The sequence below is a fragment of the Loktanella sp. 3ANDIMAR09 genome (assembly GCF_001420005.1).
Lineage (GTDB): Bacteria > Pseudomonadota > Alphaproteobacteria > Rhodobacterales > Rhodobacteraceae > Loktanella.
Genome location: NZ_LJAK01000005.1, coordinates 56190 through 170975 on the forward strand (window position 1 = coordinate 56190; position 114786 = coordinate 170975).

Genomic DNA, 114786 nt, shown 5'->3' on the forward strand with positions numbered 1-114786 from the left:
GCGACCACGTCTGCCTTGCCGCCGATGCAGGGATTCGCCGATACATCACCTGTGCGCGTCACCCGGTCGAATGCCGAAATGGCGCAGGATTTCCTGGACCTAACCTTTCGGCTGGAAAGCGGCCGGAGCATCAGCACCATGACACGGTTCGAAGGACCGCTGACGGTGCGCGTGCTGGGCAGTGCCGCGCCCTCATTGACTTCGGATCTGGATGCCCTGCTGGCACGCCTGCGCAAGGAGGCGGATCTGGACATCCGGCCCACTCAGTCGCCCGACGCCAGCATCACGATTCAGGCCATCCCGCAACGGACCTTGCAACGCGCCGTGCCAAAGGCTGCCTGTTTCGTCGTGCCGCGCGTGCGCGATTGGGACGAATACATGGCCAGCCGCAGCAGCGAACGTGTGGATTGGTCAACCCTGACGCAGCGCGAACATGCTGCCATCTTTGTGCCTGCCGATGCGGCACCGCAGGAAATCCGCGACTGCCTGCACGAGGAAATGGCGCAGGTTCTGGGGCCGCTGAATGACCTCTACCGCCTGCCCGATTCCGTGTTCAACGATGACAACATCCATGCTGTCCTGACCGGGTTCGATATGTTGATGCTGCGCGTGACCTATGCGCCAGAACTGCGTTCCGGCATGACCCGTGCACAGGTCGCATCCGCACTGCCTGCCATTCTCGCCCGCCTCAATCCGCGTGGCGGGTCGGGTGGCACCGCCAGTTTTCCCGACACGTCCCGCGACTGGATCAGGGCCATGGAAACCGCCCTGACCGAAGGCAGCAGTCCTGCAACCCGCCGCGCCGCTGCCGCCCGTGCGGTGCGCATCGGTCAGACGCTCGGCTGGACCGGCCCGCGCGAAGGGTTCGCCTATTACGCCATGGGCCGGCTGGAGGTCGGCAATGACAGCCGTGCCGCACTCACCGCATTCGAGGCGGCGGACAGGATCTACCGCGCATCGCAGGCCACGCAGATCCATTCCGCCCATATCGCCGTGCAAAAGGCCGCATTCGCCCTGTCTGCCGGTGACGCGATGACGACGATCGAACTGGCCGATCTTGCCATACCGCTGGCCCGAGAACATCAGAACGCGGCTTTGCTCGCGACCCTGATGATGTTCAAGGCCGAGGCGCTGGAACTGCAGGGCGGCAGTGTCGCAGCCGAGGCGCTGCGGCTGGACAGTCTGCCGTGGGCGCGTTACGGATTCGGCTCTGATGACAATGTGCGCGCACGCCTTGCCGAAGTGCGGGGTTTGCGCCCTTTCTAAAGGGGCTGACCCAATGATTATACCTCTCGGCAGCCTGCTGGCCGGTGCGGCCCTGGGCATGTGGCGCGCGCGGGCCAATGGCGGAAACTGGCGTGACATGGCGCAATGGGCCGCGTCCTTTGGAATCCTGTTCGGGATCGTCGGCCTGTTCGTGCTGATCTTTTACAGCCGCGCCGTCGCCTGATGTTTTTGCCGTTCTTTGACGCGCTGCGCACAGAACGGGTCCCGGTGTCCTTGCGCGAATACCTTGCATTTCTCGAAGGGATGAACGCCGGTCTGGCGACCTATGACATCGACGCGTTCTATCATCTGGGCCGCACCATCATGGTCAAGGATGAACGCCACATCGACCGCTATGATCGCGCGTTTTCGCGCGCGTTTTCGGGGCTGGACTCCATCCCCGACAGCGCCGTCATGGAGGCGGTGGACATTCCCGCCGATTGGCTGGCCAAGATGGCCGAAAAGCACCTGACCGACACCGAGAAAGCCGAAATCGAGGCCACTGGCGGGTTCGAGGCGCTGATGGAGCGTCTGAAAAAACGGCTGGAGGAACAAAAGGGCCGCCATCAGGGTGGCAGCAAATGGGTCGGCACGGCGGGCACGTCACCGTTCGGGGCCTATGGCTACAACCCCGAGGGCGTGCGCATCGGTCAGGACACATCGCGCCACCAGCGCGCGGTCAAGGTCTGGGACAAACGCGAATTCCGCAACCTTGACGACAGCGTCGATCTGGGCACCCGCAACATCAAGGTGGCGCTGAAACGCCTGCGCCGCTGGGCGCGTGACGGTGCCGTGGACGAGCTGGACCTGGACGGCACCATCCGCAAGACGGCGCAGAACGGCTATCTGGATGTGCAGACGCGGCCCGAACGCCGCAACGCGGTCAAGGTGCTGCTGTTTCTGGACGTGGGCGGCAGCATGGACCCGCATGTGCAGGTGGTCGAGGAATTGTTCAGCGCCGCCAAGGCCGAGTTCAAGCACCTCGCACATTTCTATTTCCACAATTGTCTCTACGAGGGCGTCTGGCGTGACAACAAACGCCGCTGGAACGACCAGACCGCGACATGGGACGTGCTGCGCAAATACGGGCCCGACTACAAATGCATCTTTGTCGGTGACGCCTCCATGTCGCCCTACGAGGTCGCGATGCCCGGCGGTGCCAACGAACATTGGAACAAGGAGGCCGGGTCGGTCTGGCTGGCGCGGGCCCGCGACCAATGGCCCGCCCATCTGTGGATCAATCCGATGGACCAACGCTATTGGCCGCACACCCAGTCATTGCACATGATCCAGGAAATCTTCGGCGCGGACCGCATGGTGCCGATGACGCTCGAAGGCATCACCCGCGGCATGCGGCTGTTGACCTGATCGTCAACTGCCGCGGATTGCGCAGCCGACCCGCACCCCCCATATTCGGATCATGATCAAGTTTACCCCGATCCTGCTGGCCGTGATCTATGGTCTGGCGATGTATCACTTCAGCGCGTATCGCACGCGCAAGGAGCTGAACAGCCAGTCCACGGAACTGGCCGATGGCACCCTGCGCCGGATGTGCGACCAGATGGCCCGCGCACTCGAGATCGACCGCATTCGGGTCCACATCTACGAAGTCAGCCAGGTCAACGGCCTGGCCGCGCCCGACGGGCGCATTTTCATCACGCGCGGGTTCTATGACCGCTACCGCGCGGGCGAGGTGACGGCTGACGAAATCGCAAGCGTCATCGCCCATGAACTGGGGCACGTGGCCCTGGGCCATTCGCGCCGCCGGATGACGGATTTTTCGGCGCAGAACGCCATGCGGACGGCCATCGCCATGGTGTTGAACAGGTTTCTGCCGGGCATCGGTCCGCTGATTGCAAATGCGCTGATGTCGCTGCTGGCTGCACGTCTGTCACGTGCCGACGAATTCGAGGCCGACGCCTATGCCAGTGCGCTGCTGGTCAAGGCCGGGATCGGGACAGCGCCGCAAAAATCGCTGTTCACAAAACTGGAAGCGCTGACCGGCGGCGCTGGACGCGGTACCCCCGCCTGGATGCTGAGCCATCCCAAGACGCCCGAACGCATTGCCGCGATCGAGCGCAACGAAGCGAAGTGGCGCGTGGAACAGACCTGAGCCCCCGGGGCGCTGCCCCGGACCCCGGGATATTTTTGACCAGAAGAAGTCAGGCCCGCGGAAACACGAAACAGCGGTCGCGCCGCAGCATCAGCCACAGCGGCGTCCCGGGTTTCGGCAGAAAGACGGATGGCACCTTGGCCGTCAGGATCGTGCCGTCATGGTCCATGCGAAATTCGACCAGACTCTCTGATCCCATGAACCGGGCCCGCTGCACGATGCCCCGTGCGGGCGAGCCTTCCATGGGGGTCGGACTGGGGCCGCGGCCTGCGCGGTCAAAGTCGATTTTCAGATGTTGCGGCCGGATGCAGATATCGACCAGCGTGCCGTCGGGCAGACCCGGCGTCAGGAACTGGCCGAATGGCGTATCGGTCAGCGCGCCGCGCACCTTGCCTTGGATCACGTTGATATCGCTGAAGAATGCAGCGGCCGCGAGGTCGACGGGTGTGTTGTAGATGTTGTAGGGCGCACCGCGCTGCACGATCCGGCCGTCGCGCATCAGCGCGATTTCATCGGCCATGCGCATCGCCTCGCCGGGTTCATGGGTGACCAGCAGGACGGCGGTGCCTTCGGCCTTGAGCACGTCGAGCGTCTGGTCGCGGATTTCGTCGCGCAACCGGTCGTCGAGACCCGAGAACGGTTCATCCATCAGCATGATCCGCGGACGCGGCGCGATCGCGCGCGCCAGTGCGACCCGTTGCTGTTCGCCCCCTGAAAGTTCGTGCGGATAGCGATTGCCGTAATCCGGCAGATCGACGCGGGCCAGCATTTCGGCGACGCGTGGTGCCACATCGCGCCCGCGTCCCAGACCAAAGGCCACGTTCTGCGCCACGCTGAGATGCGGGAACAAGGCAAAGTCCTGAAACATCAGGCCGATCGACCGATCTTCTGGCGGGACCGAGGTCGTGGAATCGCAGATCAGGGCACCGTCCACCGCGATCCGGCCTGCATCGGGCCTGTCGACACCGGCGATGATGCGCAGTGTCGTGGATTTGCCGCAACCCGAGGGGCCAAGCAGACAGGTCACCTGCCCCGGCATGACCGAGAGGCTGACGTCATCGACCACACGGCGGCGGTCAAAGGATTTGGCGAGGTTCGTCACCTCGAGGCGCGGCGGCTGCGTCATCGAATACCTTAGCAAAATACTAGGGCTGAGTAGCAAGCCCGCCGCACCCCTGCAAGGTCACAGCGTCGCGTTGATCGCGCCACCGTCCAGCAGAATGTTCTGCCCGACGATGAAACCGGCCTTGTTGGAACACAGGAAAGCGCACATCGCGCCAAATTCTTCGGGCGTGCCGTAACGCCGCGCGGGGATCGTGGCCTCGCGCTTGGCCTTGGCCTCGGCGATGGAGATGCCTTCGGCCTTGGACACGCCGGCATCCAGCATGTCGGCACGGTCGGTGGCGTGAATGCCCGGCAGCAGGTTGTTGATGGTCACGCCGTGGGGGGCCACCTGGCGGGACGTGCCCGCGACATAGCCCGTAAGGCCCGCGCGCGCCGCATTCGACAGACCCAGCTGCGGGATCGGTGCCTTGACCGACCCGGAGGTGATGTTGACGATCCGGCCCCAGCCCCGGTCGATCATGCCGGGCAACAGCGCCTTGATCAGCGCGATGGGGGCCAGCATGTTGGCATCCAGTGCCTTGATGAAATCGTCGCGGTCCCAGTCGGACCACATCCCCGGCGGCGGGCCGCCTGCATTGTTCACCAGAATGTCGACGCCCGTGGCTGCGTCCAGCAAGGCTGCGCGACCGTCGGGGTCGGACACGTCGGCTGCCACGCAGGTCACGGTCACGCCGTAGGTTTCGCGGATCTCTTGTGCGGTTTTTTCAAGATCTTCGGCACCGCGCGCGTTCAGCACCAGATTGACGCCTGCCTCGGCCAGGGCCTGCGCGCAGGCGCGCCCCAAACCACGCGACGACGCGCACACCAACGCGGTTTTTCCCGAAATGCCCAGATCCATTGAAAATCCTCACTTGCCTTTGTTGCGGCAGGCGCATCGCCTGCCCTGATCAGCGCAAGTTAGGACGTTTGGTTCAAAAAGACACGCCCAAGTGTGTGCGGATGGCGTTGCGCCTGACGCCAATCGCGTTAGGTTCGGTGCGTCAACGAGGTTGGTGATGACAGGTCTTCGAAAACAGGTGCAAAGCGTATCGGTCTGGCCGGCGGAGCATTTCCGCGTGACGGACGGCGTGGCTGACGGTGATGCGATCAGTTTCGCCGACGAGTTGGTGCTGGACGACAGCTATGAATTGTCGCCCAAGGCCCATCCGATGTCCCTGGCGCTGGAACTGCCAGAGGCGGGTGAGGCCTTTCGCGTGGCAACCGGGTCTGACGTGGGGCTGATCGGCAGCGACGTCTATCTGGATTGCTGCATCACGCTGATGGGCCAGGACAGCCGCACCTATGAGGCGCTGGTTCTGGTCGAGGTGGTATCGGGCGGCGTCGAGGCGGTGTACCTGCTTCCACTGGCGAACCTTGTTCCCGCCACACCTTACCGGCTGGTAGGTGTCGACCGCCAGATCGCCACCACCCGTTTTGCCGAGGTCGCCAGCGTCTCGTTCACCCGCGGCACCAAGATCACCCTGGCATCCGGTGCACAAAGGCCGATCGAGGATATTCGCGTGGGCGACCGGGTGCTGACCCGCGATGATGGTCCGCAGGCGGTCCGCTGGATCGGCCAGACCACCCTGCGCGCGGTGGGCGAATTCGCGCCCGTCGTGATCAAGGCCGGTGCGTTGCACAACAACGACGACCTCGTGCTCAGCCCCGATCATCGCCTGTTCGTCTATCAAAGACAGGACCGACTGGGGGCGGGTCGATCAGAGGTGCTGGTCAAGGTGCGGCACCTGATCAACGGCGATACCGTCTATCAGCAGGACGGCGGGTTCGTGGATTATTTCCAGCTGTTGTTCGATCAGCACCAGATCATCTATGCCGAAGGGATCGCCGCTGAATCCCTGCTGATCGATCCGCGCACCCGTGCGGCCCTGCCCGACCATCTGGACAGCCCTGCGCGCGCGGGCCACAGCCACAGGCACCACATGGATTACGAGGTCCGCGAGAACCTGCTGGCACAGCCCGATGCGGTCGAAATGCTGCGCAAGGCCTCGATGAGCTGAGCCGCGTTATTCCTGTTCCTTGACCGCGGCGAATGATCCATCGAACACGTCCTGACCGTCCGGGCCATTGACGTCACCAAACAGCAGGCCGCTGACGCCCTCGCGGTCGCGCCCCTTGAATTCGCCCTCGATCTCGGCGTCGATCCGGTAGCTGTCAGCACCCCGTTTCAATGTGCCGTCCACGTCGCCGGTAAAGGTATAGTTCTCATCCGGGTCGGTGTCGCGAAACAGGTCGCCATCCGAAATGGTCAGCGTGCCGGTCAACCGGCCGCCCGCTCCCGTCTGGAATCCGGTCGCACTGCCTGCCACCTCGTCGCGGGCCGCGCCGAAATTCACGTTCATGCGCAGATCGCCCAGGTATTCCACACGCGCACCGCCTGCCCCGGTCGGCAACCCTGCCCGCATGAAACCGGAATAATTGGCGCGCCCCGTGACAGGCAGCGTTCCGGGGTCGGACACATCCTGTTCGGCAAGGCGGCTTTCCAACCGGTCGGCCACGGCAAAGCGGTCAGGTGCGGCGTCGTCATCGCCGCCATCCCCACCGCCACAGGCGACAAGGGTGATGATGGGGATCAGGCTGATGAAACGCGGCATGGGCAGGCCCTGTCAAAGAACCTGCCCAACATCACGCATCATCGTTAACAGGTGGTTAAGCGTTAACGCTCCAGCTGCGCATCAAGGTCGATTGCACCACGGACTCCATCCACGTTGATGTCGCCCTGAATCTTGCCGCCGACGAATTCCACATCGCGGCCCTTGAACCCGCTTTCGCGCAGGCGGGCGTCCACCGCGATACGTTCACCGCTGGCGCTGCGCAGATTGCCATCCACATCACCAAAGATCGCAACCTGCTGGCTGTTCGACGTCCGGTTCAGGATACCGTTGTTGACCGTCAGAACGCCGTCGATCTCGGCCCCGTCACGGGTGACGAAATTGCCCAGCGTGCCACCCACGCGGTTCGCGCCGAAATCGACCCCCAATTGCATCAGGCCCGCCACATCCGTGCTGCGCCCCGGCACGCTGAGCGCACCGCCAACAGCGCCGCTGTAGGTCGCCCGACCGGCGGTCGGCACCAGCGATTTTGGCGTGATGGACGCGGCGGCATAACCGTCATTCACATCCTCGGCGACCTGCGCGATTTCAGCAAAATCCAGACGGTCGTTGACCTGCGGATCCAGGGCGCGGGCCGCAGCGGCACCACCCGTGACAGCCCCGCCACCACCACCGCCCGAACAGGCAGCCAGTGTGGCAAGCGCGATTGCAACAAGAGCAGGACGAGACGATTGGATGTTCATGGCAGTGACCTTTCAGATGGACCATAGCCCTGACGCGGTGTCGGGGCCTTGGGTCACATCTGGATCAGCAGGTCAGGCAAGACAAAAACACCCGCCGGTTATCGCATAACAGCCTAGTCGGTGGCGATGAATGCGCCCTGCACGTTGCGCAGTCCATCGCTGGTCTGACCGGTGCCTTCCAGACGGCCGGACAGGGCCGCACCATCAGACAGAAAATCGCCGTTCAGGTCCAGGGACACGTCACCGTTCAGACCAGAGCCCGAAATGCGACCTGCGGCAGAGCCGGTGACGCTGACCTCGGAGGTCAGATCGGCGGACCGGTTGATCCGCGCGTCGATATCCAGCGCGCCCTTGATCTCTTTTTGTGTCCGCGCATCGACAAAACCATCAAAGGACCCGGTGATCCGGTCCGCACCAAAATCTATGGCCAGATCGACGCGGGACAGGTAATCGGGATTTGCGATCAGCGCCTCTTCGGACAGGGATTGCCCTGCGCCCACGACATAGCCTGCAACACCGTCAAACGTGGCCGTGCCGCTGCCGGGCAAATCACCCGGATCGGTAAACCGGTCGCTGTTCAACTGGTCCTCATAGGCCGCAAAGAGTGTCGCACCCTCGTTGCGCAACAAGGTGTAGGATTTCACCGCGGTCGCGGTCTTGGTCGTGTCGGCGGCCTTGGACGCTGTCGTGCCTGCGGCAGCACCGGCAGCGGCTGCGGCCTCGGTTGTGCCGCCACCACCACCACCACCGCAGGCAGCTACAAGGCAGATCGCAGACAGGGCAACACAACGAAACAGGGTCATTCGGATATCCTCTTGCGACGCGGGTCGCTGGCAACAACAGATTTACCTTGACTAATGCTTGGTGAATGCGGCGGCCTGATTGCACAAACGTGGCGATTTCACGAAGCAGGCCCCCCGGCAGTCATTGCGCCCGCGCGGGCCGCGGGCTAAGGCGTATCCATGTCAAATCGCCCCGACCTTCCCGCTGAAATCGCCCGCCGCCGGACCTTTGCGATCATCTCGCACCCGGACGCCGGCAAGACGACGCTGACCGAAAAATTCCTGCTTTATGGTGGCGCCATCCAGATGGCCGGACAGGTCCGCGCCAAGGGCGAGGCACGCCGCACCCGGTCCGATTTCATGCAGATGGAAAAGGACCGCGGCATTTCCGTCAGCGCATCCGCCATGTCGTTCGATTTCGAACGCTTTCGGTTCAATCTGGTCGACACGCCCGGCCACTCTGACTTTTCCGAGGACACCTATCGCACGCTGACCGCCGTGGACGCGGCCGTCATGGTGATCGACGGGGCCAAGGGCGTGGAATCCCAGACGCAAAAGCTGTTCGAGGTCTGCCGCCTGCGTGATTTGCCGATCCTGACGTTCTGCAACAAGATGGACCGCGAAAGCCGCGATACATTCGAGATCATCGACGAAATTCAGGAAAACCTGGCCATTGACGTGACACCCGCATCATGGCCTATCGGCGTGGGCCGCGAATTCATGGGATGTTACGACATCCTGCGCGACAAGCTGGAAATCATGGACCGGGCCGACCGCAACAAGGTCGCCGCCAGCATCTCGATCAACGGCTTGGACGATCCCAAATGGTCGGAACACGTCCCCGCCCATTTGCTGGAAAAATTCCGCGAAGAGATTGAAATGGCGATGGAGCTGTTGCCGAAACTGGACCCGGCCAGCGTGCTGAACGGATCGATGACGCCGATCTGGTTCGGGTCCGCGATGAACTCTTTCGGGGTCAAGGAACTGATGGACGGCATCGGGACCTACGGGCCGGAACCGCAGATCCAGTCTGCCCAGCCCCGCAATATCGCGCCCGAGGAACCCAAGGTCGCGGGTTTCGTGTTCAAGGTGCAGGCCAACATGGACCCCAAGCATCGCGACCGCGTCGCATTCGTGCGCATGGCCTCGGGGCATTTCACGCGCGGCATGAAACTGACCCATGTGCGCAGCAAGAAACAGATGGCCGTCACCAACCCGGTCATGTTCCTCGCGGCCGACCGCGAGTTGGCCGAAGAGGCTTGGGCCGGTGATATCATCGGCATCCCGAACCACGGACAGTTGCGCATTGGCGATACCCTGACCGAAGGCGAGGCGATCCGCGTCAGCGGCATTCCGTCATTTGCGCCCGAATTGCTGCAAAACTGCCGTGCGGGCGATCCGATGAAGGCCAAGCACCTGGAAAAGGCGCTGATGCAATTCGCCGAGGAAGGGGCCGCCAAGGTATTCAAACCGACCTTTGGTTCGGGTTTCATCGTGGGCGTCGTGGGGGCGCTGCAATTCGAGGTGCTCGCCAGCAGGATCGAACTGGAATACGGCCTGCCCGTCCGGTTCGAGGGGTCGCAATTCACCTCGGCCCGCTGGGTCCACGGGACCAAGGACGCGGTGGACAAATTTGCCGCCGCCAACAAGCAGCACATCGCGCTGGACAACGACGGCGACACTGTGTTCCTGACCCGCCTGCAATGGGACATCGACCGGGTGCAGCGCGACTATCCCGACGTAACCCTGTCCGCGACCAAGGAAATGATGGTCGGCTGATCCTAACGCTCGGTTAATCTTTGCCGCGCAGCATGGGGCCATGCTGCGCGGTTTTCTGTTTCTGCTGGCGCTGTCCGGCTGCACCTATACGCCCCATCTTGGGGCGCGATTTGGCGTGCCTGTCGGAACGCAGGTCATCGCGCAGGAGGGATCGCAATCCGGCATCCAGCGGTTCACCACGCAGGAACGCGAAATCTATCGTGACGCGACCGGGATCATGACCGCACGCCCCGTGATCCTTCAACGCGGCGCGCTGCGGCAGCATGCCGTGCTGACCAATGTGCGCAGGCGCGCGCCCAACGCGCCCCGGCTGGTTCATGTCGCGACGCATGATCGCCTGCTGGACTATCGCAGGCATGATCGCATCTATTCCCACTGCATCGACGGCTGCCAACGCGCTGAAATCGGCGCGATTTATCTGTCAGAGGCTGACTTTCACGCGGCCACGCGCGACGGGCTTTATATTCTGGCGGATGGTGCGCGCCAATCCTACGAGGGCACCGTCCCGGCAGAGGCATTTGCCCGCGTGCGCGCGGCAGCGGATGCGCCGGGTGCGCTTCGGCAGATCCGTGACGTGGTGCTCCCCCTGATCGACACGGAACCCTGACGCCTGCGGCGGGTTGTCGCAACATGACGACACAGGAAAACGCCCCATTACTGGATACGCTTGACGCAGTTCGCGACCAGACAGGCGGGGACAGCATCGCGCTTGGCCATGTGCTCGACCGGGTGCAGGAACGCGGCTACGGACCGCTGATCGCGCTGGTGTCCGCGTTCTGTATCCTGCCGACGGGGGCCATACCGGGCGTGCCCGCCGTCGTGGGCATCATCCTGGTCCTGCAAGGCGTCCAGATGTTGGCCGGCAAGGATCGGCCCTGGTTTCCCGACATGATCGAGCGTTTTCAGCTGGACTGCGCAACGCTGAAGAAATCCGTCGACAGGGCCCGACCCTGGGCAGAACGGCTCGAAGGTATCATAGGCCCGCGCCTCGATCCCCTGACAAACGGACCGATTGCCACCCGTGCGATTGCACTGTGCATCATCCTGTCGGGCTGTCTGATGGTGCCGCTGGGGTTCATACCCTTTGTGCCTGCCTTGCTGGGTCTGGCAACGCTGCTGCTGGGTGTCGGTGTCACGGCTCGGGACGGCGTGCTGGTCGGTTTGGGCTATGCGGCATGTCTGGCCGGGGTATATACCGGGTGGGCATCCCTGCCCGGAGGCTGACGTGCCGCTGCAAAACCGCGTTCTACCGACCCAAGAGATCGTCGCAGACCCCGCGCGAGGAACACTGACCGGAAACCGCGGTATTCTGCATGTCGCCGACGGCGTCATGGGCCGCGCCCGCTGGAAATCCAAGGCATGGATCTGCTGCACGCTTGACTGGCAGGGCCGCAGGCGTCAGCTGATGACCGGTCGCAAATGGACGGAACTGTTTTTTCTGGACGAGGCCACGGCATTGGCTGCGGGCCATCGCCCATGTGCCTATTGCAGGCGGGCCGATTTATAACCGCTATCGCGATGCTTGGACTGCGGCCACGGGCGACAACCTGCGCGCCCCGCAGATGGATAACGCGTTACACACTGCCCGCATTGATCCTGCGACCCGAGGGCAGGCCCGCATGAACGGCGCGCTTGCATCACTGCCGGACGGCACGATGATCGTGACCGGCGGTCAGCCCCACCTGATCTGGCAGGACGCGTTCTGGCCCTATACGCCCGCAGGATATCAGGCGCCGCGCAGCAAAAAGGGGACAGAGGTGATCATCCTGACCCCTGCCCCCCATCTGGAGATTCTGCGCGCCGGATATGCTCCGGCGCTGCATCACACACTTATCACACCAGTTTAGCGTCCAAGGAGATCTCTGCCGTCAGCAGCTTGCTGATCGGGCAACCTGTCTCGGTTGCCTTGGCGATTTCCATGAACTCCGCCTCGGAAATGTCGGGGATCGTCGCAGACACTTCGATGTGGGCCTTGGTCACGGCGAAACCGCCGTCCTTCTGTTCGAGCGAAATCGTCGATTTCGCGTCGATATTGTCAGCAGTGAAACCCTTTTCACCCAAACCCATCGACAGCGCCATCGCGAAACAGGCTGCGTGGGCCGCACCGACCAGCTCTTCGGGGTTGGTGCCCTTGCCGCCCTCAAACCGGGCGGTAAACCCGTAGGGATGGTCGGTCAGCGCCGCGGTTTCCGTCGACACCTTGCCGATGCCGTCCTTGAGTGCGCCCTGCCAATTCGCTGTGCCATACTTCTTGATCATCGTGATCATCCTTTCGTTAGGTTCACCAGATAACGCGCCGCAACCGCATGTGTTCCCCGAAAACCTTGACCCACACCACACAAAGGCGTAACGCGACGCTATCAATATGCCCGACAATCCGGTCGGGCCTTGGCCGCGCAATTCTGCGGCCCAACTAGCCGCCGCAGCGAAAGGCCCTTGATGACCAAATTTTCCGACCTGAACCTCGATGCAAAGGTTCTCAAAGCGATCGCCGACACCGGGTACGAAACGCCCACCCCCATTCAGGCGGGTGCCATCCCTCCGGCGCTTGAGGGTCGCGACGTCCTCGGCATCGCGCAGACGGGCACCGGAAAAACCGCCAGCTTTACCCTGCCGATGATCACGCTGCTGGGCCGTGGCCGCGCCCGTGCGCGGATGCCGCGCAGCCTGGTGCTGGCCCCCACGCGCGAACTTGCAGCACAGGTTGCCGAAAATTTCGATGCCTATGCCAAATACACCAAACTGACCAAGGCGCTGCTGATCGGCGGCACCTCGTTCAAGGATCAGGACAAGCTGATCGACAAGGGTGTGGATGTGCTGATCGCGACCCCCGGTCGTCTGCTGGACCACCTGGAACGCGGCAAGCTGATCCTGACGGACGTCAAGGTCATGGTTGTCGACGAGGCCGACCGCATGCTCGACATGGGGTTCATCCCCGACATCGAGGAAATTTTCAAACGCACGCCGTTTACCCGTCAGACCCTGTTCTTTTCGGCCACGATGGCCCCGGAAATCGAACGGATCACCAATACATTCCTGTCGAACCCCGCCAAGATCGAGGTCGCACGCGCGGCCACCACGAGCGAGAACATCAAACAGGGTGTGGTGATGTTCCAGGGGTCCAACCGGACCAAGGCAGACGCCGAAAAACGCGCACTGCTGCGCAAGTTGATCGAGGCCGAAGGCGATGCCTGTTCCAACGCCATCATCTTTTGCAACCGCAAATCCGATGTCGATATGGTCGCCAAGTCGCTGAAAAAGCACGGGTTTGACGCATCCCCCATTCACGGGGATCTCGACCAGTCGCACCGGACCCGCACGCTCGAAGGGTTCCGCGATGGCGAAATCCGGTTCCTCGTGGCATCCGATGTGGCCGCCCGCGGTCTGGATATTCCCGCGGTGACCCACGTTTTCAACTTCGACGTGCCCAGCCACGCCGAGGACTACGTCCACCGGATCGGCCGCACGGGACGTGCAGGTCGGTCAGGCGTGGCCATCATGATCTGCAACCCGCGCGACACCAAGAACCTCGAGGATGTCGAACGTCTGGTCCAGCAAGAGATCCCGCGCCTCGACAATCCGCTGGGCAGCACGCCGGACGCAACGACGGATGCCGCAACACCAGAGGCACAGGGCGAAGAAAAGCCCCGCCGCAGCCGGTCGCGCAGCCGCAAGCCGAAAACGGATGCACCGACACCCGACAATGTCGCGGCTGATGCACCCGCGGAGGCGACCCCCGAGACGCCGGCAGAGCCCGCTGCCGAAGGCGGCAGATCGCGGTCGCGTCGGGGGGGCCGTGGCCGTGGGCGCAGCGCCGCACCCGCCGAGGAACAGACCGAGGCCGCAGCACCGACAGCACCGGAACCCGAGGCACCCGCCCAGTCAGAGCGGCGCGCAGATCACGATCGCGCCCCGCGTGGTGGAAACGACAACCGCAACCGTGGTGGCCGCCGGAATGACACGCCAGTCGGCATGGGCGACGACATGCCCGAATTCATCGCCAAAAGCTTTGCCGAGCGCGCCAACAGCTAGGCCGCGCCTGATTTCGCCGATGTGATCGCGCCCCCCTCGACGGGTGCGATCACATCGGCCACCTTGCCCGAAAAACAAGGTGTTATCATGTTCAGACCATTCGTTGCGGCCCTGATTCTATGGGGTCAGGCCGCCGCAGCAGACATCTGCCAAAGCACGATCGAGGCAATCACCGTCCAGATCGACACGGAAACGCTGGCCGTGGCCCCGGCACCGACGACGCGGCGCGAACGTCTGCTGAACTTTCCGGCGCGGTCCTTTGATTTCATCACCCGTGATCAACGCGCCTGCACCAGCCAAGAAGTCTTTGCCTTTCTGGCACAGGTCGAAACGGTCGATGACAAATGTCTCAGCTACACCGATGCACAAACGGGGTTTCTGCTGGTGCCCGGCCCGCGCAATTTTCGCGGGCGCTGCAACGCAAGCACGGTCTGCACCAGGGTGAACGGCACCCGCGATGCGGTGGCGACCGCGACTGTCGCCATCACCGATGTCGCATTGGGAACGGGTGATTCAACCCTCAGCAAGGTCACGCATACGACGGGTGCCATGGTGCTGTCCGGGACCGGCGCAACCATCAGCGGCGCATTGGGAAGTGCGATCACCGGTGTGACGGCTGCAGTCGGCGCACCCATTGCACTGACCGCGGCCGCCGTAACAGCCGTGGCCGTAGGTGGTGCCATCTATATTTGCGCGGATTGAATCAAAACAGGCGCAGCCCACATGGGGCCGCGCCTGTCTTGCAGGTCAAGGCTGCATCAGTTCAGACGGCTGATGACCACGATGACTTCGGGTTTTTTGCCGATTTCAGCCTGCGCCGTCTTGCGCGCGATGGTTTTCAGCTCTTTTTCCAGTTTCACATCGTCGGCCAGCGTCTTTTTGTTGGCGCGGTTGATGAACTGGGACAGGTCTTCTTCCATGATTTCGGCGAGGCTGGCATCGGACCGGCCGTCCTCGGCCAGACCCGACAGTTCGACCCAAGGGTCGCCCAGCGATTCGTCGTTTTCGTCCAGGATCAGCGTGACCACGACCAGACCGTTCAGCGCCATGCGGATGCGGTCGCGCACAACGCCGTCCATCGCACCGACATGCGTGGCACCGTCCAGATAGGTGCGACCGGTTTCGATGTATTCCGCAACCTTGGGCTGGTTGCCTGACAGATCGACCATCATGCCGTTCACCGCGACGATCCCGGGCAGGCCGTGCAGGCCCGCGACCTTGACATGTTCACGCAGGTGACGGTGTTCGCCGTGCATCGGGATCAGGAACTGCGGCTTGATCAGCTGGTGCATGGTTTCCAGATCGGGACGGTTCGCGTGACCGGACACGTGGTATTTCCCACCATCGTCGTCCACGATATCCACACCCAGCTCTGACAGCTGGTTCATGATGCGGATGACACCCTTTTCGTTGCCGGGAATCGTCTTGGACGAGAACAGGAATGTATCGCCCTCTTTCAGTGACAGACCCAGATAGCTGCCCTGAGAAAGCTGGGCCGAGGCCGCGCGGCGTTCGCCTTGCGATCCGGTGACCAGCAGCATCAGGTTTTCGCGCGGGATGTTCTGCGCGTCCTCGGCACTGACGGTCGCGGGGAAATCGTGCAGCAGGTCGGTTTCCATCGCGGCCTGCGTCATGCGCTGCATCGACCGGCCCAGCAGACAGACCGTGCGGCCTGCCTCTGTCGCGGCGGTCGCCAGCGTTTTCAGGCGTGCGATATTGGATGCAAAGGTCGTGGCGACGACCATGCCCTTGCAGTCGCGCATCAACTCGGTGATCGCAGGACCGATCGACATTTCAGACCGACCGGGGTTCGGGCTGAAAATGTTGGTGCTGTCGCAGACCAGTGCCTTGACGCCGGGCTTGGCGATTTCTTCCCACAGGGCGGTGTCAAAGGGGTCACCGACCACGGGTGTCATGTCGACTTTGAAATCGCCGGTGTGAACGATGCGACCACCGTCGCTGTCGATCACCAGACCCGCGCTTTCGGGGATCGAATGGCTGATCGGCACATAGCCCACGGTGAACGGCCCGCATTTCGTCACCGCAGGCCAAGCGTCTACGACCTGCACGACATTGTCGGGCAGACCGCGTTCCTGCAACTTGCGGCGTGCAATGTTGGCGGTGAATTTACGCGCATAGATCGGCGCGCCCAGCTCTTCCCAGCACAGGCCGACGGCACCGACATGGTCCTCGTGGGCGTGGGTGATGAAAATACCGTCGATCTGCGCCTTGCGTTCGCGCAACCAGGCAATGTCGGCAAAGATCAGATCGACACCGGGTGTGCCGTCCATGTCGGGAAATGTAACGCCAAGGTCGACGACGATCAGTCGCTCCTTGCCGGGTTTGCCGTATCCGTAGACGTAGCAGTTCATACCGATTTCACCTGCGCCACCCAGGGCGAGGTAAATCAGTCGGTCGTTTGCTTTTGCAGCACTCATGTCGTGTCCTTGTTGTATCGGTGTATCACGGTCAAACCGTGCATCGTCAGGTCATCCTCGACCCGGTCAAATAGGGTGTCGCCTTGGGCGAATAGCGATGCGAGGCCGCCGGTTCCGATCACGGTCATCGGGCGTCCTCGTTCACTCTTAATTCTCTGCGTTATCTCTTTCACCAGCCCAATGTAACCCCAGAACGCGCCGGACTGCATACAGGCCACGGTGTTGGTGCCGATCACGCGGTCGGGTTTGCTGACGTCCACATGGGGGAGTGCGGCAGCCGCCATGTGGAACGCCTCCATCGAGATGTTGACGCCGGGGGCGATGACACCGCCCACATAGGCCCCATCGGTATCGACCACATCGGCTGTCGTGGCGGTGCCGAAATCAATGACGATCAGGTCGCCACCGTGACGGTCGAACGCCCCGACGGTATTGACCAAACGGTCCGGACCAACGGCCGTGCCCTGATCCACGCGCGGTGCGACCGGCAGGCGGCATTCGGGTTTTCCCACCACCAGCGGGCGACAGTTGAAATAGCGATCCGCCAGCACACGCAGGTTGAACACAACCCGCGGCACGGTCGAGCTGACGATGACATCGGTGATCGTCACGTCCAGATTGCGCACCTTCATCAAGGTGGACAGCCAGACGTAATACTGGTCCGCCGTACGCTGCCATTCGGTCGAGGTGCGCCAGGTCGCCAAAAACGCGCTGCCGTCCCAGATGGAAAAGGTCGTATTGGTGTTTCCGCAATCAATCGTCAGCAACATCGGCAGCGTTCCCTAGAAATAGATATCCGCCGCCGGTATTGCCTGCGGCCCGTCGGCGGTAATCAGGACCAGATTGCCATCGGCGTCGATGGTCTCGAACCGGCCTGTCAGTTCTGACCGGGTGCTACGGGCTGTGATGACTTCGCCCAGACGGGCGGCATGGCGCAGCCAATCGGCCCGGATGATGTCGAAACCGCACTCCCACAGCTTTGCCTCTTGGGTGGCAAAATCCGCAGCGAGCCGGGCAAGGAACTGCATCGGATCGGTGGGCGCACCACCCTCGCCCGCAAGCGACACGGGCGCAAAGGCAGCGTCAGTAATGCCGGGCGGGACTTCTGCAAGGTTCACGCCGATCCCGATGGACAGCCAATCCACATAGGCCCCCGATCCTGCGGATTCCAACAGGATCCCCGCGACCTTGCCCTCGTTCAGCAGCACGTCATTGGGCCATTTCAGCGACAGCTTGGTCCTGTCCACGGACATGGCCAGCGCCTCGAACAGGGCATTGGCAGCCATGAACGACCGCAGACCCGCCTGTTGCGGCGTGCAATTGGGTCTGTAGACGAGGGTCGCTGCAAAATTGCCGACCGGCGACTGCCAGCTGCGGCCCCGCCTGCCCCGCGATGCGGTCTGTGTGTCGGCCACGATCCAGGTCGGTGCCGTCAGCGTCGGTGCAATGCGCGCCGCCTCGGCCATGGTGGAATCGACCGTTTGCAGATGACGGCACAAAACCCCCTCTGGCCAGAGGGGGTTCTGGGTCGGATCAGTTGACAAGGGTGCCCGCAGCGGCAGCGGCCCAGGGTTCGATCCCGAACAGGTTCACCACTCCAAAGACCATGATCGCAGCCGATGCGATCAGGAACCCACCCAGCAACGGCTGGGACGGCGCGTCCAGTGCCTCGGTTTCTTCACCAAAATACATGAAATAGACGATCCGCAGGTAGTAGAACGCGCTGATAACCGATGCGATCACGCCCGCGACCGCCAGCCAACCCAGGCCAGCGTCCACAGCCGCACGCAGCACGTAGAACTTGCCAAAGAAGCCGACCAGCGGCGGCACACCCGCAAGGCTGAACATCAGCACCAGCATGGCAAGCGCACGGGTCGGATAGCGGGACGCATACATGCGCAGGCTCTGGATGTCGGTCACCGGACGCCCGTCACGTTCCATCCCGAGGATGAATGCAAAGGTCCCGATATTCATCGTCACATAGATCGCCATGTAGATCAGCATCGCCTGCACACCAAAGGCCGTGCCTGCCGCCAGACCCATCAGCGCAAAGCCCATGTGGCTGATCGACGAATAGGCCATCAGACGCTTGATGTCGCGCTGGCCGATACCGGCGATTGCGCCCAGGAACATCGACACGACCGACAGAAAGGCTACGATCTGCTGCCAGTCACCCGTCACGCCACCAAAGGCGTCGAACATCACGCGGGCGAACAGCGCCATCGCCGCAACCTTGGGTGCGGTTGCGAAAAACGCGGTGATCGGCGTGGGCGACCCCTCGTAGACGTCGGGCGTCCACATGTGGAACGGCGCGGCCGAGACCTTGAACGCGAAACCGGCGATCAGGAACACCAGACCAAACAGCAGACCCAGCGACACGTCATCCTGGACGGCGACGATGATGCCCTCGAACTGGGTGGTGCCCGCGAAACCATAGGTCAGCGAAGCACCATAGAGCAGCAGACCAGAGGACAGCGCGCCCAGCACGAAATATTTCAGGCCCGCCTCGGTGGATTTCACGCTGTCCCGGCGCAGGGACGCCACGACATACAGCGAAAGTGATTGCAGCTCGAGACCCATATAGAGTGTCATCAGGTCGTTGGCGCTGACCATGACCATCATACCCACAACAGCCAGCGACACCAGCACGGGGTATTCGAATTTCAGCAGGTTGCGCTGTTCCATGTAGACCTTGGACATGACCAGAACCGCCGCCGCCGACAGCAGGATCATGACCTTGGCCATACGGGCGAACCCGTCGGCCACGAACATGCCGTTGAACGCCGTCTGTGCCGCGCTGTCATCCATGCCGATCCAGAAGGCCAGCACCACGAACACCGCCGCCGTCATCCAGACCAGCAGGCCCGCCGCCGCGTCCTTGACCGTATAGACCGCCGCCAGCAACGCGCCGATGGCATAAAGCGCCAGCACGATTTCCGGCAGGGCGATGGAAATATCGGAACCCATCTTAGTTCACCTCGCTTGCGGCGACGTCATTGGCGGCGTTGAACGCTGCCGTCGCGGATTCGTATTGATCGACCAGCGCAGTCACGCTTGGCCCGATGATGTCGGTGACCAGAACCGGATACACGCCCAGCAGCAGGGTCATCACGACCAGCGGGGCAAAGATCCAGCGTTCACGCATATTCATGTCGGTGATCGACTTCAGGCTTTCCTTGATCAGGTCACCCATGACGACGCGGCGATACAGCCACAACCCGTAGGAGGCCGACAGGATCACGCCGGACGTGGCGACCAATGCCACCCAGGTATTCACCTGGAACACGCCCATCAGCGTCAGGAATTCCCCGACAAAGCCTGACGTGCCGGGCAGGCCCACGTTTGCCATGGTAAAGAACATGAAAATCAGCGCATAGGCCGGCATCCGGTTCACCAGACCGCCATAGGCGTCGATGTCGCGGGTGTGCATCCGGTCGTAGATCACGCCGACACAGAGAAACAGCGCGCCAGAGATGAAACCGTGGCTGATCATCTGGAAAATCGCCCCGTCGATCCCCTGCTGGTTCACGGCAAAGATCCCCATGGTGACGTAGCCCATGTGTGCGACCGACGAATAGGCGATCAGCTTTTTCATGTCCTGCTGCACAAGTGCCACCAGCGAGGTGTAGACGATCGCGATGGCCGACAACCACAGCACCAGCGGCCCCATGACCTCGGACCCGACGGGGAACATCGGCAGGCTGAACCGCAGGAAACCGTAGCCACCCATTTTCAGCAGGATGGCCGCCAGCACGACCGAACCGGCTGTCGGGGCCTGCACGTGAGCGTCGGGCAACCAGGTGTGCACCGGCCACATCGGCATTTTCACCGCAAAGGATGCAAAGAAGGCCAACCACATCAGTGTCTGCACACCGCCCACGATGTTGATTCCCAGCAGGCTGAAACTGTCTGACGGGAATTCGGTCGTCATCAGCGTCGGGATATCGGTGGTGCCTGCGATGCTGAACATCGACACCATCGCCACCAGCATCAGGACCGACCCGAGGAAGGTGTAGAGAAAGAACTTGAACGAGGCATAGATGCGATCCTTGCCGCCCCAGATGCCGATGATCAGGAACATCGGGATCAGGCCTGCCTCAAAGAAGAGGTAGAACAGGATCAGGTCCAGCGCCATGAACACGCCCAGCATCAGCGTTTCCAGCACGAGGAAGGCGATCATGTATTCCTTGACCCGCGTCTCCACGTTCCAGCAGGCCGCGATCACCAGCGGCATGAGGAACGTGGTCAGCATCACGAACAGCACCGAAATGCCGTCCACGCCCATCTTGTATTGCATCCCCAAAAGCCAGTCGGCCTGTTCGACCATCTGGAACCCGGTATCGTTGGGGTCAAACTCTGCCAGGATGAACAGCGACACAAGGAACGATGCGACGGTCGCGGCCAGGGCCACCCACTTGGCGTTGCGCTGTGCGGCCGCATCGTCGCCCCGCAGGAACAACGCCAGAATGGCAGCACCGATCAGCGGAATGAAGGTTGTGAGCGAAAGTAGGTTGCCCATCAGTTGGCCCCTCCGGTGAACGTGACCCATGTCAGCAGGATCGCGATCCCGACAACCATGGCGAAGGCATAAGTGAACAGATAGCCGGACTGCATCCGGTTCACGGTGCGGGTAAAGAACGGCACGATTCCCATGGCCAGACCGTTGATCCCGCCGTCGATGGTGCCCTGATCACCGCGTTTCCAGAAAAACCCGCCGACCCACAAGGCAGGACGCACAAAGACAAAGTTGTAGAGCTCGTCAAAGTACCATTTGTTCAGCAGGAAATTGTACAGCGGGGCCTGCTGTTCAGCCAGTTTGGCGGGCAGATCGGGCCGCCGGATGTACATCTGATAGGCCAGTCCCAGTCCCAGCAGCATCGCGATGAACGGCGACACCTTCACCCATTTGGACACCAGATGCGCCTCGTGCAGGACGTGGTTGTCCGGTGCCTTGTAGATCGCACCCTTGCCCGGCTCTGCGGGCCAGACGTCCGCGGCATGATCGTCACCGGTGCCCTCGCCCTCGGTTTCGGCAGTCGCGGCATAGGCCGGCGCAATCAGGCTGAAACCAGCGGCGTGGTCTTCCTCGACCGTGACCTCGGATTTGTCCGCCGCGCCAAAGAACACGGCAACATTGGTATCATTCGAAAAGAACGGCTTGTAGAACACCATCCCCGAAAAGATCGCACCGAATGCCAGCACGGCCAGCGGCACCAACATGACGGTCGGGCTTTCGTGTGCATGCTCATGCGTATGCTTGTCGCCGCGCGGTTTGCCGTAGAACGTCAGGAACATCAGACGCCAGCTGTAGAAACTGGTCATGCCCGCAGCGATCAGCAGCATCCAGAAGGCATAGCCACCGGCGGTGCCTGCATAGGCGCTCTCGATGATGGCGTCCTTGGACACGAAACCCGCGAACCCGACGGGGAACCCGACATAGAGCAGCGGAATACCCACACCCGTGATTGCCAGCGTGCCGATCATCATGGCCCAGAACGTCTTGGGCAACTTGTCTTTCAGGCCGCCATAGTTCCGCATGTCCTGTTCGTGGTGCATCCCGTGGATGACAGAACCGGCCCCGAGAAACAGCAGCGCCTTGAAGAAGGCATGCGTCAACAGGTGGAACATCGCGACGGAATAGACGCCCAGACCAGCGGCCACGAACATGTAGCCCAGCTGGCTACAGGTTGAATAGGCGATGACCCGCTTGATATCGTTCTGCACCAGACCGATCGTTGCGGCGAAAAACGCGGTCGTCGCACCCAGGAACACGACGAACCCGGTCGCCACGGGCGCGAATTCCATGATCGGCGACATGCGGCAGATCAGGAACACACCGGCGGTCACCATGGTTGCGGCGTGGATCAGCGCGGAGACCGGTGTCGGCCCTTCCATCGCGTCGGGCAGCCAGGTGTGCAGGAACAACTGCGCCGATTTACCCATCGCGCCGATGAACAGCAGGATCGCAATCACCTCTGCCGCATTCCATTCACGCCACAGGAACTGGATCTGCGTTTCCGCGATCTGCGGTGCCTGCGCAAAGATCACGTCAAAGCTGATCCCGTCGGTCAACAAGAACAGGCCAAAGATTCCCAGCAAGAACGCAAAGTCACCGACCCGGTTGACCACGAAGGCCTTGATGGCTGCGGCATTGGCGCTGGGTTTCTTGAAATAGAAACCGATCAGCAGGTAGGATGCGACGCCCACGCCCTCCCAGCCGAAAAACATCTGCACGATGTTGTCGGCCGTCACCAGCATCAGCATCGCAAAGGTAAAGAACGACAGATAGGCAAAGAAACGGGGGCGATAGCTTTCGTCGTCGCTGAAATTGTCGTCATGCGCCATGTAGCCAAAAGAATACAGGTGCACGAGGCTCGACACGGTCGTGATGACGATCAGCATGATCAGCGTCAGGCGGTCGACGCGGATCGCCCAGTCGGTCGCCAGTGACCCGCTTTCGATCCAGCGCAGCAGGCTGATCGAATTGGTCGTGCCGTCAAATGTGACGAATGCGACCCATGACAGGACAGCGGACAGGACCAACAGCGAGGTCGCCGTCCACTGCGCGCCCTTTTCGCCGATGATCTTCCAGGTGAAACCGCAGATCAGCGCGCCGACCAGCGGCGCAAACAGGATGATCGAAAACATGTGTTCAGCCCTTCATCACGTTGACGTCTTCAACGTCGATGGTCCCGCGGTTGCGGAAGAAGCAGACAAGGATCGCAAGGCCGATCGCGGCCTCGGCGGCGGCGACGGTCAGCACGAACAGGGTGAAAACCTGCCCGACCATGTCGTTGAGGAAACTGGAAAACGCGACAAAGTTGATGTTCACCGCCAGCAGCATCAGTTCGATGCTCATCAGCAGGATGATCACGTTCTTGCGGTTCAGGAACAGGCCAAAGATCCCGATCACGAACAGCGCCGCGGCGACCGTCAAATAATGTTCAAGTCCGATCATATACGTCCCTCCGGGGTGGCGCCCCGCTAAGTCTTTGGGTCGGGGACGGGCCCCGGTGGTCTAGTGGTGGCGCGCCTTACAGGCCCTGCCCCGGTTTCACGTCCTTCAGTTCCATCGCCTTGGCCGGATCGCGGTGCATCTGGGCCACGACGTTCTGACGCTTGATGTCAACGCGGTGGCGCAGTGTCAGCACGATGGCCCCCACCATTGCGACCAGCAGGATCAGGCCCGCTAGCTGGAACAGCAGAATGTAACGGTCATACAGCAGCAGGCCGATCAGGGCCGTGTTTTCACCGATATCGGCGGGGGCCGCCAACCGGGTTTCAACCTCGTTCGAGAATTCCCAAACGCCAAAGGCAACGGCCAGCTGCATCAGGATCACGATGCCGATCAGCAGACCGATCGGCAGGTATTTCGACATCTCGGCCTTGAGTGCGGCGAAATCCACGTCCAGCATCATCACGACGAACAGGAACAGCACCGCGACCGCGCCGACGTAGACGATGATCAGCAGCATCGCGACGAATTCGGCACCCAGTACAACGAACAGACCAGCCGACGACAAAAACGCCAGGATCAGCCACAAGACCGAATGGACCGGGTTGCGTGACAACACGGTCATCAGACCACCCAGCAACGTGGTGATCGCGAACATATAAAACGTAAAGGCCATGACCGTCATGCGTCGTCGTCCTTGCTCAGTTCCTCGGTGGCGAGGGTCATCGCCGTTGTCATTGCCGGCACACCGCCGAACAGTCCCGCCTGCGCAATCGCCTCGGCGATTTCTTGGCGTGTGGCACCGGCCGCGATCAGATGGCGCACCGTGATGCGGATCTGGTCCTCGGCTGCGGCACCGGTGATGGTCAAGCCCGTAAGCGTGAGCAGCAGCCGCGTCTTGGCGTCTAGCCCGTCCGGGTTCAACCCCTTACCAAAGAAAGTCTCCATCATGTCGGCAGACATGGTCGGAAACAGATCCGCAAACCCCTTGGGCACAAACGACGACATGTCAGGGTTGAACTGGCGCGCCCAGTCCTGACCCTGCTGCATCATCTTGGCAAAGGGGTTTTCGTCGCTCATCGGTAGGGCGCATCCATTTCAAGGTTGCGTGCGATTTCGGATTCCCAACGGTCACCGTTCGCCAGCAGTTTTTCCTTGTCGTAGTACAGCTCTTCACGGGTCTCGGTGCTGAATTCGAAATTCGGCCCCTCGACGATGGCGTCCACCGGGCAGGCTTCTTGGCACAGGCCGCAGTAGATGCATTTCGTCATGTCGATGTCATAGCGCGTCGTGCGGCGGCTGCCGTCATCGGTGCGCGGTGCCGCGTCAATCGTGATGGCCTGTGCAGGGCAGACGGCCTCGCACAATTTGCACGCAATGCAGCGTTCTTCGCCGTTGGGATAGCGACGCAGCGCGTGTTCGCCCCGGAAACGCGGTGACAACGGACCCTTTTCATGGGGGTAGTTCACGGTCGCCTTGGGGGCAAAGAAGTACTTCATCCCCAGACCGAACCCCTTCCAGAAGTCCTGCAGCAGAAAATATTTGGCGGCGCGGGTATAGTCCATATCAGCCTCCGATCGTGTAGCGGGCCCACATGCCCCCAAACACTTCAAATTTCGCAAGGAACGCCACGATCACGACCCAGGCCAGCGACATCGGCAGGAACACCTTCCAACCAATCCGCATCAGCTGGTCATAGCGGTAGCGGGGGGTGATGGCCTTCACCATGGCGAACATGAAGAAGCACAGCACCATTTTCAAAACCATCCACAGCACGCCGTCCGGCAGGCCGGGGATCGGTGACAGCCAGCCGCCCAGGAACAGCAGCGACACCAGCGCACACATCAGCACGACGGCCATCAATTCACCGATCATGAACAGCAGGAACGGTGTGGACGAATATTCGACCTGATACCCTGCAACCAGCTCCGATTCCGCCTCTGGCAGATCGAACGGCGGGCGGTTGGTTTCAGCCAGCGCCGAGATAAAGAACAGGAACATCATCGGGAAATGCGCGACCCAGTACCAGCTAAAGATACCCGCCCCGCGCTGCGCCTCGACGATGGCGCCAAAGTTCATCGACCCTGTCGAGATGATGATGCCGATGATGATCAGGCCCAGCGACACCTCGTAGGAAATCATCTGTGCCGCCGACCGCAGCGATCCCAGGAACGGATATTTGGAGTTGGACGCCCAGCCCCCCATGATGACGCCATACACCTCGAGAGAGGAGACCGCGAAGACGAACAGGATCGCCACGTTGATGTCGGACAACACCCAACCATCGTTGAACGGAATGACCGACCAGGCGATGACGGGCATGACGAATGTGATCATCGGCGCGATGAAATAGACAGGCTTGTCCGCGCCAGCGGGCACCACGATTTCCTTGACGATGTATTTCAGGAAATCCGCAAAGGATTGCAGCACACCCCAGGGGCCGACCACGTTGGGACCGCGGCGCATCTGCACGGCGGCCCAGACCTTGCGGTCGGCATACATCAGCATCGCCAATGCCAGCAGCAAGGGAATCAGCACCAGCAAACACTGGCCAAGGATCAACAGGACCTGGCCCGTGTTGGTCGTGGTGAAGAAGTTGATCATATCCGTTTCCTCAAGCGTCAGACGGTCGGAATACCCGATGCGCCGCAATCTGCAACCTTGACCACGGCGTCAATCGACGCGCGGCCGCGCGGCAGGTCCGGCGAGATGGTGTAAACAGCATCTGACCGCCAAGTGCCACCCTCTTTGGACGTATTCACCCGCACCAATCGGGTGAAAGCCTGCCCCCGGATCAGCGCATACTGTGCCGCGGCGCATTCTGCATAATTTTCGACCAGTGCAGGATCGTCGGTGCCGCGCAGCGCGACACGGAAATTCACCAGATCGCCATCCAGCAGATCAGTCTGCACGCCCAGATAGTCCGGGCGCACAGCATTCGGGGCCATTGGCGCGCATGCGGCCAGCCCCAGGATCATCACGGCGGCACGGCGCATCGGTCTTACTCCGCCGCGATCTTGTCCGTAAGACGCATCTTGGCGTTGGCCGACAGTTCCGCCATCAGGCCAGAGGCCCGCGCAATCGGGTTCGTCAGGTAGAAATCCTGCACGGCGTAGGTGAAATCACCCTGTCCCAATGTTCCAGCATCCGGCAGCACCATCGCATTTTCGGCCACTTCGTCGATGCGACCCAGATGCGGATGCGCGTCGACCAGTGCCCGGCGCAGCTGGGCCAGCGAATCGAATGGCAGCGTGGCGTCCAGTTCAGCGGACAATGCCCGCAGGATCGCCCAGTTTTCCTTGGCCTGCCCCGGAGGGAATGCAGCGCGCATCGCCAGCTGCGGGCGGCCTTCGGTGTTCACGAACAAACCGTTTTCTTCGGTATAGGCGGCGGCGGGCAGGATCACGTCGGCGCGATGCGCCCCACGGTCACCATGGCTGCCCTGATAGATGACAAAGGCACCAGCCGGTATTTCGACCTCGTCCGCGCCAAGGTTATAGATGACTTCAGCGCCGTCCAATGCAGCGGACAAACCGCCTTCGGTCACGGCCCCCACATCCATTGCGCCAACGCGACCGGCGGCCGTATGCAGGATCATAACCTTGGAATTGGCGGCCTGCGCCGTTTTCAGCGCCAGCGCCAGAACCGCAGCACCATCGTCACCCGTCAAGGCGCCCTGCCCGATGATCATGACACCGGCCTTGTCGGTCTTGTCGCTGTGATCCATCGCCGCGATCTTTTCCAGCGCGGCACGATCAGTGCCCAGCTCGACGACGTCGTATGTCAGATCAACCGGTGTGCCGATCCGACCAACGGTTGCACCGCGCGACCAGGCGCGGCGAATGCGGCTGTTCAGGCCAGCAGCCTCGGTGCGGGGATTGGTGCCGATCAAGAAGATATTGTCGGCCGTATCAATGTCCGCGATGGTCGCCGTGCCGACATAGGCCCCGCGATTGCCCGCCGGCAGAGCAGCTCCATCAACACGGGATTCGACAGAGCCGCCCAGACCTTCGACCAGCTGCTTGAGCGCGTAGGCACCTTCGACAGAAGCAAGATCACCGATCAGACCGGCGACCTTCTTGCCGCGCATGGCGGCCGCTCCGGCGGCCAGCGCCTCGGGCCACTCGGCTTTGCGCAGCTTGCCGTTCTCGCGGATGTAGGGCGTGTCCAGGCGCTGGCGGCGCAGGCCGTCAAAGACAAAGCGCGTCTTGTCGTTGATCCATTCCTCGTTCACGTCGTCATGGTTGCGCGGCAGGATGCGCATGACTTCACGCCCCTTGGTATCGACGCGGATGCTGGACCCCATCGCATCCATCACGTCGATGGATTCGGTTTTCGTCAGCTCCCACGGACGCGCGGTAAAGCTGTAGGGCTTGCTGACCAGCGCGCCGACCGGGCACAGGTCGATGATGTTGCCCTGCATGTTGGAATTCAGGGTCTCACCCAGATAAGAGGTGATTTCCGCATCCTCGCCGCGGCCCGTCTGGCCCATCTGGTGAATGCCCGCGACCTCGGTCGTGAAGCGCACGCAACGGGTGCAGGAAATGCAGCGCGTCATGTGGGTCTCGACCAGCGGTCCCAGATCCAGATCTTCGGTCGCGCGCTTGGGTTCGCGGAAACGGCTGAAATCGACGCCGTAAGCCATCGCCTGATCCTGCAAATCACACTCGCCGCCCTGATCGCAGATCGGGCAATCCAGCGGGTGGTTGATCAGCAGGAATTCCATGACGCCCTCGCGGGCCTTTTTCACCATGGGGCTGTTGGTTTTTACGACAGGCGGTTCCCCGTCCTTGCCGGGGCGCAGATCGCGCACCTGCATCGCACAGGACGCTGTCGGTTTGGGCGGGCCGCCCACGACCTCGACCAGACACATCCGGCAGTTCCCCGCGATCGACAGACGCTCGTGGTAGCAGAACCGGGGAATTTCGACCCCCGCCAGTTCGCAGGCCTGAATGAGGGTCATGGCACCATCGACTTCGATCTCTTGACCGTCGATGTTGATTTTCTTGAGGTCGGACATGAAAGGCTCCGGACAGCTGGTGCACCAAAGTGCGTTATCCGGGGTTCTAACGCGCCTGACAGGCTGATGCCAGACGCGCGGACGACTTTTTCGCAGGCGATACCGCGACCTAGCGCAGCAGCCTGCCGACCCCGCTGCCCTTGGCAATCTGGTCGCGCCCCACAGTGCAATAACTGTCAGGATCGCCCGTCACGGCCCCCAGCTGCACAAGCTGGCGACGCGCAATCGCTTCCAACCGGTCCTTTTGCGCGTCGTCGTCGATATAGGCGTCCACCTCGTCACTGGAATAGCCCAGATCGCGGGCACGCGATTTGAGGTTCAGCAGCGTGCGGATTCCCTGAAAGGTCCGCGCGTCGATGTCGTCGCACTGGCGGCTGATTTCATAGGCCATGCCCACGACCAGCAGGCCATTGGTGATTTCTGCCTCGTCGGCCAACCCCTGTGCGGTCGCAGGACCGGTCAGGCCGGTCGCGGCAATCGCGGCAATCATCAGGTTGCGCATCTCGATAATCCTTTGTTTTGTTGAACTGGATATCGGTCCGCCGCAGCGGCTATGCAATATCAGGGGCAGCGTCAGGCGATGTCCCGCCCAGATTGGCCCGCGCCCAGCCCCAGCCAAAGGCCGCAGGCGTATCACCGTCCCGTTTGAGGTCCTCGAGCCGCGCAAGCGCCTCTGACAGCGTGGGTTTATGACCGACGGGCACAGGCCACATCACGAAATGTTGGTCGGTCATCCGTTCGAACCATTCCGCGCGCCGCTTCATGAACCGGGCGTGCAAGGTATCAAAGACGTAAGTGCGCAGGCTGGGGAAATCGGCCCAGACCGTCAGGTTCGCCACGAACTGCGGATCGCCGTCGATCTTGGCCTCCGTGTTGCCTGTGCCCGGCTCGCCCGACCCTTCCATCATCCAGACGAAACCGGGCATCCGTTTGCCCAGCCCGTTGATCCGGTCGAGGTTGTCCATGAATTCAGCCACACGCGGATCATCCGTCGGCGCAATCAGGCGACCGATGTTGAGTTCGGCAAGATGCATCATGGCCCCGCCGTGATCCACACATAAGCCAGGACAGCGCATACGGCAGCAAGTGCAACGACCGCCAAAACGACAAATGCAGCAAAGAGCCAGCCCAGCCCCGCACCCAATACAGCCCCTGCAAGGCTATACAAAACACCGGACCCGTTCTGCACGTCCGCAAAAAGGTACCCCATCCCCGCACCCGGGATGACACCGATCGCCGCCGTTATCCGGCGCAGACGTGGCGTGCCCTCAACTGCAAAATTGCTGAAATCAAAAAAATCCATCACAACCCCTTACGGCGACGTAGGGTCAGGTTAGGCGGTCGCGAAACATCGACGCAACATCCACAAACAAAAACACCGCCGCAGCGGTGTTTTCTAGCGTTAGATGTGTGTCTGATGGACCTTATTCCGCCGCGATGGGGCGCTTGTGCTTGATCCGGTCCTCGATCTCGCCGCGGAAGTTGCGGATCAGACCCTGGATCGGCCAGGCCGCTGCGTCACCAAGCGCACAGATCGTGTGACCTTCGACCTGCTTGGTCACGTCCAGCAGCATGTCGATTTCCTCGACCGCCGCCTCGCCTTTGACCAGACGTTCCATGACGCGCATCATCCAGCCCGTGCCTTCGCGGCAGGGCGTGCACTGGCCGCAGCTTTCGTGCTTGTAGAATTTGGACAGTCGCCAGATCGCTTTGATCATGTCGGTACTCTGGTCCATCACGATGACCGCTGCCGTGCCCAGACCGGACCGCTGTTCGCGCAGCCAGTCGAAATCCATGATCGCGCCGTCCATCTGTTCGGCCGTCAGACACGGCACAGAGGATCCACCGGGGATCACCGCCTTGAGGTTTTTCCACCCGCCCCGGATACCGCCGCAGTGCTTGTCGATCAGTTCCTGGAACGGAATCGACATCTCTTCTTCGACGACGCAGGGGTTGTTGACGTGACCGGAAATCGCAAACAGCTTGGTGCCCGCGTTGTTCGGGCGGCCCATGCCTGCGAACCATGCACCGCCACGGCGCAGGATCGTCGGCACCACGGCAATCGATTCGACGTTGTTCACCGTGGTCGGGCAACCATACAGTCCCGCACCCGCCGGGAACGGCGGCTTCATCCGGGGCATGCCCTTTTTGCCTTCGAGCGATTCCAGCAGCGCGGTTTCCTCGCCGCAGATGTAGGCACCCGCCCCGTGGGCCAGATAGATGTCGAAATCCCAGCCGGACCCGCAGGCGTTCGGTCCGACCAGACCCGCGTCATATGCCTCGTCGATGGCGTTTTGAAGCGCCTCTTTTTCACGGATGTATTCGCCGCGGATGTAGATGTAGCAGGCATGCGCCTGCATGGCGAAACTGGCGATCAGGCAGCCTTCGATCAGCGTATGCGGATCGTGACGCATGATTTCACGGTCCTTGCAGGTGCCCGGCTCGGATTCGTCTGCGTTCACGACCAGATAGCTGGGACGCCCGTCCGATTCCTTGGGCATGAAGGACCATTTCAGGCCCGTCGGGAAACCCGCACCGCCACGACCACGCAGGCCGGATGCCTTCATCTCGTCAACGATCCAGTCCTTGCCCTTGGCGATGATGTTCTTGGTGCCATCCCAATGGCCACGCGCCATCGCGCCCTTCAAAGAGCGGTCGTGCATCCCGTAAAGGTTCGTGAAGATGCGGTCCTGATCTTGCAACATGGTGCGGGTCCTCAAGTTCTGGTTGGCGTGTTGCGCCCGTTACCGCGTCTTTTGCCAGATTCTGACGGTGACAACCAGTGACCAAATGAACGCAGCCAGCGAGATGAGGTAGAACAGGATTTCAAATCGCGGTGCCAGCCCCGTCACGGCCACCAACCACGGTGCGAGGATCGCCAGCAAACCCGCGCCAGCGATGACAAGGGCGGCGATCCGCCCCTGTCGCGTTGTATCGTCTGTGTGATTCGACATGATTTAGTAGACGCCGCCCTTGTCGACCTTCTTGGAAAATTCGGTCTCGCCCCCGGCGGCCAGAATTTTTGCCTGAGACACCCAGTTGTCACGGCTCGCACGGCCCTTGAACCCTTCGAGGTTGCTGTCGACCCAAGCCAGTTCCTTGTCCGTCCAGGACGCAACCTGGTCAAAGTGATAGATGCCCATACCGTGCAGCATGGTTTCCATCTTGGGCCCGACGCCCTTGATTTCCTTCAGATTGTCGGGGCCACCTTCACGCGCCTGATCCAGCAGCTTGGGCTTGTCGGCATCAGACGGCGCGGCCTCGACCGACGCGGTGCCGGGCTTGCCGGGCTTTGCCTTGACGGGTGCAGCGGCGGCGGGCTTGGCCTCGACGACCGATGCGCCGGTGTCGCCGGACACTTCGCTTGCAATGCCACCTGCGGCCCCTGCCCCCGCATGCACTGTCCGCGCATTCGGGTCGCCTGCGGCCGATGTGCCGGCCTTCGGGGCCGATGCAGCGGCGCTTTCGTTGGCCGGTGTTGCACTGACGGCCTTGGTCTCTGCAGTTCCGGATGTGCCGGCGGTTTGCGCAGTTGCGGCAGACCCCTGCGATCCGGACGCATCCGTTGCACCAGCCGCGACCGTGGCAGAGGCCGCAGTGGTCGCAGGCGCATGGCCGACGCCATGCGCTGCGGCACCTGCTGCACGCGCTGCCGCATCTGCGCCAATCGGTTCGCCCTTGGCTGTGTAACCCGGCTGCGTGTTGCGACCCGCAGGTTCACGCCAGCCCAACCACAGCACCACGGCCACGATGACAGCCACCAGTCCCGCGATGAACAATGCCGCGATGAATCCGGTGCCAAAAACGGCCAGCGCAACGCCACCTGCGATCAGGCCGAACACCCCGGCCACGACCAGGATGCCCAGCTCCTTTGGTGCAGTTGTTTTCATTTGCAATTCCCCCTGCAAGTCACACGGACCCACAGGGTCCGGTATTTTCAAATGCCGTCAACGCGCAGCGCAAAAGACGGCCCTAGGGCCGTCTTAAAGCAACTTTTACGTGAGACATAGAATTTTTGCGAACCGCAGGGTTTACGCGGCCCCAAGGACCTTGGCTTGACCGACCCAGTCGTCGCGCAGGATGCGGCCCTTGAACTTGAGCCGCGTATCGACCCAAGCCATTTCGGCAGTGGTCCAGGCCGCAATCTGGTCGAAATGGTAAAAACCCAATTCGTGCAGAATGCCTTCGATCTTGGGTCCGACGCCCTTGATCCGTTTCAGATCATCAGGACCGCCATCGCGCGGCGCGTCCAGGGTCACGGGTTTTTCCTCGGCCACGCCTTCCAGCGGGTTATCAGCGGCTGTCGCCGGTTTGGCCGTTGCAGCACCGGGAAGACCCTTTGCATCCGTTGTATCAGCAGAGTTCGCGGCAGCCCCCGTCACAGCGCCAGCACCGGCCTTGCGCGGTCCGGGTGCGGGCGTGTCCGACCCATCCTTGCCAGCCGCACCTTTCAAGGTTGCAGAGGCACCTTTTGAATCGGTGGTCGACGCACGCTTGGACGCAGCCTTGGTATCGGTCTTTGCCTTGGGGGCGACGCTGCCTTCGGCCGGTTTGGCCGCGGTTGCATCCGCTGGCGCCTCGCCCGGAGCCTCGGCTGTGCCGTCAGAGGCAGCACCCACATTGCGCGGCGCTGGCGCATCACCGCTGACGCGGCCACCCTGCTTGCCATCGGGCCCCTCGGGTGACATCAGGTCATCACGTGCGGCGGCCTTGGTGTTCTTGTCTGCGGCCTTGGCGGTGTTCCAGGGTGTCAGCAGCGGCACTTCGGTGCCGTCGATGCGTTTCAGTGTGTCACCAATATCAACGGCCAGTTGGGCGCTCGCGTTGTACTGAGCCTTGCCGCTGTCGTGATCCTTGAGGCTGGTCAGGCCGGACAGCGGTTCGGACGCGAAACGCCCGTTCTGCGGGCCGGGCACCGGCACCTCGCCCGCGGCCATGCGGTCGATCAGGTCAGACAGCTTTTCGGCGGTCAGATCCTCGTAGTAATCCTTGCCGATCTGGGCCATCGGCGCGTTGGCGCAGGACCCCAGGCATTCGACCTCTTCCCACGAAAACTTGCCGTCAGCGGACAGCTGATGCGGCTTGGGGGCGATCTTGTCCTTGCAGACACTGATCAGGTCCTCGGCGTTGCAGATCATGCACGACAGCGTGCCGCAAACCTGAATATGCGCCACAGAACCAACGGGTTGCAGCTGGAACATAAAGTAGAACGTCGCCACCTCGAGGACGCGGATATATTCCATGCCCAGAAATTTGGCCACGTATTCGATGGCCGGGCGTGTCAGCCAGCCTTCTTGTTCCTGCGCGCGCCACAGCAGCGGAATCACCGCGCTCGCCTGCCGCCCTTCGGGGAACTTGGTGATCTGACCTTCGGCCCAAGCCTTGTTGGCATCGGTAAAGGCAAAGGTTTCAGGCTGGTCGTGATACAGGCGTCGCAGCATGGTCAGGGTCTTTCAGGTCTTTTTCAGGCAGATCGTCAGAGGTCGGATCAAATGCAGCGGTCGCTTACCACACGAATGGAACTGTCACCAGAGACCTCGACCCGGCCCTCGCTTTCGAGTTGCGGGATAAGCGATCCCAGCTCTGCCTGGCTGATCGTGGCGTCATTCAGAACGGCACCCGCGTTGGCGGTGGTCAGCTCGCAGCCATTGGCCTCGATCCCCTGCACCAGACGTTCCTTTGCGGTCAGCAACGCGGGCTGCTCGATCGTGGGCGGCGGGGCCACGCGGTCCATCGGATCAGCCGGCATGTTGTTGCCCAAACGCGGGATGCCCGGCGAACAGGCGGCGACGGCGGCCAATGCGCCGACAATGATGATGCGGTTCATCATGATGCACAAAACTCCGGTGCGATGGTCAGGACGCCGGCACCCTGATCATAGGTTGCCTGACCGTTGTTGGTCATCGCGCTCAGCGCATTGCTGACCCGGCGCGAGGTGGTGATGTTGCGTTCGACAAATGCATCGGACCATGTGGCCCGGTCCATGACGCAGCCCGGCGCGCTGAGCGTGCCCAGATCGCGCGCAAGTTCAGGAAATCCGCCACTGCCCACCTGCGAGAACGACACATCGGAATACCGCGTATCGACACCGGCCACGGTCGCACCGCAGGCTGTCATAACCATCAGGGCAGCAAGGCTAACTAATTTGTTCATCTGTCAATCTCCCCGAAAACGACGTCCATCGTGCCGATAATCGCGGCGACGTCGGCCAGTTGGTGCCCCTTGGCGACGTGATCCATCGCTTGCAGGTGCAGGTAACCCGGCGCGCGCAGTTTGGCGCGGTAGGGTTTGTTGGTGCCATCGGCCACCAGATACACGCCGAATTCGCCCTTGGGGGCCTCGACCGCGGCATAGACTTCGCCTGCGGGGACGTGGAACCCTTCGGTATAGAGCTTGAAGTGGTGGATCAGGCTTTCCATGTCGGTTTTCATCTGACTACGTGTTGGCGGGGTCATTTTACCACGTGCCATCACGTCGCCCTTTTCCACGCGCAGCTTTTCGCAGGCCTGACGCATGATGTGGATCGACTGGCGCATCTCTTCCATCCGGCAGAGGTAGCGGTCATAGCAATCGCCATTCTTGCCCACCGGGATCTGGAATTCGAATTCGTCGTAGCATTCATAGGGCTGCGCACGCCGCAAATCCCACGCAAGGCCAGATCCGCGCGCCATCACGCCCGAGAAACCCCATTCCTGAATTTCCTGTTCGGTGACGATGCCAATGTCGGCGTTACGCTGCTTGAAAATCCGGTTTTCCGTCAGCAGCCCGTCGATATCGTCCAGCACGCGCGGGAAATCCTGACACCATGTGTCGATATCCTCGATCAACTGGTCGGGCAGGTCCTGATGCACACCGCCGGGGCGGAAGTAATTGGCGTGCAGACGCGCACCGCAGGCGCGTTCATAGAACACCATCAGTTTTTCGCGTTCCTCGAATCCCCACAGCGGCGGGGTCAGCGCGCCGACGTCCATCGCCTGTGTGGTCACGTTCAGAAGATGCGACAGGATACGGCCGATTTCGGAATACAGCACGCGGATCAACTGCGCCCGGCGCGGCACCTCGGTCTTGGTCAGCCGTTCGATCGCCAGACACCACGCGTGTTCCTGGTTCATCGGACTGACGTAATCCAGCCGGTCGAAATACGGCAGGTTCTGCAGGTAGGTGCGGCTTTCCATCAGCTTTTCGGTGCCACGGTGCAGCAAGCCGATATGCGGGTCGCAGCGTTCGACGATCTCGCCGTCCAGTTCCAGCACCAGACGCAACACGCCGTGGGCCGCAGGGTGCTGCGGACCAAAGTTGATGTTGAAGTTGCGGATCTGCTGTTCACCCGTGCGCGCGTCCGTGGACCCGTCGTCGTAGGTGTTTACACGAATATCACCGTCCATCATTTTGCGGCCTCCTTGGCCTTTTCATCGCCCGGGATGATGTATTCCGCCCCCTCCCAGGGGGACATGAAATCAAACTGGCGGTATTCCTGCACGAGGCTCACGGGTTCGTAGACGACGCGCTTTTGCTTTTCGTCGTAACGTACCTCGGTGTAACCGGTGGTCGGGAAATCCTTGCGCAGCGGATGGCCGCGGAAACCGTAATCGGTCAGCAGGCGCCGCAGATCGGGATGACCCGAAAACAGGATGCCGAACATGTCGAACACTTCGCGTTCGAACCAGTTGGCACTGGGATGCACGGAAATGATCGACGGCACCATGTCCTCTTCGCGGATGTCGACCTTCAGCCGGATCCGCTGGTTCTGATACATCGACAGCAAATGATAGACGACCTCGAACCGCTTGGGCCGCTGGGGATGATCCACGGCCGTGATATCGACAAGTGTCGAAAACTTGCACGCCGGATCGTTTTTCAGAAACTCGACAAAGCCCACGATGTTTGCCACCGCGACCTTGATCGTCAGTTCACCAAAGGCCACGTCCCAGGACAACACGCAATCATTGCGTTTCAGTTCCAGGTGCTGGCCCAGTTCGCTCAGGGCTTGGGTCTGCGCGCTTGCAGGTGTCTGGCTCATGATAGGTTGCACTCCATCGCGGATGTGAGGTTTGTCCAGCCGCCGCCCATGACACGGACGTCGTTGACGTATTGATTGCCCTGCGCGTCCGCCACGTCGATCGTGACAGCGGTCAATGTCCCGCGGTCAGGCGACACCGGCGGCGCGGGGGCGTAGAAACTGAAATCGCGGCTTTCGCCGGGTGCAATCGCATCGGGGATATACGATCCGATGGCGTCGCTCAGGACGGTTTCGCCTGCGACACTGAAACCCCAGCCGATGCGGATGCCGTTGATGGGCCAGTCCAGATCGTTCCTGACAGTGACCGCGATACGATGCGTTCCTGCTTCGGTCTGCACCAGCGCCGCGTTCTGCAACGGCACCTGTGCGGCCAGACAGGCCCGCCGGGCGTCATGCGCGGCACTGGCCTGCACTGCCACCGGCATCAGCGACACGGTGGTCGCGGACAGGATGGCCGCACGCAGCATCAGCGAACGATTGTTCCGGTGCGGCGGATCTTGCGCTGCAATTGCAGGATACCATACAGCAGCGCCTCTGCCGTCGGCGGGCAGCCCGGCACATAGATATCGACCGGCACGATGCGGTCGCATCCGCGCACCACGGAATAGCTGTAGTGATAATAGCCGCCGCCATTCGCACAGGACCCCATCGAGATCACATAGCGGGGTTCGGGCATCTGGTCATAGACCTTGCGCAGCGCGGGGGCCATCTTGTTGGTCAAAGTGCCGGCCACGATCATCAGGTCGGACTGTCTTGGGGATGCGCGCGGCGCTGTACCGAACCGTTCCAGATCGTAGCGCGGCATCGAGGTGTGCATCATCTCGACCGCGCAGCAGGCCAGACCGAATGTCATCCAGTGCAGCGATCCGGTGCGCGCCCAGTTGATCATGTCCGCCGTCGAGGTCACGAGGAACCCCTTGTCGGTCAATTCCTTGTTCAGGGCCTGTGTGCCGACCTCGCGGTCGAAACCCGCATCGTTAACACCTGTCGCGATACCCATGGTCGCTCACTCCTGCCAGTAAGATCGTGCTGGGCACCCTCGCCCGTCATCCTTGGACCTATGACCAGCGCTGTCAGAGGTCAAGGCGACACCCTGTCCTGCACCGGTCACTTGGGCCGGGATCACTCCCAGTCCAGCGCGCCCTTTTTCCATTCGTAGGCGAAACCGGCGGTCAGCACCGCAAGGAACACCATCATCGACCAGAACGCCGTCATCGAGATATCCTGAAACGCCACCGCCCAGGGAAACAGGAACGCCACCTCGAGGTCGAAGATGATGAACAGGATCGACACAAGGTAGAACCGCACGTCGAATTTCATCCGTGCGTCGTCAAAGGCATTGAACCCGCATTCGTAGGCCGACACCTTTTCGGGGTCCGGGTTGCGCACGGCAACAACGGCAGCGGCCAGCATCAGGATCAGACCCAATGCAATGGCAAGACCCAGAAAGATCATGATCGGCAAATATTCGGACAGCAGAAATTCCATTGCGGAACGCCCCTTTGGCTTGCGGGCCACTGGCCCGGTTGGTTGGCAAGGGTTTAGTCGGCTGCCGGGACAGGGTCAACTGCACCCGCCGCGCAAATTCCATGCAGACCGCAACACGGCCTAGTTGTTCGGCAGTGGCCAAGGGGCGTAGAAATCCTGCGGATAAAACAGATCGGCGTCCTTCATCGCCACGGCCCAGGCAGGCCGCTGCGACAATCGGTCGATCCAGCCTGCCACACGGGGAAAAGGATCTAGTCGCACGAATTTCTGCCCCATGCCCACGGCCTGTGCCACACCGATATCGGCGGCGGAAAACGTGCCCAGCATGTAATCATCCTGCGCCAGAACGTCCTCCAGCACGCCGATGGTCTTGGCCAGGCGCTTTGATTCCAGCTGCATGATGATCGGGCTGCGCATGTGATCCTCGCGCAGCATCAGGTGCTGCTGGGTCAGATTTGCGCAGTGCTGGCTGATCGTTTCGGCGTAATGCACCCATTGCAGCCATTGCGCCCGCTGCGCATGCCCCGCGGGGCGGCCAAGGCTGTCGGGCGAAAACCGTTCGCACAATACCTCGGCGATGGCCCCGCTCTCGAACAAGGCAACACCGTCGATTTCCAGCGCAGGCACACGGCCTGCGGGATTCAGCGACAGGTAGCCCGGTTCGCGCAGGCTCTTGTCCAGCGTGTAGTTCACCAGCGCATAGTCCACGCCCAGCTCTTCCAGCAGCCACAGGGACCGGACAGACCGCGTGCCGGGGCTGTGATGCAGACGGATCATGACGGTTCCAGTGTGATCAGAGTGGCCTTGGCCTTGACCTGATCGCCGGGGGCTGCGGTCACGCTGGCCACGACCCCGTCACGCGGCGCGCGCAACACATGTTCCATCTTCATCGCCTCAAGGACGGCCATCCGCGCGCCCTCCTGGACACTGTCACCGACCGCCACGGCGACCGATTGCACCAGACCCGGCATGGGTGCCAATACGGCGTCGCCGCCCGCCCCCGCACCCTGACGCGCCAGCGGATCGGGATGATCAAAGGTCACGGGATCACGACCAAAGACGGTAATCTGCCGTGCGTGAACCGCGACCTGCGGCATGCGCATACCGTCACAGGTCCAACCCTCCGCGACCCGCCGCAGCATCACCGCCTCGCCCGCGACCTCTGCCGCGATCCCGTCGCGCTGAACGGTCAGCGCGACCTGCACATCGGCCTCGGCCAGCCGCAGGGTCACCAGATGGCGCAGGGGCTGCCAAAGCGTGAAACCGCCGTGTGGCACAGCCACATGCAGACCCGCCGCATGAACGGCAGCCAGTGCCGTATAGGCAGCCGTCGGCACAACCGCCGCCGTCAGGTCATCGTGCCGACCAATCAACCCGGTATCGACACGCCCTGCCACGAAATCCTGCTGCGCCGCCAGCCGCTGCAAAAACCCCAGGTTCGTCATGCAACCCGCGACCTGCGTGTCGGCCAGCGCCCGCGACAACCGGCCCAATGCGGTCGCCCGGTCGGGGCCGTGACAGGTCACTTTGGCGATCATCGGATCATACCAGGGCGAAATCTCTGACCCTGCCGCGACCCCGCTGTCGATCCGGGCACCAGCGGGGAACTGCAAATGATCCAGCGTGCCTGTGGCGGGTAGGAAACCCGCAGGCACATCCTCTGCGTACAATCGCGCCTCGAAGGCATGGCCGGTTATGGTCAGATCCTCCTGCGCACAAGGCAGCGGCGCCCCCGCCGCCACGCGCAACTGCCAATCGACCAGATCCACCCCGGTGATCGCCTCTGTCACGGGGTGTTCGACCTGCAACCGCGTGTTCATTTCCATGAACCAGAACCCATCCGGGCGCAGCCCGCCTGCCCCGTCCACGATGAATTCCACCGTGCCGGCACCGGCGTAGCCGATCGCGCGGGCTGCAGCCACCGCCGCATCGCCCATCGCAGCGCGCACCTGGGCGGTCATGTCGGGGGCGGGTGCCTCCTCGATGACCTTCTGGTGGCGGCGTTGCAGCGAACAGTCGCGCTCAAACAGATGCACCGCATCCTTGCCGTCACCAAAGACCTGAACCTCGATATGGCGCGGCTGCTGGATGTATTTCTCGATCAAGACCCGCGCGTTGCCGAATGCCGTGCGCGCCTCGGCCTGCGCGCTGGCCAGCGCCTCGGCGAAATCGCCCGGGCTTTCGACCAGTCGCATCCCCTTGCCGCCGCCGCCTGCGACCGCCTTGATCAGCACCGGATAGCCGATGTCAGCCGCCTGCCCGGCCAGATGATCCGCGTCCTGATTGTCGCCCTGATAGCCCGGCACGACCGGCACACCTGCGTCGGCCATCAGGGTCTTGGCCGCGTCCTTGAGCCCCATCTTGCGGATCGCATCGGCGCTGGGACCGATGAATACCAGCCCCGCATCCACCACCGCATCCACGAAATCGGGGTTTTCCGACAGGAAACCATAGCCCGGATGGATCGCCTGCGCGCCCGTATCCCGTGCCGCCGCGATGATCTGATCACCGCGCAGATAGCTGTCGGCCACGGGTGCAGGCCCCAGCCGCACGGCGCTATCGGCCATGCGCACATGCAGCGCGTCCGCGTCGGCGTCGGAATAGACAGCCACCGTTTCGACACCCAGCGCACGCGCCGTGCGCATGATCCGGCAGGCAATTTCGCCCCGGTTGGCGATCAGGATACGGGTGAACATGGCTTACATCCTGAACACGCCGAAACGTGTCTCCTCTACAGGCGCATTGCAGCTGGCAGCCAGCGAAAGCGCCAGCACGGCGCGGCTGTCGCGCGGGTCGATCACACCGTCGTCCCACAGCCGGGCCGAAGCATACAGAGGGTGCGACTGCCGCGCGAACTGGTCGATCGTCGGCTGTTTGAAGGCGGTCTCTTCTTCTGCGGACCACGCCTCGCCGCGCCGTTCCTTGGCGTCACGTGTCACGGTCGCCAGCACACCCGCCGCCTGTTCGCCGCCCATGACGGCGGTGCGCGATGTGGGCCAGGTCCACATGAAATCAGGCGAATAGGCACGCCCCGCCATGCCATAGTTGCCCGCGCCATAGCTGCCGCCCACCACAAGCGTGATCTTTGGCACGCGGGTTGTGGCGACAGCCGTGACCATCTTGGCACCGTGGCGCGCGATCCCCTCGTTTTCATACTGCTGACCCACCATGAACCCGGTGATGTTTTGCAGGAAAATCAGCGGGATCTTGCGCTGGCTGCACAGTTCGACGAAATGGGCACCCTTTTGCGCGGCCTCGGAAAACAGCACCCCGTTGTTGGCGACAATCCCGCAGGGCCAACCGTCGATATGGGCAAAGCCCGTGACCAGCGTGTCCCCGAACCGCGCCTTGAATTCATCAAAGTCGGACCCGTCCACGATGCGGCGAATGACCTCTCGGATGTCATAAGGCGTGCGCAAATCAGCGGGCACCACGTCGAACAGCGTCGCGGGGTCCTCAATGGGTGGACGGGGTGCGATCCTCTGAACCGTGCCGTGATTACCCAGCGCGCAGGAGGCGACCGCCTGCCGTGCCAATGCCAGCGCATGGGCGTCATCCTCTGCCAGATAATCGGCCACACCGGACAGGCGCGTGTGCACGTCGCCGCCGCCCAGATCCTCGGCGCTGACGACCTCGCCTGTCGCGGCCTTGACCAGTGGCGGACCAGCCAGAAAAATCGTCCCCTGATCGCGCACGATGATCGACACATCGGCCATCGCGGGCACATAGGCCCCACCCGCCGTGCAGGACCCCATCACCACGGCAATCTGCGGTATCCCCGCCGCCGACATATTCGCCTGATTATAGAAAATACGGCCAAAGTGGTCGCGGTCGGGAAACACCTCGTCCTGTTGCGGCAGGTTCGCCCCGCCACTGTCCACGAGGTAGACGCAAGGAAGACGGCAGGCGGCCGCGATTTCCTGCGCGCGCAGATGCTTTTTCACGCTGATCGGGAAATAGGTGCCGCCCTTTACGGTGGCATCGTTGCACACGACCATGACCTGCTGCCCATGCACCCGCCCCACGCCCGCGATCACACCCGCACCGGGGGCAGCATCGTCATACATCCCGTGCGCCGCTGTCGCCCCGATTTCCAGAAACGGTGCACCGGGATCCAGCAGTCCGGCGACCCGGTCGCGCGGCAGCATCTTGCCCCGGCTGACATGGCGTTCGCGCGACCGCGCCCCGCCGCCCGCCACTGCGTGCTGAGCTGCCTGCGCCACCAGCGCCAGCGCCTCTTCGTGTGCCTGTCGTGTCATTGTAGCCCGTCCATGCCATCGCGCAGCACAAAGGTCTGTTCTGCCGTCAAACCCATCAGGCACTGGATCGTGGCCGGTCCACCGCCTGTCCCGCCGCCCCATTTCGCCCGTTCGAAGTCGCACCGCGCATCGCGGTAGCCGATCCAAGCGCGTTGCATATCGCGCAGCGCATCGGATTGGACGGGCAGATTCATCCCCTCGGATGCGGCGAATGCATCGCTTTCGGTGTAGATTACCATCAATGCGGCATAGGCCTCGTTCAGGGCGTCATCCCAGAATTGCCGTTCCCGGTCCAAGCAGCCGCCCATGCCCACGGTCGTATCACCGCCGGGCGTGTCGACCATGCAGGCACCGGCAGAGGCACCGACACACCCCAGACGGTCCAGCCCGGTGACGGTGGCCAGACAGGACTGCGTCGCCTGATCGGAATAGACCAGATCCTGCGCGGATGCAGCCGTGGCCCCCGACAGCGCCACAGCGCAGATGGAGAAAAATCTCATGCGTCGGGTCCTTTGGCATCGCGGATCAGTCCGCCACGGGGTCCTGCGGGATAGACAAAACTGTCGCCCCCCGAATGCGTGCAGATCACGGTCAGGCGCACTTCGCCCACACCCGGCGTCGCCAGACAATCGGTCATGGCCGCCCCCGCCGGAGCCTCTGACACATAGCGGGCCGCATAGCGTGTGATGATATCCGTCTCGGTCACCGGCTGGCCCAGCTGGAATCCAACGTATCCCATCGCAAGCGTCAGGGCCGCCACGGGCAGGAACAGCAACCTGTTCACCCCATCGCCTTCATCAATTCGCGCCCGACCAGCATCCGGCGAATCTCGGACGTGCCGGCGCCGATCTCCATCAGCTTGGCATCGCGGAACAGGCGGGCCACAGGGGCATCGGCCATAAAGCCGGCCCCTCCCATCGCCTGCACGGCCTGATGCGCCTGCACCATCGCCTGTTCAGAGGCATAAAGACAGCAGGCCGCCGCGTCCTGCCGCGTGACGGTGCCACGGTCACAGGCGCGCGCGACCTCATAGACATAGGCGCGGGCCGAATTCATCGCCGTGTACATATCCGCGATCTTGCCCTGCATCAGCTGGAACGACCCGATGGGCTGTCCGAACTGCTTGCGCTGCGCGAGATAGGGCATGATTTCATCCAGACAGGCGGCCATGATGCCCAGCCCGATCCCCGCCAGCACAACGCGCTCGTAATCCAGCCCCGACATCAACACGGCCACGCCGCGCCCTTCTTCGCCGACCACGTTGTCGAACGGCACCTGCACATCATCGAACACCAGCTCGGCCGTGTTCGATCCGCGCATCCCCAGCTTGTCGAAATGCGCGCTGGTGCTGAAACCGGTCATGTCCTTTTCAATGAGGAACGCCGTGATGCCCTTGGACCCTGCGTCCTTGTCGGTCTTGGCATAAACCAGCAGCGTATCGGCGTCAGGGCCGTTGGTGATCCAGTATTTCGTGCCGTTCAGACGGTAATGATCGTTCCGCTTTTCCGCGCTCAGCGTCATCGACACCACGTCAGACCCCGACCCCGCCTCGCTCATCGCCAATGCGCCGACGTGTTCGCCGCTCACCAGCTTGGGCAGGTATTTCGCCCGCTGCGCGTCGGTCCCGTTCAGCTTGATCTGGTTCACGCACAGGTTGGAATGCGCACCATAGGACAGGCTGACCGAGGCACTGGCCCGCGCGATTTCCTCGATCGCGACCGTATGCGCGAGGTAAGACATGCCCGCCCCGCCGTATTCCTCTGATACCGTGACACCCAACAGGCCCAGATCACCCATTTCGCGCCACAGCGCGGATGGAAAGGCGTTGTCACGGTCAATGTCGGCGGCCATCGGTTTGACACGGGTCTGCGCCCAGTCGTGCACCATGTCACGCAGGGCGTTCACATCCTCGCCCAGATCAAAAGTCATCGACGCGTTGAACATGGCTTGTCCCTTTATTGAACACTTGTTCAATTCCTAATCCAGCGCCCCCACTCCGGTCAAGCGCCTTGCCCTTTTCACCCTGCACCATATGTCGCACCTCATGAAACATATTCTCACCGCCGCCCTGCTCACCCTGCCCGCAACCGCCCATGCAGAAGAAGTCGGCAAGGTCGGCGTCGACTGGGTCGGCAACGACATCATCATTGAGGCGCTGACCGACCCCGAGGTGCAGGGCGTCACCTGCCACCTGGCCTATTTCGAACGGTCAATCATCGACCGGCTGTCCAACGGCAACTGGTTCGAGGACCCGTCCAACGCGTCCATCGCCTGTCGCCAGACCGGCCCCATCGTGATCGGTGACATCGACCGCAGCGACGACGGCGAAAACGTTTTCCGCGAACGCCAGTCGGTGCTGCTGAAATCCCTGCGCGTCAAACGCATCTTTGACGAGGCGAACAACACCCTGATCTACCTCGCCCACGCGACAGAGCTGACCCAGGGGTCCGCCAAAATGTCGATCTCGACCGTGCCGCTGTATGTGCCGGTGGCCGAGTAAGTGTCCGGCTTCTTTCCATGCATATGACATCAGCGTCATTGCGGTAATCTCAGTCGCGCGACAGCCTATGAACTGAAGCCAATCATTCGGGTCGCAGCGTATTGCCGGTTTGAACCCAATGTTGCGGATGCTGCACTTACCACGAATGACGACTTCAACGCTCCGGGTGCAGTGCGTTGTAAGGACAGACATCATCTTCGAATGGAACATGCCGACGGCGAAAGTTTGTATTCGGAACCGCTTCCGGGTCGCTGATCCTGTCCATGCGGAAATGGCGGAAGTCGTCGCGTGCAGGGTCCCAGCCGACAAGATACCATAGGGGTGGCAGGATCAGCATGGCTTGTGGTTCCACCTGCCGCTCGGTCTTGCGTCCTTTTGCATCTCTATAGTCGAACCTGATCAAGTGCCGGCCCAGAAACGCCGTCTCAAAGGCTCCAAGCAGGTCGGGGTCCATTGTCCCCATGTCCGACAAATCCTGCAAAGGTGACAGCTGGCCGATGTGCAGGCACTCCAAAAACGCGCGTAAGTCTTTCACCTTGTCCGACGGCAAGGCCTTTTCGATCTTGGCCAACCCCGCGTCGGCAAGTTCCGAGAAGGGTAAATTCCCGGCGGCTCGCATTGCCGCGACGCTGATCAGCAGCGCGAACACTTCGGGCACGGACAACTTGGCCCGGGTCTGCATCGACTGCGGGTCAAGCTGGAGCCCACCGCCGCGGCCGACGTCGGAATGGATCACATAGCCTTCGTCCCGCAGTGCGCCGATATCGCGCAAGACGGTCCGGCGGGAGGCACCAACCTCTTGGGCCAGTGCATCAACAGTGGATGTGCCGTTGCGGCGAAGGCTGCGCACGATGGCGTCATGTCTGAGTCTCGGGTTCATATCTCGACCCTATCACAAATAGTGACAATATTTGGCACTATTTCGTCCTACACCGATTCCAGCAAGTGAAAACAAGGAGATTGCGACATGGAACGGACGGCAGTGAACCCCTGGGACTGGTCGATCAAGCTGGGCTACAATCAGGCCGAGGTGATCGGCGGCGCGACGCGGCAGGTGATTTGCGCGGGGCAGACCTCAGTGGACGAAAACGGCGCCCCTCAGCATCCAGGCGATATGCGCGCACAGATCAGTCTGGCGCTCGACAATCTCGAAACCGTCCTGAAACGCGCAGGGATGGACCTGAGCAATGTGGTCAAGCTCGGGGTCTACGCAACAGATGTAGACGAGGCGCTGAAGAATTTCGACCTGATGGGCATGCGGTTCGGGCCCCATCAGGTTGCCCCGCCCATGACATTGTTGGGTGTGACACGTCTCGCCATTCCCGGATTGCTGTTCGAGATTGAAGCGACTGCAGCGGCCTGACGCACGCCAAAGCGGCCATTGGAGGAACAAGTGCCAATGGCCGCCTTGTCTCGCTCAGCGGACGAAGCTGCCCCCCTGGGACCCGCCCCTCACCGCCTCACCCCATACGGCCGCAAGTCCAGCTGTCTGAAATTCTCGCGCTCGTTTCTGGTCAGCGGATAGCGGCGCAGCAGCGCCTCGTGTTCACCGCGCACCCGTGCACCCCAGTCGCCGCGCAGATGATCCATCAAGCGGCAATGCGCATCGATCCATGTGCTGCGCGAATAGGTGTCGGTCCCCAATTGCGCGATCAGCCGGCCCGGCAACCACGCCCCGACCGGGGCAATCCAACCGGGCATGGTCATCTGGCGGGCCGCCTGTTCGCAGGCCATCGCAATGCGCTTGGTCTGCAGGCGCAGCAGTTGATACACGACCTCGTAGCCATCCATCGTCTCGCGGGACACTTCGGCCCCGTCGGCATCAATGACCAGCGTATAGGCCGGCCCGTTGCCCTCGACATGGGGGGTGCCGTCACCGCGCGGCACGGCGTCCAGCGTCCAGCCCTCATCGGGCTGTTGCAGCCGGGCCAGCATGGCGCGGACCTCTGCCTCGATCTCGGAACGCGTCATGCCACCCACCGCCAAGACCTTTGGCAGGACCGTTGCGCGACCGAGACGTTGAAACATTCCCCCATGGCGGCAGAGTGTTCCGGATATTCCGTGCAGCGTCAACGGCCTAACAGCTGCACCGCCACATCATCCAGTTCGGCGTAGCTGTGCAGCGCCACGTCATGCGCCATGTCCAGCACCCGCGCGCCTGCGGGACCAAAGGACACCAGAACGATGGGCACCCCCGCCGCACGTGCCGTATCGCGGTCGGTCTGGGTATCACCGATCAGAAAGGCGCGCGCCGCATCGCCACCCGCGCGCGCAACCGCCTCGAAAAACGGCGCGGGGTCCGGTTTGCTGACGGCCAAGGTATCAGCTGCCACTACCGCATCGAAATGGTCCTTTGCGTCCAGCGCATCCAGCAACAGATCCGTCAGATGGCCGGGTTTGTTGGTACAGATCGCAACACGAAAGCCCGCCGCACGCAGCCGCGAAATCGCATCCAGCGCACCGTCGTAGAAATAGGTATGACTGGCGATATCGCGCGCATAATGATCCAGCAGCGGCTGATACTGCGCGTCCACATCCGTCTCGTGGTCGCCCTCGCCCCTGATCCGCGCAAATCCCAGCCGCAACATCGCCCGCGCACCGCGCACCGCCGTGTCCCCGTCCGCCTCTGCCTTCAGGGGGGCTGGATGACCCAGATCAGCAAAGCAGGCATTCGCCGCCGCAATCAGATCACCGCTGGTATCGGCCAGCGTTCCATCCAGATCAAAAACCACACAGCGCATCGGCCACTCCTGTCATTTCGGCCATATTACCGACCGTAAAGCTTTGTGACAGTCGCCTGTCTTGTGCGCTCTGCCCTATCAGCTACAACGCGTCCAGTTTGAATTGGAGCGTAAAGTCCAGATGGCAACCGCATTGATCGTCCTCGCCGCCGGCAAAGGCACCCGCATGCAGTCCGACCTGCCAAAGGTGCTGCATCCCATCGGGGCGGCCCCCTTGCTGCTGCACGCGCTGTCGGCAGGTGGTGCACTGGACCCCGACCGCACCGTCGTGGTGGCCGGTCACGGTGCCGATCTGGTCGAAAAATCCGCCCTTGGCTTTGACGACCGCATCACGGTAGTGCGCCAGACCGAACAGCTGGGCACCGCCCACGCCGTGGCACAGGCACGCCCCGCGCTGGAAGGTTTCACCGGCGACGCGGTGGTGCTTTATGGTGACACGCCCTTTATCACGGGCGACACGCTCGCGGCGATGGTCGCCGCCCGCTCCGACCACGACATTGTCGTGCTGGGTTTTCGCGCCGCCGATCCCGGTCGCTACGGGCGGCTGGTCATGGACGGCGACGCGCTGTCGGCCATCGTCGAATTCAAGGACGCGGATGACGCCACGCGCGCCATCGACCTTTGCAATTCCGGCGTGATCGCCGCCGACGCGGACACGCTGTTTTCCCTGATCGACGCGGTGGGCAACGACAACGCCAGCGGCGAATATTACCTGACGGACATCGTGGGGCTGGCCCGCGCGCGCGGCCTGTCCGCCACCGTCGTGACCTGCGACGAATCCGAAACGCTGGGCATCAACACCCGCGCTGAACTGGCCGCAGCCGAAACCGCGTTTCAGGCCCGGATGCGCGCGCAGGCGCTGGCGGACGGTGTGACGATCCCTGCACCCGACACGGTCATTTTCGCCCATGATACCTATATCGGCGCTGACGCCCTGATCGAACCCTATGTCGTCTTTGCCCCCGGCGTGACGGTCGAGAGCGGTGCCACGATCCGCGCCTTTTCCCACCTTGAGGGCTGCCATGTCAGCCGTGGCGCCGTCGTCGGCCCCTACGCCCGCCTGCGCCCCGGTGCGGAACTGGCCGAAAACGCCAAGGTCGGCAATTTCACCGAAATCAAGAACGCCACACTGGCAGAGGGGGCCAAGGTCAATCACCTGTCCTACATCGGCGACGCGACCATCGGCGCGCGTGCCAACATCGGCGCAGGCACGATCACCTGCAACTACGACGGCGTGTTCAAATATCGCACCACCGTGGGCGACGACGCCTTTATCGGGTCGAACACCATGCTGGTCGCCCCCGTCACCGTCGGTGCCCGTGCGCTGACCGGCTCGGGCTCTGTCATCACGCAGGATGTGCAGGCCGAGGCGCTGGCAATCGCGCGCGCCCGTCAGGTCAACAAACCAGGCCTCGCGCAGCGGCTGATGGACAAACTCAAGGCCCTCAAGGCCGCCAAGACAAAGGACCACTGACATGTGCGGAATCATCGGCGTGCTGTCCAGGCACGAGGCCGCCCCCCTCCTCGTCGAAAGCCTCAAGCGGTTGGAATACCGCGGCTATGACAGCGCGGGTATCGCCACGATCAACGACGGCACACTCGAACGCCGCCGCGCGGTGGGCAAGCTGGTGAACCTTCAGGACCGGCTGGTGCATGAACCGCTGGCGGGCAAGGTCGGCATCGGCCACACCCGCTGGGCCACGCACGGCGTCCCGAACGAGGCGAACGCCCATCCGCACCGCGCTGCGGGCGTCGCCGTCGTCCACAACGGCATCATCGAGAATTTCCGCGAATTGCGGGCGTTTCTGGCCGAAAACGGCATCAGCTATTCCACCGACACAGATACCGAAACCATCGCGCTGCTGGCGCAATACTACCTCGACCTCGGCCACAGCCCGCGCGAGGCCGCCCGCGACACCATCGCCCGGCTCGAAGGCGCCTATGCGGTCTGCTTTCTGTTCGACGGTCAGGACGATTTGCTGATCGCCGCCCGCAAGGGCAGTCCGCTGGCTGTCGGCTACGGCGACGGCGAAAACTTCATCGGCTCGGACGCGATCGCGCTTGCGCCGATCACGGACCGCATCAGCTATCTGGATGAGGGCGACTGGGTCGTTCTGACCCGCACATCCGTCGACATCCGCAACGCCGCAGGCGAACAGGTCAGCCGCCCCATCCGCAAGATCGAAGGCGGAGCTGCCGCTACCGACAAGGGTGGCTACAAACACTTCATGGCCAAGGAAATCGCCGAACAGCCCACCGTGCTGCAAGGTGCATTGGCCAATTATATCGCACCCGACGCCGACGCGGTGACACTCCCCGATCCGGGCATCGACTTTACCCGCATCGAACGCCTCACGATGGTTGCCTGCGGCACGGCCTATTACGCCTGCATGGTCGCGAAATACTGGTTCGAACAGATCGCACGCCTGCCTGTCGAAATCGACGTCGCCTCCGAATTCCGCTACCGCGAACCGCCCGTCACACCCGGCACCGTGGCGCTGTTTGTCAGCCAGTCGGGGGAAACTGCCGATACGCTGGCGGCCCTGCGCTACATGGCCGGCAAGGCGGACAAGATCGTGTCGGTCGTCAATGTGGCAGAAAGCTCGATCGCCCGCGAAAGCGATCTGGCGCTCCCGATCCATGCAGGTGCCGAAATCGGCGTCGCCTCGACCAAGGCCTTTACCTGTCAGCTGACCACGCTTGCACTGCTGGCGCTCAAGGCTGCACACGACCGCGGTGAAATCGACGCCGCGACCCTGACCGCGCACCTGGGACAGTTGCGCCAACTGCCCGGCATCCTGAACACCGCCCTCGGGATCGAGGACGCGGCCCGCGCCATCGCCGCCGATCTGGCAGAGGCCCGCGACATCCTGTTTTTGGGCCGCGGGTCGATGTATCCCCTCGCCCACGAGGGCGCGCTGAAACTCAAGGAAATCAGCTACATCCACGCCGAAGCTTATGCCTCCGGCGAATTGAAACACGGCCCCATCGCCCTGGTCGACGCCCATGTTCCCGTGATCGTCATGGCACCGACCGACCCGCTGTTCGACAAGACCGTCAGCAACATGCAAGAGGTCATGGCCCGTGGCGGCAAGGTCCTGCTGATCACCGACGAACAAGGCGCAAAGATCGCCTCCGACGGCGTGTGGAAAACCCTGATCCTGCCGAAAATCGACCCGTTCCTCGCACCGATCCTCTACGCCATCCCGGCGCAACTGCTGGCCTACCACACCGCCATCGCCAAAGGCACCGACGTCGACCAACCCCGCAACCTCGCGAAATCAGTGACCGTCGAATAGTCTTCTTCTGGTCGGAAATATCCCGGGGTCTGGGGCAGCGCCCCAGGATCGGGCGGGCAGGCCCGCCCGGTCAGCCCTACCTGCGCGACACCGTCACTTCGGCGATTTCGGTCAGCGGGATTTCCAGCACCCGCATCGCGGGCAATGACATTTCGCTGCCGGATCCCACGACGCCGCCCGAGGGTCGCAGCTCTACGTTGGCCTCATTGCCCCCATAGGCCACGCGTCCTGGAGTCAGCTCGCTCACCAGCGGCGTTTTCAGCCAGATCCCCGGATCGGCAGGCGATCCAAGACTGACCAGCGTGGTGCCCAGGGCCGCGGCGGCCGGTGCCGTGACCGCCAGCGCCTCGGCCTTGTCCTCTGCCGTGGTCGTGTCGAAATCATCGACCGTCACGGCCGCCGCAGGCGGCGGCGGTGGCGGCGTGGGGTCCAGCGTGGCGGACGGGGCCACGGGCGCTGATGCAGCCGCCGGACCAGTGGCAGGGGCTGACGCGGGGACCATCATGGCCTCGCAGGCAGACAGGGCAAGGACGGGTATGAGGAATAAAGCTTTCATACCTTGCAAGATACGTCATGCCGCCCGCGTGACAAGGCCAAGTGCACTGCTTGCGCGCAGCGCCGCCGGCCCTTAGGCTCGCCGCATGAATGCACCGTTGATCGACCCTTTCGCCCGCGCCATCCGCTATCTGCGTGTTTCCGTCACGGACCGCTGCGATTTCCGCTGCGTCTACTGCATGTCGGAAAACATGACCTTTCTGCCGAAAAAGGAACTGCTCACGCTCGAAGAACTCGACCGCATGTGCAGTGCCTTTGTGCGCCTCGGCGTGGAAAAGCTGCGGATCACCGGCGGCGAACCACTGGTGCGCCGGGACATCATGACGTTCTTCCGCTCCATGTCGCGCCACCTCGACAGCGGTGCGCTCAAGGAACTGACGCTGACCACCAACGGCAGCCAGCTCGCACGGTTCGCCGACGACCTCTATGCCGCGGGCGTGCGCCGCGTGAATGTCAGCCTTGATACGCTGGACGAGGCGAAATTTGCCCGCGTCACCCGCTGGGGCCGCCTGCCCCAGGTGTTGCGCGGCATCGACGCCGCGCAAAAGGCCGGTCTGCGGGTGAAACTGAATGCCGTCGCCCTCAAGGATTTCAACGAGGACGAGCTGTTCACCCTCACCAGCTGGTGCGCCAGCCGTGACATCGACCTGACCTTCATCGAGGTCATGCCCATGGGTGACATCGGCAACGAGGACCGAATCGGCCAATACTGGTCGCTCAAGGATCTGCGCAGCCAGTTGGCGCAGCATTACACCGTCACGGACCTGCCCTTGTCCACCGGCGGCCCGGCCCGATACGTGCAGCTGGAAGAAACCGGTCAGAAAATCGGTTTCATCACGCCGCTGTCCCATAATTTCTGCGAATCCTGCAACCGCGTGCGGATCACCTGCACCGGCGAAATCTACACCTGCCTGGGTCAAGAGGGTCATTCCGACCTGCGTGGCCCGCTACGGTCGTCCGAATCGGATTCGGTGCTGGAGGACGCGATCCGCGCCGCCATCGCGCTCAAACCCAAGGGCCATGATTTCGACTACTCCCGCCAAGAGGTCGACGGTCAGGTGTCGCGCCACATGAGCCATACCGGCGGCTGATGCGCCCGCCGTTTCTGCTGCGCGCCTACGCCGGGTTCGCGTCCCTTGCGGTGCCCGTCTTGCAGCGCAGGCTGATCCACAAACTGACAGATCAGGGCGTCACCCCCGCCCGCGCCCGCGAACGCACAGGCCAGGCCACGCAGCCCCGGCCTGAGGGCAGCTTGATCTGGTTTCATGGCGCATCCGTCGGCGAAACACTGTCGATCCTGCCGCTGATCGACGCGCTGCACGCACAGCGCCCCGCATTGAGCGTCCTCGTCACCTCTGGCACGGCGACATCAGCCGAGATCCTGGCGCGCCGCCTGCCCGCCCGTGCGATCCACCAGTTCGCGCCACTTGATAGCCCTGCCGTCCTGCGCCGTTTTCACGCGCAGTGGCGACCCGATCTGGCCGTGCTGATCGAATCGGAAATCTGGCCCAACATGATCCGGTCCTGTGCAGACCGCGCCGTGCCGCTCGTGCTGCTGAACGCCCGCCTGTCCGACCGTTCCGTCAAACGCTGGCGACAGCTTGGCGCCCCTGCCTGGTGGTTGCTGGATCAATTCGCATTGATTATCGCCCAGACCGAGGCCACGGCGCAGAACCTGCGCAGCCTGGGTGCAGCACGTGTTCAGGTGGGGGCCAACCTCAAGGCGGCAGCAACACCTGCACCGGGTGACCCAGACTTGCAGGCCGCAATGGAAACCGCACTTGCCGGTCGCCCTCGCTGGCTGGCCGCCTCGACCCATACAGGCGAGGACGCGCCCCTCCTCGATGCGCATGTCGCCCTGCGCGCGCGACATCCTGACCTGTGCCTCATCCTTGCACCGCGCCACCCGGACCGCGCGGACGAGATCGCGACCCTCGCCCGACAGCGCGGTCTGACCGTCACCCGCCGCAGCGCCGGGGACGCGCCCACCGGTGACGTCTATCTTGCCGATACGCTGGGCGAGATGGGAACATGGTATCGCCTGTCGCCTGTCACCTTTATTGCCGGATCATTCGGCGATGCAGGCGGTCACAACCCGTGGGAGGCCTGCACAGGCACCGCTATCCTGCACGGACCTCAGGTCGCGAATTGCGCAGCGGACTATGCGACGCTGAACGCGGCAGGTGGCGCGCGCGCCGTGACACCGGACACTTTGGCACGGACCTTGGACAATCTGCTGACCGGCAACGCCGCACAGCCCATGGCCAATGCCGCAATTGCCTGTAAACAGGCGCAGGGCGACGGCACCGCCGACCTCGCCCGCAGCCTGCTGTCGCTGACCAAGGACCACGCCCCATGACCGACGCCAACACCGTGCAGGTGATCGCCCCGAACCTGAAAAAGCGATATTCCGGCGTGACCTCGACCGTTCTGCGTCTGGTGCCGTTGCAGGCCCGGGACATCGCCATCGCCAGCGTCGGGCCAAAGCTGCCGCCGGACATCCCGCAGATCCGCATCCGCGATCTGTTCACCATGCGCCGCCGCCCCCGTGTCTGGCACGCACGTCGCAATAACGAGATGCTGGCGGGCCTTGCGTTGAAACATATCCTGCGCCAGCCGCTGAAACTGATGTTCACATCCGCCGCACAGCGCGATCATTCGGGCTATACCAAATGGCTGATCGGCAAACAGGACGCACTGGTCGCGACCTCTGCCCGGTCCGCGTCATTTCTGAGGCGCGACGCGCAAGTGATCCACCACGGCATCGACACCGATCATTTTTGCCCCGCCGATGACCGCGCGGCCCTGCGCGCGCGGCTGAACCTGCCTGTGGACGCGACATTGCTCGGCTGCTTTGGCCGCATCCGTCCGTCCAAGGGCAACGACCTGTTCATCGACGCGATGATTGCCCTGCTGCCGCATTTCCCGAACGCCCATGCGGTCATGATGGGTGGCGTCACGGAACACTTCAAAGGTTTCATGGACGACCTGCGCGCCCGCGTTGCCGCATCAAGCGTGGCCGACCGCATCCATATCCTGCCAGAGGACCCCGGCTGGACCATCGCGCCATGGTTTCAGGCGATCGACCTCTATATCGCACCACAACGCAACGAAGGGTTCGGCCTGACCCCGCTCGAGGCGATGGCCTGCGGCGTGCCCTGCATCGCCACCCGCACCGGCGCATTCGAGGAGATCGTGGCGGACGGCGAAACCGGCACCCTGATTGACACCGAAGATTACCCGGCGCTGGAAAAAGCCATACAATCGGCCCTGGCCGATCCGGACATGTTGCGCCGCTGGTCGGCCAACTGCCGCCCGCGCGCCGTAAACGGATTTCGCATCGCGGATGAGGCCGCACAGCTGATCGCGATCTACCGCGACCTGCTGCACGATTGATCGTCCGGGGATGGGGGCGCTGCCCCCGGACCTGCGGTCCTCCCCCGGGATATTTTCAAAACAGCGATTGCTTGTCAGGCAGCCGGCATCCGGCGTTCCACGATTTCGGCCCACCAGGAACATCCCGCCGGGATCACGGCATCATCGAAATTGTATTCCGGGTGGTGGACGCTGGCCGTATCGCCGTTGCCCACGAGAATATAGGCGCCGGGGCGTTCCTCGAGCATGAAGGCGAAATCCTCGCCGCCCATGACCAGAGGCGCATCATCGCAGCTGCCGGACACCGCGCGTGCGACGTCGGCGGCAAATGCGGTCTGTTCGTCGTGGTTCACCATGCAAGGATAGCCCTTGTGGTAGGTCACCTCGGCCTGCGCGCCAAAGGTGGCCGCCGTCCCCTGGCAGATCGCGGTCAGCCTTTGTTCGGCCAGCGCGCGCATCTGGGCGGACATGGTGCGCACGGTGCCGCGCAGATGCACCCGCTGGGCGATGACGTTATAGGCCTTGGACGAGCTCTCGATCGAGGTGACGGAAACGACGACCTGATCGACCGGGTCCGCGTTGCGGCTGGCGATGGATTGCAGCGCCGTCACGCAATGTGCGGCGACAAGCGTGCTGTCCACGGTTTCATGGGGTTTGGCGGCATGTCCGCCCTTGCCTTCGATCACCACGTCGAACTGGTCCGTGGCGGCAAAAAACGCACCGGGCCGGATGGCAAAGCTGCCGACAGGGCGGCCGGGCCAGTTATGCATGCCGTAGACCTCGTCGATGTTCCAGCGGTCCATCAGACCGTCCTCGCACATCTCGCGTCCGCCGCCGCCGCCTTCTTCGGCGGGTTGGAAAATGACCACCACGGTCCCGTCAAAGTTGCGGGTCTCTGCCAGGTATTGCGCGGCCCCCAGGAGCATCGCGGTATGTCCGTCGTGGCCACAGGCGTGCATGGCACCCGGTGTCTTGGACGCATAGTCCAACCCGGTCGCCTCATGGATAGGCAGTGCATCCATGTCGGCGCGCAAGCCGATGACTTTGCCTGATTTATCGCTGTTGCCCTTGATCACGCCAACAACGCCAGTCCGCCCGATCCCGGTCACGACCTCATCACAACCGATCGCGGTCAAACGGTCGGCCACCACCTGCGCGGTGCGGTGTGTTTCAAACAGGATCTCGGGGTGCTGGTGCAGGTCACGGCGGATCGCGGTGATGTCGTCGTGCAGTTCGGCAAAGCGGTTCTTGACGGGCATGATATATCTCCTTTGGGTTGATCCTGTCACCCCTGCGCAGCCCCTGCAAGCATCACAGGTTCGGTCCCAGCACCAGGCGCGAACCATCGCTGAACCGTGACAGGCGAAAGCGGCTGATGTCGTGGCCTGCATCATTGCCTTGCGCCAGATCCGCAACGATACGCCCCATCGCAGGTCCGATGCCGAACCCATGGCCGCACATGCCGGTGCAGATGGTCAGGCCCGGAATGGTGTCCGCGTGATCCACGACCGGCACCACATCGGGCATCACGTCGATCATCCCCGCCCAGGCTTGCGCAATTTTCACCTCGCCCAGGCCCGGAAAGGTCGTGGCAAAATCGCGGGCCAGCCGTTTGACCCGGGCCGCATTGGGCCGCGGGTCGAGGACACGCATCGCCTCGAACGGGCTGGCACAATCGCCGGACCATTGCCGCCGGGTCCCCCAGGCATCCGGAAAGCCCTTTGGTGCAAATGGCTTGTAGGACGTACCCAGCGGGTCCTTGATCAGCTGCCGTGCGAATCCGCCAAAGGCGCGGAACGCGTCCGGCCCCACGAACAATTCGTGAAATCCCGCAGGCGCAAGGCTGAAGCCACCATCGCGGCGCTTGCGCCAGGCCAGCCGGTCGTCGACGGCCCCACCGGGGTTTACATCCCCCAGCGGCACGGTCGCAGCGACCGTTGCCCGCACCGACAGCTGCGGAATGCCGATCCCGTGGTTGCGCAGAAACAGGGACGACCAGGCCCCGCCGGCCAGGACCACGCGCTTGCAGGCGATCAGCCCGGCCTCGGTCATCACGCCGGTGACACGTCCGCCGGACAGATCAAGCGTCCGCGCCGCGCAATTTTCAATGATGACAGCGCCCGCATCCCGTGCCGCGCGGGCAAAGGCAGGGACCGTGACCCAGGGTTCTGCGCGGTAATCGGTCGGTGTCCACAGCGCCCCGGCCCAGCGACGTGCGGCACCGGGTATCTGGTCTGCTACCTGATCCGACGTCAGCAGCCGCGACGACACCTGATAGGGGGCGGCCTGCGTGATCCAATCGGCATAGCGCGCCATGTCAGCGGCATCCCGCGCCAGATACAGCGTTCCGGTCTGCGCAAGGCCCACGTCGCCCGCCTCTGCCGCCAGACGCGGCCACATGGCCTGCGATTCCAGCATGATCGGCAATTCGGCGATGTCGCGGCCCTGTGCGCGAATCCAGCCCCAGTTGCGACTGGATTGTTCGCCCGCGACACGGCCCTTTTCCAGCAGGACGCAAGGAACGCCCGCGCGGGCCAACTCCCAGGCCGTCATCACGCCGATGATGCCGCCGCCGATGACCACGACCTCGGTCTGGTTGGGCAGGTCTGCCGCAAATTGCTGCGGTGTGGCCGCCGTGACCGGACCCATCATCGCGCCAGATCGTCGATCAGACGCGCGATGAACGCCTCGCCCTTGGCGAATTGGTCGCAGCTGATGAATTCATTGGGCTGGTGGGCCTGGGCAATGTCACCCGGTCCCACGACGCAGGCCGAATAGCCCCGTTCCTGAAACTGGCCGGCCTCCGTGCCGTAGCTGACGACATGGGTGGCATTGTCGCCGGTCAGACGGCGCGCCAGCGCCTCGGCGCGGCCTGCGGTCTCTGGTGCCAGCCCCGGCAGGCCGAAATATTCAACGACCGTGATCCGGGTGGTGGGCTGAATGGCCTGCATCTCGGCCTCGATCCTTTTGACTTCGTTCAGGAAAAGCTGACGCCAATGATCGACGTCCTCGCCGGGGACCACGCGAAAGGTCATGTCGAACCGGCAGTCCTTGGCGGTGATGTTATGCGCGGTGCCGCCGGCAATTTCACCCACATGCGCGGTGGTATAGGGCGGATCGAATGCAGCAGCGAGCGTGCTGGGCGTGGCCTGCGCGCGTTCCGCGTTCAGCTGGTTGGCCCAGTCGATCAGACGCGCGCCCTGCATGATCGCGCTGACACCTTCGTGGATGCGCGAAGAGTGGATTTCAAAGCCCTGAACATGAACGGAAAATCCGATTCCACCCTTGTGCGCGGTGACCACCTGCATCATCGACGGCTCGCCCACAAGCACCGTATCGGCGCGCGGCAGACCGTGGCTGACCATGTGGTCGATCATCGGCGGCGCACCCAGGCAGCCAACCTCTTCGTCATAGGACAGCGCAATCTGCAACGGCCGCTTGATCCCGCGCGCCAGGGCCAGCGGCACAGCCGACAGCGCCAACGCATCGAACCCTTTCATGTCGCATGTCCCGCGCCCAAAGAGCCGCCCGTCGCGTTCCGTCACCACAAAAGGGTCGGTGTCCCAAGCCTGCCCGTCAACCGGCACCACATCCGTGTGCCCCGACAGCACGACACCACCATCCACCGCTGGGCCGATATGGGCATAAAGCGCGGCCTTGGTCCCGTCCGCATTTGGCACCCGGACAGGTTCCACACCATAGCCGCGCAAATAATCCTCAACAAAATCAATCAGGTCCAAGTTGCTGTCACGGCTGATGGTGGGATAGCTCACGAGGCGATCCAGCAGGTCTCTTGCGGTCAGTGTCATGGGGGGCTCCGGTCTGGTCAGGGCATCCTGAACCCGGCCCCGGACATATTCAAGGCCGCCAGTGCTCGCCCACCCACGGGGCCGGACGGATATAATGCCGCAGATAGCGCCACAGACTGCCCGACCGATCACGCTGACCGATCGCGCGCAGATGCGCCAGCGGGCTGCGCGGCGGGACAGCATCGCTCCACCGTCCGTCAATCGCGTCCTGCGGATTGAGGTGCCCGGCAAAAATGACGATTCGCGCGCCCTTGGGCAGCTTGGGCGGCAGGACATAGTTCAGCGGAAACGGCCTGCGGCAATCGCGCCGGAAATGGGCCACCCATCCGTCAGGAAAGAATTTCACGCCACCCGGCGCATTGCGGGTCACGAACCGCTGTTCATAGCGGTATTCCTCGGCGATGCCCTGCGGGTCGGACTTGAATTGGTCCTGCAACGGCTTCAGTCCACCGGCCATGAACCGGAACACCGAGGTCTGACCCAGCTTTTCGAAAACGACCACCCGGTTGCGTGTCAGAATCACATCCTCCGGCGCACCCGCCTCAAAGAACGAATCCAGCGATCCCGTCACGATCACATCGAGGTCCAGAAACAGCACGGGGCCCTGCAGATCGCCCAACGCCGCCCCCCACAGCCGCGATTTCGGCCAAATTCCCGTCTTGGCCTTGGGAATCTCATAGTCGATTTCTGGCAGGGGCTGGCAGTCGACCTCTGCGCGAATATTTTCGGGATTGTCACAAAAACACGTGAAACGAAAAGGCGGGGTGATATTCCGCGCAACCATACCATAAAGGCGATTGATATACAGCGGCCCGTATTTCGTACCCCAATTGATACATATCACTTGCTTCATCTTGTGCCCTCGCCTGCGGTTTGTGCCCTTATCGCGCGACAGGCCCGCGGTGACCAGCCACCCGATCCGCATCCGCGTCAAGCAACCTTTGGCACTTGCGAGGGGAAATTTTCTTGTTACCGTTCTGGTTGTCGACGGACCGCGCCAATGACGGACCGCGATCAACCATATCGAACCAGGGAGGTTCGCCCATGCCCAACGGGGCGCAGGCTGTGCTTGATGTGCAGGGCCTTACGACTGTTTTCAAAACCCGCGGTGGCGAAGTCCACGCGGTCAATGACGTGAGCTTTGACCTCAAGGCGGGTGAACTGCTGGGCGTTGTCGGCGAAAGCGGATCGGGTAAATCCGTCACCATGATGTCGCTGCTGGGCCTGTTGCCCTCGCCGCCGGCGGATGTGCGCGCAGGCACCGTGACATTCGAGGGGCAAAACCTGCTGAATGTCAGCGATGACGATTTGCGCCGTGTGCGTGGGGGCCGGATCGGGTTTGTGTTCCAGGACCCGATGACATCGCTCAACCCGGTGTTCACCGTGGGCTATCAGATCATGGAACCGCTGCGCACCCACATGGGGCTGACCAAACAGGCTGCCCGCGCCCGCGCGCAGGAATTGCTGGAACTGGTCGGTATTCCGGGTGCGGCCCAACGGCTGTCGGATTATCCGCACCAGTTTTCCGGCGGGATGCGCCAGCGCGTGATGATCGCCATCGCACTGGCCTGCGATCCCAAGGTGCTGATCGCGGACGAGCCGACAACCGCGCTGGATGTGACCATTCAGGCGCAGATCATCGAATTGATGAAGGAACTGCGCGACAAACTGGGCATGGCCGTCATCTGGATCACCCACGATCTGGGTGTCATCGCAGGCATCGCCGACCGCGTGATGGTCATGTATGGCGGTCAGGTCGTCGAACAGGCCCCGGTCAAAGAGCTGTTTCAGAACCCCCAGCATCCCTATACCCGCGCCCTGCTGACGACGATCCCCAAGATTTCAGAGGAACGCGCGCGCCGGTTGACCATCATCGAAGGCCAGCCGCCCATTCTGTCTGCGGCCCCCACCGCCTGTTCGTTCCGCGATCGCTGCGATGTGGCACAGCCGCGCTGCGCGCAGGCCAATCCGCCGCGCTATGACTTTGGCGCGGGCCATGATGCCGCCTGTTTCGTCGCAAAGGACGCCCATGATGCTGGATGACAACAGCCCACTGGTCCGCATCCGCGACCTGCAGATGCATTTTCCGATCTATTCGGGCCTGTTCCGCCGCCAGACCGGCGCGGTCAAGGCCGTGGACGGCGTCAGTTTCGACATTCAGCGCGGTGAAACTCTCGGTCTTGTGGGCGAATCCGGTTGCGGCAAATCCACCTGTGGCCGCGCCGTGTTGCGCCTGTATGACATCACCGGCGGCAGCGTGGAAATCGACGGTGTCGAAATCAGCCAGACCAGCCAATCCGACCTGCGCGCAATGCGCCCGACCATGCAGATGGTGTTTCAGGACCCGCAGGCGTCGCTCAATCCGCGCATGACAGTCGAGGCGATCATCCGCGAACCGCTGGACGAACACACCTCGATGTCCAGGGACGAAAAGGCCGCCAAGGTGGCTGAACTGATGGACGCTGTGGGCCTGAACCGCGCCTTTGCGAAACGCTATCCGCACGCCTTTTCCGGCGGTCAGCGGCAGCGCATCGGCATCGCCCGCGCATTGGCCCTGAACCCGAAATTCATCGTCTGCGACGAACCCATCGCCGCCCTCGACGTATCGATCCAGGCGCAGGTGGTGAACCTGCTGGAGGATCTGCAGGAACAATTCGGCCTGACCTATCTGTTCATCAGTCACGACCTGTCGATGGTGCGCCATATCGCGAACCGCATCGCGGTCATGTATCTGGGCAAGGTCGTCGAACTGGCCCCGCGCGGGCCGCTCTATGACGTGCCGCTGCATCCCTATACCCGCGCGCTCTTGTCCGCTGTCCCCGAACCCGACCCGTCCAAGGCACAGACCCGCCAGCGTGTCGTGCTGCAAGGCGACGTGCCATCCCCCGCCAACCCGCCACAGGGTTGCAATTTCTGTACCCGATGCCCTGCCGTCATGGACGTGTGCAAACGCATCGACCCGACTTTTCAAGAGGTGGAACCAGGCCGTTTCGTGGCTTGCCACCTCTATGAAAACCACGCCTCAGAGACCGAAAAGGCCGAGGCACATGCAAACCAACAAGGGAGTTAAAGCATGAAAATGAAGACAATTCTGCTGGGCGCGATTGCGACCATGGGCACAGCGCCCATGGTGCATGCCGATGCCCACGAAGGCGAGCGTGGCCGCGACGGCCAGGTCAACATCATCTATTGGCAAGCGCCATCCATCATGAACCCGTTCCTGTCGGGCGGCACCAAGGACGTCGAGGCCGCATCGCTGGTTCTCGAACCCCTGATGCGGTTCAACGAAACGGGCGAAATCGTGCCATGGCTCGTGGACGAAGTGCCCACAGTCGAAAACGGTGGCGTGGCCGAGGATCTGACCTCGATCACCTATAAAATTACCGAAGGCATCACATGGTCCGACGGCACGCCGTTCACCTCTGCCGACGTGAAATTCACCTATGACTACTGCACCGCAGAAGGCGGCGGTTGCGCACAGGCAACCAAATTCGACGGCATCACCAGCGTCGAAACCCCCGATGATCTGACGGTCATCGTGAACTTTGCCGCAGCGACACCCTACCCCTATTCGGCGTTCAACGGCGCGGAAAGCCCGATCATCCAGGCCGCCCAATTCGCGGATTGCCTGGGGCCAAAGGCACCGGAATGCACCGACCAGAACTTTATGCCCATCGGCACGGGCCCGTTCGTCGTGACGGATTTCCGCACCAACGACGTGATCCAGTTCGAGGCAAACCCGAACTACCGTGACGCGAACAAGCCCGCGTTCCAGACTGTCACGCTCAAGGGTGGCGGCGATGCAACCGCCGCTGGCCGTGCCGTCATGGAAACCGGCGAATTCGACTACGCCTGGAACCTGCAGCTGGCCCCCGACGTGATCGCCCAGATGCAAGAAGGCGGTCAGGGCATGCCCGTCGCCGGTTTCGGCACGCTGGTCGAACGCATCATGCTGAACAACACCAACCCCGATCCGTCCCTGTCTGACGCAGAGCGTTCGGTCATCCGTCCGCACCCGTTCCTGGGCGATCCGGCCGTGTTCAACGCGCTGTCAATGGCGATCGACCGTCCGCTGCTGGTCGAAGTCGGCTACGGTCAGGCCGGTCGTGTGACATGCAACTGGGTGCCGGCACCTGATCTTTATGCGTCTGAGTCCATGACCTGTGATACGCAGGACATCGAAGGTGCCAAGGCCATGCTCGAAGAGGCAGGCTATGTCGACACCGATGGTGACGGCGTGCGCGAAACCCCCGATGGCGTGCCGATGGCGATGCTGTTCCAGTCCTCGACCAACGCTGTTCGTCAGGACTTTCAGGCGCTGATCAAGGATTGGTGGGAACAGATCGGCCTGTCGGTCGAACTGCGCAACATCGACAGCTCTGTGTTCTTTGGTGGTGATCCGGGTTCGCCCGATACCTTCCAGAAGTTCATGGCTGACGTGCAGATGTACGCCAACAACTTCCCCGGCACCGACCCGCAGGCCTATCTGGGCAACGGCAAGTGCGACGCGGCCCCCACACCTGACACACAGTGGCAGGGTGAAAACATCAGTCGTTTCTGCATGGAAGAATACGACGCCCTGCACGCAGAGCTGACCCAGACTGCCGACCTGAACGAGCGTGGCCGCATCGCCCGCGAACTCAACGACATGGCGGTCCAGAACGGCATGATGATCCCGCTGGTGGATCGTGGTCGTCTGTCCGCCCATGCCAACAGCCTCGGCGGCGTGGTTCTGAACACATGGGATTCGGAACTGTGGAACGTCGCGGACTGGTATCGCACCGGCGACAACCGCTGAACCTGACAATCGGGCGGGCCACGCGGGCCCGCCCACCCTTAACAAAGACACTTAGCCAAGGCGTTTGACATCATGCTGACCTACACCTTCCGCAGGTTACTGATCTCCATTCCGACGCTTTTGCTGATCGCCTTTGTGATCTTCATGCTGCTGGAACTGGCCCCCGGTGACCCGATGGCATCAATGCCGCTGACCATTCCGGCAGAGGTCAAACAGCAGATGCGCGAGGCGCTGGGACTGGGGGAACCCTGGTGGGTCCGCTTTCCGCTGTGGCTCAAACAGTTCTTTATCGTAGAACCAGCCTATTGGATCGACAGCGCATTCGGCACGTCGCTGGCAGAGGGTCAGCAACGCATCATCAGTTTCCAGTCGCGCAGCCCGGTGTTCGACACCATCGCTCAGCGCCTGCCCCAGACGCTGTGGGTTGTCGGCATGTCCTATGTCGTGGGCGTGCTGATCGCCTTGCCCGTCGGTATCATCAGCGCCTACCGGCAATATTCGGTGTTCGATCAGGCCGGCACATTCGTGTCGATGATCGGCTTTTCCGTGCCGCCGTTCTTTTCGGGCGTGCTCCTGATCGTGATCTTTTCCGTGTCGCTCGGCTGGTTGCCGTCAATCTATGACACCACCCATCAGGTCCGCGACTGGAACAGCTTCGTGTTCCAGCTGAAACAGATGGTCATGCCGGTCATGGTGCTGGCGCTGCAGACCACCGCCCAGATCAGCCGCTACATGCGCGCCGCCATGCTGGACAACCTCGGTCAGGACTACGTCCGCACCGCCCGCGCCAAGGGCCTGAGCGAGAGCGTCGTCGTTCTGCGCCACGTGCTGCGCAATTCCATGATCCCGGTCATCACCGTGATTGCACTGGGAATCCCCAGCATCTTTGGCGGAGCCATCATCACCGAACAGATCTTCAAGGTGAACGGCTTGGGGCAACTGTTGATCATCGCGCTGCAGGGCAACGATATCCCGATGGTCATGACGCTGACCTTCCTGTTCGCGGTGCTGATCGTCCTGTTCAACCTGATAGCCGACGTGCTGTACGGCGTTTTTGATCCAAGGATCCGTTATGACTGATCGCACAGCCAACCCTGCACTGCCCGCAGGCGACCCGACCCCCGTGGCCCCGGTCAAGGACCGCAACCAATGGTGGGACGTCTGGGACCAGTTCCGCAGTCACAAGGGGGCAATGGCGGGCCTGATCTTTTTGCTGGGCATCACGCTGTTTTGCCTGATCGGTCCGTGGCTGTGGGGTCTGGACCCGGCCAAGCTGGATATCCGCAACAAGGACCTCCGCCCGATCATCAACGCGTTGTGGGGTGCGGAAAACGTGTCTTGGGCGCATCCCTTTGGCACGGACAACCTGGGCCGGGACATCATGGCGCAGACCATGCAGGGCGGGCGGATCAGCCTCGCCGTAGGCTGGACCGCGATGATCCTTGCAATCCTGATTGGCACCTTCGTCGGTGTGATCGCAGGCTATTTCCCGCGCCTCGACGGCGTGCTGATGCGCCTGACCGACCTGTTCCTTGCCCTGCCTCTGCTGCCGCTTCTGCTCGTCATGATGCTGCTGTTTCGCGATCCGCTGCGCGCGGCCTTTGGCCCCGAACAAGGCATCTTTATCCTGATCGTCATCGGCATCGGCATCACAAGCTGGATGCAGACCGCCCGCATCGTGCGTGGCGACGTGCTGGCGCTGAAGGAACGCGAATACGTCCTTGCAGCGCGGTCCATCGGCACACCCAGCCGCCGCGTCATCACGCGCCACCTGCTGCCCAACGTGCTGTCACCCATCATGGTCAGCGCGACGCTGGGCCTTGCCACCGCGATCATCACCGAATCCGCGATCTCGTTTCTTGGCCTCGGGTTTCCGCCCGATTACCCGACATGGGGCAAATTGCTGGCGGACGCCGTGCCCCGCATGGTCAGTTTCCCCGAACGCGTGGTCTGGCCGGGCCTTGCCATCTCCTTGACAGTTCTGGCGGTGAACTACATCGGTGACGGGCTGCGCGACGCACTAGACCCTCGCATCAGGGGTTTGTAACACCACCGATCCCCGACCCTGGGCATTGGCACTGCGGTTGAGGGATCAGACATGAGCACCGACAAGAGCGATCTGACCACCGGTCCCGTCTGGCGCGCGCTGGCACGGCTGTCGGCACCGATGGTGATCGGCATCCTTGCCACCTTGTCCGTGGGCCTTGCGGACGCCTATTTCCTGGGCCAGCTCGGTGGCGCGCCACTTGCCGCCGTCGGCTATATTTACCCCGTCACGGCCGCGATCACCTCGCTGTCGATCGGACTGAGTGCAGGGTCCAACGCCACGGTCAGCCAGGCCATCGGTGCCAGGAATACCGAACGCGACCCGACCCGTATCGGCCTGCATGCCGTGGGCCTGGGTGTCAGCCTCGCGCTGCTGGTCGCCGTGATCACCTATGTGGGCTACCCCGCCCTGTTCCGCCTGATCGGCGCGCGCGAGGCCGCGATGACCGAAATCGCGCTGTTCATGCCGTGGTGGTGCGCGTCATTTCCGTTTCTGGTGGTGCAGATGCAGACAGGCGCGCTGTTCCGCGCGCATGGCAGCTCTGTTGCGCCAGCCGTTCTGATGACGCTCGCCGCGATCCTGAACATCAGCCTCGACCCGCTGCTGATCTTTACCGCAGGCCTCGGGACCGAGGGAGCGGCGTTGGCGACATTCCTGTCCTACGTGATTTTTGCCGTGATCTCGGTTGCCTATGCCGTTCGCACATCCATCCTCGTCTGGGTCGACAACATCGCGTGTGACCTTTGGTGGTCGCTGAAAGAGCTGACCAGGGTCGGTGCCCCCGCCGCCTTTTCCAACGCGATCAACCCAGCGGGCCTCGCAGCGGTGACCGCCGCTGTGGCGACCGTGGGCACCGAGGCCGTGGCGGGCTTTGGTGCGGCCACCCGGGTGCAGCAGATGGCGCTTGTGCCGATGCTGGCGCTGTCGTCGGGCATCGGACCTGTTGTGGGCCAGAACTGGGGTGCGGACCAACCCCACCGCGCCGCCGCCGGCGTTCAGGCGGCCCTGGCATTCTGTATCGGCTACGGTCTGCTGGTGGGTGTCGTGCTGTTCGCGTTCGGCACGGGCTTTGCCAGCTGGCTTGCATCGGACCAGACAGCGGCAGGTTACGCCGCGAGCTATATGCAGATCACGGGCTGGTCGCTCTTTGGTTACGGGTTTGTCGTCGTGGTCAACGCGGCCATGAACGCAAGGTCCAGGGCGGGCTGGTCGATGGTCCTGTCGCTGGGCCGCATCTTTGTGTTCTATCTGCCGCTGGCCTGGCTTGGTGTAAGCCTGCTGGATTTCACCGGCATTCCCATCGCGGCCTTCACCGCCAACGTCGCAGCAGCCGCCGTGAGTCTGGTGTTTGCATGGAAGGTGGGCCTGTTCCGGCCCCACAACCTGAGCGCAACATTCGCCTGACGCCCCAATTTTTCGCGAAAAATTGGACGCGACCGAATTTTCGCGAAAATTCGGCTACTCCAGATGCCTGCGCAGGCGCTTGACCATGAACCAGACCGCCAGCAGCACCAGCGGCGTCACCATGGCGGCCATCGTTGTCTTGCTGACGTCCAGCATGTCTTCCAGCGGTCCCGTCATATAGAGCACGAGGCTCACCGCGTAATAGCTGATCGCCACCGTCGACAGCCCTTCGACCGTTTTCTGCAACCGCAACTGCATGTCCGACCGCGCATCCATGCTGCGCAGCAGATCGCGGTTCTGCGCGGACCGGTCGACATCCACCCGCGTGCGCAGCAGATCCCCTGCCCGCAAGGCACGGTCACTCATCGCCTTGAGCCGCGCCTCGGTCGATTTGACCGTACGCATCGCGGGGTCAAACCGCCGCATCATGAATTCACCGAATGTCTGGCGCCCGACGTAGCGGGTTTCGCGCAGCACCTCGATCCGCTGGTTCACGATAGTCTCGTAGGCCCCCGTTGCACCGAACCGAAACGCCGATTGCGCCACGATATTCTCCAGTTCTGACGACACCCGCAGGAGGTCGTGCAGAAGTTCGGCAGGTTCGGTGACCGTGCCGCACATCTGTTCCAGCAGATTGGTCAGCCGGGCGTCGATCTGCGCCATATCGGCCCCCAGATCACGCGCCCGCGTCAGACCCAGCATCGACATCGCCTTGTAGGTCTCAATCTCGCACAACCGCTGTACCACGCGCCCCGTGCGCCGTTCTCCGGCGGCGGGCCGCGCAAAGATGGCAAACCGCATATGCCCTGCCTCGTCGATCCGGAAATCGGATGCGATGATCAACTCGCCGTCAAGCACGCGGCTGATGGCCAGGCTTTCCGGCACGAACCAGGTGTCGATCTTGTCGGTGATGCCGTCGTCGTCCTCTGACAGTTCGATCCGGATCAGGGCCGAGGTGATGCGCACCCCCGGTGCCTTGGCCAGCCAGCTTTCGGGAAACATGCCAAAGGTCGATCCGTCAAAAGGGCGTTCCGCCGTGCCGGTGCCAAAGAGGGTAAAGGTCACGAATTCCGTATGGCTTTCCCATTTCAGCAGATGCTTGCCCAGATAGCCGGAATAATGGGTGGCTCCCGGTTGCGGATGCTGCGCGCCGTGGCGGTCCAGCAGTTCGATCAGATGCGCCCGATCCGCATCGCGGTCGCGGCCCGCGGCGTTTTCAGCCGGCTTGATCGCCAGAAAGGCTGCGCGCGACGGGGCCTGCACCGCCGGAAACGGGCGGGCGTGCAATTCATTGGCCATCGCATAGCGCAGCGGGTGGTCGGCAATCGGCGGCATCGGTGATCCACTTCGAAACTGTTGTGGATCAACCTAGCGGTGTCCGCCCTTGGGTAAAGCGATAAAATGCCCGTAGCAGAACGACTTAGCGGCGCACGACTGTATACCGTGCGCCGCCATTGACGTGATGGGTCGGTGAAAACCCTTAGATCACAACCACATCCAGCGGCGGAAAGCCGTTGAACGACACGCTGGAATAGGTCGAGGTATAGGCCCCGGTGTTGCGGATCAGCACCCGGTCGCCGCTGGTCAAGGTCAGCGGCAACTGCATCGGACGCTTCTCGTACAGCACATCGGCGCTGTCACAGGACGGCCCGGCGACGATGCAGGGACCCGTCGCATCGCCGTCGCGATCGGTCTCGAACTGATAGCGGATCGCCTCGCCCTCGGTTTCGGCCAGACCCGAGAAACGGCCGATCGACAGATAGACCCAGCGGTGCACGTCGCGGTCGGATTTACGGCTGACCAGCATCACCTCGGTCACGATGACACCGGCCTCGGCCACCATGCCACGACCGGGTTCAGCCATGATCTGGGGAATATCGCCAAAGGTCTCAGTCACCAGCGCGATCACGCGACCGGCATAATCCGTCGGTGTGTCGATTGCTTCGCCGTAGAACGCGGGGAAACCACCACCGATGTTCAGCAAGGTCAGGTCGTGACCTTCCGCCTTGGCGCGTTTCCAGATGATCGACAACTGGTCCAGCGTCGGCTTCCACATCTCGGCGCGGCGGGTTTGCGAACCGACGTGGAACGACAGACCCACGGGCGACAGGCCCACCGATTTGGCGTAATCCAGCATGTCCAGCGCCATGTCGCTGTCGCAGCCGAATTTGCGCGTCAGCGGCCAGTCAGCCTCTGATGTTTCGACGATCAGGCGAATGTAGACCCGTGCGCCCGGCGCGTTTGCGGCGATCTTGTCCAGCTCTTCGGGGGCGTCGGCGGCAAACAAGGTGATTCCCGCCGCATGCGCCCATGCGATGTCCGCCGCGCGCTTGATGGTGTTGCCAAAGCTGATGATATCCGGGCCTGCACCCGCATCCAGACACATCTGGATTTCACCCTTGGACGCGGCATCGAAATGCGACCCCAGATCGGACAGGCGTTTCAGGATTTCCGGTGCAGGGTTCGCCTTGACCGCATAATGGATGTCGGCGTGGCCCAGACCCGCCTTGAGCGCGCGGTACTGTTCCGCGACCCGGTCAACATCAATGACCAGTGTCGGTTTGTCGAAATCCTGTGATGCGACCCATGTATCAAGCTTGGGTGTCGGCACGCGTGTGGGCGCAGCAGCGCCAGCAAATGCATTCATGGTCATCTCCAGTAGACCCGGCCATTGGATGGATTAACCCACCCGAGACCGCTCAGTTCCAAGGGAGACGTTACCGTCGCTACAAGGGTCGTGCAAATCGACCCGGGCGCGTGCGTTGGCGTCTGTATCGGCGCATGTGATGCATCCGCCCGCGCCGATCAAGCGGATTTTTCGTGCAGCCGCATTTATTTTGCACCGCTGCCATCCGCAGGCTAGGACAGTGGGATGTCTGATCTGATCTTGCTGAACAAACCCTTTGACGTGCTGTCGCAATTCACCGATGCGCGCAGCCCGACACCGCGTCGCACGCTGTCCGATTTCGGTTTGCCATCAGGGGTTTACCCTGCCGGACGCCTGGACCGCGATAGCGAAGGTCTCCTGCTGCTGACCAGTGACGGCAGATTGCAGGCCCGCATCGCGGACCCCCGCTTCAAGGCCCCCAAGACCTACCTCGTGCAGGTCGAAGGCGACCCGACTGACGCCACCCTCGCCCCGCTGCGCACTGGGGTCACGCTCAAGGATGGGCCGACCCGCCCGGCACAGGTGCGACGCATCCCCGCACCGGACCTGTGGGACCGCGATCCGCCCGTCAGGTTCCGCAAGACCGTGCCGGATTGCTGGCTGGAAATCATCCTGACCGAAGGCCGCAACCGCCAGGTGCGCCGCATGACGGCGCATGTGGGCTGTCCGACCTTGCGGCTGGTGCGCTGGCGGATCGGTGAATGGTGCGTGGACGGCATTGCCCCCGGACAATGGACGGCGGCACCCCGCTGACAGGCGCGTTCTGGCCCGGTTAAACGCAAAACGCCCGGCGCATGTCACGCCGGGCGAAATCATCAAACATAGCGAAAGACTTCGGCAAACAGCCGTTACTGTTCGCCGATCACCAGGAATTCCGCGTCGATTGCGCGCCCGTTGCGGGTGATGCCTGCATCCTCGTCGACACCACCGATGGCGCGGATTGTGGCAGGTGTTCCTGCAGAGGGCGGACGCGTGCCGCCGAATTTGCCATCAACGGTCCCGCGCAGCACGAATGTGCCGTCGTTGTCGGTGCGCAGCGTTCCGTCATAGGTTGTGGCAAAGTTGTTGGGCGCGCCACGTCCGATGGATGACCCACGGCTACCCAGCTGGATGTCCCCATCCACGTCAAAGAAACGGCCCGTCTTGGCGTTGTCCCCCACGACACCGAACAGGTTCGTCACATCGCCCGTCACGGTGCCGCGACTGAAATTGGCGGTGATGTCGGCATCGCCTGCAATGGTCAGATCATCCGAGACCCGGTTCACGTTGTTTTCGACAAAGAACCCGCCCACTCCCTTGAAGGATGCGCTGCCGCTGGTCGGCATCGCGGTGAATTGGGTCGGCGCAATCGTATCCAGCCGGTCTGACAATGCCTCGAACTGATCGGCCTTGCCGACAACGAAATCACGGTCGACGGTCACACCGCCACCGCCGCCACAGGCGGCCAAAAGGGCGGTCAGGCCCAGACAGGTTGCAGCAGTAACGAGACGTGGCATGAGATCCCCCCACAGTTGATTTGTCATATCCCTACTGCGCTGCCCGCGTACGACAAAGATTCGTTTCACCCCGTCAGAACATCCGCCGACGCGGCGACAAAATTGCCGCACCAGTCGCAAAAAAAACGCCCGGCACCTTGCGGCACCGGGCGTCGGTTCCCGTCAGACTGGTGGTTGCGATCAGTCGATCTTGGGCAAGAGCGCCTCGAGCGATTGTTTCGCGTCACCGTAGAACATCCGCGTGTTGTCCTTAAAGAACAGCGGGTTCTCGATCCCGGAATAACCGGTGCCCTGCCCGCGCTTGGACACGAACACCTGTTTCGCCTTCCAGCATTCCAGCACCGGCATCCCGGCGATGGGGCTGTTGGGATCGTCCTGTGCGGCCGGGTTCACGATGTCGTTCGACCCGATCACGATGGCCACGTCGGTGCTGGGGAAATCATCATTGATCTCGTCCATTTCCATGACGATGTCATAGGGCACCTTGGCCTCGGCCAGCAGCACGTTCATGTGGCCGGGCAGACGCCCCGCCACCGGGTGAATGGCAAAGCGCACATTCTTGCCCTGCGCGCGCAGCTTGGTCACCAACTGGCTGACCGCCTGCTGTGCCTGTGCCACCGCCATGCCGTAGCCGGGGATGATGATGACACTGTCCGCCTCGTTCAGCGCCGTGGCGACACCGTCGGCGTCAATGGCGACCTGTTCTCCCTCGACCGCCATCTGTTCACCGGCAGGCCCGCCGAATCCGCCCAGGATCACGCTGACAAACGACCGGTTCATCGCCTTGCACATGATGTAGGACAGGATCGCACCGGACGACCCAACCAATGCGCCGACCACGATCAGCAGATCGTTGCCAAGGCTGAAACCGATCGCGGCCGCCGCCCAACCGGAATAGCTGTTCAGCATCGACACCACGACAGGCATGTCAGCACCACCGATGCCCATGATCAGGTGATACCCGATGAACAGCGCAGCCAAGGTCATGATGAACAGCGGGAAAAAGCCGCCAGTGTTGAAATACCAGATCAGGCACAGCAGCGACAAACCCGCAGCCCCGGCGTTCAGCATGTGACCGCCCGGCAGTTTCGCCGCCGCCGTATTCACACGGCCCGCCAGCTTGCCATAGGCAATCACCGACCCGGTAAAGGTCACGGCCCCGATGAACACGCCCAGGAACAGTTCGACCCGCAGGATGTTCATCTCGGTCACGGTCTTTTTCAGCAAAAGCCCGGCAAACACCCCCTGAGAGCTGCGGTCGAAATCAGGACCGCTGGTTGCCACGAGTTCGATCAGCCGCGCGATTTCGATGTGGGCGATGTAGCCCACGATCACCGCCGCCAGACCAACCAGCGAATGCATCGCTGCGACCAGTTCGGGCATCTGCGTCATCTGCACCTTGGTCGCCAGCTGATAGCCGATCAGACCACCGCCGATGATCATCAGCACCGACAGCAACCAATAGCCGCTGCCCGGTCCGATCAGGGTCGCCGCAACCGCCAGCGCCATGCCGACGATGCCGTACCAGACCGCGCGTTTGGCGCTTTCCTGGCCGGACAAACCGCCCAGCGACAGGATGAAGAGAATGGCTGCGACCACATAGGCCGCTGTTGTGAAACCGAATTCCATGTCTGTTTACCCCCTCAGGACTTCTGGAACATGGCGAGCATGCGCCGTGTGACGAGGAAGCCCCCGAAGATGTTGATACCTGTCATGAACACCGCGAGTGCGGCGAGGATGACAACCAGCCATGACCCCGACCCGATCTGGGTCAATGCGCCCAGAATGATGATCGACGAAATCGCATTGGTGACCGCCATCAGCGGCGTGTGCAGCGAATGCGCGACACCCCAAATGACCTGGAACCCGACGAAGACCGCCAGCACAAACACGATGAAATGCTGCATGAAACTGGCGGGTGCGACCAGACCGACCAGCAGCAGCAACGCGCCGCCGATGGTCAGCAGACCGACCTGCGTCTTGGTCTCTTTCTTGAACGCGGCCACTTCCTTGGCGCGTTTCTCCTCGGGCGTCAGTTCCTTGGCCGCTGCCTTCTTGGGCTGGGCGGCAATGGCTGCAACCTTGGGCTTGGGTGGCGGGAACGTCACCTCGCCTGCATGGGTGGCCGTGGCCCCCCGGATCACGTCGTCATCCATGTTGTGATTGATCTGGCCGTCCTTTTCGGGGGTCAGATCGGACAGCATGTGCCGCACGTTGGTCGCATATAGCAGCGAGGATTGCGTCGCCATCCGGGACGGGAAATCGGTGTAACCCACGATGGTCACGCCATTTTCCGTGACGATCTTTTCGCCCATCACGGTCAGTTTGCAGTTGCCGCCACGTTCGGCAGCCAGGTCGATGATGACCGATCCGGGCTTCATCGCCTTGACCATGTCCTCGGTCCACAGTTCCGGCGCGTCGCGGCCGGGAATCAACGCGGTGGTGATGACGATGTCGATATCGGGTGCAATCTCGCGGAACTTGGCCAGCTGGGCCGCGGCGAATTCCGGGCTGGACACGGCAGCGTAACCGCCCGTTGCGGACCCGTCCTGCTGTTCCTCTTCGAAATCGAGGAACACGAACTCTGCTCCCATGGATTCGACCTGTTCGGCCACCTCGGGACGCACGTCGAATGCATAGGTGATCGCACCCAGCGAGGTGGACGTGCCGATCGCGGCCAAACCGGCCACACCGGCACCGACGACCAGCACCTTGGCCGGTGGCACCTTGCCCGCAGCCGTCACCTGCCCGGTAAAGAACCGGCCAAAGTTGTTGCCAGCCTCGATCACGGCACGGTAGCCCGCGATGTTTGCCATCGAGGACAGCGCGTCCATTTTCTGCGCGCGGCTGATACGCGGCACCATGTCCATCGCGATGACGGTGGCACCCTGGTCATTGGCGGCCTGCATCAGCTCCGCGTTCTGACCGGGATAGAAGAACGAAATCAGCGTCTGGCCCTGACGCAGCATCTTGACCTCGTCCTGCGATGGCGGGCGCACCTTGGCCACGACGTCGGCCTGCGCGAACAATGCCGCGGCATCGTCGACCACAGTCACATCTGCCGCGCGATAGGCGTCATCCGTGAACCCCGCAGCATTGCCTGCGCCGGATTGAACCAGACATTCATGACCGAGTTTCTGCAAATCCCGGGCCGAGGCGGGCGTCATGGCCACGCGGGCCTCGCCCTTGTACGTTTCTGTTGGTGCGCCGATTTTCACGGATCGAAGTCCCCCATTTTTGATCGCGCCAGTGTTAGACCGCGCAATAATATTTCACAAGTCGCCGATGGCGGTAACATCAAAGCCAACGCCGCGTCCTTTGCGCGTAATGCACAAAGGCTGTGCCGAATGCAGCGCGCAGGCGTGCTTCTTCGGCAGCGATGAAATGCCGCGTGATCCACCAGATGAACACCGGCACAAGCAGCAGGCCCAAGGGTGCCTGCCAGCGCAGGCACAATCCCACCAGCACAATGGCGTCGGCCAGATAGATCGGGTTGCGTGACCAGGCAAAGATTCCGTGACTGACCAGCGCGCTGGGTTCACGGTGCGGCATGACGGTCGTATGCCTGCGCGCCATGGTGACGACGGCAATCGCCATCATCACGATGCCCAGCACGATCAATGCGGTCCCGATCCCGACCGTGACAGCGGTGCCCGCCGTCCAGATCCCACGGCTGAGCCAGACACCCATTGCGCAGAGCGCCAGCCAGACCGGCGGCAGATCAATGCGTTTCATCTGCTTACACTCCTTGTCCCCGCTGCATCAAACCGTAGGCTGCGGACAAACGAAAGGACGATTATGGAACATCTGGGCAAACACGCGCTTGTCACGGGCGGCGGCAGCGGCATCGGACGCGATATCGCGATCGCGCTGGCCGATGCCGGCGCCAGCGTCACGATCACCGGCCGCAGACTGGACGTGCTGCAGGCAGCCGCTGCCGAGCATCCCAGGTTGCACCCGCTGCAAATGGATGTCGGTGACGAATCCGCAGTAAGAGACGGGATAGCAGCGGCCGCAGCAGACCGGGGGCCCGTGCAGATCTGTATCGCCAACGCGGGTATCGCAGAGGGGGGCGCATTCGCCAAAACCTCGCTCGCGGCATGGCGGCGCACGATGACCACGAACCTCGACGGTGTGTTCCTGACATTTCAGGCGGCACTCGAATCACTGCCCGATGACGTGACGGGCCGCATGATCGTCGTCAGTTCCATCGCAGGGGTGCGCGGCCTGAAAAACGCGGTCCCCTACACCGTCTCGAAACACGCCGTGATCGGCCTGATCCGGGGGCTGTCAGAAGAATACCTGCACAAACGCCCGGTGACCTTCAACGCGCTCTGCCCGGGGTATGTCGATACCGATATCGTGCAGTCGCAGCTGCCGGGCCTGATGCGCAAGTTCGACGTGGACAAGGCAGGTGCCGCAGCACTGGTCGCCAGCGCCAACCGCAGCAAGCAGCTCTTGGATGTTGCGGAAACCACCGCAGCCATGATGTGGCTGTGTTCGGACGGCGCGCGCAGTGTCAACGGCCAGACAATCGAGATATCGGGGGGGCAGGTCTGATGCCGGATTTTCGCGAAAATCCGGACCGGGCCAAATTTTCGCGAAAATTTGGAGGTGCTGTATGACCGATTTTGCAAAAACCAAGGACCTGTTCCATGTGCCGGACGGGATGATCTACCTCGACGGCAATTCGCTGGGTCCGCTGCCCAAGGCGACGCCGGCACGTGTGGCCCGCACCCTGACCGACGAATGGGGCGAGATGGTCATCACGGGATGGAACCGTGCGGGCTGGATGGCCCAACCGATGGACCTGGGAGACCGGATCGGACGGCTGATCGGGGCCGAAGAAGGTCATGTCACCGTCGGCGATACACTCTCGGTAAAGGTGTTTCAGGCCCTGGCCGCGGCACTGGCGATGACCGACCGCAAGGTCATCCTGTCCGACAGCGGCAATTTCCCATCCGACCTCTACATGGCCGAGGGGCTGATCGCAGCACTGGGCGGCGGGTTGGAACTGCGCATCGTGGACCCCGAGGACGTCGCGGAGGCGCTGACCGACGAGGTCGCGGTGCTGATGTTGACGCAGGTCGATTACCGCACCGGACGGCTGCACGACATGGCGGGGCTCACGGCGCGCGCACAAAGCGCGGGGATTATCACGATCTGGGATCTCGCGCATTCGGCTGGCGCGATGGACGTCGATGTGGCGGGCTGCGGTGCTGATTTCGCGGTCGGCTGCACGTACAAATACCTCAACGGTGGACCCGGTGCGCCGGCGTTCATCTATGTCGCGCCTAGGCACGCCGAAGCCGCAAGGCCAATTCTGGCAGGCTGGCTGGGCCATGCGGCCCCGTTCGCCTTTGAGCAGGGCTATCGCCCCGGTGATGGCGTGGCACGGATGCGCGTTGGCACGCCGCCCGTCATTCAGATGGCCGCACTCGAAGCGTCCATGGACATCTGGGACACGGTCGACATGACCGATATCCGCGCGGCCTCCATGGCGCTGTGCGACAGGTTCATCGCTGGGGTCGAGGCCACCTGCCCCGACCTGACGCTGGCGTCGCCGCGCGACGCGGCACGGCGCGGATCACAGGTATCGTTTCGTCATCCGCAGGGTTACGCCGCGATGCAGGCCTGCATCGCGCATGGTGTGGTCGGCGATTTCCGCGCGCCCGATATCATGCGGTTCGGGTTCACGCCGCTGTTCATCGACGAAAGCGACGTGGATGCGGCCGTGGAGGTGATTGCGCGGGTGATGGCAGACCGGCTGTGGGACGACCCGCAATTTCACGCCAAGGCTGCCGTTACATAACGATATCGACATGTTTCGCATGCGAAACATCTTATGTCATTAGAGGGTGAATGCTTCATTCAGATGAACAAGCGCTGAAGATCACCCGGTTTTTGACGTAAAACGCCCTCGCGGCACGGGCGTCAATCGCGGGGCAATCAAGGTTGGATTCACTAAGATGAAGCCAACCTTGATTGCCGGGCGATACGTGCAACCGACAGCAAGGCGCGGCGGCTGCCGCAGAGCTCTAGCGTTCGTGAAACGCTTCTGACGACCGATACAGCGGCTTGGTCAGGTAGCTGAGGATGGTTTTCTCGCCGGTGTGCAGCTCGACCGTGGCCATCAGGCCCGGGCGCATTTCGATGCGTTGCTGGCGCACGCCCAGATTTTCCTGATCCACGCGCAGGATGACCCGGTAATGGGCATCGCCCTCGGGGCGGCGTTCGTCCTTGAACGTGTCGGCGCTGACGGTCTGCACCGTCCCCTTGAGCGAACCGTAGATCGTGTAGTCATAGGCGGTCAGTTTCACCGTGGCGTCCTGCCCCGTGGTCACGCCGGAAATGTCCTGCGGTTTCACGCGTGCCTCGACATAGAGCGCATCATCCAGCGGGATGATCTGAAAGATCTCCTCGCCCGGACGGATGACACCGCCGATGGTGGTGACGGCCATATTGTTGACCACGCCGCGCATGGGCGCGCGGATCACGGTCCGGTCCAGCTGGTCGCGGGCGATCTTGATGTTCTGTTCCAGCTGCGACAGCGTTTGCAGCGTTTCGGTATATTCGGTGGCACGGGCCAGATCGGCACCGGTGACAACCTCGTTGTACTTGATTTCAGCGTCGGCAAAGGCCTTGCGCACCCGCGTGGTTTCGATCAGCGACACGATTTCGCGCGACAGCATGTCCTCCATCAGGGCCAGTTCATTGCCGGTTTCGTCCATGACGCGGCGCGCGCCGTCAACCTTGGACGCGTAATCGGCCTGCCGCGCGGCCAGCAGGGCGCGTTCCGATTGCACGATGCCGGGGCTGGCCTCGGCAATGTCGGTAGGGACCTCGAAATCGAACAGGCCCGCGATTTCGGCCTCCAGCCGCAGGCGGCGGATGGTGGCGGCATTGATCTGTTCGGACAGGTCCTGCACGGCCGAGACGAATTGCGTGCCTTCCAGCCGGGCGAGGACATCGCCCTCTTCGACGGTATCGCCTTCGGAGACAAAGAGTTCGGCCAGGATGCCGCCCTCAAAGTTCTGGATGATCTGCGGGCGCGATGCGCTGACCACCTCGCCCTCGGCGCGGACCAGTTCGTCAACCCAGGCGAATTTGGCCCAGCCGATAAAGATGATGACGGTGGCCGCAACCAGCCAGATGATCAGGCTGGGACCGCGTGCGGCCCCCTGAAATTCGGTATCCGCAACGGCCATCACGATGCCTCCTTGTTCAAATGGGCAAGGACCTGATCGCGGGGTCCGTCCACGGCAAGCCGGCCATTGTGCAGCACCATGGTGCGGTCGGCCAGTTTCAACAGTGCCATCCGGTGCGTGGCGACAATCACGGTGCGCCCGGACATCCAGCCTTCGAGGCGGCTGATCAGCGTTGTCTCCAGCGTCTGGTCCAGCGCGGATGTGGGTTCGTCCAGCAGGCACACACTGGGGTTCTGCAACCACAGGCGCGCCCAGCCAATGGACTGACGCTGACCGACCGACAGGCCTGCCCCGCCGTCGCGGATGTCCAGATCCAGCCCCTTGGGGTGGGCGCGGACAAATGGACCAAGGCCCGCGAAATCCAGTGCCGCCAGCATCCGGTCGTCGTCGCGTTCCAGCTGCGTGAGGTTGAGGTTGTCGCGCAGGCTACCTGCAAAGAGTTTCACCTCCTGGCCCAGATAGCCGATGGACCGGCGCAGGTCGCGGGCGGCGACCTGTTCCATGTCGACACCATCGATCAGCACGCGGCCCGAAGTCGGCACATGCAGGCCGGACAGGATTTTCAGCAGTGTCGATTTGCCGGACCCGTTGGCCCCGAGGATGGCGACGATCTGGCCTGCGGGCACCTTGAGCGAGGCAATATCCAGCGCGCGCGCGCCATCGGCGTCATAGGTATAGGCAAGGTCGCGCAATTCGTATTCACCCGCCACCGTTTCACGGCGCAGGTAGGTGCGCGCGGCATCGTTGTCCTGATCGGACAGGGCAATCTGGTCGAGGGCGGTCAATGCGGCCTTGGTATTGGACCAACGCGCGATCAGCCCCGCCAGACCGTTCAGCGGCCCAAGCGTACGGCTGGTCAGAATGCCCACGGCAATGATGGTCCCGACCGTGAATTCACCGGCAAACACCAGAAAGGTCCCCATCACGACAGCGGCGACATAGGTGGCCTGCTGCACGCCCTGCGCCCAGTAGGTGAGCGTGGTGGACAGGCGGCGTTGCTCGGACGTGGACAGGGCGGACAGCCCCGTCAGTTCGGCCCACATGCGGTTGAAACGCCCCTCTGCGCGCTGCGATTTGATGGTGTCGGCCTCGAACACGGCCTCTTGCAGCAGGCGGCTGGATTTTGTCGAAGCACCCTGTGCGGCCAGCGTCAGGTCCATCATTTTCTTTTGCAGGAACAGTGACGGCAGCACCATCAGCACGCCGCCCGCAACCAGCACCCAGACGACCGGGCCGCCGATGGACCAGACCAGCGCCAGAAACAGAAAGATGAACGGAATATCCGTCAGCGAACCGATGGTCGAGGCGGTGAAAAATTCGCGAATGGATGAAAATTCGCGCATCGCGGCAAAGGTCTGGCTGGGCGATTGCGCGGCCGTGGCCTTCATCCCCAGCAGGCGGTTCATCAGCATGTCCTGCAACCGCAGTTCGATCCGGCGGCCTGCATTGTCCATCAGGCGCGCGCGGGCGATACGCAGGGCGGCCTCCATCAGCATGGCCAGACCCGCACCGATGGTCAGCACCCACAGGGTCGCCGTGGATTGATTGGGGATCACCCGGTCATAAACCTGAAGCGAAAAGAGCGCGACAGCCACCGCCAGCAGGTTGGCAACCAGCGATCCCAGGGCCACCTCGCCGATGATGCGGCGGAACGACAGGATTTCCGCCCAGAACCAGTGACGCTTCGCGGCCTTCGTGCCGTGACGTTCGGTCAGAACGGCGGCCGGCACCTCGGCGCGGATAATCCGGCCTGTGAAATGTTCGGTGAATTCGCGCAGCGATACTTCTTCGCGATTGTCAGGTGCGCTGGGGTCATGGACGACGATGGTGTCCTTGGTCTGTTCGAGCACCAGCACCAGTTTGTCCGAGGTCAGCCGCGCGATTGCGGGCCAGTGGGACAGTTTGGGCGGCAGCGCGACAATAGCCTGCGCCCGCAGCCCTGCTTCGTTCAATGCAGCGACCAGATTGGCGGGGGCCAAATCGCCATGGGCATCCGCCGCCTGCCCCTCGAGCACATCCGTCGCCTTGAGCGGTTGACCCAAGAGCGCGGCATAGGTCGCTGTAATCGCTGCCTTTTCGACGGCAAGCGCTGAATGGACAACGATCTTTGGCGCGGCAGGGGCAGCGGTGGCTGATCCGTCGGTGGCCTGATCGGCAGGCACCTTGACCGGGTCGATCTTGGCCAGTTTCATGCCACGCGAATTGGCGACGTCGAATGCAAGAACCGGACCGCTCATAGGATGTCTCCGTCAACCAGGACGCCGCGCAGGGCGGCAGTTTTCAAATCGTTGCGAATGATGTCATAGCGCAGGGATGCCGCACGCCGGGCGGTGCCCACGCGGGATTCCATCAAGGTGACAACCTCGCGCACGGTGCGCTGACCGTCGCGCTGCGCCTGCACGTAGGTGTTGAATGTCTGCGCGGCCCCCTCGGCCAGTTGTTCGGCCTGCGCCAGTTGCCGCGTCAGCGAGCTGCGCTCTGCCTCCAGCTTGGCCAATGTCCGGGCGGTGTCCTCGCGGGTTTCGGACACGGCGGCGATGGCGGCGACGCGCTGCGCCTCGATCGCGCGCATCGCATCGCGGGTGCCGAAACCGATATCCTGATCCATCTGGGCCGTCAGCCCTACGTCGGAACTGTCACCAATGCTGGCAATACCGGCCAGACGCGGGAAAAATCCGGCACGCCCGGCGTCAGCCTCGGCACCGGCAAGGGTCGCCTCGGCCTCGGCCTTGAGGTCGGGCAAGGGTTGTGCCGTCAATTCGGTGCGGAAAACGGCATCGGTCGTGCTGCCGGTGACCGGTGCGCCGGTCATTGCCGCCAGTTCAGCCCGCGCCGATGCCGCACCTTCGAGGTCGAGGTCACGGTCAGCGCGCATCTCTTGCAGTTTCTGATGCACGATACTGGCGTCGACAGGGTTGCTGACGCCGCCCTTGACCCGTTCGTCCATGATGTAGGCGTAGCGTTCCAGCTGCGGCAGGGCCGCCGCATTGACAGCTGCGCGCGCCTCGGCGGCCTGGGCGGTCAACAAAAGGTTCAGCGCCTCGAATGCGCGATCGTTGGCATCCTGCGCATAGGTGACAGAGGCCACTTCGACCTCGGCGTTGGCATAGGCGCGTTCGGCCTTGTTGCGGCCATTGTCCAGAATGGTCTGTTCGATGAACAAGGTCGTCACAAGCGATCCGACCGATGACAGGCTGACCTGCGGTCCCATTGACGGCAGCCAGTTTTTCGACTGGGCCTGTGCGCGAAACCGTGCGGCGCGCAAATCCTGTTCGGCCTGCGACGTGCGATTGGACACGGCGGCATGGGCCACACCGGCATATAGACCGTCATTCAGCACGGTCCGCCGCGCCTTGAGCCCTGCAATGATGTCGGACGTGTCGCCACCCGGCAGCGTGGCATCCATCGTCGGTGCCGCCGCGGCCCCCGCGAAATCCAGTGGCGCACCCTGTGCGCGTGCCACCTCTGCATCCGTATCGTTCCGCCCGCAGGCAGTGAGGGAAAGTGCGAGACACACCACCCCCGTCGTCATTGTGATTTGCCGATAGCTCACCCGCAGCCCGCCCGTTATTTTTATAGTCTTTGGGGAGTGCCCACCCCCGGCCCTGCCTTGGACTTTGGGGAGAGGCGGGGGGCACGGACGTTGCCTGCCCCCCTGATGCTGGTCCGGTTGCCCGGACCGGGAGGATCGTCAGACGATGTTCTGCGAAAACGCGATGCTGCTGTCGATCACCAGCTCGCTGTCGTCGCCAAGGCTGTAGACGTTGTACGAACGGCCATCGATCTGCTGGGTGCCTGTCAGCGCAGCATTCCCGTTGAAGGTGACGCTGTCGTCGATGGATCCGTGCACAACCAGCACGTTGTCGTTGCTCGACAGTGCGTCGATCGATTCCTTGGTCAGCGTCAGGCGCGCATTGTCGCCCTGATCCAGGTCGATCGCTCCGATGTTAAAGGTATCAAGCCCGGCAGCGTTCAGATCGACCACACCGTTCACATCCACCACCAGCAGGGTGGAGTTGCTGTTGCCGGCATCGTCGGTGGCGGTGATCACCAGCTGCTTGCCATCGACCACGGGTGCGTCAAAGCTGAAAGTCTCCTCGCCGTCGGCAGGGAAATTCTTCATGCCGTCGCCGTCTGTCGCGATCAGGGACCGACCGTTGCCACCCTCGTCATAGGAATGAACCCGGATGTCATCGGAATTTCCGTCGATGGTGACAAAGGTCACGCCACGGTCGTAGTCGCCGATACCTTCGACCGATGGTGCATCAGGCACATCGGTATCCACATCGAACTGGCCGGTGATCGACCGGCTGTTGCCCGCCAGATCCTTGGCCGCGACCGTCACATCGGCCTGATAGGTGCCGTCGGGGATTTCACCGGCAGCATAGGTCACGGACCAGTTGCCATTGGCGTCCACGGTGGCGGCCCGGGTGACGATTGCGCTGGATGACCCGCTTTGCGTGGCATCGAAACGCACGATCACCTCGGTGGCACCACGTTCGACGGTGCCGGTCAGCGTCACACCGTCAGATGCCTCTGCGCGGTTGACCGTGTTGTCCGCACCTTCGACCGGGGTATCCAGCGTCAGGCGGTTGACCCAGGTATCCAGACGCACATCGGCCTGATCGGTCACGACGTTCCCTGCCGGATCGGTCGCGACTGCGGTGATCGTGGTAAAGGTTTCGACGTTGCCGCTGCGGATGACCGAAGTCGAGAAATTCGCAGTCCAGCTGCCGTCCTCGCCTGCGACGACGGTCTTGGACCCGTTTTCAAAGGTCACGCGCACCTCGGAGAAGGCATCGGCCTGACCGGTGATGTCGATGGTCTGTGCGCCGCGCTCAATGTGGTTGATGACGCCGTTGCCACCGACGATTTCCTCGCGGATATCGACGGATGCCAGGGTGTCGACCTCGACCGTGCCGCGGGCAAAGGCTGCGTTGCCTGCCGCGTCGGTGGATGTGGCACTGATGACGGCCTGATATTCACCACCGGGCACCTCGGCACCCGAGAAGGTGTAGGTCCAGTTGCCATTGCCATCGGCCTGCGTGGTGTGCGTGATATTGCCTGACCCGTTGCCGTTGAAGGTCACGGTCACGGTGGCGTTCGCCTCGGCGGTGCCGGTGACCAGCACGCCGACCGCATTGCGTTCGACCAGGTTGACCGTCCCGTCGCCACCAGCGGCAGAGGTATCAAGGGTGATCTCGTTGACGGTATCCACGTCCAGGAAATCGGTCGCAGAGGACGTGCCGCCACCGGTCGTCACGGTTGCCACGACCTCGTAGGAATATTCACCCTCGCCCGCGACATTTGTCGGAACGGTGACCGACCACTGACCGTTGTCGTCGATGTCGAACGGGATCGTCGATCCGTTGATGACCAGCGACGCAGAAGCGTTGGGCGTCCCGGTGCCGGAAATTTCCACACCGTCGTTCCAGTCTTCGCCGTTGACGACGGTGCCGGTGCTGCGTGTGCCGCCCGAAATGACGATTTCAGGTGCGCTGTCGCCGCCGTCGCCGCCGGTTCCACCGCCGCCGCCGCCACCGTCGCCGTTTTCGCCGCCGCCTTCACCGTCCTCGTCCGTGTCGCCGTCGCCGCCACCGCCCTGGGTGCCGCCATCGGTGTTGTCGTCATCGCTCTCGGCGCCGCTGCCACCCAGCAGCGCAATGCCGCCCAGTGCGGCTGCACCAGCCGCAGCGGCACCACCGCCGATACCGCCCAGACCAGCCAGCAGGGGCACGCCCAGCATACCGACATCTGCACCGGTTTCGGTGCCGGCGATATCCAGCGACGCCACTTCGATGAAATAGAGGTCGTCATCGGGCGACCATTTGCCGAACCCGTCTTCGTCGATGTACTGCGCCAGCAACAGGTTGCCGTCACCCGGCACCAGTTGCACCTGCGCCAGCTGACCGCCGGAGGAGAGGAAAAGATCGTTCAGGGGGGCGCCGTCCGGGCCAAAGAAACCCTGGATCGTGATCACCTGGCCATCGACCAGCATCACCTGAAGCGCCTGCCCCTGACGCGCATAGCTCAGCACGTGGCTGCGCTGCAAATTCAGCGAAACGTCCTGACCCTGAGATACGATGATGTTCGCGTCCTGCCCGTTCCCGGACACCGCGCCACGTTGCAAGCCGCCCGCATCGTTGCGAACGACGAATTCAATCGCCGACATAATATACTCCGCCTCATGTGCACGCCCATCGAGGGACGTATCGATTTTGATTGCCGTCAGCGTAGCGAGACGGAATTTATAAATCCAGATGAATCTGGGCGGCAGCCGCCTTATTACTGCCGCGGGGGTGACACTTTTGTCGCATCTGCCGCGTCATGCTTGCCGTCGACATTGCCGTGCACATGCAGGTTCAACGCCGCCCCCAGCAGGATCAGAAAGGCCGTGATATATAGCCATAGCAGCATCCCGATGACCGCGCCGATAGACCCGTAGACCTCGTTGTAGCGGGCGAAATTTCCCAGGTAATACGACAACATGACCGAGGCCGCGATCCACAGGATCACCACGGTCCCTGCCCCCACCGTCATCCAGCGCAGGCGCGCGCCGCGTTGGTTCGGACCAAAGCGATACAGGATGCTGAGCGCGCTGTAGAGCACCACAAGCGCCACCAGCCAGCGAATCCCCTCGAGCAGCCAGGCCGTGTCATTCGCGATCGGCGCAAAGGCGATGAAGATCGGCGCAAGCACGACCGCCACCATGGCGACAAGCGCCATGGCAACCAGTGAAACTGTCAGCGTCAGGGCCACGATGATCTGTTTGAACCCATTGCGCGCAGGCCGCCCCGCAATGGCGTTCAGACCCGACATCAGGCCCGCCACCCCCAGACGCGCGGCCCAGACCGCCAGCAACAAGGACACGACAGAGGCAAACCCCAACGTATCGCTGCGCGTCGCCAGCAAACGCGCCATCTGTTCGGTCAGCAACAGGTAGGTGTCTTCTGGAATGATCTCTTGCATCAGCTCCAGTTGCTCGACCACGACCACCGGGTCGGCAATCAGGCCAAACAGCGAAATGATCGCCGCAGCCGCCGGAAACAGCGCAAAGATGCTAAAGAACGCAACGCCGCCCGCAATCAGGCTGATGTGCCGTTCAGAAGCCGTCTGCCACACCGCCCAAAGCAAGGACACGGCGCGGCGCAACAGGCCGCGCGGCGGTTTCGCAGTGGTCTGCTGGTCAGGATCGCTGGTCTGCGCTGTCATGGCCCCTTGCTACGCCGGGTCGGGCCCATTCGCAAAGATTGAACCGCACAAAGTGATGAGGTGTCACAAATTTCCCCTCGAAATCAGGGGCCACGCTGGGTAGCGTCGGCGGTGCGGCACAATCGGCCGGGTCAGAACAAGGAAGCAACGCCGTGATGGATATCACAGATCAGGTCAATCTGCTTGCAGATCGGATACATGCCCTGCGCGAGGGACGTGACCGGGTCCTGATCGCCATTTGCGGTGCCCCCGCGTCCGGCAAATCGACACTGGCCAAGGAATTGGCGCGTCGGTTGAACCTGCAAAAATGCCCGACCCTCGTCGTGCCGATGGACGGGTTTCATCTGGACAACGCCATTCTGGACGCCCGCGACCTGCGCGCACGCAAAGGGGCGCCCGAGACCTTTGACGGGGACGGATTCCTGCATCTGATCCGCAGGCTGGGCGAGAATATCGAGGTCGTGGCCCCGGTGTTCGACCGCACCCGCGACCTGTCCGTGGCCGGTGCCATCGCGATTCCCGCCGATTGTCCGGTCATCCTCGTCGAGGGCAATTACCTGATGTTCGACGAAGCGCCCTGGCACAATCTGGCGGAGCTGTGGGACCTGACCGTGCGGGTCGAGGTGCCGATGCCACAATTGCGCAGCAGGCTGATCCAGCGCTGGCTCAGCCTGAATTACAGCCGTGCCGCCGCCACCCGCCGCGCCGAGAGCAATGACATTCCCAATGCGCAGCGGGTGCTGGACCGTGCTATTGCCTGTGACATCACGCTGACCCCAAAGGGAGAGTAGCGTCACACGATCCGTGTGCGCACCGGGGCCAGCCTGTCGACCTGCCCGACCAGCGTATCGCCTCTGTTCACCGCCGCGACACCGGCGGGTGTGCCGGTCATGACGATATCGCCCGGCATCAGTGTATAAAGCGTGGACAGGTTTGCGATGATCTCTGGCACCGACCAGATCATCGCGGCCAGCGGCGAGTCCTGACGGGTCTCGCCATTGACGGACAGATGGATCTTTTGCTCGGTCAGGTGAAATTCCGAGGCCGGGGTCAGCGCACCGATGATGGCCGAGCCCGCGAAATCCTTGCCCGTGTCCCAGGGTTGGCCTGCCTTTTTGGCGGTGCCCTGCAAATCGCGACGGGTCATGTCGAGCCCCACGCCATATCCCCAGATGACGCTGTCTGCCGCGGTTCTGTCGATGCCGGTCGCAGATGCGCCGATGGCAACCACCAGTTCGACCTCGTGGTGCAGATCCTGCGTGCCGGGCGGATAGGGCATGTCGGCGTCATCGGTCAGCAGGTGATGTGCCGATTTGGTGAAATAGATCGGCGCACTGCGGGTCACGTCGCCGCCCATCTCGGCCACGTGGTCGGCGTAATTGCGGCCGATGCAGAAAATCCGGGCGACGGGGTAACGCAAGTCTGATCCCACCACGGCAAGCGCGGGTTGCCTTGGCGGCTCAATAGAATAGTTTGACACGAATAATGCCCTTTCTGACGTCATTTCAGGTCTCTGTCCGGAATATGATGCCACGGGTTCACCTGACCAGCCGCAATCGTACTGCGGTGCAAACCCTGTTGGAATCCATGTCACTGCCACCCCTGGATGATCTGATTGCCTGTCCGCATTGCGACACGCTGCATATCGAACGCGCCCTGCCCGAGGGTGGCAGCGCGCGTTGCGTGCGCTGCGGTATCGTGCTGGTCACCCGGCGGTCAGATGCATTGGTGCAGATGGTCAGCCTGGCCTGTGCGGCCGTGATCCTGATGATGGCAGCCATCAGTTTTCCGTTTCTGGACATCAATGCGGCCGGGTTCACCAATGAAACCTCGGTGCTGAGCGCGATCATGGCGTTCAGTTCCGGCAATGGCGTGCCGGTCGCCATCGCGGTGGCGCTGTTCATCATCGTGTTGCCGCTGACCCGTCTCTTGGCGCTGATCTATGCGGTAGGTCCACTGGTGTTGGGTCACAAACCCCGTCCGGGCGCGCGCATCGCCTTTGCCATGACCGAACAATTGCGCCCCTGGGCCATGGCCGAGATTTTCATGGTCGGCGTGGCCGTGGCCCTGGTCAAGATCACGGGCATGGCGCAGGTCACCATCGGACCTGCGTTCTGGGCCTTTGTCACGCTGGTCATCATCACCATCTTCAACGACCGCATCATGAGTAGGTATACCGTTTGGAAAGCTCTCGACCTGACCTCCCGCGACTGATCACCGCCCGGCAGGCGGGGTTGATCGGCTGCCGCCGGTGTGGACAGGTCCATGCGGGCGGTGCCGTGCGTTGCAAGCGGTGCCACGGACCGATCCGGTCGCGCGACACCGAAAGCCTGCAAAAGGTCTGGGCCTGGCTGGTCGCCGGGATCATCGCGTTCATCCCGGCCAATATCTATCCGATGTTGCTGACCTCGACACTGTTTGACCGGTCGGAGCAGACCATCATCGGCGGCGTGATCGAGCTGGTCCACTATGGCAGCTACGGGATCGCGGCCATCGTGTTTATCGCCTCGATCATGATTCCGGTCGGCAAATTCATCGCGATCGCCTATCTGGCCTGGGCTGTGCAACACAGGTCCAGCCGCAACCAGCACCAGCGCCACAAACTGTATGACGTGGTGGAATTCATCGGGCGCTGGTCGATGATCGACGTCTTCGTCGTTGCCATTCTGTCGGCACTCGTGCAACTGAATGCCGTCGCAACCATCAATCCGGGTATTGCGGCGCTCAGCTTTGGGCTGTCGGTCATATTTACGATGTTGTCAGCGTTGGCGTTCGACCCACGTCTGATCTGGGATGAAGAGGAACCTGTCCGCCATGACTGAAGAATACGCTGCCGCGGAACTCGACATGAAACCGGGCAAGCCCAGCTTTTGGCGGCGTTTGTCCTTTGTCTGGCTGGTGCCGATCCTTGCGCTGCTGGTGTCGGTCGGCGTGGCCTGGCAATCGTTTTCCGACCGCGGTGTCGAGATCGAGATTTCATTTCCCAGCGCATCCGGCATCAACGCGGGCGAGACCGAGATCAAATACCGTGACGTGACCGTGGGCACGGTCGAACGGGTCGAATTTTCCGACGACCTGCAAGAGGTTCTGGTTTTTGCCCGCGTCGATCAGGCGGTCTGGCCGTTCATGGATCAGGATGCCAAGTTCTGGATCATCAGCCCGGATGTCAGCGTGCGCGGGATCACCGGTCTGGATACGGTCCTGTCCGGCGTCTACATCGAAGGCGACTGGGACCGCGAGGCGGACGTGGCACAGACCTCCTTTGTCGGTCTGGAACGCGCGCCGGTGTCGCCTCCGGGCCAGACAGGCACCGAAATCGTGCTGCGCACGACCGAAGGCAGTGCATTGTCGGCTGGCGCACCTGTGCTGCATCAGGGCATCGAGGTCGGTGTCCTGTCCGAACCCGTGCTGTCACCCGACGGGCTAAGCGTTTCGGTCAGTGCATTCGTGGCGGAACCCTATGACGCCTTGATCACCTCCTCCACGCGGTTCTGGGACACGGCGGGTTTCAGCATCTCGCTGGGGGCGGGCGGCGTGTCGGTTGATGTCAGCTCGCTTGCCTCCTTGATCGAAGGCGGCGTGGCATTCGACACGGTGGTCTCGGGTGGATCGCCGATCACCGACGGGGCCAGTTTTGATCTGTTCACCGACGAGGAATCGGCACGGTCCAGCCTGTTCAACGAGGTGGGCCGCCCGAAACTGAACGTGGCGGTGCTGTTCGACGGATCGGTCAGCGGCCTGTCCGTGGGGTCCGACGTACGGTTTCAGGGCATCCGCATCGGTCAGGTCTCTGAACTGGGGGCCGTGGTTGTCGAGGATGAATTTGCAGGCCGCCGTGTCGAATTGCGCACGGTGTTGGCCATCGAACCCGGCCGTCTGGGATTGGGCGAAGAAGCAACGCCGCAGAACGCACTGGATTTGCTGGCAAGTTTCGTGGATCAGGGCCTGCGGGCGCGGCTGGTCACGGGCAACCTGCTGTCGGGCAACCTGACGGTCGAACTGATCGAGGTCGCAGACGCCGCACAGGCCACGCTGGATGTCAGCGCAGAGCCCTATCCGATCATACCCACGACGGCCTCGAACATCACCGATGTCGCCGATCAGGCCGAAGGCGTGCTGGCGCGGATCAACGATCTGCCGATCGAGGAACTGCTGGCCGCCGCCATCGACGTGATGGACAGCGCCAACGCCTTGCTGCGTTCGGATGGCGTCATCGACACGCCGGAACAGGTGGCGGGTCTGTTGGCGGATGTGCGCGATGTTGTCGGCAGTGAGGCCATTCAGGCCGTGCCGGGACAGGTGAACAACCTGCTGAACACGCTGGAGGACACCATCGGCGGTCTGTCGGGGATCATCCGGGCCGTGGGTGACGCCGATATCGCGGGCCAGCTGGACGGTATCCTGACCAATGTCTCTGCCGGCACCGAAAACCTGCCCGAGATTTCGACCCAGCTGGAACAGGTCATCGCCAAGGCCAATGCCCTGCAACTGGACGCACTGCTTGCACAGGCCGAGGCATCGCTGGCCGCAATCGAACAGGTGGCGACGAACGACGACTTGCAAGAGGTGCCGGTCTTTGTGAACCAGCTGCTGGACGAGGCACGTCTGCTGATCGCCAGCCAGGACGTGCAGGCCCTGCCCGGCGAATTGCGCGGTGTGGCAGACGAGGCAGGCCAGATCCTGTCGGACCTGACGGCGCAGAACATCTCGGCCCGCCTGACCGAAGCGATCAACGCGGCAGCCTCTGCTGCGCAAAGCATCGACACGGCGTCCCAGCAATTGCCGGAAATCACCGAGCAGCTGAACGCATTGTCAGCCGAGGCCGCGCGCATGGATCTGGACGAGCTGTCGGCCGCTGCAACACAACTGCTGCAAAGCGTGACCGACATCACCGCCACGCCGTCGGCACAGGCGCTGCCTGCGTCCTTGTCCTCTGCGCTGGACGAGGTGCAGCTGACGCTGGCAGAGGTGCGCGAGGGCGGTGCGATCGAAAACGTGAATGCCGCACTGCAATCCGCGTCCGATGCGGCGCAGGCCATCGAAGAAGCCGCGAACACCCTGCCCGACCTGACCAATCAGGCCGGTGCGCTGATCACCTCGTCCGGCGAGGTCATCGCCAGCTACGGCGAGCGGTCGCGGTTCAACAACGATATCTCGAGCGTGCTGCGCGGGATCCAAGAGGCCGCGGATGCGATCACAAACCTTGCGCGGACCATCCAGCGCAATCCGAACTCACTCATCACGGGGCGATAGACCATGACCATGAAACCAGCATTGATCGCCCTTGGGGTTGCGGCCCTGGCCGCGTGCAGCACCACGACCACCCGCCTGTCGGCCCCCGTGCCGCCGTCGGCACTGAACCTGACCGCGGGCATGAGCACGGTGGTGCTGCGCGATGTGACGCTGCCCGCCTATGCCGCGTCAGAGGAAATCGCATTGGAAACCGCACCGGGTGTCATCACGTCGGACGGTGATCTGCTGTCGGCGGACGATCCCGGGCGCGGCGTGACACTGGCGCTGGCCCGGCAGATGGATGACATCCTGTCGGCCGTCGTCGGGCCAGAGCCGTGGCCGTTCCCGTCGATCCCCGACGTGGTGGTGGATGTGCGTGTGACCGACATGCTGGGCAGCGCGGTCACCGGCACCTACCGCCTGTCGGGCCAGTATTTCATCGGTGGTGACGGGATCGATTATCCCAACAGCGCACAGGCCTTTGACTATGTGATCCCGATGTCCGCGCCCGATCAATCCGGTGCCGTGGCCGCACAGGGGGTGGCACTGACCCGTCTGGCCGAAGATATCGCCCGCCGTCTGGGACGCTGACCAAAGGCATGGGATTGCCGCCAACCGGCCACAGTTGCTGCATGCTTTAACGCTAGGGCTTTGACCAAGGGCGCAATTCGCGCCATGTTCGATCCCAACGCCCGCAAGAGGCGCAATCAAAGGCAGCAGCATGACCCCCGCCGACCTACAGGGCAGCATCATTTCCCATCGCAACGACCGCATGGGCGGGCGCATGATCGCGATGCTGAACGCACTTCGCATCACGCGGGACTATGATCTGCCGTTTTTCGTCGGCTGGACCACCGGCGGGCGCACGTCAGAGGAAATGCGCGATCCGACTGCGATCTTTGACGCGGACTGGGTGGCGCAGCATTTCTTTGACGGCGATGTGCTGGGTGAGGTCTATGACGACCTGATCGACCTGTCGACGCTGACCCAGCACACGGGCTGGACGCCCGAAAAATTCCGCGCCGCAATCGCGCAGGGGTCCAGTTTTCTGTCCGGAGCCGCGATGGGGGTCACCGTCCTGCCGTGGGAAAACCCTCAGGAGGTCGCAGCCCGCCTGCCTCTGGCCGTCGAGAGCATCCGTTTCAGCGCCCCCGTGCGCGCGATGATCGAACGGATCGACAGTATATTCGCCGGGACCAAGCTGACCGCCTACCACATCCGGCGCGGCGACATCATCTATGACCCGATCACGTCGAACAAGCTGTGGCCCAACAAGTTCATTCCGCGTGAATTCTACGAACAGCATCTGGGCCGCACGCTGGCCGATCCCGCGGCAAGGGTGCTGATCTTTTCCGATACGCCGGTCGAGGTGGAACGCCTGCGCAAGGTCGATCCCCGCGTACAGGGGTTTGACGACCTGCTGGGGGATACGGACCTGACACCGGGGGCGCGCGATTTCCTCGAACTTTTTGCGATGTCGCGCTGCAAGAACATCTACGGGCCCCCCTCCTCGGCGTTCAGCCAGACCGCCATGACCATCGGCGGATGCAGCCTACAAGCGGTCGAGGACGCGCTGTCGCCGCAGGACCGGGCCGCCGCGATGGACCGGATGACTGACCGTCTGGAGGCGCGATCAACCCTGTTCATCAACATGGGCGACGTGGGCCAGTGCCTGCATTTCCTGATCGAACGCCAAAAGGAGTTGGGCGATCCCGCCCGCGCGCGTCGCATCATCCGCGCCTACATGGATGACGGGCTGGACAAATCATTCGCCTACCAGTTGCTGTGCGAATTGTCGGTGACCACAGGCGATCTGGCCGCCTGCGAGGATATCCGTGACCTGGCCTATGCGCGGCCCAGCTACAGTGACGATTCCATGGCGACGGTGAACACCTATTCCGCGCTGCATCATCTGGCGCAGGGCAACACCGACACGGCACTGGACCGTTTGCATGCGGCGTTCTGGTTCCGGCCACTCGAAAACGTCGTGCATGGTGCCGTGAACCTGGGGCTGACCGCCGATGTCGTGACGCCGGACAACTTCTATCCGTTTGATCCCGCGATGACCCGGCAAAAGGGCAACGTCTTTCCGCAGGGCCGCAGGGCCCTGGCCGAGCTGAACACGATCGCACCCAAGGGATACGACCCCGAGGGTCGCAGCGATTTCCATATGTGGGACATCGTGGTCCGTGACTGGCGGCTGACCTGCGGCAAGAAACTGAACCGGGCGTTCACCAACAAATCCAAGATTGCCAAATCACTGGACATGCTGGAACGCGCCTTTTCCAAGCTGGACGGCAGCCCTGCCCTGACCTCGGCGCGCGGTGTGCTGCTGTTTGCCGCCGGTGACGTGGACGCGGCGCTGGAATGCCAGCGTCGCGCCATCGCGGCGGCCCCTGACACACCACTTTATCGCAAACGCATCTCGGACGTGCTGTTCAGCCAGGGGGCGGACAAGACGGCGCTGTTCCAGCTACGCAAGGCATCGAACCTGATGGGCTGGCATCCGACCTATCAGGCGGAACTGGGCTGGCGTCTGTGGCGGATGAAGGAACGCGACGAATGCTGGGAAATCTACAACCGGCTGGCCGTGGCGGACCACCGTTTCATCGAGGTGCATCTGATGACCTCGGACATGATCCGCCGCAACCCCGATCGACTGGAAGAATCGCTCGCCGTTCTGGAACGCGGGTTGAAACCCGCCCATGGTGCGCAGCGCCTGCTGGCGGCCAAGGCGCGGCTCTTGATGATGCTGGAACGCGTCGAAGAAGGCCGCGCCGTTTATGAACAGCTGGTGGATTGCGGGCTGGGCACGGAACATACGCATGTCGAAATATACCGCCAATTCAGTGCCTTGGGGCGTGAAGATATTGCACGCGAATTGACTGCGCGCAGCATCTACGATTTCGACATGGTCAAGGAAATGGCCGGGGGCTAGGCCGCCCCCGTCCAGTTTTTCAGCGCGATCTGCGCCTGCGCAACCAGGTCGGTTGCCGAAAACCCCGCATGGATCGTGAATGTGCCTGCGTCCACGCGCCAGCCCTGCGCGTCCTGATCCCAATAGGCAAAGGCCCGGTGATCCAGCGGGATTGTCACCGTCCGCGCCTCGCCTGCATCAAGTGACAGTTTGGCAAATCCCTCCAGCTCCTTGTCGGGGCGGGGCACCTGTGGCGCATCCTCGGACACGTAGATCTGTGCGACCGTGGTCCCCGCGCGGTCGCCGGTGTTGGTCACGATCAGCGTGACGCTGGCCCCGGTGTCGGTTGGTGTGACGGACAGGTCCGACAGGGCGAACTGCGTATAGGACAACCCGTGACCAAACGGGAACAGCGGCGTGATGCCGTGGCGGTCGTAGTGGCGATAGCCGATCAGCAGACCCTCGGCGTATCGGACGGTCCCGTCCAGACCGGGATAGACCTGGCGGTCCTGCGATTGGGTCGGGTTGTCGGACCATTTTGCCGGGAATGTCTGCGGCAGACGCCCGCCGGGGTCTGCGTCGCCAAACAGCACGTCAGCGATGGCATGACCCGCCTCCTGGCCCGGATACCAGGCTTGCAGGATGGCGGCCACATCGCCAGCCCAGGGCATTTCCACGGGGCCACCGGTTTGAAGCACGACCACGGTGTTGGGATTGGCCGCAGCGACAGCGGCGATAAGATCGTCCTGACGACCCGGAAGCGTGATGTCTTCCAGATCGGACCCTTCGGTGTCCCATTCCCCGGACCGCCCGACAAAGACCACGGCGCGGTCGGCCTGTGCGGCGGCGTTTGCGGCAGCGGCAATCTCTGCGTCGCCCATGGGTTTGCCGATCCCGGCGCGCAGGGCGGTGAATTGCAGGTTGTCGCCACTGCGGGCGGTGACGGTGATCCTCACGGCGTAGGTCTGGCCGGCGGTCAGGTCGATGCTGCCCACCACCTCGTCGCAGCCTTCCTCAAAGAAGGTGCGGCCCTTTTGCCAGTCGCGCCCGTCCACGATCAGCGCATCATCGAGGTAGATCGCACAAGGGCCCGTGGCCGTGATGCCGACGCGGTGCGTGCCGCTGTCGGTGGGGGTATAGGTGCCGGTCAGCGTCACGTGCACGTCGCTGGGGGACAACGTGCCGTCACCGATGGGCGGGATGATGAACATCTCGGCCCCGTTGGTGGTCGTGGTGTGGACGGGCTCGGCATCAGGCTGATCCTTGGGCCGGTAGGCCACGTCGAAATCACCCGTCAGCAGGGGTTCCCAGCGGTGGTTGGTGCAACCGGGTGCATAGGTCAGCGCATCGGCCCCCATCCGGTCCAGCAGCGCATCCCACGGTGCAACACTGTAATGCGGGTTCAACTGGGCCGAACCGCCACCCATGATGCGGGCTGTTTTCGCGTTCGGGCCGATCACGGCAAGCGTGCCCTGCGGTGCCAGCGGCAGGATACCGTCGTTTTGCAGCAGGACGGTTGCCGCAGCCCCTGCCCGCCGGATCAAGGCGCGGGTGGCGGGGCGATCATCCGCAACTTCGCGATGCGGGCTATGGTCACGCAGGGCCCCGGTGCGGTCCATCAGCACCAGCATGTTGCGCGCGGCGCGGCGCACGGTGGCGGCATCGACCGTGCCTGCCTCGACCGCCTGCACCAGCGTGTCGCCTCGGTCGCGGGTCGGACCCGGCATTTCGAGATCAAGGCCCGCATCCATGGTTGGCTTGGTACTGCGCGACCCGAACCAGTCGGACATGACGATCCCGTCATAGCCCCAGTCGTCGCGCAACACCTTGGTCAAAAGCCATGCGTTTTCAGCCGTATAGGTGCCGTTCAGTTTATTGTAGGACGACATGATCCCCCAGGTGCCCGCGTCCTTGACCGCAGCCTCGAAGGGGCGCAGGTAAAGTTCGCGCAACGACCGCTCGTCCACGTCGCTGTTGATGGTCGTGCGCTCGATCTCGGATTCGTTGCCTGCGAAATGTTTGATCGTGGCGGCGATGCCCTGGGATTGCAGGCCGCGGATATAGCCCACGGTCAGCGCGGCGGTCAGTTCGGGGTCCTCGGCGTAGCATTCGAAATTGCGGCCATTGGTGACGCTGCGGTGCAGGTTCACCGTCGGGGCCAGCAGCATATGCGCGCCCTTTGATCTGACCTCTGCCGCGAGGGCCGTGCCGATCTCATGCGCAAGGTCAGGGTCCCATGTCGCGCCCAGCGCGATGCCGACCGGAAAGGCCGCAGCGGTGACGCCGCCCACAAGTGACCCGCCACCGCGCGCGCCGTTGGGCCCATCGGTGACCCGCAGCGTGCCAAGGCCCAGACGGTCGGGTGCCTTGACCGACCAGAAATCAGCGCCGGACAGCAGTTGCACCTGTTCTGCCAGCGTCATCTGGTCCAGCAGCGCGTCGATGTGGTCGATCATGGGATGTCCTTTGGTGGTGTCAGTGTCACGGCCTGTCCGGTGCGGGCCGATTCCTGCGCCGCCTGCCCCATCATCACAGCCCAGATGCCGTCTGCGGGCGTCACCTCGACCGGGCCTGCACCGCGCACGGCAGCGGCAAAGCGTTGGTGTTGGTAAAAGGTCGATCCATTGTGGTCGCCCGCATCCAGCAGCACCGGATCGACGGGGATTTCCAGGGTATGCGGCCCCTTTGGACTGCGCGGGCTGACGGTCAGCTGTGCCGTGGGTGCAGGACCAAGGGCCGCCGGCCAGAACCGCCCCGGCCCCGGCACCTGCACGTCAATGCGCCCCTGCGGTCCGGTTGCGGTGATTTCCTCCTGATAGCGCGCCCCTTCGGCGAACATGCATAATTCCAGCATGGCGCGGGTTCCGTTGGCGAAATCGACGATGACATAGGCGTTGTCCCAGATATCGGGGGCTTGGCCGTCGTAGGTTTCGGTCAGGTGGTTCACGTCCTGCCCGGCGCTGGCCATGACCCGGACCGGGTCGGATGCGAGAATGACACGCATCAGGTCAAAGAAATGGCAGCATTTTTCCACCAATGTCCCGCCGGATCGCGCGTTGAACCGGTTCCAGTCGCCAACCTTGGGCAAAAACGGAAAACGGTGTTCGCGGATCGTCAGCATCTTGATCCCGCCGGTTGCCGCCTGCGCCTGCGCAAGGAATGCGGCGACGGGTGGCATATAGCGGTATTCCATCGCGACCCAGATCGGGGCCGCGTGCCGGGCGACAATACCCTCAACGGCCGTCATGTCCGCGGGATCGGTGAACAGCGGTTTTTCACACAGGACCGCGACGGGCCGGGTCTGGGTGATCTGGCGCAGTTGCGCGACGTGGCAATCGTTGGGGCTGACGATGACCACGGCGTCCAGCATAGGTTCAGACAGCAGATCCTCGAGACTGTCTGCAACACGCGCGCCCCCGGCCAGCGCGGCCCCCGATTGTGCAAGCTCCGGCACGGGATCAAAGACGACCGCCACGCGGGCATCATCCAGCAGGGCGATGTTCTGGATATGCTCGCGGGCCATCATCCCGCAGCCGACGATTCCGTAATTCAACATTTTCAACTTTTCAGCCTTTTCCTGCGCGCGAGACATAGCGTGCCTTGTCGTGATCGAACCATGTCCGCGACACCTCCATCGGCGTTGCAGATTGTTCCCAGCCCTCGCGCCAGACAAGGCAGCATGGCGTGCCGGGGGACAGGGCGAAATCGACCGGTGCCCAGTCCGGCACCTGCCCCATTCCGATCCGATCCGCAATCCGGGTGATCGTCAGACCCAGCCGTGCGCTGTAGGCGCGGTAGAGAGATTCGCTCAAATCGCGCACGCCCAGCGCATGGCAGCCGTCGATCCAGATTTCCTCGAGTGCGGCGGGCAGATCATCCAGCAGCCGCAGACGCCGGATGCGCCAGGCCTGCGGGTGGGTCCAGCCACGCGGGGCAAAGGACGGGCGCGGATTGCGGCCAACGTCCAGCACGCGGGCAGAGGGGAAACCGCCACCCTCGGGCCGTTCCAACCGAAAGAAACTGTAGATGGACGTCACGTCTGCGCGGTGGCGGACGTAATTGCCCGACCCCTGCACCCGGTCCAGCAGCCCCTTGTCCGCCAGCACGGCCAGCGCCTTGCGCAGGGTGCCGACCGACAGCCCAAGATCGCGCGCCATCTCGCGTTCGCCCGGCAGCCGGGTGCCATCAGCCAGGTGCCCCGCCGTGATCTGACGGATCAACCTTTCGCTGACCGCGATATACTTGGGTAGTGTCTTTGCCATGCTTTGTCCGAATTGATCCACTATTGCTACACGTCAGGGCCAGTGCTACGCAAGTCGGATGAACCAGACAATCGTACCCATCACCAGCCCCGACCTTGATGCCGCAGAGGTGTCATGGTTTTCGGCGCTTTGTTCTGACGACTACCAGTTTCTCGGCGTCCCCGACGGCGATCTGCGATCCAGCTGGGATCACTGCCGCGACATCGGGTTGGAGGCGGAAAAGCAGGGATTTCGCAACCTGCTGTGTCCCTCGTCCTATCAGGTCGGTCAGGACACGCTGTCCTATGTCGCGGGCATGGCCCCCCTGACCGAACGCATCAATTTCCTCGCCGCCATCCGCTGCGGGGAAATGCAGCCCATCATGCTGGCACGCACCGTGGCCACGCTGGATCACATGTTGCAGGGGCGCCTGACCCTGAACGTGATCAGCAGCGATTTCCCCGGAGAGGTCGCCGACAGCGCGTTCCGCTATCGCCGCAGTCACGAGGTGGTCGAGATCCTGCGACAGGCCTGGACGCGGGACACGATTGATTTCAGCGGCGAGGTCTACCAGTTCGCGGGCGTCTCGACGGATCCCGCACGCCCCTATCAGACCGGCGGCCCCCTGCTGTATTTCGGCGGCTATTCCCCCGCGGCACTGGAACTGTGCGGCGCGCAATGCGACGTCTATCTGATGTGGCCCGAAACCATGGACCAATTGGCCCAGCGCATGCGCGACGTGAACCAAAGGGCCGCATCCCACGGCCGGACACTCGATTACGGCCTGCGCGTACACATGATCGTACGCGACACCGAGGCCGAGGCCCGCGAATACGCCGATTACATCGCCAGCAAACTGGACGACGAATACGGAAAGCTGATCCGCGACCGGGCGCATGATTCCATCTCGCTGGGTGTGGCGCATCAGGCGCGTGCGCGTGAACTGGCGGACCAGTTCGGCTATGTCGAACCGGGGCTGTGGACCGGCATCGGACGCGCGCGCTCCGGGTGTGGGGCCGCCCTCGTGGGGTCCACCGATCAGGTGATGTCCAAGATCGAAGCCTATCAGAAAATGGGCATTCGCGCGTTTATCTTTTCCGGCTACCCGCATATCGATGAGGCCCGGCATTTCGGCGCCCGCGTCATGCCACATCTGAAAACCTGTTCGCTGCCGCAGGCCTATGGCCGCGTGCCCGCCACCACACCGATGACGCCCCTGGGCGCAGGAGACCGCCGCTAATGGACCGCATTTCGATCACCGACGACCTCGACTTCAGCCGTATCGTCTACGGCATGTGGCGTCTGGGCGATGACGCCGACACCAGCCCCGCCCACGTACAGGCCAAGATCGAGGCCTGTCTGGACCAGGGCATCACCACCATGGACCAGGCCGACATCTATGGCGGCTACATGGCAGAGGAAATCATGGGGACCGCGCTGAAACAGGCTCCCGCCCTGCGCGACCAGATCGAGGTCGTGACCAAATGCGATATCGTCGTCGATGCAGGCCGCCATGCAGGTGCGCCGGTCAAATACTATGACACCACCCGCGCGTACATCGAGGCGTCCGTCGATGCGTCGTTGTCGCTGATGGGGCTGGACAGGATTGATCTGTTGCTGATCCACCGCCCCGACCCGCTGATGGACCATCTTGAGACCGGCCGCGCGCTGGATGATCTGGTGGCGTCAGGCAAGGTGCGCGCCGTGGGCGTGTCGAATTTCCGCCCCTGGGACTGGGACCTGCTGCAATCTGCAATGGACACACCGCTTGCGACCAACCAGATCGAACTGTCGCTGACCGCCCGCGATGCCTTTGTGAACGGCGATCTGGCGCATCTGCAACGCCTGGGCAAACCCGCGATGGCATGGTCGCCCCTTGGCGGCGGCAGTTTGATGGACGGATCGAACGCCGCCCTGACGGCCGAGATGGAAACCATCGCAAAAGACACGGGAACCGACATTGCCGCCGTTGCCACCGCCTGGCTCTTGGCGCATCCTGCCAAAATCCTGCCCGTCATGGGCACGAACACCTTATCAAGGATCAAGGCCCTGTCAGACGCACTGAACATCGCACTCACGCGGCCGCAATGGTTCGCACTGTATACCGCAGCCCGCGGAGAGGAAGTCGCATGAGCATGGACGCAGGCACCATCGCCACCTTCGACCCGTCATCGGACCCCGACAGCTTTCGCGGGGCGCTGGGGACATTCGTCACCGGCGTGACCGTCATCACGACCGACAGCCCCGAGGGGCCGGTCGCCATCGTGGCCAACAGTTTTGCCAGTGTCTCGCTGGACCCGCCGCTTGTGCTGTGGTCCCCCGCAAAGGCCAGCAAGCGGTTCGAACATTTCGCGGGTTCGCGCCGCTTTGCGGTGCATGTGCTGGCATCCGACCAGCGCGACATCTGTGCCGCGATCATCGCGTCGAAAACCGCAATCACCAAGGTGCCGACCCACCTGTCGCATTGCGGCATGCCCATCATCGAAGGCGCGCTTGCCACCTTCGAATGCAGCCTCGAGGCAACCCACGACGCGGGCGATCATGTCATCGTCGTCGGCCGGGTGACCAAGGCGCATCACGGCGGCGGCGAACCGCTGGTGTTTCACGCGGGCAAATACGGGGCATTCCAGGGCGACTGACAGGCATCATCTTGCCCGAAATACTCCGGGGGGCGGCGTAGCCGGGGGGCAGCGCCCCCGCCATCGCCCGCCACAGGGCACACAGACAGGGGAGGAGCCGGCATGCCGGTCCTGTTGGGGGTCCTCTGGCCCCTCGAGAAACTGAACACGACGCTGCTGGCCATCGGCCGGATTGCGGCCGTGATCGCACTTGCCATCATGGTAGCCCTGATCCTGGGTCAGGTGTTTTTCCGCTATGTGCTCAACGACGCCCCCAACTGGACCGAAGAGGCCGCCCGTTTCGGCATGTTGTGGATGACCGGTCTGATGGCCCCCGTCGCCTACCGCCGGGGCGGCTTCGTCAGCATCGACATGCTGGAACGCGCCCTGCCCCGCCTTATGGCAGCATTGCTGTCGCTGGTGCTCTTGACGATCACCATGTGGGTGCTGCTGATCCTGTGGGAACGCGGTTTGAACAACCATATCGACACGATGTCGGGCCGGGGCCGCCTGCCTGCGCTGCGCCTGCCGCTGGACATCTTTGGCGGTGACACCATCCGGTTTCGCAACTGGTGGATGTTTGCCTCTTTGTGGGTCGGAATCAGCCTGCTCATCCTCGTGAATGCCGAACTGATGCTGCGCCAGATCGTGACGCTTTTGGGCGGGGCCGACCGGCTGCGCCCCCTGCCGGGCACCGATGCGGTGGGGGCCGAATAATGCTGTTGTGGTTCCTGCCCCTGTTTTTGCTGCTGATCCTGATCGGCCTGCCCATCGTGTTTGCCCTGATGGCCTCGCCCATCGCGCTGATCCTTCTGCAAGGCGACGAACGCAACGTGGTGGCGGGTCTCTACCGCAATTTCTACAACGGCATGGACAGCTTTCCGCTGATGGCGCTGCCGTTCTTCATGCTGGCAGGCGAGATCATGAACCGCGGCGGCATCACCATGCGGCTGGTCGAGTTTTCGCAGGCCCTCATCGGCCATTTCCGCGGCGGTCTGGCGCATGTGAACATCCTGTCGTCGTTCCTGTTTGCAGGCATGTCGGGCTCTGCGGTGGCGGATGTCTCGGCGCTGGGCTCCACCCTGATCCCCGCGATGGAGAAAAACGGCTATACACGCCGCTTTGCCGCAGCGATCACCGCGGCCAGTTCCGTCATCGGCCCGATCATCCCCCCCAGCGGCATCATGATCATCTACGCCTACGTCATGGGCGAGAGCGTCGCGGCCCTGTTTCTGGCCGGTATCGTGCCGGGTATTCTGGTCGGGCTGGGGTTGATGCTGACCGTGCGGCTGATGGCCGACCGCTATGACCTGCCCAAGGCCGAACGCATCGTCAGCCCCGGACAGACCATCAGCCGGACCGAATACTGGGTCAGTTTCGCGCTGTTGCGTCTGAACCTTGGCTATCTGGTCTTTGCGCTCACGGGGCTGATCATGACGGCCAATGGCTTTGGCGGATGGATGCATTATGCCGTGTCGGTCATTGCCGTGCATTTCGGCCTTCTGCGCCTGCGTGAACGTGTCAGCCCCGATTTCCGCCTGATCTGCAAAAAGGCCGTGGCCCCGCTGCAAACCCCGATCATCATTCTGGGCGGCATCCTGTTGGGGGTGTTTACCCCGACCGAAGCCTCTGCCGTCGCCGTGGCCTATGCGCTGATCGTCAGCTTTTTCGTGTTGCGCTCGATGACCCTGCGCGACCTCTGGGCGGTGCTGTCGAAATCGGCACTTGGCACCGCGGCCGTGTTGTTGCTGGTGGGTGCCGCGGTCGCGTTCAAGACGGTGGTGTCCCTGTCCTACGCGCCGCAGATCATGTCGGATTTCATGCTGTCGCTGTCGTCCAATCCGCTGATCCTGCTGTTCTTGATCAATATACTGCTGTTCGTCGTAGGCATGTTTCTGGATGCGGGCCCCGCGATCATCATCCTCGGCCCGATCCTGGGTCCGATCTTTGTCAGCCTCGGCGTCGATCCGATCCATTTCGCCATGATCATGAGCGTGAACCTCACCGTGGGCCTCGCCACGCCGCCGATGGGGCTGGTGCTGTTCGTCAGTTCGACCGTCTCGGGCGAACGGGTGGAAACCATCGCCCGCGCGATCCTGCCGTTTCTCGCGGTCGAAATTTTTGTCATATTTCTGATCACATATATCCCCGAGATATCCATGACGATTCCCCGCTTGACGGGGTTCGCCCAATAACAAGAGACTGACGTCACCAACCAAGGGAGAGAGACCATGAAACATCTGCTGACCGGGGCCCTGGCCGCCGCCATGCTGGCGGGCACCACCGCGGCCTGGGCCGAGGCCCACACGGAATTCACCATCCGCGCAACGGCCAATTCCAACGAAAACGACGAGGATTACGACGGTCTGGTCGTGTTCAAGAACTACGTCGAGAGCGCGTCGAACGGCAAGATCGCCGTCGAGATGTTCATCGGCACGCAGCTGTGTTCCACCGGCGAGGAATGCCTCGAGGGCGTGGCCGAAGGGTCGATCGACGTCTACATCTCGACCTCCGGCGGTACGGCCTCGCTGTTTCCTTTCGTGCAGGTGCTGGACCTGCCCTACCTGATGGCCGACGACCGCGTGGCCGAAGCCGTGCTGGACAACGGATCGCCATTCGTGGCGACCATGCGCCAGCTGGTGCGCGACGCCTCTGACGATCAGGTGCGCCTGATGACCATCGGCAACACCGGTGGCTGGCGCAACTTTGCCAACACGCAACGCCGCGTGCAGCAGCCCTCTGATCTCGAAGGTCTGAAAATCCGCACCGTTCCGGCAGAACTGCCGCAGGTGCTGACCTCCGCGCTGGGGGCCTCGCCCACGGGCATTCCGTGGCCAGAGCTGTTCACCTCGCTGCAAACCGGCGTGGTCGAGGGCACGAAGAACGGCATCACCGACATCATGTCGATGAAATTCCCCGATGCGGGCCTGCAGTATCTGACCCTGGACGGCCACGCCTACATGGGCGCGCTGTGGTTCATGAACAACGAAAAATTCATGTCCATGCCAGAGGATCTGCGCAAGGTCGTGGCCGATGGATTCTACCAGTTGCAGCAGGCGACATTCGCCTCGCCCAAGCGGAAATCCATCGAGGCCTACCAGGCCTTTGTTGACGGCGGCGGCGACATCTACGTCCCCACCCCCGAGGAAAAGCAGATGTTCCTCGAGGCCGCAGCCCCGGTGCAGGACTGGTTCCGTGAAAACGTCGAAGGCGGCAACGCGGCACTGGATTCCATGCTCGCAACCGTCGCCGATGTTCAGGCGCGGCTCGATGCGGAATACGCAGCAGAACTGAACTGACCCCGACCAACCTGATTCCAAAGGGGGCCGCGATCCGCGGCCCCCTTTTCGTTTCGCGCCTGTGGCAAACACCGTATGCAGGGGGCATGCCGCCTGTGCATCATCTTGCCAAAAATACCTCCGGGGGACGCCGTCAGGCGGGGGGCAGCGCCCCCGACCCGGTCACCGCCCCGTAGGACGCCCGATACCGCGCATGGGCGGCAACAAAATCGTCCTGCAACGCGACCACCGGTTCCACAATCCGCGCGATCTGCGGTGTTGTGGCAACCGCCTCGACACCCGCGCCGGTCGCAGCCATCAGGCCCAGGCGCGCAGCCCCGAATGCGCCGCCGAAATCACCGGCCACCGGAATTTCCACCGGCAGACCAAGTGCCGTAGCGATCGCCTGCACCCAGTAGTCGGACCGCGTGCCACCGCCGACACCGATCAGCCGGTCGATCTGCGTGCCGGTCCCCGTCAGCGCGTCATAGCTGTCACGAAACGCGTGGGTGACACCCTCGAGCACGGCACGGGTGATGGCGTCGCGGTCAGTGGCATGATCCAGATGCATCAGCTGGCCGCGCACGGCGGCGTCATTGTGCGGTGTGCGCTCTCCCCCCAGATAAGGCAGGAAAAGCGCGCCGCCCGGTGCGCGCAGCTCTCCCAGGTGCGCCGTCAGATCAGACGCTTTCGCCCCTGCGATCCCTGCCCACCAGTTGATCGCGTCGCCTGCGGCCAGGATCACGCCCATCTGGTGCCAGGTGTCAGGCAATGCATGACAGAACGTATGCACCGCACTGGCCGCATCGGGCTGATAGCTGGCAGAGGCGGCAAACAGCACGCCAGAGGTCCCCAGCGACACAAAGGCCTGTCCAGGCTGCACCACGCCCACGCCCACGGCGCTGGCCGCATTGTCGCCGCCACCGCCTGCAACGACGACTTGTCCCATGCCCCAGTCAGACGCCAGCGCTGGGCGCAACATGCCTGACGCCTGTGATCCTTCGACCAGACGGGGCATCGCATCACGGTCCAGCCCGGTCGCGGCCAGCAGATCGTCAGACCAGTCGCGCGCGGCCACGTCCAGCCAACTGGTGCCTGCCGCGTCCGACATCTCTGCGACATGCTCGCCGGTCAGCCACAGGCGCAGGTAATCCTTGGGCAGCAGGACCTTGGCCACGCGGGCAAACAGCTCGGGTTCATGGTTGCGCACCCAGGCCAGTTTCGGCGCAGTGAAACCGGGAAAGACGATATTGCCGGTCAGGCGACGAAAGTCGGGGTTGTCGTCCAGCACTGCCGCCTCGCGCGCGGCACGGGTATCGTTCCACAGGATGCAGGGGCGCAGTACCGCGTTATTGCTGTCCAGCAGTGTGGCACCATGCATATGTCCCGACAGGCCAATGCCCTGCACAGCCGACAGATCGACCTGATCGCGCAAGCCGCCCATGACCTGCTGCGCGGCCGCGATCCAGTCGGCGGGGTCCTGTTCGGACCAGCCATCATGCGGGCGCTGCACTGCAAGGGGTGCGACGGCTTCGGCCAGAACACGCTGGTTGTCATCGATCACGATTCCCTTGAGCCCCGACGTGCCCAGGTCCAACCCGATAAACATGCTAAAAATCCTTTTGTTGTCTCGCAAGACCTTAGCCGATCACCCTCTGCCTGACGAGGGCGAACACGGTCCCGCGAATTGACGAAACCGGCGGAACGGACTAGAACAAATCAGGAACAAATGGAATCGGATGCCCCCCGTGCAGGACCCGTCGGACAGCCTCTTTCCCGGTGCAGACCAGGCCATGGACCATGTGCATGCGCTGGAACCGACACTGTCGGAATGTTTTGCCACCAGCACGCTGGATGCGGCGGTGATCGGGTTTGTGTGCGCGCAGCTGGCGGCGCTGGCGGGTGATCCGCGCCCGGTGTTGTGGGTGCAGGACCGTATTTCACGGCGCGAGGCGGGCCGCCCCTATCTGGCCGGACTGCCGCGCGGATTGAAACTGCTGCATGTCATGGCAAACCGTCCCGTCGATGTCCTGTGGGCCATGGAAGAGGCGCTGTACAGCAGCGGCGTCTGTGCCGTCCTGGGCGAGGTCTGGGGCGACCCGCCTGCCCTTGATTTCACCGCGACCAAGCGGCTGGCCCTGCGGGCCGAGGCGCGGGCGGTGCCTGCCCTGCTGGTCCGCCGTGCCGCCACCCCTAACCTGAGTGCCGCACGCCAGCGCTGGCGCATCGCTGCGCTGCCCGCGCTGCCCGAACCCTATGACAACCGCGCGCCGGGGGCACCGCTGTGGCAGGCCGAACTGTTTCGCGCCCGGGGCCGTGCGCCGGGGTCCTGGGTGGCGCGACAGGATCACCGTGGTCTGGTGCTCAGCCATGCCACGGCACCCGACACCGCCATGCCCGCCGCCGCGCGCGCCTAGATCAGGGGGGACTGGATGAGCCGCCTGACACAGCTGCGCGTCCCGGATCAGGACGCCCCCCGCGCACCCACTCACGCCCCCGGGCCCGGACCATTGTGGCGCGCGGTGCGGCCGCATCGCCCGACAACGCCTCCGGTGCCGGCAGCGCGCAAGGCTGAAACCGCCCCCCCCGAGGCCCCGCGGACGGATCGCGACCCGCTGCAACGGCGCATCGTCAGCATCCAGTTCGAGGATCTGGCCATTGCGCGCTGGCTGCGCTGGGCTGCGGGGCGACAGGATGCGCCCCCGGATGATCTGCCTGTCGCCTTGTCGGTCGAGGGTCCGCATGGCCCCATCGTGCATGCGGTCAATCGCGCGGCCCGCATGGCCGGCATTCAGCCAGGCGCAAGGGTCGTGGACATGCGCGCGCTGTGCCCCGCGCTGCGGGTGGCCTGGGCCGACACCGACGGCGACCGCATGGCGCTGGAACGGCTGATGCTCTGGGCGCGGCGCTGGTGTCCCTGGACGGCGCTGGACGGTGATGACGGGCTGGTGCTGGACACGACAGGCTCTGATCACCTGTGGGGAGGCGAGGCGGCACTCCTGCGCGAAATCGAAGGCCAGTTCAGCCTGCTGGGCCTGTCCACCCGGCTGGCCATGGCCCCCACCCATGGCGCAGCCTGGGCGCTGGCACGCTTTGGTCCCGTGCGGGCCGTCGTCACCCCCGATGGGCTGGCGCAGGCCACAGCCCCCCTGCCAGCCCGCGCGCTGCGGCTAGAGGGGGATACCGTGCTGCTGTTGCAGCGGCTGGGGCTGAAAACCATAGGCGATCTGGCTGCGGTGCCGCGTGTCAGCCTGGCCAGACGCTTTGCCACGACGGCCCTGCCGCAGAACCCGCTGGCGCGGCTGGACCAGTTGCAGGGCCGGTTGCCCGAACCCGTGAACGCCGAGGCAGAGCCGCCCCGCTTTGCCGTACAGGCACGACTGGCCGAACCCGTGCAGGACCCAACCGCCTATCTGCCGGACCTGTGCAAGGATCTGTGTGACGCGCTCGGTGCTGCCGGATTTGGCGCACGCCGCGTAACGGTGACGGTCTACCGCACCGATGGCGAGGTGTCTCAGCTCAGCGCAGCGACGGCCCGGCCCAGCCGCGATCCCGCGCATCTGATGCGGCTCTGGGGTGACAGGCTGGACCGGATCGACCCTGGATTTGGGTTCGATCTGATCACGCTGAGCGCGGATATGGCCGAAGACATGCGCCAGGTGCAGACCTGGCTGGACGGGCGCGCCGATGACGGTGCGCAAGCGGCCCAGCTGATCGACCGGCTGGTGGCCCGTCTGGGCCATCATGCGGTGCAGGTACCCGCCCCGCTGCCCAGCCACCTGCCCGAACGCGCAGCGGGCTGGCTGCCGGCGATGTCGCTGCATGACGCCGATCCTGCCGCTCTGGCCGCACAGGACCGCCCCCCCTGCCTGTTCGACAACCCCGAGGAAATCCGCGTGCTCTACGCCGTGCCAGAGGGACCGCCCGCACAATTCGTCTGGCGCAAACAGACCCACCGCGTGACCCGCTTTGCCGGGCCCGAACGGATCGCACCCGAATGGTGGAACGACCGCCCGGGCACCCGACTGCGCGATTACTACCGGGTCGAGGCACAGGCAGGACACCGGCTGTGGATCTACCGCGATGGCGTGCTGGGTGATGACCGTGGCGATGTTCCGCGCTGGTTCGTGCACGGATGCTTTGGGTGACTGGCGTTGCTGGGGGCTCTGCCCCCGCCCTGCGGGCTCCCCCGGGATATTTTTGACCAGAAGAAGCAAGGGTTTCTTAACCACCATGTGGCACTGTGAAAGAGCGGTACAGGCGGGGACGCCGATGACCGCACCAGGAGAAGGCGTTCCGTGTCCTGTTCCGGACATGGAACGCTGGATTCTTATCAGGCGTCAGGACCTTCTTCTGGTCCAAAATATCCCGGGGGGGCCGCCACAGGCGGCGGGGGCAGCGCCCCCATGCAACCGCGATGTGCGGGACGCCCCCGGTGCCTGAGAACGACAATGCCCACCCCCGCCATACCTTGCCGGAGGATGGTGTTTATCCCCCCAACCCCAGATCGGCCTATGTCGAACTGGGGCTGTTCACCTGTTTTTCGTTCCTGCGGGGCGCATCAGACGCCGCCGATTTCGCGGCAGAGGCCTGGGCGCTGGGATATGACGCGCTTGGCTGTGCTGATCTGAACACCCTCGCCGGGGTTGTCCGCATCCACACAGAGGCGAAAAAGGCCGCGATGCGTCCCGTGATCGGGACGAGGATCGCACTGGTGGGAGGCGAGACCTTTCTGGCCTATCCGCGTGACAGGGCGGCCTATGGTCGGCTGAGCGCGCTGATTTCCAAGGGGCGGCGGCACGATCCTGACGGCACATGGCAGGCCAAGGGGGTCTGCGATCTGACGCTGGACGACCTGGCGGCCCATGCCGAAGGGGTACAGCTGATTGTCGTGCCGCCCGACGATCTGGCGGGCTTTGCGCGTGCCCTGCCCGGTCTGGTGCGCCGCTTGCCGACGCTGCGCCATATCGCGGCAAGCTATCTGTACCGCGGTGACGACCGGGCACGGATCAACCGGCTGGATGCGCTGGCAGACCGGCACGGGCTACGGCTGCTGGCAACGAATGATGTGCTGTATCATGCGCCACAACGCCGCCCCTTGCAGGATGTGATGACCTGCATCCGCGAGAAAACGACGCTTGCCACAGCCGGTTACCGGCTGGAGGCCAACGCAGAGCGTCACCTCAAGTCACCGGCCCAGATGCAGGCGCTGTTCGCCGAATGGCCCCACGCGATCGCCGCGACCCGTGCAGTGGCGGATGCCTGCACCTTTGACCTGACCGAACTGGCCTATGAATACCCCTCGGAGGTCATTCCACAGGGCACGACCCCGCAGGCGCATCTGGAGGCGCTGACCTGGGCGGGGGCCGCCGCGCGTTACCCGGACGGCATACCGGATCAGACGCAGGCCGTGCTGCGCAAGGAGCTTGCGATGATCCAGAAGCTGGACATCGCCCAGTATTTCCTGACGATCCACGACATCATCCGCTTTGCCCGCGAGGAGGCGCAGCCGCCGATCCTGTGTCAGGGGCGCGGGTCGGCGGCGAATTCCGCCGTCTGCTACGTGCTGGGCATCACCGCCGTGGACCCCGCACAGCACGCGCTGCTGTTCGAACGCTTCATCAGCGAGGAACGCAAAGAGCCACCCGACATCGACGTCGATTTCGAACACGAGCGACGCGAGGAGGTCATCCAGCATATCTATGCCAAATACGGCCGCGACCGGGCGGGGCTCTGTGCCACTGTCATCCACTATCGACCGCGCAGCGCGATCCGTGAGGTGGGCAAGGTGATGGGACTGTCAGAAGATATCACCGGGGCGCTGGCGAAAACCGTTTGGGGCAGCTTCGGGCGCGAGATTGCGGAAAACAACGCCGATGAGGCGGGTGTCGATCTGAGCGACCCCACGGTGCGGCGCGCGCTGATCGTGGCGCGCCAGTTGATCGGCATGCCGCGCCATCTGGGCCAGCATGTCGGCGGATTCATCCTGACGCAGAAAAAGCTGACCGAAACCGTGCCGATTGGCAACGGGGCCATGCCGGACCGGACATTCATCGAGTGGGACAAGGACGATATCGACGCGCTGGGGATCCTCAAGGTGGATATCCTTGCGCTGGGGATGCTGACCTGCATCCGCAAGTGTTTCGATTTGATTTCAGCGCATTACGGGCAGGACTGGACACTGGCGACCGTGCCGCAAGAGGACCCGCGCGTCTATAACATGATCTGCAAGGGCGACACGGTGGGCGTGTTCCAGATCGAGAGCCGCGCCCAGATGAACATGCTGCCCCGGCTGCGACCGCGCACATTCTATGATCTGGTGATCGAGGTGGCGATCGTGCGGCCCGGCCCCATTCAGGGTGATATGGTGCACCCCTACCTGCGGCGTAGGTCGGGCGAGGAACCGGTCAGCTATCCCAGTCCCGGCGCGCCGCACGATCCGTCAGAGCTGAAGAATATTCTGGGCCGGACGCTGGGGGTGCCGATCTTTCAGGAACAGGCGATGAAGATCGCGATTGATGCGGCGGAATTCAGCCCCGCAGAGGCGAACGAGCTGCGCAAGGCGATGGCGACCTTCCGCAGTCGCGGCACGATCGAGCTGTTGCAGGAAAAGATGGTCGGGCGGATGGTGAAACGCGGCTATGACGCGGATTTCGCGCAGCGGTGTTTCGATCAGATCAAGGGGTTCGGCGAATACGGATTTCCCGAGAGCCACGCCGCCAGTTTCGCCCAACTCGTCTATGTGTCGAGCTGGCTGAAATGTCACTATCCGGCGGCCTTTACCGCAGCATTGCTGAATTCCCAGCCGATGGGGTTCTATGCGCCTGCGCAACTGGTGCGCTGTGCGCGCGATCACGGGGTGACGGTGCGGCCCGTGGATGTGAACACCTCGGAATGGGACTGCACGCTGGAACCGGCGGGACGCGGGTTTGCGCTGCGGTTGGGGATGCGGCAGATCAGCGGATTGCGGGCCGAGGCCGCGGCCCGCATCGTGGCCGCACGCGACGCCCCCTACACGGACGTCAAGGATCTGCACACGCGCGCCGGGCTGTCGGCAGCCATCGTGCGACGGCTGGCCGAGGCGGACGCGGTCCGGTCCCTGTTCATCGACCGCAGACAGGCCCTGTGGGAGGCAAAGGGGTTGCGCGACGCACCCGATCTGCCGCTGTTTCAGGACGGCACCGACGAGGGATCAGAGGTCACCGTGCCTCTGCCCGTCATGCCGGTCTGCGAACAGGTGGTGGCCGATTACCAGACGCTGCGCCTGTCGTTGAAGGCGCATCCGATTTCGTTCCTGCGCCAGTCCATGACGCGGCAGGGCTATGCCAGCACCGCTGATTTGCCGCACTCCTACATGGGTCAGAAAATCCGCATGGCCGGGATCGTGCTGATCCGTCAGCGCCCCGGGTCGGCCAAGGGGGTCTGTTTCATCACCATCGAGGACGAACACGGTGTGGCCAATATCGTCGTCTGGCCCAAGGTCATGGCAACCTACCGCAAGGCCGTCATGCAGTCGCGCCTGCTGGCCGTCGAAGGCTATATCCAGCGCGACGCAGAGATCATCCACATCGTCGCCACACGCCTGATCGACCGATCCGACGCGCTGCTGCGACTGGCCCCCGACGCCATGCCCGTCGCCGTGTCACGGGCCGATCACGTGACCAAACCACTGCCATCGCAGGGCGGACGCCAGCACCCGCGCGATGTGCGCGTGATCCCCAGGAGTAGGGATTTCCACTGACCAACCTGCGCAATCGCACAGCCGCACAGGTTGCACTTTGTCCCAAAAGGGCAGAAGCCGGACCCGAAACAACCAAAGGCACCGCGCATGACGGCCCGTCCCACACCGATCCCGCGCAAGACGGGCACAGACATTCCCTATGTGGAATTCGTGGCCATGATGGCCCTGTTGATGGCGCTGAATTCCGCTGCCATCGACGTCTATATTCCGGCGCTGCAGAATATCGGAACGGCGCTGAACGTATCGGACGAAAACCAGCGCCAGTTCGTCATCAGCGCCTATGTGCTGGGTTTCGGCGGCGCGCAGGTCATCTATGGACCGCTGTCGGACCGGTTCGGCAGGCGACCCATCCTGTTTGCGGGTCTGGCGATCTATCTGGCCGGTGCCCTGGCCGCTGTCTTTGTGCCGACCTTTGGTGCCCTGCTGGCGATGCGTTTCGTGCAGGGTGTGGGGGCCGCTGCCACCCGCGTCATCGCCACTGCCGCCGTGCGCGACCGTTTTGCGGGCGAACAGATGGCCAGCGTCATGTCGCTGGTGATGATGGTCTTCATGATCATGCCGGTGCTGGCCCCCAATCTGGGCAGTCTGATCATGCTGTGGGGCAACTGGCGCGAGGTGTCGGGCGTGATGTTCGGGATCGGGGCCGGCGCCTTTGTCTGGACGTGGTTCCGCCTGCGCGAAACCCTGGCACCCGCGGACCGGCGACCGCTGCAATTGCGCCCGGTAGCCGAGGCATTCCGCATTGTCCTGACAAACCGCATTTCGGTCGGCTACCTGATCGCGATGGGGTCGTTCTTTGCCTTTGTCTTTGCCTTCATCGCCCAGGCCGAACAGATCTATACGCAGATCTACGGCATGGGCGCGGAATTCACGCTGTGGTTTTCAGTCGTGGCGCTGGTCATGTCCGTCACGGCCTTTGTGAACAGCAAACTGGTCGCAAGGTTCGGAACCCGGCGATTGTCGCACGCGGCACTGTGTCTGTTCATCGTCGTCACGCTGGCGCATCTGGGGCTGGCCGTCGCGGCGGGTGGACATACGCCGTTCTGGCTGTTCATCACATTGTTTACCGTGATGATGAGCTGTGTGGGCATCGTTCCCCCCAATTTCAACGCGCTGGCCATGAACCCCTTGGGCCATGTGGCCGGCGTCGGATCGGCCGTGCTGGGGGCCGCACAGACGGTGCTGGGCGGCGTGCTGGGCGGGATCGTGGGCTACCTCTATGACGGGACACTGATCCCCCTGCTGGGTGGCGGGCTCGTGCTGGCCAGTGTGGCATTGGCCGCAGCCGCCTGGGCCGAGGGTGGCACCCTCTTTGCCAGACGATCAGACGCCTAGGGTCAGGACGTGATGAACCGGTCCAGCAGGTCCGGAATGGTCTTTTTCACCTTGAAAAACCCGGCTGTTGCCTTGGGCCAGATTGCGGCGTCCCAGTCGCGGCGCACCTCGGTCAGGGTGATGCCTTTGGCATCAAGACCACCCTGCGCCTGCGTCATCCAGTCAAAAAGCGGGCCACGGGTCACATAGGGCGTCACGATCTGTGCAGCCCCCAAACTGGCCGCCCAGTCGACCAGCGCCGATGGATCATCAGCCTGTATGGCGGTGGCAGTCAGCCCGGCCCGCTGCGCCGTGTCGTCAACGGCGCCGCGCTCGAACCGGACAACCTGATCCGCCACAGGCCGGGGTGATCGCAGATGGCTGGTCGCAAGCGCAGCAGCGCCGCGCAGGTCCAGTCCATCAAGGTCAGAGTCGGTCACGCAGCAATCCTCGTCCGTGATCAACAACACGGTCGGCACAGCCGTTTTCGGCGCGGTCACATCACGCAGCGGTTGCAGGTCCGGCAGGCCGTCGGGCTCGCTGTCCTCCAGCCCGTGGTCGACCTCGGCAAGGTCCCGTGGTCCGGGGCAAACCGGCCTTCGGTATAGGTCGCGATGTTCTGCGCGCGTGCCGGATAGGGTTTGCCGCGGGTATGCAGCCCGGCCACCCAGCGCCAGCTGAGCGTGTTAGACGCCGCATCACCATCCAGCAGATGCCGGTAAAAGAAATCCGCCCCCAACCGCCACGGCAGGCCCAGGGTGAAAATCCAGATCGACGCGAACCACATCCGCGCGTGATTGTGCAGATAGCCGGTGGTCACCAACTCTTGGGCCCAGGCGTTGAAACAGGCGATGTCGGTCTGACCGGCTTCGGCCAATTCGACATCGCGTCGCAGCCGTCTGTCCCGGTCCAGCGTATCCAGATCATGACGCAGCCCCGTCCGGTAGCTGTCCCAGACCTGCGGGCGTCGTTCCAGCCAGCCTTTGAAATAGCTGCGCCAGATGACCTCCTGGATGAACTTTTCGGCACGGTCCGGCCCGTGCGCCGCATGGGCCGCCGCCACGACCTCTTGTTCGGTAATCAGACGCCTGCGCAGATAGGGAGACAGTGTCGAAACCGCACTGTGCTGGCCCGGCCCGAGATCGTAATTGCGACGGTTCTCATATCGGCGCCCCATCGCCGGCACGAAATCCTGCATGGCATCCAGTGCAGCAGCACGGGTCGGTATCTGGCGGATCATCGCGGCTCCTCTTGGCGTCCCTGACCGAGAGATGGCGCATGCTCCGGCTCTTTCAACGGGATGCGACAGGATGCGCAGCACGGCCTGCAAGAATGGCGTCGATTGTCCAAGCGGTGATAAAAGATGGTGCCCCACACGGACTCGAACCGCGGACCTACTGATTACAAAGCCGAAATCAGCGTTTTCTAGCACCTTGATTTTCAACAAAAATAAGTCTCAACTCACTGTAATTGCTGACGTAATTTGGACAGCACCTGACAGCGAGAGACAGCCAATGACACGGACATACACTGATTCTACTGACACCACACGGACACGAAATGGGGCCGTCCGCCTCACTGATAATTTGGTAAAGGGTCTCTCTGCACCAAAGACAGGCAACCGAGTCACCTACGACGAGCGTCTGCGCGGGTTTGGCGTTCGGGTGACCGCAAAGGGTAAAAAGGCATTTATTCTCAACTATCGGATCAGTGGCCGCGAACGCCGGATAACGGTTGGCTCCTACCCAGAATGGACGCTGCTTG

At 63.0% G+C, this 114786-nt stretch carries 110 protein-coding genes (2 of these 110 running past the window's edge); 45 read left to right on the forward strand and 65 right to left on the reverse strand.

Annotated features, from left to right (window positions below; translation table 11 throughout):
• The 4 genes in view from AN189_RS09200 to AN189_RS09210 are tightly spaced (at most 52 nt apart) and all read left to right on the forward strand, a layout consistent with a single transcriptional unit that may run on beyond the window.
• A protein-coding gene (locus AN189_RS09200) for a DUF2927 domain-containing protein (protein ID WP_056034474.1) crosses the window boundary here: on the forward strand, positions 1-1266 show its 3' portion. Its footprint begins 84 nt before the window's first position; 1266 of the gene's 1350 nt are visible here — the last part of the coding sequence; its start codon lies beyond the left edge, outside the window; the stop codon is at positions 1264-1266.
• Positions 1267-1279: 13 nt separating this feature from the next.
• Positions 1280-1450 carry a hypothetical protein gene (locus AN189_RS19360; protein WP_172794891.1) on the forward strand — a complete coding sequence of 57 codons (171 nt, stop codon included), beginning with the start codon at positions 1280-1282 and terminating at the stop codon, positions 1448-1450.
• A complete protein-coding gene (locus AN189_RS09205) occupies positions 1450-2634 on the forward strand; it encodes a VWA domain-containing protein (RefSeq protein WP_056034477.1) in 1185 nt (394 codons plus the stop codon). Before AN189_RS19360 ends, AN189_RS09205 begins: the two co-directional genes overlap by 1 nt.
• Before the next feature lie 52 nt (positions 2635-2686).
• A complete protein-coding gene (locus AN189_RS09210) occupies positions 2687-3379 on the forward strand; it encodes a M48 family metallopeptidase (RefSeq protein WP_056034479.1) in 693 nt (230 codons plus the stop codon).
• A gap of 49 nt (positions 3380-3428) precedes the next feature.
• Here AN189_RS09210 and AN189_RS09215 read toward each other — a convergent pair whose 3' ends face one another.
• Positions 3429-4505, reverse strand: a complete 1077-nt coding sequence (locus AN189_RS09215; protein ID WP_056034482.1) for an ABC transporter ATP-binding protein — start codon at positions 4503-4505, stop codon at positions 3429-3431.
• Between the two features lie 57 nt (positions 4506-4562).
• A complete protein-coding gene (locus tag AN189_RS09220; protein WP_056034485.1) occupies positions 4563-5342 on the reverse strand; it encodes an SDR family oxidoreductase in 780 nt (259 codons plus the stop codon).
• A 157-nt stretch (positions 5343-5499) separates the two neighbouring features.
• On the opposite strand from AN189_RS09220, the gene AN189_RS09225 reads away from it, so the two are divergent.
• Positions 5500-6501, forward strand: a complete 1002-nt coding sequence (locus AN189_RS09225; RefSeq protein ID WP_056034488.1) for a Hint domain-containing protein — start codon at positions 5500-5502, stop codon at positions 6499-6501.
• Between the two features lie 6 nt (positions 6502-6507).
• Here the strand turns inward: AN189_RS09225 and AN189_RS09230 are convergent, their stop codons facing one another.
• From AN189_RS09230 to AN189_RS09240, 3 genes are all read right to left on the reverse strand, one after another.
• Positions 6508-7095 (reverse strand): hypothetical protein, encoded by a 588-nt coding sequence (locus tag AN189_RS09230; RefSeq protein ID WP_056034491.1) that lies wholly within the window; start codon positions 7093-7095, stop codon positions 6508-6510.
• Positions 7096-7157: 62 nt separating this feature from the next.
• Positions 7158-7796: a hypothetical protein gene (locus AN189_RS09235; RefSeq protein WP_056034494.1), complete on the reverse strand. Its 639-nt coding sequence runs from the start codon at positions 7794-7796 to the stop codon at positions 7158-7160.
• A gap of 113 nt (positions 7797-7909) precedes the next feature.
• Positions 7910-8599, reverse strand: a complete 690-nt coding sequence (locus tag AN189_RS09240) for a hypothetical protein (protein WP_056034497.1) — start codon at positions 8597-8599, stop codon at positions 7910-7912.
• Between the two features lie 159 nt (positions 8600-8758).
• On the opposite strand from AN189_RS09240, the gene AN189_RS09245 reads away from it, so the two are divergent.
• The 5 genes from AN189_RS09245 to AN189_RS19585 are packed head-to-tail and all read left to right on the forward strand — an operon-like array spanning position 8759 to position 12204.
• On the forward strand, positions 8759-10357 hold the full coding sequence (locus AN189_RS09245; protein WP_056034499.1) for a peptide chain release factor 3: 1599 nt from the start codon (positions 8759-8761) through the stop codon (positions 10355-10357).
• 40 nt (positions 10358-10397) lie between these two features.
• The gene (locus AN189_RS09250; RefSeq protein ID WP_056034503.1) at positions 10398-10964 is read left to right on the forward strand and encodes a hypothetical protein; all 567 of its coding nucleotides are present in this window, start codon (positions 10398-10400) and stop codon (positions 10962-10964) included.
• Between the two features lie 23 nt (positions 10965-10987).
• A complete protein-coding gene (locus AN189_RS09255; protein WP_056034504.1) occupies positions 10988-11581 on the forward strand; it encodes an exopolysaccharide biosynthesis protein in 594 nt (197 codons plus the stop codon).
• Position 11582: 1 nt separating this feature from the next.
• Complete coding sequence (locus tag AN189_RS19580) at positions 11583-11864, forward strand: hypothetical protein (protein WP_253279588.1); 282 nt, start codon at positions 11583-11585, stop codon at positions 11862-11864.
• A gap of 55 nt (positions 11865-11919) precedes the next feature.
• A complete protein-coding gene (locus AN189_RS19585) occupies positions 11920-12204 on the forward strand; it encodes a hypothetical protein (RefSeq protein WP_253279589.1) in 285 nt (94 codons plus the stop codon).
• Here the strand turns inward: AN189_RS19585 and AN189_RS09265 are convergent.
• Positions 12191-12616, reverse strand: coding sequence for an OsmC family peroxiredoxin (locus AN189_RS09265; protein ID WP_083484350.1), 426 nt, complete (start codon positions 12614-12616; stop codon positions 12191-12193). The two genes, AN189_RS19585 and AN189_RS09265, sit on opposite strands and share 14 nt — an antisense overlap.
• Positions 12617-12796: 180 nt before the next feature.
• On the opposite strand from AN189_RS09265, the gene AN189_RS09270 reads away from it, so the two are divergent.
• Positions 12797-14389: a DEAD/DEAH box helicase gene (locus tag AN189_RS09270; protein WP_056035021.1), complete on the forward strand. Its 1593-nt coding sequence runs from the start codon at positions 12797-12799 to the stop codon at positions 14387-14389.
• Positions 14390-14476: 87 nt separating this feature from the next.
• Positions 14477-15091, forward strand: coding sequence for a hypothetical protein (locus AN189_RS09275; protein ID WP_157057436.1), 615 nt, complete (start codon positions 14477-14479; stop codon positions 15089-15091).
• A gap of 56 nt (positions 15092-15147) precedes the next feature.
• Here the strand turns inward: AN189_RS09275 and AN189_RS09280 are convergent, their stop codons facing one another.
• The 33 genes from AN189_RS09280 to AN189_RS09440 all read right to left on the reverse strand — a co-directional run bounded on the left by AN189_RS09280 (position 15148) and on the right by AN189_RS09440 (position 44513).
• Entirely contained in the window at positions 15148-16827 is a 1680-nt protein-coding gene (locus AN189_RS09280) for a ribonuclease J (protein ID WP_056034515.1), read from the reverse strand.
• Positions 16824-17597, reverse strand: coding sequence for a type III pantothenate kinase (locus tag AN189_RS09285; protein WP_056034518.1), 774 nt, complete (start codon positions 17595-17597; stop codon positions 16824-16826). The genes AN189_RS09280 and AN189_RS09285 overlap by 4 nt, the downstream gene beginning before the upstream one ends.
• A 12-nt stretch (positions 17598-17609) precedes the next feature.
• Positions 17610-18371, reverse strand: coding sequence for a biotin--[acetyl-CoA-carboxylase] ligase (locus AN189_RS09290; protein ID WP_083484342.1), 762 nt, complete (start codon positions 18369-18371; stop codon positions 17610-17612).
• On the reverse strand, positions 18361-19794 hold the full coding sequence (gene nuoN / locus AN189_RS09295; protein ID WP_056034524.1) for an NADH-quinone oxidoreductase subunit NuoN: 1434 nt from the start codon (positions 19792-19794) through the stop codon (positions 18361-18363). The genes AN189_RS09290 and nuoN overlap by 11 nt, the downstream gene beginning before the upstream one ends.
• A gap of 1 nt (position 19795) precedes the next feature.
• Complete coding sequence (locus AN189_RS09300) at positions 19796-21346, reverse strand: NADH-quinone oxidoreductase subunit M (RefSeq protein WP_056034527.1); 1551 nt, start codon at positions 21344-21346, stop codon at positions 19796-19798.
• Positions 21346-23475 carry an NADH-quinone oxidoreductase subunit L gene (gene nuoL, locus AN189_RS09305; RefSeq protein WP_056034529.1) on the reverse strand — a complete coding sequence of 710 codons (2130 nt, stop codon included), beginning with the start codon at positions 23473-23475 and terminating at the stop codon, positions 21346-21348. The genes AN189_RS09300 and nuoL overlap by 1 nt, the downstream gene beginning before the upstream one ends.
• Positions 23476-23479: 4 nt before the next feature.
• Complete coding sequence (gene nuoK / locus AN189_RS09310; RefSeq protein WP_056034531.1) at positions 23480-23785, reverse strand: NADH-quinone oxidoreductase subunit NuoK; 306 nt, start codon at positions 23783-23785, stop codon at positions 23480-23482.
• Between the two features lie 76 nt (positions 23786-23861).
• Positions 23862-24467, reverse strand: coding sequence for an NADH-quinone oxidoreductase subunit J (locus AN189_RS09315; RefSeq protein WP_056034534.1), 606 nt, complete (start codon positions 24465-24467; stop codon positions 23862-23864).
• Positions 24464-24862 (reverse strand): carboxymuconolactone decarboxylase family protein, encoded by a 399-nt coding sequence (locus AN189_RS09320; RefSeq protein WP_056034537.1) that lies wholly within the window; start codon positions 24860-24862, stop codon positions 24464-24466. The genes AN189_RS09315 and AN189_RS09320 overlap by 4 nt, the downstream gene beginning before the upstream one ends.
• Positions 24859-25347, reverse strand: coding sequence for an NADH-quinone oxidoreductase subunit NuoI (gene nuoI, locus AN189_RS09325; RefSeq protein WP_056034539.1), 489 nt, complete (start codon positions 25345-25347; stop codon positions 24859-24861). Before nuoI ends, AN189_RS09320 begins: the two co-directional genes overlap by 4 nt.
• 1 nt (position 25348) lies before the next feature.
• The gene (gene nuoH, locus AN189_RS09330; protein ID WP_056035024.1) at positions 25349-26386 is read right to left on the reverse strand and encodes an NADH-quinone oxidoreductase subunit NuoH; all 1038 of its coding nucleotides are present in this window, start codon (positions 26384-26386) and stop codon (positions 25349-25351) included.
• Positions 26387-26403: 17 nt separating this feature from the next.
• Complete coding sequence (locus AN189_RS09335) at positions 26404-26778, reverse strand: hypothetical protein (RefSeq protein WP_056034544.1); 375 nt, start codon at positions 26776-26778, stop codon at positions 26404-26406.
• A 5-nt stretch (positions 26779-26783) separates the two neighbouring features.
• Positions 26784-28802, reverse strand: coding sequence for an NADH-quinone oxidoreductase subunit NuoG (nuoG, locus tag AN189_RS09340; RefSeq protein WP_056034546.1), 2019 nt, complete (start codon positions 28800-28802; stop codon positions 26784-26786).
• Positions 28803-28911: 109 nt separating this feature from the next.
• Positions 28912-29304 carry a DUF5333 domain-containing protein gene (locus tag AN189_RS09345; protein WP_056034549.1) on the reverse strand — a complete coding sequence of 131 codons (393 nt, stop codon included), beginning with the start codon at positions 29302-29304 and terminating at the stop codon, positions 28912-28914.
• 49 nt (positions 29305-29353) lie between these two features.
• Positions 29354-29836, reverse strand: a complete 483-nt coding sequence (locus AN189_RS09350) for a DUF3291 domain-containing protein (protein WP_056035027.1) — start codon at positions 29834-29836, stop codon at positions 29354-29356.
• Positions 29836-30105 (reverse strand): hypothetical protein, encoded by a 270-nt coding sequence (locus AN189_RS09355; protein WP_056034552.1) that lies wholly within the window; start codon positions 30103-30105, stop codon positions 29836-29838. The genes AN189_RS09350 and AN189_RS09355 overlap by 1 nt, the downstream gene beginning before the upstream one ends.
• Before the next feature lie 121 nt (positions 30106-30226).
• Entirely contained in the window at positions 30227-31507 is a 1281-nt protein-coding gene (gene nuoF / locus AN189_RS09360; RefSeq protein ID WP_056034554.1) for an NADH-quinone oxidoreductase subunit NuoF, read from the reverse strand.
• Positions 31508-31546: 39 nt separating this feature from the next.
• Positions 31547-31756 (reverse strand): DUF5337 domain-containing protein, encoded by a 210-nt coding sequence (locus AN189_RS09365; RefSeq protein WP_056034556.1) that lies wholly within the window; start codon positions 31754-31756, stop codon positions 31547-31549.
• 3 nt (positions 31757-31759) lie between these two features.
• Positions 31760-32692: an endonuclease gene (locus tag AN189_RS19590; RefSeq protein ID WP_253279590.1), complete on the reverse strand. Its 933-nt coding sequence runs from the start codon at positions 32690-32692 to the stop codon at positions 31760-31762.
• Positions 32693-32833: 141 nt separating this feature from the next.
• Positions 32834-34243: an NADH-quinone oxidoreductase subunit NuoE gene (gene nuoE, locus AN189_RS09375; RefSeq protein WP_056034560.1), complete on the reverse strand. Its 1410-nt coding sequence runs from the start codon at positions 34241-34243 to the stop codon at positions 32834-32836.
• Positions 34244-34290: 47 nt separating this feature from the next.
• On the reverse strand, positions 34291-34632 hold the full coding sequence (locus AN189_RS09380) for a hypothetical protein (protein WP_056034562.1): 342 nt from the start codon (positions 34630-34632) through the stop codon (positions 34291-34293).
• The gene (locus tag AN189_RS09385; RefSeq protein WP_157057437.1) at positions 34629-34955 is read right to left on the reverse strand and encodes a hypothetical protein; all 327 of its coding nucleotides are present in this window, start codon (positions 34953-34955) and stop codon (positions 34629-34631) included. The genes AN189_RS09380 and AN189_RS09385 overlap by 4 nt, the downstream gene beginning before the upstream one ends.
• Complete coding sequence (locus AN189_RS09390; RefSeq protein WP_056034569.1) at positions 34952-36190, reverse strand: NADH-quinone oxidoreductase subunit D; 1239 nt, start codon at positions 36188-36190, stop codon at positions 34952-34954. The genes AN189_RS09385 and AN189_RS09390 overlap by 4 nt, the downstream gene beginning before the upstream one ends.
• Positions 36187-36822: an NADH-quinone oxidoreductase subunit C gene (locus tag AN189_RS09395; RefSeq protein ID WP_056034574.1), complete on the reverse strand. Its 636-nt coding sequence runs from the start codon at positions 36820-36822 to the stop codon at positions 36187-36189. The genes AN189_RS09390 and AN189_RS09395 overlap by 4 nt, the downstream gene beginning before the upstream one ends.
• Entirely contained in the window at positions 36819-37289 is a 471-nt protein-coding gene (locus AN189_RS09400; protein WP_056034576.1) for a hypothetical protein, read from the reverse strand. The genes AN189_RS09395 and AN189_RS09400 overlap by 4 nt, the downstream gene beginning before the upstream one ends.
• Positions 37289-37822, reverse strand: coding sequence for an NADH-quinone oxidoreductase subunit B family protein (locus AN189_RS09405; RefSeq protein WP_056034579.1), 534 nt, complete (start codon positions 37820-37822; stop codon positions 37289-37291). Before AN189_RS09405 ends, AN189_RS09400 begins: the two co-directional genes overlap by 1 nt.
• A 122-nt stretch (positions 37823-37944) precedes the next feature.
• Complete coding sequence (locus tag AN189_RS09410; RefSeq protein ID WP_056034582.1) at positions 37945-38310, reverse strand: NADH-quinone oxidoreductase subunit A; 366 nt, start codon at positions 38308-38310, stop codon at positions 37945-37947.
• 120 nt (positions 38311-38430) lie between these two features.
• Positions 38431-39087 (reverse strand): glutathione S-transferase family protein, encoded by a 657-nt coding sequence (locus tag AN189_RS09415; protein WP_056034585.1) that lies wholly within the window; start codon positions 39085-39087, stop codon positions 38431-38433.
• Positions 39084-41006 carry a biotin carboxylase N-terminal domain-containing protein gene (locus AN189_RS09420; RefSeq protein WP_056034588.1) on the reverse strand — a complete coding sequence of 641 codons (1923 nt, stop codon included), beginning with the start codon at positions 41004-41006 and terminating at the stop codon, positions 39084-39086. Before AN189_RS09420 ends, AN189_RS09415 begins: the two co-directional genes overlap by 4 nt.
• Before the next feature lie 3 nt (positions 41007-41009).
• Positions 41010-42569 (reverse strand): carboxyl transferase domain-containing protein, encoded by a 1560-nt coding sequence (locus AN189_RS09425; protein ID WP_056034592.1) that lies wholly within the window; start codon positions 42567-42569, stop codon positions 41010-41012.
• Positions 42566-43069, reverse strand: coding sequence for a lysozyme inhibitor LprI family protein (locus AN189_RS09430; RefSeq protein WP_056034595.1), 504 nt, complete (start codon positions 43067-43069; stop codon positions 42566-42568). The genes AN189_RS09425 and AN189_RS09430 overlap by 4 nt, the downstream gene beginning before the upstream one ends.
• A complete protein-coding gene (locus AN189_RS09435; RefSeq protein WP_056034598.1) occupies positions 43066-43353 on the reverse strand; it encodes a hypothetical protein in 288 nt (95 codons plus the stop codon). The genes AN189_RS09430 and AN189_RS09435 overlap by 4 nt, the downstream gene beginning before the upstream one ends.
• Complete coding sequence (locus tag AN189_RS09440; protein WP_056034600.1) at positions 43350-44513, reverse strand: isovaleryl-CoA dehydrogenase; 1164 nt, start codon at positions 44511-44513, stop codon at positions 43350-43352. Before AN189_RS09440 ends, AN189_RS09435 begins: the two co-directional genes overlap by 4 nt.
• A gap of 100 nt (positions 44514-44613) precedes the next feature.
• On the opposite strand from AN189_RS09440, the gene AN189_RS09445 reads away from it, so the two are divergent.
• Positions 44614-45069 (forward strand): CreA family protein, encoded by a 456-nt coding sequence (locus AN189_RS09445; protein ID WP_056034604.1) that lies wholly within the window; start codon positions 44614-44616, stop codon positions 45067-45069.
• Positions 45070-45223: 154 nt separating this feature from the next.
• Here the strand turns inward: AN189_RS09445 and AN189_RS09450 are convergent, their stop codons facing one another.
• Complete coding sequence (locus AN189_RS09450; protein WP_056034611.1) at positions 45224-45949, reverse strand: YafY family protein; 726 nt, start codon at positions 45947-45949, stop codon at positions 45224-45226.
• 87 nt (positions 45950-46036) lie between these two features.
• On the opposite strand from AN189_RS09450, the gene AN189_RS09455 reads away from it, so the two are divergent.
• A complete protein-coding gene (locus AN189_RS09455) occupies positions 46037-46432 on the forward strand; it encodes a RidA family protein (protein WP_056034614.1) in 396 nt (131 codons plus the stop codon).
• Positions 46433-46521: 89 nt separating this feature from the next.
• Here the strand turns inward: AN189_RS09455 and AN189_RS09460 are convergent, their stop codons facing one another.
• Together AN189_RS09460 and AN189_RS09465 are read right to left on the reverse strand one after the other, a co-directional pair.
• Positions 46522-47097 carry a hypothetical protein gene (locus AN189_RS09460; RefSeq protein ID WP_056034618.1) on the reverse strand — a complete coding sequence of 192 codons (576 nt, stop codon included), beginning with the start codon at positions 47095-47097 and terminating at the stop codon, positions 46522-46524.
• A gap of 41 nt (positions 47098-47138) precedes the next feature.
• A complete protein-coding gene (locus AN189_RS09465) occupies positions 47139-47810 on the reverse strand; it encodes an HAD-IA family hydrolase (protein ID WP_056034621.1) in 672 nt (223 codons plus the stop codon).
• A gap of 121 nt (positions 47811-47931) precedes the next feature.
• On the opposite strand from AN189_RS09465, the gene glmU reads away from it, so the two are divergent.
• Both glmU and glmS read left to right on the forward strand, forming a co-directional pair.
• Entirely contained in the window at positions 47932-49284 is a 1353-nt protein-coding gene (gene glmU, locus AN189_RS09470) for a bifunctional UDP-N-acetylglucosamine diphosphorylase/glucosamine-1-phosphate N-acetyltransferase GlmU (protein WP_056034624.1), read from the forward strand.
• 1 nt (position 49285) lies between these two features.
• Positions 49286-51109, forward strand: coding sequence for a glutamine--fructose-6-phosphate transaminase (isomerizing) (glmS, locus tag AN189_RS09475; RefSeq protein WP_056034627.1), 1824 nt, complete (start codon positions 49286-49288; stop codon positions 51107-51109).
• 76 nt (positions 51110-51185) lie between these two features.
• Here glmS and AN189_RS09480 read toward each other — a convergent pair whose 3' ends face one another.
• Positions 51186-51665: a D-galactarate dehydratase gene (locus AN189_RS09480; RefSeq protein ID WP_253279591.1), complete on the reverse strand. Its 480-nt coding sequence runs from the start codon at positions 51663-51665 to the stop codon at positions 51186-51188.
• 85 nt (positions 51666-51750) lie between these two features.
• On the opposite strand from AN189_RS09480, the gene moaA reads away from it, so the two are divergent.
• From moaA to AN189_RS09495, 3 genes are read left to right on the forward strand one after another with little or no spacing between them, the layout of a single operon-like run.
• A complete protein-coding gene (moaA, locus tag AN189_RS09485; protein WP_056034630.1) occupies positions 51751-52755 on the forward strand; it encodes a GTP 3',8-cyclase MoaA in 1005 nt (334 codons plus the stop codon).
• A complete protein-coding gene (locus AN189_RS09490; protein ID WP_157057439.1) occupies positions 52755-54023 on the forward strand; it encodes a 3-deoxy-D-manno-octulosonic acid transferase in 1269 nt (422 codons plus the stop codon). Before moaA ends, AN189_RS09490 begins: the two co-directional genes overlap by 1 nt.
• Entirely contained in the window at positions 54020-55060 is a 1041-nt protein-coding gene (locus AN189_RS09495) for a glycosyltransferase family 4 protein (RefSeq protein ID WP_056034636.1), read from the forward strand. Before AN189_RS09490 ends, AN189_RS09495 begins: the two co-directional genes overlap by 4 nt.
• A 74-nt stretch (positions 55061-55134) precedes the next feature.
• Here AN189_RS09495 and AN189_RS09500 read toward each other — a convergent pair whose 3' ends face one another.
• The 4 genes from AN189_RS09500 to AN189_RS09515 are packed head-to-tail and all read right to left on the reverse strand — an operon-like array spanning position 55135 to position 59701.
• Positions 55135-56298, reverse strand: coding sequence for a M20 aminoacylase family protein (locus AN189_RS09500; RefSeq protein ID WP_056034638.1), 1164 nt, complete (start codon positions 56296-56298; stop codon positions 55135-55137).
• 52 nt (positions 56299-56350) lie between these two features.
• Complete coding sequence (locus AN189_RS09505) at positions 56351-57691, reverse strand: FAD-binding oxidoreductase (RefSeq protein ID WP_056034641.1); 1341 nt, start codon at positions 57689-57691, stop codon at positions 56351-56353.
• Entirely contained in the window at positions 57688-58848 is a 1161-nt protein-coding gene (gene argE / locus AN189_RS09510; RefSeq protein WP_056034644.1) for an acetylornithine deacetylase, read from the reverse strand. The genes AN189_RS09505 and argE overlap by 4 nt, the downstream gene beginning before the upstream one ends.
• 49 nt (positions 58849-58897) lie before the next feature.
• A complete protein-coding gene (locus tag AN189_RS09515; RefSeq protein WP_056035033.1) occupies positions 58898-59701 on the reverse strand; it encodes a hypothetical protein in 804 nt (267 codons plus the stop codon).
• A gap of 191 nt (positions 59702-59892) precedes the next feature.
• Between AN189_RS09515 and AN189_RS09520 the strand changes: the two genes are divergently transcribed.
• The 6 genes from AN189_RS09520 (at position 59893) to AN189_RS09545 (ending at position 67097) form a co-directional block, all read left to right on the forward strand.
• Positions 59893-60891 (forward strand): ABC transporter ATP-binding protein, encoded by a 999-nt coding sequence (locus tag AN189_RS09520; RefSeq protein ID WP_056034647.1) that lies wholly within the window; start codon positions 59893-59895, stop codon positions 60889-60891.
• Complete coding sequence (locus tag AN189_RS09525; protein ID WP_056034650.1) at positions 60881-61918, forward strand: ABC transporter ATP-binding protein; 1038 nt, start codon at positions 60881-60883, stop codon at positions 61916-61918. The genes AN189_RS09520 and AN189_RS09525 overlap by 11 nt, the downstream gene beginning before the upstream one ends.
• Positions 61919-61921: 3 nt before the next feature.
• Positions 61922-63646 (forward strand): peptide ABC transporter substrate-binding protein, encoded by a 1725-nt coding sequence (locus AN189_RS09530; RefSeq protein WP_056034653.1) that lies wholly within the window; start codon positions 61922-61924, stop codon positions 63644-63646.
• A 72-nt stretch (positions 63647-63718) separates the two neighbouring features.
• Positions 63719-64726 (forward strand): ABC transporter permease, encoded by a 1008-nt coding sequence (locus AN189_RS09535; protein WP_056034656.1) that lies wholly within the window; start codon positions 63719-63721, stop codon positions 64724-64726.
• A complete protein-coding gene (locus tag AN189_RS09540; RefSeq protein ID WP_056034659.1) occupies positions 64719-65693 on the forward strand; it encodes an ABC transporter permease in 975 nt (324 codons plus the stop codon). Before AN189_RS09535 ends, AN189_RS09540 begins: the two co-directional genes overlap by 8 nt.
• Positions 65694-65744: 51 nt before the next feature.
• The gene (locus AN189_RS09545; RefSeq protein WP_056034662.1) at positions 65745-67097 is read left to right on the forward strand and encodes an MATE family efflux transporter; all 1353 of its coding nucleotides are present in this window, start codon (positions 65745-65747) and stop codon (positions 67095-67097) included.
• Positions 67098-67151: 54 nt separating this feature from the next.
• Here AN189_RS09545 and AN189_RS09550 read toward each other — a convergent pair whose 3' ends face one another.
• Together AN189_RS09550 and AN189_RS09555 are read right to left on the reverse strand one after the other, a co-directional pair.
• Positions 67152-68432 carry a DUF3422 family protein gene (locus tag AN189_RS09550; protein ID WP_056034666.1) on the reverse strand — a complete coding sequence of 427 codons (1281 nt, stop codon included), beginning with the start codon at positions 68430-68432 and terminating at the stop codon, positions 67152-67154.
• Between the two features lie 145 nt (positions 68433-68577).
• Positions 68578-69744, reverse strand: coding sequence for a type III PLP-dependent enzyme (locus AN189_RS09555; RefSeq protein WP_056035036.1), 1167 nt, complete (start codon positions 69742-69744; stop codon positions 68578-68580).
• Between the two features lie 225 nt (positions 69745-69969).
• On the opposite strand from AN189_RS09555, the gene AN189_RS09560 reads away from it, so the two are divergent.
• Complete coding sequence (locus AN189_RS09560) at positions 69970-70518, forward strand: pseudouridine synthase (protein ID WP_056034669.1); 549 nt, start codon at positions 69970-69972, stop codon at positions 70516-70518.
• A 95-nt stretch (positions 70519-70613) separates the two neighbouring features.
• On the opposite strand, the gene AN189_RS09565 is transcribed toward AN189_RS09560, so the two are convergent.
• From AN189_RS09565 to AN189_RS09580, 4 genes are all read right to left on the reverse strand, one after another.
• Positions 70614-71261, reverse strand: a complete 648-nt coding sequence (locus AN189_RS09565; RefSeq protein WP_157057440.1) for a hypothetical protein — start codon at positions 71259-71261, stop codon at positions 70614-70616.
• A gap of 180 nt (positions 71262-71441) precedes the next feature.
• Positions 71442-72890, reverse strand: a complete 1449-nt coding sequence (locus AN189_RS09570; protein WP_056034674.1) for an NAD(P)(+) transhydrogenase (Re/Si-specific) subunit beta — start codon at positions 72888-72890, stop codon at positions 71442-71444.
• 14 nt (positions 72891-72904) lie between these two features.
• Positions 72905-74479, reverse strand: a complete 1575-nt coding sequence (locus tag AN189_RS09575) for a Re/Si-specific NAD(P)(+) transhydrogenase subunit alpha (protein ID WP_056034677.1) — start codon at positions 74477-74479, stop codon at positions 72905-72907.
• A gap of 79 nt (positions 74480-74558) precedes the next feature.
• Complete coding sequence (locus tag AN189_RS09580) at positions 74559-74996, reverse strand: isoprenylcysteine carboxylmethyltransferase family protein (RefSeq protein WP_056034680.1); 438 nt, start codon at positions 74994-74996, stop codon at positions 74559-74561.
• A 63-nt stretch (positions 74997-75059) separates the two neighbouring features.
• Here AN189_RS09580 and AN189_RS09585 point away from each other — a divergent pair, with 63 nt between their 5' ends.
• Entirely contained in the window at positions 75060-75821 is a 762-nt protein-coding gene (locus tag AN189_RS09585) for an SDR family NAD(P)-dependent oxidoreductase (protein WP_056034683.1), read from the forward strand.
• 61 nt (positions 75822-75882) lie between these two features.
• Complete coding sequence (gene kynU, locus AN189_RS09590; protein WP_056034686.1) at positions 75883-77073, forward strand: kynureninase; 1191 nt, start codon at positions 75883-75885, stop codon at positions 77071-77073.
• Between the two features lie 226 nt (positions 77074-77299).
• Here kynU and AN189_RS09595 read toward each other — a convergent pair whose 3' ends face one another.
• The 5 genes from AN189_RS09595 to AN189_RS09615 form a co-directional block, all read right to left on the reverse strand.
• Complete coding sequence (locus AN189_RS09595) at positions 77300-78469, reverse strand: HlyD family efflux transporter periplasmic adaptor subunit (protein ID WP_056034688.1); 1170 nt, start codon at positions 78467-78469, stop codon at positions 77300-77302.
• Positions 78469-80706 carry an ATP-binding cassette domain-containing protein gene (locus AN189_RS09600; protein WP_056034692.1) on the reverse strand — a complete coding sequence of 746 codons (2238 nt, stop codon included), beginning with the start codon at positions 80704-80706 and terminating at the stop codon, positions 78469-78471. Before AN189_RS09600 ends, AN189_RS09595 begins: the two co-directional genes overlap by 1 nt.
• Positions 80703-81932, reverse strand: a complete 1230-nt coding sequence (locus AN189_RS09605; protein WP_216597737.1) for a TolC family protein — start codon at positions 81930-81932, stop codon at positions 80703-80705. The genes AN189_RS09600 and AN189_RS09605 overlap by 4 nt, the downstream gene beginning before the upstream one ends.
• A gap of 228 nt (positions 81933-82160) precedes the next feature.
• Complete coding sequence (locus AN189_RS09610; RefSeq protein WP_056034696.1) at positions 82161-84641, reverse strand: Ig-like domain-containing protein; 2481 nt, start codon at positions 84639-84641, stop codon at positions 82161-82163.
• A 113-nt stretch (positions 84642-84754) separates the two neighbouring features.
• Positions 84755-85681 carry a YihY/virulence factor BrkB family protein gene (locus AN189_RS09615; RefSeq protein WP_157057441.1) on the reverse strand — a complete coding sequence of 309 codons (927 nt, stop codon included), beginning with the start codon at positions 85679-85681 and terminating at the stop codon, positions 84755-84757.
• A 152-nt stretch (positions 85682-85833) separates the two neighbouring features.
• Between AN189_RS09615 and AN189_RS09620 the strand changes: the two genes are divergently transcribed.
• Positions 85834-86472 (forward strand): AAA family ATPase, encoded by a 639-nt coding sequence (locus AN189_RS09620; protein WP_056034699.1) that lies wholly within the window; start codon positions 85834-85836, stop codon positions 86470-86472.
• A gap of 2 nt (positions 86473-86474) precedes the next feature.
• On the opposite strand, the gene AN189_RS09625 is transcribed toward AN189_RS09620, so the two are convergent.
• Positions 86475-87101, reverse strand: coding sequence for a fumarylacetoacetate hydrolase family protein (locus AN189_RS09625; RefSeq protein ID WP_253279592.1), 627 nt, complete (start codon positions 87099-87101; stop codon positions 86475-86477).
• A 167-nt stretch (positions 87102-87268) separates the two neighbouring features.
• On the opposite strand from AN189_RS09625, the gene AN189_RS09630 reads away from it, so the two are divergent.
• From AN189_RS09630 to AN189_RS09650, 5 genes are all read left to right on the forward strand, one after another.
• Positions 87269-87895 (forward strand): paraquat-inducible protein A, encoded by a 627-nt coding sequence (locus AN189_RS09630; RefSeq protein ID WP_056035043.1) that lies wholly within the window; start codon positions 87269-87271, stop codon positions 87893-87895.
• Entirely contained in the window at positions 87862-88503 is a 642-nt protein-coding gene (locus tag AN189_RS09635; RefSeq protein WP_056034705.1) for a paraquat-inducible protein A, read from the forward strand. Before AN189_RS09630 ends, AN189_RS09635 begins: the two co-directional genes overlap by 34 nt.
• Positions 88496-90934, forward strand: coding sequence for an intermembrane transport protein PqiB (locus AN189_RS09640; RefSeq protein ID WP_056034708.1), 2439 nt, complete (start codon positions 88496-88498; stop codon positions 90932-90934). The genes AN189_RS09635 and AN189_RS09640 overlap by 8 nt, the downstream gene beginning before the upstream one ends.
• A gap of 3 nt (positions 90935-90937) precedes the next feature.
• Positions 90938-91504, forward strand: coding sequence for a membrane integrity-associated transporter subunit PqiC (locus AN189_RS09645; RefSeq protein ID WP_157057442.1), 567 nt, complete (start codon positions 90938-90940; stop codon positions 91502-91504).
• 130 nt (positions 91505-91634) lie between these two features.
• On the forward strand, positions 91635-93851 hold the full coding sequence (locus AN189_RS09650; protein ID WP_056034712.1) for a hypothetical protein: 2217 nt from the start codon (positions 91635-91637) through the stop codon (positions 93849-93851).
• On the opposite strand, the gene AN189_RS09655 is transcribed toward AN189_RS09650, so the two are convergent.
• From AN189_RS09655 to AN189_RS09665, 3 genes are read right to left on the reverse strand one after another with little or no spacing between them, the layout of a single operon-like run.
• Complete coding sequence (locus AN189_RS09655; RefSeq protein ID WP_056034715.1) at positions 93848-96286, reverse strand: glycoside hydrolase family 3 protein; 2439 nt, start codon at positions 96284-96286, stop codon at positions 93848-93850. The genes AN189_RS09650 and AN189_RS09655 overlap by 4 nt on opposite strands.
• Positions 96283-97386, reverse strand: a complete 1104-nt coding sequence (locus AN189_RS09660; protein ID WP_056035049.1) for a Gfo/Idh/MocA family protein — start codon at positions 97384-97386, stop codon at positions 96283-96285. The genes AN189_RS09655 and AN189_RS09660 overlap by 4 nt, the downstream gene beginning before the upstream one ends.
• A gap of 10 nt (positions 97387-97396) precedes the next feature.
• Entirely contained in the window at positions 97397-98092 is a 696-nt protein-coding gene (locus tag AN189_RS09665; protein ID WP_056034717.1) for a GntR family transcriptional regulator, read from the reverse strand.
• Positions 98093-98150: 58 nt separating this feature from the next.
• Between AN189_RS09665 and AN189_RS09670 the strand changes: the two genes are divergently transcribed.
• From AN189_RS09670 to dctP, 6 genes are all read left to right on the forward strand, one after another.
• Complete coding sequence (locus tag AN189_RS09670; protein WP_056034720.1) at positions 98151-99311, forward strand: LLM class flavin-dependent oxidoreductase; 1161 nt, start codon at positions 98151-98153, stop codon at positions 99309-99311.
• A complete protein-coding gene (locus AN189_RS09675) occupies positions 99311-100204 on the forward strand; it encodes an aldo/keto reductase family oxidoreductase (RefSeq protein WP_056034722.1) in 894 nt (297 codons plus the stop codon). The genes AN189_RS09670 and AN189_RS09675 overlap by 1 nt, the downstream gene beginning before the upstream one ends.
• A gap of 2 nt (positions 100205-100206) precedes the next feature.
• A complete protein-coding gene (locus AN189_RS09680) occupies positions 100207-100710 on the forward strand; it encodes a flavin reductase family protein (RefSeq protein WP_056034724.1) in 504 nt (167 codons plus the stop codon).
• 102 nt (positions 100711-100812) lie between these two features.
• Positions 100813-101406, forward strand: coding sequence for a TRAP transporter small permease (locus AN189_RS09685; protein ID WP_056034726.1), 594 nt, complete (start codon positions 100813-100815; stop codon positions 101404-101406).
• Positions 101406-102884, forward strand: a complete 1479-nt coding sequence (locus tag AN189_RS09690) for a TRAP transporter large permease (RefSeq protein WP_056034729.1) — start codon at positions 101406-101408, stop codon at positions 102882-102884. Before AN189_RS09685 ends, AN189_RS09690 begins: the two co-directional genes overlap by 1 nt.
• Positions 102885-102920: 36 nt before the next feature.
• A complete protein-coding gene (gene dctP, locus AN189_RS09695) occupies positions 102921-103988 on the forward strand; it encodes a TRAP transporter substrate-binding protein DctP (protein WP_056034731.1) in 1068 nt (355 codons plus the stop codon).
• Positions 103989-104121: 133 nt separating this feature from the next.
• Here dctP and xylB read toward each other — a convergent pair whose 3' ends face one another.
• Positions 104122-105576: a xylulokinase gene (xylB, locus tag AN189_RS09700; RefSeq protein WP_056034734.1), complete on the reverse strand. Its 1455-nt coding sequence runs from the start codon at positions 105574-105576 to the stop codon at positions 104122-104124.
• A 130-nt stretch (positions 105577-105706) separates the two neighbouring features.
• On the opposite strand from xylB, the gene AN189_RS09705 reads away from it, so the two are divergent.
• From AN189_RS09705 to AN189_RS09720, 4 genes are all read left to right on the forward strand, one after another.
• Complete coding sequence (locus AN189_RS09705; RefSeq protein ID WP_056034738.1) at positions 105707-106384, forward strand: ImuA family protein; 678 nt, start codon at positions 105707-105709, stop codon at positions 106382-106384.
• A gap of 15 nt (positions 106385-106399) precedes the next feature.
• Positions 106400-108115, forward strand: a complete 1716-nt coding sequence (locus AN189_RS09710; RefSeq protein ID WP_083484344.1) for a DNA polymerase Y family protein — start codon at positions 106400-106402, stop codon at positions 108113-108115.
• A gap of 287 nt (positions 108116-108402) precedes the next feature.
• Positions 108403-111708 carry an error-prone DNA polymerase gene (locus AN189_RS09715; RefSeq protein ID WP_056034739.1) on the forward strand — a complete coding sequence of 1102 codons (3306 nt, stop codon included), beginning with the start codon at positions 108403-108405 and terminating at the stop codon, positions 111706-111708.
• Between the two features lie 87 nt (positions 111709-111795).
• Positions 111796-113043: a multidrug effflux MFS transporter gene (locus AN189_RS09720; protein WP_056035055.1), complete on the forward strand. Its 1248-nt coding sequence runs from the start codon at positions 111796-111798 to the stop codon at positions 113041-113043.
• Positions 113044-113045: 2 nt separating this feature from the next.
• Here AN189_RS09720 and AN189_RS19595 read toward each other — a convergent pair whose 3' ends face one another.
• Both AN189_RS19595 and AN189_RS19600 read right to left on the reverse strand, forming a co-directional pair.
• Entirely contained in the window at positions 113046-113522 is a 477-nt protein-coding gene (locus AN189_RS19595; protein ID WP_253279593.1) for a deoxyribodipyrimidine photolyase, read from the reverse strand.
• Positions 113519-114262 carry an FAD-binding domain-containing protein gene (locus AN189_RS19600; protein WP_253279594.1) on the reverse strand — a complete coding sequence of 248 codons (744 nt, stop codon included), beginning with the start codon at positions 114260-114262 and terminating at the stop codon, positions 113519-113521. Before AN189_RS19600 ends, AN189_RS19595 begins: the two co-directional genes overlap by 4 nt.
• Positions 114263-114536: 274 nt before the next feature.
• On the opposite strand from AN189_RS19600, the gene AN189_RS09730 reads away from it, so the two are divergent.
• On the forward strand, positions 114537-114786 hold the start of the coding sequence (locus AN189_RS09730; protein WP_056034743.1) for a site-specific integrase. It continues 935 nt past the right edge of the window; 250 of the gene's 1185 nt are visible here — the first part of the coding sequence; it begins with the start codon at positions 114537-114539; the stop codon falls past the right edge of the window.

What these genes read in the sequence shown, in the direction of transcription:
- AN189_RS09300 (WP_056034527.1), bottom strand. Translation starts at nt 21,346, where the DNA reads ATGGGCAACCTACTTTCGCTCACAACCTTCATTCCGCTGATCGGTGCT.
- AN189_RS09440 (WP_056034600.1), bottom strand. Translation starts at nt 44,513, where the DNA reads ATGTTCAACGCGTCGATGACTTTTGATCTGGGCGAGGATGTGAACGCC.
- nuoF (WP_056034554.1), bottom strand. Translation starts at nt 31,507, where the DNA reads ATGTTGCAAGATCAGGACCGCATCTTCACGAACCTTTACGGGATGCAC.
- nuoH (WP_056035024.1), bottom strand. Translation starts at nt 26,386, where the DNA reads ATGATCAACTTCTTCACCACGACCAACACGGGCCAGGTCCTGTTGATC.
- AN189_RS09445 (WP_056034604.1), top strand. Translation starts at nt 44,614, where the DNA reads ATGAAACATATTCTCACCGCCGCCCTGCTCACCCTGCCCGCAACCGCC.
- AN189_RS09255 (WP_056034504.1), top strand. Translation starts at nt 10,988, where the DNA reads ATGACGACACAGGAAAACGCCCCATTACTGGATACGCTTGACGCAGTT.
- AN189_RS09530 (WP_056034653.1), top strand. Translation starts at nt 61,922, where the DNA reads ATGAAAATGAAGACAATTCTGCTGGGCGCGATTGCGACCATGGGCACA.
- AN189_RS19585 (WP_253279589.1), top strand. Translation starts at nt 11,920, where the DNA reads ATGGATAACGCGTTACACACTGCCCGCATTGATCCTGCGACCCGAGGG.
- nuoK (WP_056034531.1), bottom strand. Translation starts at nt 23,785, where the DNA reads ATGATCGGACTTGAACATTATTTGACGGTCGCCGCGGCGCTGTTCGTG.
- AN189_RS09450 (WP_056034611.1), bottom strand. Translation starts at nt 45,949, where the DNA reads ATGAACCCGAGACTCAGACATGACGCCATCGTGCGCAGCCTTCGCCGC.
- AN189_RS09665 (WP_056034717.1), bottom strand. Translation starts at nt 98,092, where the DNA reads ATGGCAAAGACACTACCCAAGTATATCGCGGTCAGCGAAAGGTTGATC.
- AN189_RS09390 (WP_056034569.1), bottom strand. Translation starts at nt 36,190, where the DNA reads ATGATGGACGGTGATATTCGTGTAAACACCTACGACGACGGGTCCACG.
- AN189_RS09410 (WP_056034582.1), bottom strand. Translation starts at nt 38,310, where the DNA reads ATGGAATTTCTGCTGTCCGAATATTTGCCGATCATGATCTTTCTGGGT.
- AN189_RS09540 (WP_056034659.1), top strand. Translation starts at nt 64,719, where the DNA reads ATGACTGATCGCACAGCCAACCCTGCACTGCCCGCAGGCGACCCGACC.
- nuoL (WP_056034529.1), bottom strand. Translation starts at nt 23,475, where the DNA reads ATGTTTTCGATCATCCTGTTTGCGCCGCTGGTCGGCGCGCTGATCTGC.
- xylB (WP_056034734.1), bottom strand. Translation starts at nt 105,576, where the DNA reads ATGTTTATCGGGTTGGACCTGGGCACGTCGGGGCTCAAGGGAATCGTG.
- AN189_RS09490 (WP_157057439.1), top strand. Translation starts at nt 52,755, where the DNA reads ATGCGCCCGCCGTTTCTGCTGCGCGCCTACGCCGGGTTCGCGTCCCTT.
- AN189_RS09555 (WP_056035036.1), bottom strand. Translation starts at nt 69,744, where the DNA reads ATGAATGCATTTGCTGGCGCTGCTGCGCCCACACGCGTGCCGACACCC.
- AN189_RS09265 (WP_083484350.1), bottom strand. Translation starts at nt 12,616, where the DNA reads ATGATCAAGAAGTATGGCACAGCGAATTGGCAGGGCGCACTCAAGGAC.
- AN189_RS09720 (WP_056035055.1), top strand. Translation starts at nt 111,796, where the DNA reads ATGACGGCCCGTCCCACACCGATCCCGCGCAAGACGGGCACAGACATT.
- AN189_RS09655 (WP_056034715.1), bottom strand. Translation starts at nt 96,286, where the DNA reads ATGATCGACCACATCGACGCGCTGCTGGACCAGATGACGCTGGCAGAA.
- AN189_RS19600 (WP_253279594.1), bottom strand. Translation starts at nt 114,262, where the DNA reads ATGATCCGCCAGATACCGACCCGTGCTGCTGCACTGGATGCCATGCAG.
- AN189_RS09405 (WP_056034579.1), bottom strand. Translation starts at nt 37,822, where the DNA reads ATGGGTATCGCGACAGGTGTTAACGATGCGGGTTTCGACCGCGAGGTC.
- AN189_RS09215 (WP_056034482.1), bottom strand. Translation starts at nt 4,505, where the DNA reads ATGACGCAGCCGCCGCGCCTCGAGGTGACGAACCTCGCCAAATCCTTT.
- AN189_RS09275 (WP_157057436.1), top strand. Translation starts at nt 14,477, where the DNA reads ATGTTCAGACCATTCGTTGCGGCCCTGATTCTATGGGGTCAGGCCGCC.
- AN189_RS09675 (WP_056034722.1), top strand. Translation starts at nt 99,311, where the DNA reads ATGGACCGCATTTCGATCACCGACGACCTCGACTTCAGCCGTATCGTC.
- AN189_RS09365 (WP_056034556.1), bottom strand. Translation starts at nt 31,756, where the DNA reads ATGTCGAATCACACAGACGATACAACGCGACAGGGGCGGATCGCCGCC.
- AN189_RS09640 (WP_056034708.1), top strand. Translation starts at nt 88,496, where the DNA reads ATGACTGAAGAATACGCTGCCGCGGAACTCGACATGAAACCGGGCAAG.
- AN189_RS09515 (WP_056035033.1), bottom strand. Translation starts at nt 59,701, where the DNA reads ATGAAGCAAGTGATATGTATCAATTGGGGTACGAAATACGGGCCGCTG.
- AN189_RS09345 (WP_056034549.1), bottom strand. Translation starts at nt 29,304, where the DNA reads ATGCGCAACCTGATGATTGCCGCGATTGCCGCGACCGGCCTGACCGGT.
- AN189_RS09565 (WP_157057440.1), bottom strand. Translation starts at nt 71,261, where the DNA reads ATGCCACGTCTCGTTACTGCTGCAACCTGTCTGGGCCTGACCGCCCTT.
- AN189_RS09685 (WP_056034726.1), top strand. Translation starts at nt 100,813, where the DNA reads ATGCCGGTCCTGTTGGGGGTCCTCTGGCCCCTCGAGAAACTGAACACG.
- AN189_RS09245 (WP_056034499.1), top strand. Translation starts at nt 8,759, where the DNA reads ATGTCAAATCGCCCCGACCTTCCCGCTGAAATCGCCCGCCGCCGGACC.
- AN189_RS09660 (WP_056035049.1), bottom strand. Translation starts at nt 97,386, where the DNA reads ATGTTGAATTACGGAATCGTCGGCTGCGGGATGATGGCCCGCGAGCAT.
- AN189_RS09210 (WP_056034479.1), top strand. Translation starts at nt 2,687, where the DNA reads ATGATCAAGTTTACCCCGATCCTGCTGGCCGTGATCTATGGTCTGGCG.
- AN189_RS09495 (WP_056034636.1), top strand. Translation starts at nt 54,020, where the DNA reads ATGACCGACGCCAACACCGTGCAGGTGATCGCCCCGAACCTGAAAAAG.
- AN189_RS09460 (WP_056034618.1), bottom strand. Translation starts at nt 47,097, where the DNA reads ATGTTTCAACGTCTCGGTCGCGCAACGGTCCTGCCAAAGGTCTTGGCG.
- AN189_RS09225 (WP_056034488.1), top strand. Translation starts at nt 5,500, where the DNA reads ATGACAGGTCTTCGAAAACAGGTGCAAAGCGTATCGGTCTGGCCGGCG.
- AN189_RS09595 (WP_056034688.1), bottom strand. Translation starts at nt 78,469, where the DNA reads ATGGCCGTTGCGGATACCGAATTTCAGGGGGCCGCACGCGGTCCCAGC.
- AN189_RS09500 (WP_056034638.1), bottom strand. Translation starts at nt 56,298, where the DNA reads ATGCCCGTCAAGAACCGCTTTGCCGAACTGCACGACGACATCACCGCG.
- AN189_RS09240 (WP_056034497.1), bottom strand. Translation starts at nt 8,599, where the DNA reads ATGACCCTGTTTCGTTGTGTTGCCCTGTCTGCGATCTGCCTTGTAGCT.
- AN189_RS09615 (WP_157057441.1), bottom strand. Translation starts at nt 85,681, where the DNA reads ATGACAGCGCAGACCAGCGATCCTGACCAGCAGACCACTGCGAAACCG.
- AN189_RS09645 (WP_157057442.1), top strand. Translation starts at nt 90,938, where the DNA reads ATGACCATGAAACCAGCATTGATCGCCCTTGGGGTTGCGGCCCTGGCC.
- AN189_RS09350 (WP_056035027.1), bottom strand. Translation starts at nt 29,836, where the DNA reads ATGCATCTTGCCGAACTCAACATCGGTCGCCTGATTGCGCCGACGGAT.
- AN189_RS09455 (WP_056034614.1), top strand. Translation starts at nt 46,037, where the DNA reads ATGGAACGGACGGCAGTGAACCCCTGGGACTGGTCGATCAAGCTGGGC.
- nuoE (WP_056034560.1), bottom strand. Translation starts at nt 34,243, where the DNA reads ATGCTGCGACGCCTGTATCACGACCAGCCTGAAACCTTTGCCTTTACC.
- AN189_RS09205 (WP_056034477.1), top strand. Translation starts at nt 1,450, where the DNA reads ATGTTTTTGCCGTTCTTTGACGCGCTGCGCACAGAACGGGTCCCGGTG.
- AN189_RS09690 (WP_056034729.1), top strand. Translation starts at nt 101,406, where the DNA reads ATGCTGTTGTGGTTCCTGCCCCTGTTTTTGCTGCTGATCCTGATCGGC.
- AN189_RS09570 (WP_056034674.1), bottom strand. Translation starts at nt 72,890, where the DNA reads ATGGAATTCGGTTTCACAACAGCGGCCTATGTGGTCGCAGCCATTCTC.
- AN189_RS19590 (WP_253279590.1), bottom strand. Translation starts at nt 32,692, where the DNA reads ATGAAAACAACTGCACCAAAGGAGCTGGGCATCCTGGTCGTGGCCGGG.
- AN189_RS09280 (WP_056034515.1), bottom strand. Translation starts at nt 16,827, where the DNA reads ATGAGTGCTGCAAAAGCAAACGACCGACTGATTTACCTCGCCCTGGGT.
- dctP (WP_056034731.1), top strand. Translation starts at nt 102,921, where the DNA reads ATGAAACATCTGCTGACCGGGGCCCTGGCCGCCGCCATGCTGGCGGGC.
- kynU (WP_056034686.1), top strand. Translation starts at nt 75,883, where the DNA reads ATGACCGATTTTGCAAAAACCAAGGACCTGTTCCATGTGCCGGACGGG.
- moaA (WP_056034630.1), top strand. Translation starts at nt 51,751, where the DNA reads ATGAATGCACCGTTGATCGACCCTTTCGCCCGCGCCATCCGCTATCTG.
- AN189_RS09465 (WP_056034621.1), bottom strand. Translation starts at nt 47,810, where the DNA reads ATGCGCTGTGTGGTTTTTGATCTGGATGGAACGCTGGCCGATACCAGC.
- AN189_RS19360 (WP_172794891.1), top strand. Translation starts at nt 1,280, where the DNA reads ATGATTATACCTCTCGGCAGCCTGCTGGCCGGTGCGGCCCTGGGCATG.
- AN189_RS09480 (WP_253279591.1), bottom strand. Translation starts at nt 51,665, where the DNA reads ATGAAAGCTTTATTCCTCATACCCGTCCTTGCCCTGTCTGCCTGCGAG.
- AN189_RS09585 (WP_056034683.1), top strand. Translation starts at nt 75,060, where the DNA reads ATGGAACATCTGGGCAAACACGCGCTTGTCACGGGCGGCGGCAGCGGC.
- nuoG (WP_056034546.1), bottom strand. Translation starts at nt 28,802, where the DNA reads ATGTCCGACCTCAAGAAAATCAACATCGACGGTCAAGAGATCGAAGTC.
- nuoI (WP_056034539.1), bottom strand. Translation starts at nt 25,347, where the DNA reads ATGGACTATACCCGCGCCGCCAAATATTTTCTGCTGCAGGACTTCTGG.
- nuoN (WP_056034524.1), bottom strand. Translation starts at nt 19,794, where the DNA reads ATGGGTTCCGATATTTCCATCGCCCTGCCGGAAATCGTGCTGGCGCTT.
- AN189_RS09415 (WP_056034585.1), bottom strand. Translation starts at nt 39,087, where the DNA reads ATGATCCGTCTGCATCACAGCCCCGGCACGCGGTCTGTCCGGTCCCTG.
- AN189_RS09355 (WP_056034552.1), bottom strand. Translation starts at nt 30,105, where the DNA reads ATGGATTTTTTTGATTTCAGCAATTTTGCAGTTGAGGGCACGCCACGT.
- AN189_RS09560 (WP_056034669.1), top strand. Translation starts at nt 69,970, where the DNA reads ATGTCTGATCTGATCTTGCTGAACAAACCCTTTGACGTGCTGTCGCAA.
- AN189_RS09335 (WP_056034544.1), bottom strand. Translation starts at nt 26,778, where the DNA reads ATGCGCCGTGCCGCCGTGATGATCCTGGGGCTGGCCGCATGCGCGCCA.
- AN189_RS09285 (WP_056034518.1), bottom strand. Translation starts at nt 17,597, where the DNA reads ATGTTGCTGACGATTGATTGCGGAAACACCAATACGACCTTTTCCATC.
- AN189_RS09710 (WP_083484344.1), top strand. Translation starts at nt 106,400, where the DNA reads ATGAGCCGCCTGACACAGCTGCGCGTCCCGGATCAGGACGCCCCCCGC.
- AN189_RS09535 (WP_056034656.1), top strand. Translation starts at nt 63,719, where the DNA reads ATGCTGACCTACACCTTCCGCAGGTTACTGATCTCCATTCCGACGCTT.
- AN189_RS09630 (WP_056035043.1), top strand. Translation starts at nt 87,269, where the DNA reads ATGTCACTGCCACCCCTGGATGATCTGATTGCCTGTCCGCATTGCGAC.
- AN189_RS09600 (WP_056034692.1), bottom strand. Translation starts at nt 80,706, where the DNA reads ATGAGCGGTCCGGTTCTTGCATTCGACGTCGCCAATTCGCGTGGCATG.
- AN189_RS09250 (WP_056034503.1), top strand. Translation starts at nt 10,398, where the DNA reads ATGCTGCGCGGTTTTCTGTTTCTGCTGGCGCTGTCCGGCTGCACCTAT.
- AN189_RS09670 (WP_056034720.1), top strand. Translation starts at nt 98,151, where the DNA reads ATGAACCAGACAATCGTACCCATCACCAGCCCCGACCTTGATGCCGCA.
- AN189_RS09320 (WP_056034537.1), bottom strand. Translation starts at nt 24,862, where the DNA reads ATGAGCGACGAAAACCCCTTTGCCAAGATGATGCAGCAGGGTCAGGAC.
- AN189_RS09430 (WP_056034595.1), bottom strand. Translation starts at nt 43,069, where the DNA reads ATGAGATTTTTCTCCATCTGCGCTGTGGCGCTGTCGGGGGCCACGGCT.
- argE (WP_056034644.1), bottom strand. Translation starts at nt 58,848, where the DNA reads ATGACACTGACCGCAAGAGACCTGCTGGATCGCCTCGTGAGCTATCCC.
- AN189_RS09610 (WP_056034696.1), bottom strand. Translation starts at nt 84,641, where the DNA reads ATGTCGGCGATTGAATTCGTCGTTCGCAACGATGCGGGCGGCTTGCAA.
- AN189_RS09220 (WP_056034485.1), bottom strand. Translation starts at nt 5,342, where the DNA reads ATGGATCTGGGCATTTCGGGAAAAACCGCGTTGGTGTGCGCGTCGTCG.
- AN189_RS09380 (WP_056034562.1), bottom strand. Translation starts at nt 34,632, where the DNA reads ATGATGAACCGCATCATCATTGTCGGCGCATTGGCCGCCGTCGCCGCC.
- AN189_RS09315 (WP_056034534.1), bottom strand. Translation starts at nt 24,467, where the DNA reads ATGACGGTCATGGCCTTTACGTTTTATATGTTCGCGATCACCACGTTG.
- AN189_RS09235 (WP_056034494.1), bottom strand. Translation starts at nt 7,796, where the DNA reads ATGAACATCCAATCGTCTCGTCCTGCTCTTGTTGCAATCGCGCTTGCC.
- AN189_RS09545 (WP_056034662.1), top strand. Translation starts at nt 65,745, where the DNA reads ATGAGCACCGACAAGAGCGATCTGACCACCGGTCCCGTCTGGCGCGCG.
- AN189_RS09270 (WP_056035021.1), top strand. Translation starts at nt 12,797, where the DNA reads ATGACCAAATTTTCCGACCTGAACCTCGATGCAAAGGTTCTCAAAGCG.
- AN189_RS09230 (WP_056034491.1), bottom strand. Translation starts at nt 7,095, where the DNA reads ATGCCGCGTTTCATCAGCCTGATCCCCATCATCACCCTTGTCGCCTGT.
- AN189_RS09550 (WP_056034666.1), bottom strand. Translation starts at nt 68,432, where the DNA reads ATGCCGCCGATTGCCGACCACCCGCTGCGCTATGCGATGGCCAATGAA.
- AN189_RS09505 (WP_056034641.1), bottom strand. Translation starts at nt 57,691, where the DNA reads ATGATGGGTCCGGTCACGGCGGCCACACCGCAGCAATTTGCGGCAGAC.
- glmS (WP_056034627.1), top strand. Translation starts at nt 49,286, where the DNA reads ATGTGCGGAATCATCGGCGTGCTGTCCAGGCACGAGGCCGCCCCCCTC.
- AN189_RS09385 (WP_157057437.1), bottom strand. Translation starts at nt 34,955, where the DNA reads ATGAACAAATTAGTTAGCCTTGCTGCCCTGATGGTTATGACAGCCTGC.
- AN189_RS09395 (WP_056034574.1), bottom strand. Translation starts at nt 36,822, where the DNA reads ATGAGCCAGACACCTGCAAGCGCGCAGACCCAAGCCCTGAGCGAACTG.
- AN189_RS09520 (WP_056034647.1), top strand. Translation starts at nt 59,893, where the DNA reads ATGCCCAACGGGGCGCAGGCTGTGCTTGATGTGCAGGGCCTTACGACT.
- AN189_RS09425 (WP_056034592.1), bottom strand. Translation starts at nt 42,569, where the DNA reads ATGACACGACAGGCACACGAAGAGGCGCTGGCGCTGGTGGCGCAGGCA.
- AN189_RS09650 (WP_056034712.1), top strand. Translation starts at nt 91,635, where the DNA reads ATGACCCCCGCCGACCTACAGGGCAGCATCATTTCCCATCGCAACGAC.
- AN189_RS09680 (WP_056034724.1), top strand. Translation starts at nt 100,207, where the DNA reads ATGGACGCAGGCACCATCGCCACCTTCGACCCGTCATCGGACCCCGAC.
- AN189_RS09420 (WP_056034588.1), bottom strand. Translation starts at nt 41,006, where the DNA reads ATGTTCACCCGTATCCTGATCGCCAACCGGGGCGAAATTGCCTGCCGG.
- AN189_RS09525 (WP_056034650.1), top strand. Translation starts at nt 60,881, where the DNA reads ATGCTGGATGACAACAGCCCACTGGTCCGCATCCGCGACCTGCAGATG.
- AN189_RS09400 (WP_056034576.1), bottom strand. Translation starts at nt 37,289, where the DNA reads ATGCTGCGTGCGGCCATCCTGTCCGCGACCACCGTGTCGCTGATGCCG.
- AN189_RS09580 (WP_056034680.1), bottom strand. Translation starts at nt 74,996, where the DNA reads ATGAAACGCATTGATCTGCCGCCGGTCTGGCTGGCGCTCTGCGCAATG.
- glmU (WP_056034624.1), top strand. Translation starts at nt 47,932, where the DNA reads ATGGCAACCGCATTGATCGTCCTCGCCGCCGGCAAAGGCACCCGCATG.
- AN189_RS09705 (WP_056034738.1), top strand. Translation starts at nt 105,707, where the DNA reads ATGCCCCCCGTGCAGGACCCGTCGGACAGCCTCTTTCCCGGTGCAGAC.